Here is a 115,343-nt window from a genome sequence, read left to right as displayed (position 1 = left end):
ATTATTTGACTATAACGCCGTTCTCTATGAGAATGGCGCTTTTTTTATGAAGGGAATGAATTGGATGACTGAGAATGTTATTTTAGATGGTCCTGCAATTGATCGAACACTTAAGCGGATTGCGCATGAAATTGTAGAACGTAATCCTGAAGTGAAGGACATTATTTTAATTGGAATTAAGACACGCGGTATTTATTTAGCGGAGCGTTTGGCAGCTAAAATTAGTCAAATCGATGATAGTCAAGTAACAGTAGAAGAACTTGATATTTCTCTATATCGAGATGATTTAACCTATAAGCATGAGTCCCATAATCCTCAAGTGGTCCCTCCTCAGTTTAGTGAGTCTGTTCGGGATCGGATTGTTATTTTGGTTGATGATGTGCTATATACAGGAAGAACGATAAGAGCGGCTTTAGATGCTGTTCTGTCAACTGATCGTCCAGCCAAAATTCAACTTGCTATTCTGGTGGATCGCGGGCATCGTGAACTACCGATTCGTGCTGATTTTGTGGGCAAAAACATTCCAACAGCCACAGAAGAAAAAATAGCCGTCCGCTTAAAAGAAGCAGACGGAGCAGAAGAAGTTGTGATTGTTAGGGCTTAGAGTTTTGATCTTTGGCTTTTAACAATTGATAGACCATCAAGGCAAGAACTCCCATTAATAGGATTAAGCAGAATAGCCAGATGAGGCAAGCGGTTTTGAGTTGATAATAAATTAAAATGAAACCAAGTAAGGCCAAAAGGCAAAGGGTCATCGCAATAACGACCAAGATTCTGCTTGCTTCGAGAGCTAGAAATTTTTGTAGGGCTTTTCTAAAGCCGATTAAGTAAATGGCAAAAATAAGGAGCATGGAAGGTAGGGCGTAGAATAGAGCTTGAATCATAGGTGGGCACCTCTTTCTGTTAGGGTGAAATTAGTAATATACAAATCTTATAATAAAGAAAAAGGATTGGCAAATGCCAATCCTTTGAAATATATCCAGTGGTGCCGTCTCAATATAGCTAGGTTGAACCCGCTAGCAACAGGTGGGCTCCACATAAATTCTTCCTGGCTTCCACGTGCGATGGCTTGCCATTAGAATTTACTCATAGGATCCCAAAATAGATAATGTTCGGTCAACACACTGAATACTTCTCGAACACCTTAGATATATTTCCTATGGTCTTAGTATAGCATGCCTAAAGTGAATTGCAACTATTTTGTTCGAAAAATTGAAAACATTTACAATTCGATCAGAATAACGTTTAAGTTTTTGGCTTTTTTAGATTCTCATAAAAATTTGCGATAGCTGTTTCATATTTACCAGTAGGATCAGCCTGGAAGTAGTGACGGTCTTTGAGTTTATCGGGTAGGTATTGTTGCTGAACATAATGATAGGGGAAGTTGTGTGGATTTTGGTATCCCACACCTCGGCCTAATTGTTTTGCCCCTGAATAATGGCTATCTTTTAGATGATCGGGAACGGGACCAGTATTTCCAGCTTGAATGTCAGCCATAGCTTGGTTGATTGCACGATATGAGGTATTAGATTTAGGGCTCAAGGCAAGGTCTGTTACCGCAAAGGCTAAAGGGATTTTGGCTTCAGGTAAGCCTAACTTCTCAGCAGCTTCTACAGCAGCGACAGTTCTTTGAGTGGCCTGAGGGTTTCCAAAACCAATATCTTCATAGGCGATCACTAGCAGGCGACGGCAAGCAATGATGAGTTCTCCTGCTTCTAATAGAATGGCTAAGTAATAGAGGGCGGCATCCACATCAGAACCCCGAATGGATTTCTGCAAAGCAGAGATCACATCATAATGGGCATCGCCATCTTTATCATGTGTTAATCGTTTATGTTGCAGACATTCTGCTGCAATGTCAGCTGTAATAACAATTTGTCCTTCTTCGTTTTCTGGTGTAGACAGAACGGCTAATTCGAGTGCATTAAGGGCAGAACGAATATCTCCGTTAGTGACGGTTGAGAAATGGGTGAGAGTGGTGTCATCGATGGCTAGAGAATAGTTTCCTAAGCCTTGTTCTGGATCTTCAATGGCTCTTTGGAGGCCCAATTTAATTTGATCTGGCGTGAGAGGTTTCACTTCAAAGATTTGAGCACGCGAACGAATCGCTGGATTGATCGCAATATAGGGGTTCTCTGTCGTGGCTCCAATCAGGATAATTCTCCCATTCTCTAAGTGAGGGAGTAAATAATCCTGTTTCACTTTATTTAAACGGTGAATTTCATCTAAGAGAAGGATAACGGTTCCTGACATCTTGGCTTCGGCAACGACTACTTCTAAGTCTTTCTTGGCATCGGTCGCGGCATTGAGTTGGCGGAAGGCATATCGGGTAGTTCCTGCGATTGCTGCGGCAATACTTGTTTTGCCTGTGCCGGGAGGTCCATAGAGTATCATGGAAGAGAGTCGTTTAGCTTCAACCATACGGCGTATAATTTTACCGGGTCCCACTAGGTGCTCTTGCCCTAAAACTTGATCAATATGTGTCGGTCTCATTCGGAAAGCTAAGGGTTGCTGCATTTGAAAGCCTCCTTTATTAGTAAATGTATTGTAGCATATTCCCTCCCAGCTTTAAAAAGATGTCCGCTATTTTATTAAATTAAGATAAGTTTGCATACAAAAGTCTATAAATACGTTATAATGCAAGTGAGATTGTAAAGTAAGGAAGTTGGTTTAATGATATACTTAGATTATGCAGCGACAACCCCTGTTGATCCGCGAGTTCAAGCACTTATTAGTCAAAGTTTGACTGAAGATTTTGGAAATCCTTCTGCCACTTATCGAATTGGGAAAACATCTAAACATTTCTTAACAGTGGCTCGACGTGAGTTGAAAGAATGCTTAGGAGTGGGTGAAGAGGCTCAAGTTTATTTTACCTCTGGAGCAACGGAAGCCATTAATTGGGCCTTAATATCACAAGCTAAACGAGCGAAGGAATTAGGTTTAGGGAATCATATTGTGACGACAGCGATTGAACATTCAGCTGTAGATAAAACCTTGGCAAATCTAGAAACAGAAGGATTTGAAGTGACGCGGATTTATCCTGCTGCAGACCATCAATTTCATCTTTCGCAGTTTATCGAAGCAAGTCATGACCAGACTATCGGATGGACGGTGATGGCTGTTAATAATGAGCTAGGATCTCTTTTACCGATCCGAGCTCTCGGTCAATATGCGCAAGAGCGAAATATTTGGTTTCATGTTGACTCCACTCAAGCTGTTGGTTATATGGAAACGGATGCGAGTAGTCTGTGTTGCACTTCGTTTACTGGATCGGGTCATAAATTCTATGCCCCTAAGGGAATTGGTTTCTTAGTCTATCAACCATGGAATCCGGATATGATTTTACACCCCATGCTCCATGGAGGCGGACAGGAACATGCCATGCGTTCTGGAACGGAAAACATACCCTATATACGAGGAATGGTCGAAGCCGTAAAGCTTCTTACCCATGATGCTCATCAATTAGAACAGCATTTTGCTCATTTAACGAATTATTTTTTTGAAGAATTAGACAAAACCGGAATTGACTATCAACGGAATGGGGATATCCAACACCATAATCAGCGGATTCATAATATTTGGTTAAAGGGGTATCTCGCGAGCCAAGTGATTATTCAATTAGATTTAGAAGGTATTTATATTTCAGCCGGATCTGCCTGCTCAGCGGGGAGTGTGAAACCTAGCAAGGTTTTGAAAGCTTATTATCCAGAACAAGCAGACTTATGGGCTGAGAGTCTGAGAATTTCTTTTGGTAAAAATACTCAGACAGAAGAAATTGATCAATTAATAAAGGCATTAACAAAATTGAAGAAGAGGAGTGGATGATACATGGCATTTGCAGATCAGGCAACTTTGAGGGGGTTCAATCGAACGTTTAAGATCCATCCTGAATGTAAACCATATACCTTACGAGATAATGGCTTTCAGGAAACAAGAGGGGGCAACTATCTCTATAAACGAGAATTAGATTCAACACACCGAACAGGATTGGTCTTAAAGGTGACAGTGAATCACAATCTTCAGGGAATCAAAATATCAACTGTAAATAACAATGGTTTACAAGGGGTTAATGTTTTTAACTTAGCAAACAATGAAATGGTAATCGAGAAAATTAACTTTATCTTTGATGGATTTGTTGACCGCCAAGTCTTAGTTGAAGTATAATCAATTATACATTTGAATGATTTTTGAACGAACTTCTCTTAGAGGGCAAGTTCGTTTTTAAATTGAAGGTCTAAAGGAGGGAGAATGAAGATGCAACAAAAAGATAATGCGAATACTAGGGTTGTGATTGGAATGTCTGGTGGAGTAGACTCATCTGTTGCAGCCTTACTCTTAAAAGAACAAGGCTATGATGTGATTGGCTTATTTATGAAGAATTGGGATGACACAGATGAACAAGGGGTTTGTACAGCGACACAAGACTATGAAGATGTTGCCTTAGTGGCTGAGCAAATTGGAATCCCTTATTATTCAGTCAATTTTGAAAAACAATACTGGGACCGTGTATTTGAGTATTTCTTAAAAGAATACCAGAAGGGTAGGACGCCCAATCCCGATGTGATGTGCAATAAAGAAATTAAATTTAAGGCGTTCTTAGACTATGCGATGGATCTGGGAGCAGATTATGTGGCCATGGGGCACTATGCGCAAGTGGAGAAGGATGCGGATGGACAAGTTCATTTACTAAGAGGGGTTGATCAGAATAAGGATCAAACCTATTTCTTAAGTCAATTATCACAAGAACAATTACAAAAAGCCATGTTCCCGCTTGGACATTTTCAGAAAAGCCAAGTACGTGAAATAGCAGAGAAGGCAGGCCTTGCCACTGCTAAGAAAAAAGATTCTACCGGGGTTTGTTTTATTGGGGAGCGAAATTTCAATGAGTTTCTCTCTCATTATCTACCGAACAAACCTGGAAAAATGATGACGCTTGACGGACAAGTCAAGGGGGATCATATGGGATTAATGTACTACACCATTGGTCAACGACATGGTTTAGGCATTGGGGGGAGCAGTGGGAGTGATGGTTCCAATGATCCTTGGTTTGTGATTGGTAAAGATATGACGACTCAAACGCTGTATGTTGGACAAGGTTTTCATCATGAAAATCTATATTCTGACTATTTAGAAGCTTCTGATCTATCTTTTACCGGACCTCTACCCGATCAAAAGGAGTTTACTTGTACAGCCAAATTCCGTTACCGCCAGCAAGATATTCCGGTTAAAGTCTTTCTATCAGAAGATGGCCAGAAGGCGCGGGTAGAATTTGTCGATCCGGCTCGAGCGGTCACACCCGGTCAAGCGGTGGTCTTCTATCAAGGCGATGAATGCTTAGGAGGAGGCCTAATTGATGCTGCCTTTTCAGAGGGGAAACAGCGCCAATATGTCTAATTTAAAAGCACCAGCAGAGAGATCTTTGCTGGTTTTTTTGATTGGTGGGGATGATTCATTTAAACTTCATTCGAGCTTTGCTATAATAAATGATTAGAAAGTGGGTGAGAAGATGGAAGAAGAAATACTGGTTGGGACTGTGGATGCGATTTATTTTGAAAATGATAGTAATTTTTATAAGGTAATGCGCATTCTTGTAGATATGGATCAAACAGATCTGTTGGTAGCAGAAGAAATGGTGGTCACTGGCCAATTTGTATCCATTCATCTTGATACCCCTTATCAGTTCTTTGGTCAAATTACTAGCCATCCGAAGTATGGAGAACAATTTGCGGCAACCCGCTATCAACAATTGATTCCTAGTTCAGAACAAGGGTTAGTTGATTACCTTTCGAGTAAACGATTTAAAGGAATTGGTGATAAAACAGCCACGAAAATTGTCGAGACTTTAGGAGAAAAGGCTGTAGAAATGATTCTGAACGATGCGACAGCCTTAGATAAGGTGCCTGGTCTTTCTAGTAAGAATGCCTTGAATTTGCGCAACACCTTAATGCAGCAACAAGGTACGGAACGAATCTTTATTAAGTTAGGCGAGTGGGGGTTTGGACCTAAGATTTCAGACCGCATTTACAAAACTTATAAATCTCATACTCTGGATAAAATTCAAGAAAATCCTTACCAATTAGTGGATACAATTGAAGGGGTGGGATTCCGTAAGGCAGATCAGTTAGCGGAACAATTGGGAATTAGCCCTGATTCGATACATCGAATTGAATCTGCCCTCGTTATGGCCGTAGCGCAAGCGAGTCTAGATGAAGGGGATACCTATATAGAAATCAAAAGAGCCTTGCTTGCTTGTCGGGAACTTTTAGAAGCAAGTCGTCCTTACTTGATAGAGGACGAACTATTAGAGAAGGCTTTAGATTCAGCTTTGACGCATGAAAAGTTACTAGTGGTGGGAGAAGACTTAGTACTACCGTCTATTTTTTATGCGGAATATGGAACAAGTCAGAAGATTAAGCAATTTATGGATTATGAATTGGTAGAACGTTTCACAGAAGAAGAGATTGATGAGGCTCTTGAGGATGTGATGGCGTTGGTGAAAATTGCCTATGATGCTAATCAGCGTGCGGCGCTTAAATTAGCGATTCAATCGCCTATGTCGATTATTACAGGCGGGCCTGGGACTGGAAAAACAACACTCGTGAAAGGGATTATTTATCTTCATGCTATTCTGCATGGTTATGACTTTGCTGATTTACAACCCGATAATCGAGAGACTCCGATTCGTTTAGCCGCACCTACAGGCCGGGCAGCCAAACGATTGCAGGAATCGGCTCAGTTACCCGCCTCAACGATTCACCGTTTGATTGGCTATACACGTGACTCTGTAGTGAATGAATTCGAACCTCTCATTATTGAAGGTTCACTTTTAATTGTGGATGAAATGTCGATGGTTGACGTCTGGTTGATGAATTGGCTCATGCAAGCTATTCCCTATGAGATGCAGGTGGTGTTTGTAGGAGACAAGGATCAACTGCCTTCCGTTGGACCTGGCAAGGTCTTCAGTGACATGATTTCATCACAACAGATACCCACGGTGTCCTTGCAGAGAATTTATCGCCAAGCGGAGGGATCTTCGATTGTAAAATTGGCCCATCATATTCGTCAAGGGCAGTTGCCAGCAGACTTTTTAGAGAAGCAATCAGATCGATCCTTTATTCCGTGTAATAGCCAACAGATTCCACGAGCGATTTCTCAAATCGTTGCAGCTGCTGTTAAGAAAGGCTTTACGGGTCAGAATATGCAAGTTTTGGCTCCTATGTATAAAGGGCCTGCTGGAATTAATGTGATTAATGAAATCATGCAGGAAATGTTAAATCCTCCGCAACCTAAGCGACGAGAGATTAAACATTTTGACCGTATTTATCGAGTGGGTGATAAAGTTCTTCAGTTAGTCAATAATGCAGAAGAGGGTGTTTATAACGGGGATATTGGAAAGATTATCTCAATCTTTACAGCGAAGGAGACAGAATCGAAATCAGAAGAAGTGGTCGTCGCATTTGATGAGATTGAATTGACCTATAAGAAGAGCGAATTAGATCAGTTAACGCTCGCTTATTGCTGCTCGATCCATAAAGCACAGGGAACTGAATATGATTTAGTGATTTTACCCTTAGTGGATCTTTATTCAAGAATGCTTCGCCGCGATATTCTCTATACTGCCATTACTCGTGCAAGTCAATCGCTTGTGATGTTAGGGAATCCGGATAGTTTTAAAAAAGCTATTTCCCAGAAATTCCAACCACGGAAAACTAACTTAGAAGCCTTTCTACAATTACAATTCGAGAAACAGTCTACTTCTGAGACTGCAGATCAAAAAACGATCGAACAATCTGTAAATGCCAATATAGAAACTTTTCCCGCCCATGAATCTTCGCTTCAATTGAGGTCAGATACTATCTGGCAAATTGATCCGATGATTGGAATGGAAGGATTAAGTCCTTATGATTTTATGCCAAATAAATAAGCAACCTCCTAGATATAAAAAGGATAGTTGCTTATTTGTATTTGGTAGTGAATACAAGATTTAATCTGATTTTCACCATCTATTTGAGTGCGAAGCGGTTGGGTTGTCTTAATTTCGATTTTTTCTCCATCCAAGCGGCTAGTATAAGGGTAGCCAAGATGCTTTTGAGTGACGAGGATTTGCCAGAATAAACTAAGAATTCTCTTAGGCGTTAAATCATGAACAATAATACAACTCAAGAGAGATTCCTTAGTGAGGTCATTCGGGTACAAGCGAATTCCTCCTCCAAAAAAGGGGTGGTTAGTAGTCGTGATGAATCCACATTTATCGAAATGATGCTTTTGTCCATCCACCGTTATTTCAGCTTCGAAATATTTTAAATGTTTAATGCTTAGAAAAAGAGAAACAAGATAAGCTAAAGAGGTTAATTTTAAGCTAGCTAATTTCTCTTTTAATTTCATTTTTTGGACATTGTAAGAAACTTCTGCATCAAAACCATTTCCGATGGAATTAACGAAGGCGCCTTTTTCTTGATGAATGACTTGTTCATAGACACCAATTTTGATTTCGGTCGCTTCATGTTCAAAAAGCATTGACTTTACTATATCTGAAGTCGTCTTTCCTTTCTGGTAAGCTCGATGAAAGTCATTACCTGTCCCAACGCCAAAAAAACTTAGTGGAATTTTTATCCCTAGATTGACCAGTCCTGAAACGACTTCATGCAAGCTGCCATCTCCCCCAATAATGGCTAAACGATGTTTACTTGGATCAAAATATTTTTGAGCCAAATGAGTTGCGAGGGTGGTGGCATGACTTGCATATTGAGTTTCTTGGATTAAGTAAGGGATCCGATATTGATCGAGTTCGTCCCGAACCTCATTTAATATTTTAAGGCCTTTACCTTGGCCCGCTTCATGGTTACAAATGATGTACACTTTTTCGATCAATAAGACCCCTCCTAAATCACATATAAAAATATTATAGCATGGATTGTGGTATACTAGAATAATTAATTAACTTTAATAAATTACATTTTTAATAAACGATTGACCTAATTAGAGTAAATTGCTATATTATTAAGAGTAGAGGACATGTTGACGCAAGCCTAGAGAGATTATGGTTGGTGAAAATAATCAATGCGGAAGACGCTCCCTCATACCTTTCTAATTGAAAAATTAGCGTACTAGCTGGCGTTAACAGCCATAAGAGATATGACAATGAGTCGTTATAAGCAAGGTGGTACCGCGGTAAAGCGCCCTTGAGTATAACGGGTCTATTTTTTTATAAGGAGAATGGATATGCAAGCATTAACTGGTAATGAAATTCGTCAAAAATTTATTGATTTTTGGGCGGAGAAGAATCATGAAATTATTCCATCGGCATCTTTAATCCCCGTCAACGATCCAACGCTTCTCTGGATTAACTCGGGTGTAGCAGCTTTAAAAGCTTATATGGATGGAAGTGAAGTCCCAGAGAATCCAAAGATTGCGAATGCTCAAAAATGTATTCGAACTAATGATATTGAGAATGTGGGGGTGACAGCTCGTCATCATACTTTATTCGAAATGCTTGGGAATTGGTCTATTGGAGATTATTTCAAAGAAGAAGTGATCCCTTGGGCTTGGGAGTTTCTAACTTCTAAGGAATGGTTAGGCTTTGATAAGGAACGTCTCTATGTGACTTATCATCCTGAGGATCTTGAGACAAAGCAAATCTGGATGGAAAAATGTGGTCTCGCTGAGGATCACGTGATTGCGGAAGAAGGAAACTTTTGGGATATTGGGGCAGGACCTTGTGGCCCAGATACGGAAATTTTCTATGATCGTGGGGAAAGTTACCAAAATTTGGATGATTCTGATCCAGAAATGTACCCAGGTGGAGAGAACGAACGTTATCTAGAAATTTGGAATTTAGTTTTCTCTCAATACAACCACATGCCAGATGGGAGCTACCAACCGCTCCCTAACAAAAATGTGGATACTGGGATGGGACTAGAGCGAATGGCATCTGTTATTCAAGACACCCCAACAAATTTTGAAACAGATCTTTTCATGCCAATCATTGAACAAATTGAAACCTTAACTGATAAAAAATATGGCCAAGATCAGAAAATAAATACCTCATTCAAGGTGATTGCTGATCACATTAGAGCGGTGAGCTTTGCTATTTCTGATGGAGCCTTACCTTCTAACGAAGGACGTGGCTATATCCTTCGCCGTTTAATCCGTCGGGCTTTGATGCATGGACGTAAATTGGGAATTCATCGGACCTTTTTATCCGAATTAGTCCCTGTTATTGTTGAGATGATGGGGGAATTTTATCCTGAATTAAAAGAAAATGTTCAATTTGTTCAAGATATTCTACTTAAAGAAGAAGAAAGATTCCATGAAACCATTGAAGGTGGAGAAATGCAATTGAATCAGTTAATGGCAGACTTAAAAGCAGAAGAAAAGTCTGAAATTTCTGGTCATGCTGCCTTTCAATTATATGATACCTTTGGGTTCCCTCTAGAACTCACTCAAGAAATGGCCGAAGAAGAAGGTATGTTGGTGGATGTGGCAGGATTCGAGCAAGCCATGGAAGAACAGAGAGAACGGGCACGATCCGCTCGATCTGATGAAGGGTCAATGTCTGTTCAGTCCGCTACACTCCAATCGATTGACTATCAGTTTGACTTTGTGGGATACGACCAGTTGTCAACCAATGCCACTATTAAGCACATTGTTGTGGAAGATGAACTTACTTCTCAATTGAAGGCCAATTCGGAAGGCTATATATTCTTTAATCGTTCTCCTTTCTATGCAGAGATGGGAGGGCAAGTGGCTGATGAGGGTGGCATTTTTGATGGCGACCAAATGTTGGCTGAAATTCTCGATGTGAAGAAGGGCCCTCATGGTCAATTTATGCATAAGGTTAGAACGTTTGAAATGCCTTTAAATGAAGGACAGTCATATACCTTAACAGTGGATCGAAATTCGCGAATGAAGACGAATCAGAATCATACAGCTACGCATTTATTACACAAGGCTTTAAAAGATGTTTTAGGTGATCATGCTAATCAGGCGGGTTCGTATGTGGGACCTGATCGCTTGCGTTTTGATTTCTCTCATTTTGGTAAGATGGGCCACGAAGAATTGAAGCAAGTCGAAACTTATGTTAATTATATGATTGAGAATACCTTAGATGTTGAGATTCAAGAAATGCCAATTGATCAAGCAAAAGCAATGGGAGCCATGGCCTTGTTTGGTGAGAAATATGGTGATGTGGTTCGAGTTGTAAATATTGGGAATGAATCGATTGAGCTTTGCGGCGGAACCCATGTGACGAATACTAATGAGATCGCCACCTTTAAATTAATTTCTGAAACCGGAATTGGGGCAGGCATTCGTCGGATTGAAGCTCTAACTGGGCAAGCAGCGATTGCAGATTATCAAGAGAATGAAAGCATTCTTCATACCATTCAGCAACAATTAAAAGTGGCACAAAAAGATCAGCTCTTGCATAAGATTGAACAATTACAGGCTGAATTAAAAGAAAGCCACTCAGAAATTGATTCCTTAACTGCAAAAATTATGCAGAATGCTTCAGGTGAGATCTTCGAACAAGTACAAGAAGTGGGAGATTTAACCTATATAGCAGCCTCTGTTGAGAATCAAAATATGGATTCTTTACGATCATTAGGTGATACGTGGCAAGAAAAAGCTGCCTCCAACATTCTGGTTATTGCTACAGGGCAAGAAGATAAGGCAAACTTGTTAGTGTTAGTAGATGATGCAACGGTTGCTAAAGGGATTAAGGCAGGCGATTTAATCAAATCCTTAGCGGCTATGATTGGTGGTGGGGGTGGAGGACGCCCTCAAATGGCTCAAGCAGGAGGTAAGAATCCAGCAGGTATTCCACAAATGCTAGCAGCCGTGGCAGAAGAAATTGAGAAACTTGCATAAAATGAGCATATAGGGTACATTTTATGTTAGAATAATATTAGTTAAACGATCAAAGACATTGGGATCAGTCCTTTGGCTTTGAACAAGAAAGGTTCGGTGGACGCTTATATGCAATCATTAGATGAGACGATACTTTTTAAACTCGATGATCTAAACCAGCATACAGTTCGTGAAACGTTGGAAATGGTTTATCAAGCACTTGAAGAAAAGGGCTACGATCCAGTTAATCAAATCGTAGGTTACTTACTATCAGGAGATCCTGCTTATATTCCACGCCATAATGACGCTCGTAATTTAATTCGACGTCATGAAAGAGATGAAATTGTTGAGAAATTAGTTGAATATTATTTAACTAAGAAGGAGTCATAAGATGTCAATTGGCAAGCGGTCGATGGGGCTTGATGTAGGCTCTAAGACAGTCGGAGTAGCGGTCAGTGATTTAATGGGCTGGACTGCTCAAGGCATTGAAACAATTAAGATTGATGAAGAGAACAAGGACTTTGGTTATGATCGTGTTCAAGAGCTAGTTAAAGAGTACGATGTGGATACCATTGTCATTGGCTTACCTAAGAATATGAATAATTCAATTGGACCTCGAGCAGAAGCTTCCCTGCAATATGGTGAGGCTCTCCGTCCATTTATAGGCGATTGTGAAATTGTCTTTCAAGATGAACGTTTGACTACCTCTCAAGCAGAACGCATGTTAGTGGAGGAAGGAAATGTTTCTCGAAAGAAACGCAAAAAAGTCATCGATAAGCTTGCAGCTGTCATGATCTTACAAAATTATTTAAATATGAAAAAATAGGAGTAATAATATGACAAATCAACAAGATCACCATGAACATACTCATGAAGAAGAATTAAACTATATTACCGTTGTAGACGAAGAGGGAAATGAAGCTTTATATGAAGTTCTTTTCACTTTTGATTCTGAAGACTTTGGTAAGTCTTATGTCTTGATTTACCCAGCTGGAGTAAGCGAAGAAGAAGATGTTGAACTTCAAGCTTTTTCATTTGTTGAGAATGAGGATGGTACATCAGGAGATTTACAACCAATTGAAACAGAAGAAGAATGGGACATGATTGAAGAAGTCCTAAATACTTTTATTGAAGAAGAAGAAGATTAGTCTCCACGAATGGATCTTACTGTAAATCCTACTTAGTTTGGCTAAGTAGGATTTCTTTTGTTTGATTGATTTGTAAACAGCCTAGTATGGTCAAGAAAAGAATATTTTGCTATAATGCTAGCAAAATAGCTTCATTAGGAGGATTTATGAATAGAATAGATTGGGAAAAAATCCGAGAAGAGGCAAAGGAAAAAGAAACCAAACATGTGAAAGAAATTCTTTGGACTCGTCGGGTCATTAAATTATTAATGATATTTTTTATTTTATCAATTTTAATCTTAGCTATTTGGTTCTATCTCAAAATAGATCGAGCAATGAAACCAGTGGATGCAGATAATCAAAATCAAATTGAAGTCACGATTCCGATCGGATCCACGACTGATGATATCGCACAAGTGCTGCAAGAACAGAAATTGATCGATAATGCTAAGTTTTTTAGTCTTTATATGAAATTAAAGGGAGTCGATGATTTCCAGGCTGGTTACTATGACTTATCACCGAGCATGTCGGCAGATGAAATCTTAGTTGCCCTCGAAGCAGGGGGAGAACCAATTCAAGAAGATATTGATACGACCTTAACCATTGTGGAAGGAATGCAATTATCCGAAATAGCTGAGATGGTAGCTGAGAGTACACCGATTGAAGCGGATGAATTTATGGAAAAAGCTGATAACAAGGACTTTATTTCAGAAATGACAGAGAAATTCCCAAGTCTCTTGTCACCTCTAGCTGAGATCGAGGGTCTAAAACATCCACTTGAAGGTTATCTCTATCCAGCAACTTATGATTATATGGCTGGTATGTCAGTTGACGAGCTACTTGAGAAGATGATTGGAAAATCTAATATTGAGTACCAAAAACTCAAAGAAGATCTTAATAATACGGAATTTTCATATCATGAAATCCTGACTCTAGCTTCAATTATTGAACGAGAAGGGGTGACAGATGAAGACCGTTCTATGATTTCTGGTGTCTTCCTCAATCGTATTTATGCAGAAATGCCACTTCAAAGTGACATTACGGTTATCTATGCCTTAGGAGAACACAAGGAATTAGTCACTTATGAAGATACGGAAGTAGATTCACCTTATAATACTTATATGAATACAGGATTACCACCAGGACCGATCAATACACCGAGTATGTCCTCCATTACGGCAGCCATTTATCCAACGTATTCTGAATATTATTACTTTGTAGCAGATATGAATACTGGTGAAGTGTATTACTCGTCTACCATTGAAGAACACGATGCTTTAGTAGAAGAGTATGTTCAGCCATTCTTTGATGAGGCCTCACAAGAAGCAGAAGGAGAGGATGAGCAGCTCAATCAGCCTGCTAATCAGCCAGCTGAATTGCCAGAAGAAGAAGCTGAAGCGGTAGAATAATTGATAATTCATCGAAATAAGCTTGAAAGTTAGCTTAAGATGTGGTATTTTCTTAGGTATAGTTTTATTCAAGTTTTATTGGACTTAAAGTAATCGCCCTTCCAGGGGTGATTGCTTTCTTTTTAGTCTGTCTTAAGAACAAAAAAGGAGTGGAGTGATGGCCGGTAGACCTATTATCATCGGCGTGACGGGAGGATCTGGCTCAGGTAAATCCAGCGTAAGTAAAAGGATTTTATCTGAGTTTACTGAAATGTCAGTGCTAGTTCTAGCCCAAGATAATTATTACAAAGACCAGAGTCATATGCCTTTTGAAGAGCGGTTAAAGACAAATTATGATCATCCCTTTGCATTTGACAATGATCTCTATTATCAACAAATTCAACAGTTTATTAAAGGCGAGACCATTGAAGTTCCAGTATATGACTATACCCAACATAATCGAAGTCGTGAAGTGATAATCGAGCCTTCACGAGATGTGTTGATTTTGGAGGGGATCTTAATTTTTGAAGACAAACAGATTAGAGACCTTTGTGATATCAAGGTGTATGTTGATACGGAAGATGACATCCGTCTTGCTCGAAGGATTCAGCGAGATGTCGTGAAGAGAGGTCGGTCTGTAGAATCGGTTTTGAAGCAATATGTTGAGGTAGTTAAACCGATGCACCATCAATTTACGGAACCAACCAAACGCTATGCTGATATTATCGTCCCTGAAGGGGGACATAATTCAGTAGCGATTGACTTATTAACCACAAAAATTCATACAATATTACATTAATTATATTAAGGAGCATGTTTCATGGTAGAAAAGACTTTTCCAATGACATTAGAAGGTAAAGCGAAATTAGAAGCAGAATTAGAAGATTTAAAAGTAAATAAACGCAAGGAAATTATTGAACGCATTAAAGTAGCACGTTCATTTGGTGATTTATCAGAGAACTCTGAATACGAATCTGCAAAAGATGAACAGGCCTTTGTGGAAGGACGTATTTCAACACTTGAGAATATGATTCGCTTTGCTGAAATTATTGACGATAAAGATTTCGATGAAGATGAAGTGACATTGGGACGCAAGGTAACCTTTAAAGAATTACCTAATGGACCAGAAGAAGCTTATATCATTGTAGGTTCTGCAGAAGCAGACCCAATGGAATTCAAAATTTCAAATGATTCACCAATGGCTCAAGCAATTCTTGGTAAAAAAGTTGGCCAAGAAGCTACGATTGACACACCGGGTGGTTCTTTTGATGTTGAAATTTTAAAAGTAGAAAAAGCATAAAACAAAGATCTCACTAGAAAAAGACTAGGGGGATCTTTTTTAATAAGATTTAATCTTTAAAGTCCTTATAAACTGTGCGATAATAGTAAAAAATGCGCACGGAGGTGGAGTGGTGAAAGAATTTTGGAAGGAACGTATCTTTTACGTTTCAATTCTCTGTGGCTTTCTAATCTTAGTCGAACTCGTAACCGATTGGCGATTTCTGGGCTTATTTGGTGCAGGTTTCTTCCTGATGACAGCCAGTCTCTACGTTAAGAATTGTTGGCTGAATCGCCTGTGTCTTGGTTTTGGCCTCTTATTGGTGTTATTAACGATTATCTTGACCAAATCATTTTGGTTATTAACGCTCACTGTTTTCTTGGCTTTAATTATTTTTCAACGTGAAGATATTCATGAATTAGGTAACTTATCTGAAAGTATTCTCCATCCTTTGAGAGAAGAACCGGGCGAATATCATGGCATTAAATTGATTCAACCGCAGTCTAATCAGCGGACCATTCTAGAACATACCTCATTATTTGATTTGAGAGAGTCGAATCAGACCACATTTGAATGGGATGATATCAACATGGTCTATGTTGGAGGCAATTCCATTATTGATTTAGGGAACACAATTGTTCCAGCTGGACAACATACGGTCATGATTCGCAAATTGTTTGGACGTATTCGGTTGATTATTCCGCGAGATATCGGCCTCTCTTTAAATATTTCCTTAGTGACTGGAAGGGTTCTATTTGAATCCCAGGAATATCAGCTAACCATGGAGAATTTTAAATGGCGAAGTCCTGATTATCCAGATGCTAATCGCAAGCTGAGTTTGGTTGTGTCGAGTGTCATCGGGGATGTCGAGGTGATCATGCTATGAATCTTAAATTATGGTTGCGCCTCTTTATCAATCAGGTTCTAATCTCTTTAGGGATTATTGCCTTATTATTGATTGTTTTTAATACTCAGTTACCACAATTTGATCTTCTATCTCTCTATTACTTAAAGTTCTGGAATGTTCGTCTCTTCATTTGGGTGATTGCTTTAGTTCTCTCAATTTCGGCGATCTATACTTTACATATCTCTTTCTCTTTGAATAATGCTTATGAACTAATTCGGGCTAAGTTGAATTGGTTACTCTTAGGGAAGTACCACCATCCTATTTTTAGGCAGGAAATCGAAAAACGTTCCTGGTATGACAATGATTATATCGTTTCTCATGATATTAACCGTCTAAGAGGAAGGCTCTTAGATCTCACTGAAGATTTGCAAGAATTTACAGCGGCCCCAGTTTTTGTGGGGGAGGAAACGAAGGAAGAGATCATTGAGCTTGAGCGAAGTCGAATTGCTCGAGAATTACATGACTCAGTCAGTCAACAATTGTTTGCGGCGATGATGATGTTGTCGGCAGTGACTGAAAACTTTGAGGAAGGGGAAGACTGCAAGATTGGACCCGCCCTCAAGAAAGTGGAAGACGTGATTGGAAATGCTCAGACTGAAATGCGCGCCTTATTACTTCATCTGCGTCCAGTGGATCTACAAGGTAAATCGCTTAAGCAAGGTGTTCACCAGTTGTTAGTAGAGTTACAAGCGAAGATTCCCTTACAATTAACTTGGGAATTGGACGATCCGAAATTGGAATTTGGAATTGAGGACCATCTTTTTCGAATCATTCAAGAGGCAGTTTCGAATACGATGCGTCATGCCCGAGCTAATAAATTAGATGTTTATTTGCGTGAATCGACAGATTTTATCAATATTCGGATTGTTGATGATGGAATAGGCTTCGAGAGTCATAATACTCAGAAGGTCGGTTCTTATGGGTTGAAGAATATTCAAGAACGAGTGAAAGGAATGGGTGGCGTGGCTTCCTTCATTTCTTCACCTGGCCAAGGAACGGTTGTTGACATTAAAATTCCTTATAAACCGGTCAAAATAGTGGAAAAAGAAAAGGAGAAAATCAATGATTAAGGTGCTTTTGATAGATGATCACGAAATGGTTCGATTAGGAGTTTCTTCCTATTTAGAAATTCAAGAAGATATTCAAGTGGTGGGAGAAGCCAATAATGGCTTGATAGGCTATCACCGTGCATTAGAGTTACGTCCGGATGTTATCCTTATGGATTTAGTTATGGATACTATGGATGGAATCGAAGCAACTCAGAAAATCATGGCCGAATGGCCCGAAGCCAAAATAATCATTGTGACTTCTTTCTTAGATGACGAGAAAGTCTATCCAGCTTTAGAAGCAGGAGCTAAATCTTATATTCTGAAAACTTCCTCAGCCAAAGAAATTGCAGACGCAATTCGATCGACTTATCAGGGCGAATCAGTGATGCAGGAGGAAGTAACCCAGAAAATCATGGATCGTGATCATGAAGAAAGTCAATATCACCTTCATGATGATTTAACGAATCGAGAAAAGGAAGTCCTCCAACTTGTGGCCAAAGGATATTCAAATCAAGCCATTGCGGATGAACTCTTCATCACTCTCAAAACGGTTAAAACACACGTTTCCAACATTCTCTCTAAATTGGAAGTGGATGACCGAACTCAAGCCACGATTTATGCTTTCCAGCATCAACTGGTTGATTAAGCAACTTCCTCGAAAAGTACCGATTATTCGCGTATAATAGGGATATTGTAAGACAAAAGGAGGGAGTAGTTACTTAAGAGTAACTGCGTGCAAATGAAACTAGCAGTTGATCAAGCAGCAGCCAACTGGTTTAAAGAAGAAGTAGGCCTTCGTAAAGGGGCAGGAATTCGCTTCAAAACAAAAATCTATTCATCCAGTCCTCTCAATAAAGGATTTGGTCTCGCCATTGAACCGTCAGAACCAAGCGATCAACCCATAGCTGAATATACAGCGGATAATGGCATTTATTTCTTTATCGAAGAAAATGATCTATGGTTCTTCGATGGTCATGATCTCGAAGTGACGCTCGATGAACAAGGACAAGAACCCTATTATCATTATCTAAAAGATGGGGTAGCGATTAACTAAAAGGAGAATACCGTAATGTCAGCAAGCATGAGCTCTAGTTCATACAAAACTAAAAAGCTAGTCATCCTAAGTATCTTTATGGCCATCATTCTACTTCAGACCTGGGTGCCTTTTCTAGGGTATATTGCAATCCCACCTCTTAGCATTACCATTATTCATGTAACGGTGATTGTAGCAACCCTTTGGCTCGGAACCAAAGAGGGCGTCCTGATTGGGACTTTCTGGGGTATAAATAGTCTGATAAGAGCCTATTTAATGCCTACATCCCCAATGTATATCTATGTCTTTTCATCTCCTCTAGTCTCTGTATTACCTCGGATTCTGATGCCTTTAATTGTGGGCTGGTCGGCTCATGTGAAGTCTAAGCATATGACTGATCGTCTCCGCTATATGATCCATGGTGGATTAGGCTCCGTTCTTAATACAGTTCTAGTTCTAGGGGCGATTGCGGTTTTCAAGCGAGCGGAATACTTACAGATCCAAGGAGCTAGTCTCAGCAACCTCTGGAAAGTGCTGGGGGGCATTATCTTGATTAATGGGGTTCCTGAAATGATCTTCTCAATCATTGTGACACCTATTATCATGATGGCCCTGAGAAGAGCTAATCATCAATAAATAACTTTTAGAAAAGCTAGTGTTCCTTCAAAAGGAGGGCACTAGCTTTTTCTTTAATCATGAATAGGGAAAATTTTCAATATTTCAAACTAAAGTCTGACTGACCTTCTTTGACATAATGGGATCAAGGTGCTATAATACAAACATACCCAATTGGGGGTGTCATGGTTTCGACAGGTACTGTTCGAACCTTGGATGCGTCAGGTAGGTTGCGACTGCCTCAACAACGCTACAGTTAAATATAACTGCAAACAATCAAAACAATTTAGCTTTAGCTGCCTAAAAACAGCTTGCTAAGATCAGCCTAGCATCGCCCATGTGTTAGTTCCTGGTCTCAAATTAAGTGGGATACGCTCAAGCTTTCCGTCTGCAAGCTTGAGAAGAGATGATCAGACTCGCGAACACAAATGCCTGTTAGTCGGCTATGTGAAAGCTAAATTTTAGTAGACTCAACTATTGACGTAGATTCCTTGGTGACGAGGTATCTGGACAGGGGTTCGACTCCCCTCATCTCCATTATAAACCTTGTTATATCAACAAGGTAGTTGAACCTTTTTTAATAGAGTACCTAGCTTGATTTGGTAAGTTGAGTAATATGTTATAATATTGCTTGACAATAAAACTCTATTTTAGGAAGGTTATTTTTTTATCTAAGAAAAAAATGAAAAATTTATAATATTAAGTATGAGGTAAGATATAAGCTATAGCGAAAATAAAAAGCTTATTTTCTAAATTTATTAGAAAGTTGGAGGCAAAATGAATAAAGCAATATTTTGGGATTTATTAGGAACTCTAGGTGGAAATTCAAAGACGTTAATAAAGGATTTTGAATTTTTTGACCATTCTATTGAATCTTTGAAGAAGGCTAGAGAAAATGACTATTTAAATATCTTAGTTACGAATCAAAGTACTATTGGGCATGGAAAAATAGGATTAACTGAGTATGAAAATTATTTGGAGAAAATGAGAAAATTATTACATAATAACGATTGTGACTTTGATGAAGTTTATACTTGTCCTCATAGAAGAATAGATAATTGTGAGTGTAAAAAACCAAAAGTAAAGATGATAACTCAAGCAAAAGATAAATTTAATATTGATTTAGTCAGTTCATTTGTTATAGGAGATACTATAAAGAACGATATGTTATTAGCTAATAATGCTGGAATCAATGGTATTTTGGTATTAACAGGAGAAGGAAACGAAGAACTTTCAAATTTTCATAAAAACATTAATGAACCACATTTTTTTAGAATAGAGAAAGATGCCCTATCTGCAATAGAGTATATTTGTAAAGTTTCTAGAAGTTTATATAAAAATTAGGAGGCGTTAGTGGGAGAAGGTCCATTATATATTTGGAGTAAATGTGTTTGGAATTGATTTGTATTAAAGATGATGGTGAGTTAAATTAATTTCTAATAATGAGACAAAATAAAAGTACTTTTGTTTAATTTATATACTGATATGTCCCCCTTTACTGGATTAGTCCAGTAAAGGGGGATAAATTCTTATTTGGAATTAGGGAGGCTATTTATTTTGAAATGGGTAGAATTTATACCAAGGTTATTCTGGATTAAATAAAAGATAACTATTAAACATTGATATTATTTGTTCATATTTCAGATCATTAAAATCATCAATCTTTGCATGTTTCTTTGCTTGTCGTAGCTGATTTTTTGTAAATAAGTTTCGGTATTCATGATTTACCCATTTAGATACAAAATATTTATACTTCTGCCAATGCTTTTTTTCGATATCAGAAGGATGTCTTTTAAGCTGAATTAAAACACTATTCACTTTTGGTTTGGGATGAAAGTTATTCGCTGAAATATTTAATAATTTTTGAATATCAACTTGTGTTTGTAAAAGTAAACCTAACGTTCTATTGGTATCTTGTAATCGTTTATAAAAACCATATTCAACAACTAAAAACATCTCTGATGCTTGGATCTCAAACACAATTTTTTTAATGATTTTTGTACTAAGACTATAAGGAATGTTACCTACAATTTTATATGTGTCTTTTTTCGGAAAATTGAATAGTAATATATCAGATTTTAGTAGTGTGATTTTACTATTGTTTTGAAATTTCTTGGTCGAATATTCAAATAAACAATTATCTAATTCAATTGAATACACGTGGTGACACTTTTTTGCTATTTTTGATGTTAAATGTCCTTTTCCTGTTCCGAGTTCATATATAGTATCTAAAGAATTTAGATTAATTTGATTAATAATTTGATTAAGCATTTGTTGGTTGGTAAGGAAATTTTGAGAATATTTTATTTTTTTATACATGCAATCACTCCAAAAAGTGACTACATCGATAAATAAATATGTAGCTATATAATTAATCTGTAAACTTATTAAATATCTTTATCAAAATGGACGTCGTTAAAATTCTTTATTTATCTATCTGCGTAATCACTGTTTTATTTTTCTGAAAAACAGTAGATTTTTTATCCACATTACGCATTTGGAACTTCAACATGACAATCCTCCTCTCAGAATTACAAATTTTAAAAATTAATTAACTACGCTGAATAGTGTACTATAAATAATTATTAAAGACCATTCTTCGTTAACATCTTTTCCATGTTGTGATAGCATACCAATTTATATATTAATTTTTGAGAAATTTTTTTAAATATGGGATTTGTAGTTCAATAGTCATTTGATTGAAAGATTTAAATCATTTCTTTTCTAAAAAGTATCATGTGCAAGCTATACAACCTTAAAAATGAGTCCCATCCTTACTAGATTATTAACCTGAACCTCAGTTTGAGGTTGACAGTTGAATGGGTATTCAACTATAATATAGTTGAACAACCGGTCAACTATAAAAGGAGGAGAAGTATACTTATTTGAAACCATTTATGTAATTTTCTGTGAATTAAAATCAAAGATACTGGTTGATCAAGTAGGTAAGAAATGTCTGTTCTTAAAGATGATAATGTACTTAAATTCTTATTCAGACAATTAAATCTAGAAAGGGAGAACCATATGCAAACTCAAAAAAAGATTTTGATAGCGTTTCTACTGAATTTGTTTTTTGCAATTTTCGAATTTATCGGGGGAATTTTAACTGGGAGTGTAGCCATTATTTCCGATGCGGTGCACGATTTAGGCGATGCGATGAGTATTGGCTTATCATATTTTCTTGAAAGAAAGAGTAAGCAGCAGCCAGATGAACACTATACATATGGCTATTCTAGGTATTCGGTGTTAGGTGGCTTAATCACAACCGTCATCTTATTAGCGGGTTCAGTTTTTGTCATATTCAATGCTATTACACGCTTGGTTGATCCGGTAAAAATTGATTATGATGGGATGATGATCTTTGCGGTTATTGGGGTATTCGTGAATTTTACGGCCGCCTATACAACGAGGGGTGGGGATTCCATTAATCAAAAAGCTGTAAACTTGCATATGCTAGAAGACGTCTTAGGTTGGGCAGTAGTACTGGTGGGAGCTATTGTAATGCGAGTGACGAATTGGTATATTCTGGATCCTTTATTATCAATCGCAATCGCAATGTATATCTTTTACAATGCTTTTAAGAACTTGAAGCAAGTATTAGATCTATTTTTAGAAAAAACACCGGCAAATATTGAGATTAACCAACTGATCAAGTGTTTGAAAGCTCTTGAAGGGGTTGTAGATGTCCATCATGTCCACTTATGGAGCTTAGACGGTCAACATCATTATGCCACCATGCATATTGTGACTGAAAATCAAAATCCAGCCATGAAAAAAAGGGTAAAAGAAGAGCTATCAAAATTTGATATTGAGCACGTAACGATCGAATTTGAAAGCTCTCATGAACAGTGTTCTAATGTATCATGTACTGTTACTCATGAACTATCAGGTGGCCACCATCATCATTAGTAAAATTTTTATAAAAAATTTAAATTAAGTGCGGGGAATGTACGGAAAAGAACTTCACGATCGCTTAATATAAAAATGGAGAATGAAAGATGAGAAATCAACTGTTAGGAATCTTAATTTTGATGGTTTTTTATGGCTGTTATTTTGCTAAAATGATTCGTCAAAAGATCAAAGGCATTCAAACGGATCAAATCGGTAAAGGTAAGGAAGGCTATCCTAAAATGATTGAAATAACCATGCGGGTATTTACGGCTTTAGTGGTGATGATCGAATTGGTTAATATTTATTGTGCTTATTCGGCTCTGCCTGGTTGGGCAAGCAATATAGGGGCGATGATGGCGATAGCGGGCGATCTTATTTTTATAGTGTCAGTCGAGCATATGAAAGATAGTTGGCGAGCTGGCGTATCCGAAACGGATAAAACGGAACTCGTGACCGAAGGAATCTATCAATTTAGTCGTAATCCAGCTTTTGTAGGCTTCTATCTCGTTTATATCGGGATTTTGTTGATGTTTTATAGTAGACTATTATTAGTTGTGACATTATTTACTCTATTACTGTTTCATTGTCAAATTATACTAGTAGAAGAACCTTTTCTTATCAAGACGTTTGGCACAGCATACCTCGACTATCAAAAAAAGGTCAATCGGTATATCGGACGAAAAAATAGTCAGAAAGTTAACAACGAAGGGTTGAAACACGATCAAAGAGAATCAAACAGTGAGGTGGAAGATCATGTGTGAAGAATGTTACTCAACAGAAAGCAGAATAACTCCTCTCCTAAAGCCCTGTGATTGTCTGAGAAATCATACACAATATATTTGTGGCACATGCGGAAGATGTATTTGCATCGAAAAAGACTCCCATCGTGGTCTGCAAAGATGGCATTTTCCCTTTAAAACATTAGAAATTGCAAAGCTATATTTGAGGACAGCTGATTTCTCAATGAAAAAATCATGCGGGATTTATGAAATTGAAGACAAGAATGGAAGAATTTTCTACAAAATTTTCCCTGAACCAGAAGATTTAATCCAGTATTTGAATAAAAACAAGACTAAAAAATGTTCGCTTAAGAAGCCACTATTTACCGTTACAAATTATAAAGAGTACCCAAAGACTGAAATAAGAACTTTAACGAAGAGTGAAATGAACCGATATATGAGTGAACGATAAAGCAATGAATTTTTGAAAATGAAGATATAAAAAAATAAGATCTCCCAAAAGTTAAATTGAATGATTTAACTTTTGGGAGATCTTTGAATATCTTAAGAGTGTGATTGCTTTCTTTTATAGAATCCTTAAATTTTGATTCGTTTTTAATGGTTTTTTCGATACTTTCTACAATGTCCCTGTATTTAAAATAATTTTTAGCATAGAAGGCAATACATCCGACAAATAATATCACGGGCAGTAGACGCAAGATCCCAAAAGGTAATTCAAATAAAGCGGCTTTCCAAAACATTAGGCCTTTCATTTCCCAAATTTCTGGGTGAAATAAATAGATTTCCATTTGGTCAATAAATAAGAAATAATACATCACCGTGAATAGTGCCATAGATGCACTGTAATCTTTCATCCTTTTATAAAATTGTCCTTTTGAATAGAGATCAGAATTTAGTTTATTTAAATTGTCATCTTTTTCTTTGAGTTTCTGCCATATATGTATGTTTTGTACACATTTATCACCATCAACTAGCTGCCACCCATACTCATGGAAAATATTTAGATACTCTTCGTAGTCATTGTTACTAAAACAATCTTGGTAATCAACACGTGCAATATATTCTTGATCGGTTGGTTCAAAAACATAGGTTCCGAGTAAGGATTTACTAATAAGTTGGTAGCCTTGTTGCAGGATTGTATTTAACCATTCTTCTTCTTTAAGCGGGTCGAAAAATAATTTACATTTTTTCATAATGAGTCTCCTAATATAAATTGATGATATGCTCTAGACGTTGTTTTTCTATTTCTAATATCTCTTCTCCGAGGGGGGTTATTAGATACACTTTTTTTCTATTTTCCGTACCAACGTGTTCGATTAAGCCATTTTTCGATAGATTTTCGATCGCACCGTATAAGGTTCCTGGCGCTAAAATGACAGTATTATGACTGAGTCTTTGGATTTCTTGCATAACAGCATAGCCATGATTAGCTTTTCTTAAAACTAATAGTATATAGTGCATGGTCTCAGTTAAGGGTAAAAGTTTATGATTCATATCCACCTCCACTTGGTAAGTGAGTCAGTTGCACTGATCAGTCCAACTATTCAGTTCAACTTAATAAAAGTATACAATAAATTATTTTCTTTATCAATTATTATTCGCGATTCATGACAAGAATATTATTGAGACGATATAATCGATAAGGATAAAATAAGATAGCGCTTCTCACTTGATACTTTTGTTTGAGAATTTCCCAAAACAGTTAATCTGATAATTAAATACTAGGGATCGAATGCTAACTCTGGAAAATCAAATATCTGATCAAATCTACTAAGAAATGAAGGAGAATGGCAGAAGACAGACTGACTTTTCTCATCAGAAAAGCCATGGGTAAGCCAAAGCAGAGACCTAAGAGTAAAGTTGAAACTAAAATGTTGAGGGGATTCATCTGAGATAAGTGAAAATGGATAAGTGTATGAGGTAGAATCATAATGAGATAGGTAATGAATGATGCTTTCTTGCTACGAGGGGTGGTTTTTAGGACTTGAATCACCAAGGCATAGGGGATCAAGTGCATGAGAATTTCTTCAGTAATTCCTGGAATAGTAGCGAAACGGGATGCGGCTATTAGGTTATCTAAGGAAAAGAGGAAGTGGGGGGCATTCCCACCTATTAGGCTATGTAAGACAAAGTTGATAAAGGAAGTAATAGAAGCAAGCACCAGTGTAAGAGCAAGACCTTTCAAAGGGTGGTCGGAAATGAGTTGAATCTTTCCCTTATATTGACGATTAGTCGCCATAGCACCCAGGTAAGCAAGGAAGGTGATAAAGGCCACAAAATAATAGAAAGACATTTGAGGGGTAACGGCAAGGGCGGTTAATGAAGAGAAAAGTATGGCTTCAAAGAAGTCATTTCTAATCAATAAATCTTTATTCTTTATCAATAGATAGAGACTCACAATCAGAATGGCAAGATAGATAATTAAGGGAGACCAAGAAGGATTAAGTGATATGGCAAGGAAAGCAATGAATAGGCAAGCAGTAAGAAGCAACCATAATTTTGGGGTTTGAGAGCTGTCAGTGGTTTCCAATGATAAAATCTCCTTTTTTATTTGATTATAGCGCTTTTGATATATAAAACAATTAGACTTAAGTAGTATTTATTTTACCAATATTTATAAAACTTGTTTATAATAATTTTAAAGACACAAAATAACTAGGAGTAACAAATGAATTCAGTTCAAATTATTAAAGAAGTGATTGAATTAATAGAAGAAAATTCTGATGCGAATCTCGAATATTTTATGAAACATTTGCCCATTTCAAAAGTACATTTTCGCCGGGAATTTAAAAAATATACTGGAATCTCCTTTCAGAAATATGTTAATCAACGCAAGCTGGCTAATTCGCTTAGTTTATTGTTAAATACTAGAAAAAGAATCATCGATATCGCAATGGAATCAAATTTTAAATATGAACAATCTTTTATAAGAGCATTTAAAAATGAATTTGGTATTTCTCCTAATCAGTTTCGGAAAAATCCACGATGCTTGCGAATTACTTATAAAAACTTTCATGATCTAAAGTACATTGATCAATCCAGAATTTTGTGCCCAATTATTGAATTTATTCCATCGTTTTCTGTTTTTTATGAAAAAACATTCGAAGAGGTAAATGGGAATGCTACGGAAATTGCTTTTGATTTTGTAAAGAATTATTCATTTTTGATCGATAAACAAATCTCTTATTTTGGAATTACGACGGAAGAAGGATATACTCCCGCTTTTTATGGTTTAAAGAGTACCCCTCATTCATTAACTCAATTTAGATTACCAGCTGGGATCTATCTTAGCTTTTCCTATATAGGAAATCACACCTATCAATTTTTAAATAAAAAAAATAATATTGAGTTCATTAACAAATCTTCTTCATTTCTAAGTACTCTTGAGAAATGTGGTTACCGATTTCCGATGCATTATGAATTAGTTGAAAACAAGAATTGTACGTCTAATCAAACAATTCTAAATTGGAAATGGCCAATAGAGATTTATGATCATTTTGGTTAATTATTTTTTCTTTGATCATTTATGATAGTCTATGAGGTGATTAAATGAAAAAGATCTTTAAAATAATTTTAAAAATGCTTTTATCAATATTATTGATGGTGATGTTAGTTTTGATAGGTTCTTCAATTTATCATCATAAAGAAATCAGACATGATAAAGCGGAATATGCTGAGTTTTTGGAAAAAGACTTTAAAGCAATTGAAAGTAATTTTGGCAAATTTCGATACTTGGATATTGGAGAAGGTGAGGTTACATTAGTTTACCGTGGAGGGTTAACGACGCCTTCTTTTTCTCTTGATTTCTTACCATTAGCAAGAGAATTATCACAAAATTATCGTATTTTGATAATTGAACCGTTAGGCTATAATTTAAGTGATCAGCCTTCAGAAAAAAGAACTTTAGACCAGATAAATCGAGAATTTAATTCTGTTGTGAATTTGTTGGCTCAAAATGAAAAGATTGTGTTAATTAACCACTCAATTTCAGCCTTATATTCTTTAGATTATGTGAAGGAATACCCTGAAAATATTGTGGGAATCATCAATATTGATGGATCACGAGTAAGTATAGCAGACAAAGCACCGGAATCATCCAAACATCTCACTCCAATGTTGATAAATAAAGTAGGGTTTTTACGCTTGATTCTATCGAATCAAAAATTGACAGATTTTTATGGCTTTACGTATATGTTGGAGAGCATGAGTGACAAATATGATGAAGAACTAAAAAAACAAATTATAAATGTTAATAAATGGGCTTATTGGCAACAGTCGATGATCGGTTATCTTGAGGAAGCGAGTGTAAATACTTATCAAGTGAAAGATGAACATTATCCTAATGATATGCCTGTTTTATCTCTTGTTGCTTCAAAAACTTTGAGACAAGATTCTGATTGGATTGAGGGACAAAAGCAAGTATTCTCAAATACAGCTATTCAAGCAGTGAAAGTGGTAGATGGGGAACATTATTTACATCATACTTCAACTGATGAAGTATTAGCTGAAATAAATCGCTTTATGAGGGAGAATAGTCAAAGTTGATAAGTATTTTAAAGACGAGGAGAAAGAGGACCAATATGTATAATTGAAAGCTTATCCAGTTCTGAAGCAAATTTAATTCATACATATATAATCGAGAAATAAGAGATAAAGATGAATCCCTTTTGCATAGATTAATTTCTCTGCAAGGGGATTTTTGTAGTGTATGTTGTGACAGTCCTGTTTGTTTTTTGATATTTTGCATCATATAGAGGATATAAGGATAATGACTTGGATCGATAAGATGATAATGGGTCTGGCATCCATCTCTCGTTTAAGACTGCTTCCATTCTGTCGTAAAGTTTGGCTGAATGGATCAATTGATTATTGATTTAAACGTTAGTTTGACAAGATTTGTATCCCACTTTGATCGGTTAAGTCAATGCAGTTTTGATCATTATCTTTTGTTGCTTTTACTTTGAGCCTTGCATAAAAACCTTCTTACCAATCCAATGAAAGGTGTGATTTTAATTATAGATTTTATTCATAATAGTTACTTGAAATGAGGAGGATATTTTAATAGCCGAACATTTATTAATTAGTCATGATTGAAAGACTGAAATGCTTAGGCTATAGAACAGGTCTACGATAAGATAGAAGATGATGGAAAAGGGGGCGGAATGATGCGTTTTATTTTTGATATTGATGGGACCATTGCTTTTGATGGCTTAACCATTGAAGAATCAATTAAAGATTTGCTTTTAGAGTATGTCAAGTTGGGACATGAGATTGTATTTGCTTCGGCTCGTTCTTATCGAGATTGTCTTAAAATTTTGGGAGATCAGTTGAATAAACATTGTCTTGTAACGTTAAATGGTGGGGCGATCTATCGACAGGGGGAATGCCTCCAATCTTATCCTTTAGATGTTGAAACCTTCCAAAATTTATTGGAAATTTGTCATGACAATGAACTTGCTTATTTTGTGGATGATCCATTAAATTTTTCTACTTATTTATCAAATAAAATTCCTTTTATTCATTCAGTGGATCGTACAACGTCATCTAAAGAAATTAGCATTGAAGAGATGCTTCATCCTGTTAAAATGGTGATCTTTGTTGGGGATGATTCGAATGATGGGCTCGATGCAATCAAGTCATTGCAGCAGATCAGTAAAGTCGATCTTGCCTACCATGAACATGAAGGCTGTTTGTATATTAATCCACTGGGGGTCAATAAGGCGACTTCTTTAAAGGAAGTCTTTGGTGGAGAATATGTGGCCTTTGGAAATGATCAGAATGACATTGCCATGTTTCAATCAGCTAGAAAAGCGATACAAATTGGTAACTTTAAGCCTTTAATGGCTTTTGCTGACCAGATTATTGAACCAGGACCGGGTTTCTCTCAACGATTGAAGCAAGTGTTAGATCAAAGTATTGAAGAATTGATGGAATAAAAGCTGGAAATATGAAGAAGTGATTGAAAAGCTTGACTCTTTTGTGAAGTCTTCTAGAATCGCTTGTAATCGATCGCGCTTCTGAATAAGATAATTCTAGAAGCAAAATAAAACGAGTTGAGAAAGGATGCTATTATGAAGTGGATGTTATTTGATTCCGGTATAAAATATTTAATATCAGGATTAAGTTTATTAATGTTGAGTTCGATTGGGAGCTCCTTAGGAGGGCTTCAGATAGTGGAGGCGACAGATTCGCAAGAAGCAAGCTTTGCAGAATCAAGCCAGGAGTTCGTTCGTGATTCAAAGGTATTTAAGACAGTGGATGAGGCTTTGCAGTATGCACGAGATCATTTTGATTATGAGAAGCACCAACAATTCTATGTTCGTTGGGTGAAAGAGAATGAATATGCGATTGACTGGGAAATGAAGGGCGCCTCTTCAGAGGATGAAACTTCTGATACTTCGCAAGATGCTCCAAGCCATACAGAGTCTGCTTACCAAGTATCTGAGAAAGAGCTAGATAATGCGAGTTTCTATTTAGAAGGAATGAACATTCCGAACCGTATTGATTTTAATTTTAAAGATGGAACGGTGTTGTTGACTCGATATGATGAGGCGGCAGATAAGTATATCAATTTATCGACCTATAAGATGGAAGTAGAAGAGATTCCAACTGAGACGATTAAAGTTAATTTGGAGAATACACGTGAAGTTCAAGTCAATAGTAAAATTAAAATTGGCGACCATTTAGAGGGAGAACTTCAAAATTATGGCAATGTCGAGTACTATGCCTTCTATAATAAGCATGGCGGTATCTCAATTGCAACACCTAACTATGCAGGGAATGTAGAGGATGCTCAATCAGATATCATGCTAGAATACACTGAAAAACAATAGAAACGGATGAAGGGGAAATAAATTTATTTCCTCTTTTTTTAGGACTTTAGTCCATCTTGTGGACTCTATTTAATAGTAGTATACTTGATTAAGTAATATATTACCTACTAAGGAGGCGACATGGCATCATTTGAAAACCTTGAAGAAAGACTAAGAATATTTGCCAATCTTTTTCTCGTGTCAAATAAGTTACAGGTTACAATGGACAAGCGAAAGAGTGATATCACTTCAAAACAATGGTTTGTATTAGCAGCATTGACGTTTATGGATCAAGCACCGACTCTAAAAGAACTTTCTCAAGCGCTCGATTATTCACATCAAAATATTCGCCAATTGGTTAATAAATTAGAAGAGAAAAAGTATGTTCGGATTGAGAAAGATCAGGAAGATCAAAGGGCAATTCGTATTATGTTGACTGAAAAAGTCAAAGCTTGGGAACAGAGTCATCAAGAAGAAAATCAGGAATTTGTTGATGAAATGTTTAAAGGAATTTCGAAAAGTGATTTAAAAATTATCGATCAGACCCTCGAACAACTTAAGCAAAACTTAGGAGATTTGTATGAAACTATTTAAATTGGGGCTATTCAGTTTAGTGCTTGTGGGCTTATTTTTGTTCCTTTATTTTCAAAATATTAAAAGGCAAGTCCAATTGATTAAAATTAGTCCTGTTCAAATTTCTCAGTTAGAAGATGGACAGTACTATGGATCCTATCAAGTGGGCCCAGTTTATGTTGAAAGTCAAACTAGCATCCAAGCGGGTGAAATGACTGCGGTTGAAATCTTCCGACATGATAATGGATTAGGAGACGAAGCTGAAATAATAATTGATCAGATCATCGCAGAACAGAGTCTAGATGTTGATGTGATCAGTGGAGCAACCGCAAGTTCCAAAGCTATATTGAAATCCATTGAATCAGCCATAGAAGGAGCATCATAATGACAAAAATCGTCGTCTATTATTCAAAATATGGTTATACTGAAAAATACGCAAACTGGATTGCTGATACTCTAGCATGTCCTTGTGTCCCTTTAGATCAAGTAAGTCAAATTGATTTTTCAAAGATTAAGACTTTGATTTTGGGATCAAGCCTTTATGCGGGAACAATGAAGGGAAGCAAATTGCTCGATGAACACCTAGATAAAAATTTGATTGCTTTTTCAGTTGGCTTACGTTCTCCATCTGAAGCATATTTTACTGAAATCATTGAGAATAATTTCAGTAAAGAGGTAAGAGATAAAGTTCATTTTTATCAGTTTCAGGGAGGAATGAACTTTAAAGAATTGTCTTTTATCCATCGTTTATTAATGCGGGGGATAAAGAAATTTACGTTTGATAAAGTACCGGTGGCAGAACGGGATGAACAGTTTACTAAAATGCTCGACTGTTATTATGAGTCGTTTGATTTTTCAGATCGTTCTACTATTCAGCCACTGATCGAACAGGTCGATACTTTATAGTATTTGTTATTAAAGAGAGTCTATCTTTTGTTGTCATAAAAAAGATAGACTCTTTTAGTCTGGTTAATTTTTCTGGCATTACGTTATCATTTTGTTTATACTAGAGAATGTTTTGTAATGGAGAAGTATAGGAGGGTTCATTTATGGAAGTCTTTGATTATGAAGATATTCAATTAATTCCGAATAAGTCGATTGTCAATAGTCGTTCGGAGTGTAAGACAGAAGTTAAGTTAGGTCAGCATACTTTTAGGATTCCAGTGGTGCCAGCGAATATGCAAACGGTGATCAATGAAGAATTAGCGATTTGGTTGGCAGAGCATCAGTATTTCTATATTATGCATCGCTTTGATGAAGCGAGTCGATTACCTTTTATTAAGCAAATGAAAGAGCGAGGGTTGATCGCTTCCATTAGTTTAGGTATAAAGGAGAATGAGTATCACTTTGTGGATCAGATGCGTTCAGAAGGAGCCATTCCGGATTATATCACGATTGATGTTGCTCATGGGCATTCTGATAATGTCATCAAGATGATTCGCTATTTGAAATCGCAACTTCCGGAAGTCTTTCTAATTGTGGGGAACGTTGGAACACCAGAGGGCGTTCGAGAATTAGAGAATGCGGGTGCCGATGCTACTAAGGTTGGAATTGGGCCTGGTCGAGTATGTATTACCAAACTAAAAACTGGCTTTGGAACTGGAGGCTGGCAATTATCTGCTATCCGCATGTGCGCAAAAGCCGCAAGGAAACCTATCATTGCAGATGGAGGTATCCGTCACAATGGTGATATTGCGAAATCGATTCGTTTTGGTGCTAGCATGGTGATGATTGGTTCCTTATTAGCAGCTCATGAAGAAAGCCCAGGTGCTTCCAAAGAAATTGATGGAGTAATCTATAAGGAATATTTTGGCTCAGCTTCTGAATATCAAAAAGGTGAGCGCAAAAATATTGAAGGTAAGAAAGAAATGATTCCAGCTCGTGGTAAATTAGCAGATACCTTAATTGAAATGGAGCAAGATTTACAGTCCTCTATTTCTTATGCAGGTGGAAAGGATTTAGCCTCAATCCGTAAAGTGGATTACGTTATTGTCAAAAATAATATCTATAATGGCGATCGTTAGTTAAAAATAAAGCACATCTTGTATGAAAGAGCTTACAATGGTGTGCTTTTGGCGTATAATAAAAGCGAAGACCAAGTATAAAATACGTCAAGAGAGGAAATCATATATGGATAAAATATCATTAGCCAATTTGCCAACCCCCATTCAAAAAATGGATTACTGTAGTCTTTGCTATAATAAAAATATGTATATTAAACGAGATGATCTAACAGGACTTGAACTTTCCGGAAATAAAATTAGGAAGTTGGAATATGTTTTAGCGGATGCCATCCAAAGTCATCATGATACGATTATCACGGTGGGAGCTATTCAGTCCAATCATTGTCGAGCGACAGCGGCAGCTTGTGCTCGTCTAGGTTTGGATTGCCATCTGATATTAACTGAGAAAGAAAGTTATCATCATGAGGGGAATTATATGCTGGATTATTTATTGGGTGCGCATGTTCATTTAATTCCGACTGCAGGGGATCTGTTTCAAGAAATGGAAGCTTTAAAAGCAAAATTACACGATCAGGGAAGATATCCTTACTTGATTCCAGTGGGAGCTTCTAATCCAATCGGATCATTGGGATATCGTGAAGCTTATCAAGAAATTATTCAACAAGAAACAGCGCTCGGAATAACATTTGATACGATTGCTTTAGCAGTAGGATCTGGTGGTACATATGCAGGCTTATGGTATGAGAATAAGCAAGTAGCTGAACCCAAAAATATAGTTGGATTTTCGGTTAGTTCCTCTGCTGAAAAATTTACACAAGCTATCCAAGACATTGTGGTAGGAATGGACTACCAAGGTCAGGACTTTTCATCCATCCAAATTAATGATCATTACATTGGACAGGGCTACTCAATTGCGCAAGAATCTGAGATTGAATTTTATGTGGATATTATGCAGAATGAAGGAATTTTATTAGACCCTTGCTATTCGGGAAAAGCCTTTTATGGACTGGTAAATGAGATTAAGCACGGGCGTTTAGCCGAAGCTGAGAACATTTTATTTATTCATACGGGAGGAGTCTTTGGTTGGACAAAAGAGGATAAGGAATTAGCTAGTAAAATTGCCTATGAAAAAATAAATAATTTCTAACAGCGCTTTAAGCTGTGAACTATTAAAGAATCTAACTTAGTTTAGATTCTTTATTTTTTAATTAATCCAATTAATTCTCCAATAAAAGTTTGACTTTTTAAAATAATTATTATAAATTATGAATGAATTAAAAATAATGTTCATTCATAAAATTAGATTTACTCATTCAAATAAAAAAGGAAAGGAAAAAGTGAATAGTGAATAAGGTTGAAAGGTATTTAAATTTAGTGATTCTCTTTTCTGTTCCTTTTTATTTTTTAAATTTACTTGAGATCGAACCGCTTTTTCTGAATCTTCCCTTAAGCTTCATTGCCATTATTGTCCCTTGTCTATTAGCTGGGTATTTTATCTACCAAGAAGAGGGAATAGTGGGTGTTAAACAATGGTTGAAATCAACTTATCAATTTCCAACTTTTAGATTAATAGTTGTTTCAGTAATCATCATGCCGATCATTTTCAGTTTGGCTTTTATTTTTAAAAATGAATGTTTAGATTTATTTCATAGCGATCGACTAGCAAGGGAAAGTGGTATTATTTTTGTTTTATTTTGGGTAGGAGCAGTTATTGAAGAATTGGGCTGGACGGCCTATGCGACTAAAAAGATTCAAAATGAAGATAATATTTTCTCGACGGGTTTCCTAATCGGTCTTTATTGGGGGCTATGGCATTTATTTCCTTATTTAGCTCAAGAACGAACTCTTGTGGAGAGCCTTATTTTAATTCTAACGACGATCGGCTATCGAATCATTATGGGTTATTTATACTTTGCAAGTAACAAATTAACAATGACAGGAATTATCTTCCATACCATGATTAATTTTGTTCCGGAAGTTTTACCAGGAGGATATGACGCTTTTCATTATAATCATGTGCTTATTTTGGTTTGGCTAGTAGCCTTGTTGATGCATTATAAGCATGGAAAGAAGGAGAAGTTTCTATAATACATAAAATTTTAAAATATATTTATCTTTGTGTCACAATGATAAATTCTTCATGCTATAATCAAAACAAAAAGGGGTTTTTGAATGCGAGTCTTTATCAATAAGAATGATGTTTCAAAAGTTCAAGAAAAATATGGTCAAGAAAATGCTGTTGCTACTTTTACCCAATCCACAACTCCCTCTAATCAAAGACAACTTGCTGAAATGTTTATCATTGTATCAAATCCTCAGACTTTTGAAATTGTTAAGCTTAATCGTAAGCTTGAAGAGATTTCTCATGAATCGATTGCTAAAGACGAGATAGAAAATCTCAAAATTTCAGGCATGATTAACAAAAAAGTTACCTTTACGGTAAAACATCAAGACTATCGATTCTGGTTCAAACCAATTGTTATAGGATCCGGTAAGGAACAAAAAGAAATGATTAAAGAATTTGAAAATTGTTAATTATGATAAGAGCCCGAAGAAAGCTTTAATTCTTCGGTTTTTTTATGGTCGATTGAGCTTTATTTTGTGATCAGGCGATATTCTTGATCTTTCATGAAAAGAAGGTAATAATGAGGATAAGATGAGTGAAAAAGCTTACTATCATGAAATAGGAGTGTGGACGGAATGAAATTCTTTTTAGACACAGCCAATGTGGAAGAAATCAAACGTATTAATGATTTAGGTTTATGTGACGGAGTCACCACTAATCCAAGCTTGATCGCAAAGGAAGGGCGTCCATTTGAAGAAGTCATCAAAGAGATTGCAAGTATTGTGGAAGGCCCCGTTTCAGCCGAAGTAATTGGGCTTGACTATGATCAAATGGTTGAAGAAGCTCGACAAGTGGCTCAATGGGCCGATAATGTCGTTGTAAAAATTCCGATGACGGAGGCTGGACTTAAAGCGGTTAACACGCTCTCTAAAGAAGGGATCAAAACCAATGTCACTCTGATTTTTTCAGTAGCTCAAGGTTTGATGGCTGCTAAGGCGGGAGCGACTTATATCAGTCCTTTCATTGGTCGAATTGATGACATGGGGCAAGATGGAATGCATTTGATTGAAGAGTTGAGAATTGTTTTGGATAATTATGGTTTAGAGTCAGAAATAATTGCAGCGAGTGTTCGCCATATTGGTCATGCTGAAAATTCAGCTATCGCTGGAGCGCATATTGCTACCATTCCAGGTTCTTTATTCCCTAAATTATGGAGTCATCCGCTCACAGATAAGGGAATTGAAGGATTTTTGGCGGATTGGAAGAAGTTTGAAACAAACCCATAAGCAAACGAAGAAAGTCATGTTGATCAACATGACTTTTTAATTTGAGCATAAGCAGAAGTGTTGGGGAGTATTATTTATTTGTATAAATTATCAGGTTAAAATTTTTGTGTTTGAGTATTAAAAGGAATAAAATGATTACAAATACATGAGGAGGAAATTATATGACAATGAAAGCGGCAAGATGGCATGGCGCTAAAGATATAAGAGTGGAAGAAATTGAAATCCCTGAAGTGGGCGAAAAGCAAATCAAGATTGCGATCAAATACACAGGTATTTGTGGATCAGACTTGCATGAATACTTGGCAGGACCTATCTTTATTCCAGCTGAAAAGGAACATCCTTTATCAGGAGTTAAGGCTCCGCTCACTATGGGACATGAATTCTGTGGAGAGGTAGTGGAAGTAGGACAAGCCGTTACAAAAGTTAAAGTGGGAGATCGAGTAGCCATTGAACCGATTATTGCGGAGCATGGCTTAATCGGTGATTATAACCTTGATCCAAATCTGAATTTCGTTGGTTTAGGAGCAGATGGAGGTTTTGCTGAATTCTGTGTTTGTGATGGAGAGCTTGCTCACATTATTCCAGAAGGGCTTAGTTATGAGCAAGCAGCCCTAACAGAACCTTCTGCAGTGGCCTTATATGCTGTTCGTCAATCAGCATTAAAAGCGGGCGATACAGCAGCTGTATTTGGTTGTGGGCCCATCGGATTACTAGTCATTGAAGCCTTAAGAGCAGCTGGTGCTTCAAAAATTTATGCAATTGAGTTATCTCCAGAACGGCAAGCAATTGCCGAAGACTTAGGAGCGATTGTCGTTCGTCCGGAAGAAGGCGAAGAGATGGTTGCTGCGATTCAGAGAATGACCAATGGCGGTGTAGATGTATCATATGAAGTTACCGGAGTGCCGGTTGTTCTGAAGCAGGCTTTGGAATCCGTTCATAAAGCTGGAGAATGTATGGTTGTTTCGATTTGGGAACAAGAAGCTTCAATTCATCCTAATGAACTAGCAATTGGTGAAAAGACAATGAAAGGGATCATTGCCTATCGTCATATTTTCCCAAATGTCTTAGAGTTAATGGAAAAAGGCTATTTCCCAGCTGAAAAATTAGTCACTAAAAAAATTGTGATTGATGATATCGTAGAGCAGGGCTTTGAAGAACTTACCAAAGATAAGTCACAAGTCAAAATTCTTGTCTCGCCTAAATAAATCCAATTAAAGCTATAAAAGAACCAGAAGAGAATCTGGTTCTTTTTGTTTTGATTTGTTAGGGTTTATGATATTTTATTCGCTTGAATGGGTAGCGTGATCATAATAGAAAATTGATCCGTTTCTTCTCTAATTTCAACTTGTCCTTTCATTTTATCAATAGCTGTTTGAATAATCGCTAAACCTAAACCGCTATTATTGTTAGAGTGAGTAGAGTGTTCCTCAGATTGAATGATGATATCATTTGTGACTTTGAGTAGCGCGTAATCTTTAATAATTTGTAGTTCTAACACAATATTATTTCCATGGTGCTTGATAATGTTGTTTAGAATGTTGTCGTGAACGCGAACTAGTAATTGATAATTAGCTAGAATCCAAGCAGGATTTTCTGGGAGTTTCATTTCGAGCTGAATGTTCTGAGAGGTCAACAAATCATAGTAGCTAATGAGTTGTTGTTTGATGAATTCATTCCAATCGATGGGGGTGAGTTCATGACTGACCTCTAAATTGTTTAATTTCATATATAAGAATAAGTCATTAACCATATCGTTGAGATGGGCAAGTCGTTGATGAATAATTTCGAAGTATCGGGCTTGTTTGTCTGCGTCTTGATTCTCCTCCAATAATTGAATGAAACCCGAGAGACTGGTTAAGGGCGTTCGAATATCGTGAGATAAGTTGGTCATCAATTGTTTGGTTAGTTCATTATGTTTAATTAATTGAATTCTGAGTTGACGCTCCTTCTCAATGGTTTGATTAATGGATGTAATTAAATGGTCTAATTCCTGACTATGGATCTCCTGACTGATCATTTGATTGGTATACTCTTTTTTTTGAATTTCTTTCAATTCTTGATCGATATGTTGGACTTGTTTTCGATAGAGAAAGAGATAGATCAGTAGCATCAGAATGATAACGAGTAGGAAGTAAACCATTTAATCAGCTCCTTTGAAATTAATGGTCAAATTTGAAATCGATACGATAGACATACCAACGGTTAAAGAGATAGAGAAGGGTGAAAGCCGTTAGTCCAGTAAGGAGGGCTGGCAGGAACTGACCTTCGAAATCGTACCCCATGACTTGAAGTCGACTAGATAGGAATTGACCGACAATATCAATGTTTAGTAGTTTGCCAATTTGAGTGAGTAATTGAAGATGGACACCCATGGCAAAAAGTGAACTAATAATCATGGTTGTAACTTTGCTTTGAGAGAGCAGGATAGACGTAATATTTAAGAGCATAATCAGGATCGATAATAGAATATTTAAGGCGAGTTGACCTAATATGCCAGTGAATGAGATCGTTGACAAGAACTGTTCGGAAATAATTTCGGATACCAGTCCACCTAAGATTTGAAGGATAAAAAGACAAAGAGTAAGCACACTGGCCACGACAATTTTACTTGTGATCCATTTCCACTTAGCGCCTCCGATGGAGAGAATGTTCTTGAGATAGCCACTTGAGAAATCATTACTCACAAAAAGTCCAAAAAAGATGTAGCAAACAACCGAAGTGAGTGTAAAGGAATTTAGGATAAAGGGATCAAATCTCATCCCTTCTTTTAAAGCTTTTTGTTGCTGATTGTAAGTTTCCTCGTCGACGATTTCAATTTGGAAACCACTCCCTTCATTTTCTGCCGCTTTTTCGTTATTACGGGTTTGGGTTTGGTAGTATTGGTCATAGTCCATATTATATTGATTGTGATCCAGAGTAAGATTTAATCCTAATAAAGCAATAAAGAACAGAACTGATAGCCAAAAACCTTTCATACGAAACATTTTACGAAGATCAAATTTGATAAAATTAAGCATGGTGGACACCTCCAGTTAAATTGAGGAACATATCTTCTAGTGAAAAGCGCTCAAGGTAGAAGAGATCGAAGAGAATACCTGCTTGAATTAAGCCATGACTGATTAATTCAGGCTGATTTAAATGTTCAAAAATGTATAATTCATGAGGTGACACAACTTTAAAAGCTTGAAGTTGAAGTTGCTCCTCTAAATAAGCGACGATCGGATTTAAATCTTGCGCTTTCAAAATGATGCGATCACGGTTTTCACTTTCAAAATCATTCAGACATTCTTCTCTGAGTAATTTTCCTTCATGGATAATCCCTAATTTATTGATGAACTTCGAAAGTTCTCCTAAGATGTGGCTGGAAATGACAATCGTAATTTTTCTCTCTTGGTTTAGTTTTAAGATGGTTTCACGAAACTCTGCAATGCCCTGAGGATCCATTCCATTGGTAGGTTCATCAAGTAAGAGTACATCTGGATTACCAACCAGAGCGATCGCCAGACCTAGGCGTTGTTTCATTCCTAATGAAAAGTTTTTAACTTTTTTCTTTCCTGTGTGTGCTAGATTGACCAGTTCTAATAGAGAGTCAATATAACCGTTGAACTGGTAGCCAACCAGTTGACATTTCAAGGCTAAGTTTTGATAGGCAGTGAGGTCGGGATATAAGCCGGGCGCTTCGATGAGTGTTCCAATTCTAAGGTTTAAATTATCCCTTTTTGAGATTTCCTCACCTAGAACGGATAGTTTTCCTTCAGATGGTATAATTTGGCGATTAATAATTTTCATGAGGGTCGTTTTCCCCGCCCCATTTCTTCCAATTAAGCCATAAATATCTCCTTGAGCCACATTGACTGAGACTTGGTCGAGGGCTTTGACTTTTCCGTACTGCTTAGTTAAGTTAATTGTTTCAATCACATTCTGCATCTTTATCTCCTCCTTTAACTATACTATAGAAGATAGAAGTCAAAAGATCGCTAAGAAAAGTTAAAGAAATGGTAAAGAAGCTTTTAAAAGTTTATAAATGCTTAGGATGTATTCGAAAACCAATTCCCCAAACAGTTTCAATCCACTCTTCTTGACTAATGGCCAGAAGTTTCTTGCGAATATTACCAATGTGGACGTTAATTGTTTTATCTTCTCCTAGATAATCGGTTTCCCATGCGAGTTGGAAGAGTTCTTGCTTGGTAAAGATCTTTTGAGGATGCTTGATTAAGATGCTGAGGATTTTAAATTCTTGCGGTGTCAAATTGATTTCTTCTTGCTTAAAGCAGATACGGTGACTAGCAGGGTGGTATCGTAACTCACCGATGTGATAGCTTTCTTCTTTGACTTCTTTTGATTGAATAGACCGATGTTTAAGGCAGAGTTCCATCCTAGCAAGGAGCTCATCAAGGTTGAAGGGTTTATCGAGATAATCATCTGCTCCCGATCGGAGAAGTTGAATTTTTTCTTCCATTGAATTTTTGGCCGAAAGAATGAGGACAGGCGTTTGTGAATTGAGGGTGTGTTGTAATTCAGTTAGAACTTGACCTCCTGATTTTCCTGGTAGCATTAAGTCCAATAATATCAGATCAAAAGAATGCATATTGGCTAAGAGTAAAGCTTCTGTCCCTGAATAAGCACTCATGGTTGCGTAATGGTTGTTCTGTAAAAAATCAGTTAGCAGTTCTTGAATTTCCATACTATCTTCCACGATCAGGACCATGTTCATGGTTGAGGCTCCTTTCTATCGTCTTCATTAAACTTGATTATAGCATAGTGTTGAAGGTCAGAGCTGATTGATTTGTGTTTCAGATTATTATAATTCGGTCTCCTCACATCAAATACACAGCAAGATCAAAAAAAGCTCAATTTATATTCAAAATATTTGTATAAAATAATGGTATCATTAGACAAAGGAGGATAAAAATTACTGTTGTTTGGAGAGAGGACAGGATTAAATGTTCAATAAGAAAGTGAGGATATTATGAAAAAAATAGGAGCTTTACTCATTGTTGCCATTGTATTTTTTAGCAGTCATTTACCGATTTATGCCCAAGGTGAAGTAGCAGATGCTTGGACAGAACTTAGATCTAAGTCAAATAAGGAATTTCAATCTTTTAAACTCAAAGGTGAAGTGACGATCTCATCTGAATCACAAGGTAGAGAAAGTGAATTAGCTTTTATTGAGAGTGATATGATGGTGAGTGACGATCCACTTGGATTTCAAATTCTTCTTGATATTGTCTCTCCAATGGCTGGAGAACCGATCCAACTACAGATGTATGGAATGGATGGGGTAACTTATTCCTATAATAGTCAGGTAGACAAGTGGAGCCAAGAGGAATGGTCAATGTCGGATAAGGAAATACGGGAGCAAATCAATGAAGTTATTAACCCAGAAGATTCTGATACAGAAATTACTGAAGAACAATCTGCTTTCCAAGACAAATATTATAAATTAGAAGACGATGGAGATCATTATACTTTTACACTCAAAGAAGACATTGATGGTAAAGAATTTTATCAAGATTTCGATAAAGCTTATGATGTAGAGAGTATTTTAGATAAATCTTTTGAACAATCGGAAGATCAATTAGATGATAAGCAAAAAGATGAATATATCGAAAACGCTAAAAAAATATTTAATGAAGAAAGCTTCGCTAAATTTTTTGCTCTTAAACCTAAGTTAGAAGCGTCTTATGACAAAAAGACTGGACAACTAATGAATGTAGAACTAAGCATTGATGCAGATACTGAGTTGTTAAAAGATAGTATGCCTGAGGAACAGGCTCAATTTCTACCAGAGAAGCTTATGATTCAGGCCAGCTTCCAGATGTCAGAATATGGAGAAAACGTTGAAATTTCCGTGCCAAAAGAAGCGCTAGAATCGGTTAATACGGAAGAAGTTATCGAAGATGATGCCAGTAATGAATCTGAAAATTAAGCGATGTTAGAAAACATTCAATTTCATGGTGAAAAAACCTAGAACTTTAATTTTTTTATATTAAGCACATATGGAGCTCACAAAGATTAACTATAATAAAAGTATTAAAACGATTAAGGAGCGATTAATATGAAAAATTTTTTTAAAGTTTTAGGTAAGATCGTCTTAGGAATTCTTGCGGTGATTCTACTCTGGACCATCTTCGTCTATGGAATGCGATATTACAATGACCAAAAATACAAACCTCAAGATTATAATGCTGAAGATTATCCGGCTCCAACTGAATTATCACAATATAATCAAGAAATAGATGGGGTAGAAGTGGAACACATTGAAGGAGAATATCTTAATGGTTTCCATTTAAAACCAGAAAATAAAAAACATAAAGGGGTCGTGATTACTTTCGGTGGTTCAGAAGGAAGTCCTGGTTATTACACAGCAGAACCCTTGGCTAAAGAGGGGTACGAAGTTCTTTCCTTATTTTACTTTGGAATGGATAACCAACAAAAGGAATTAGTAGAAGTGCCTTTAGATTTCTTCGATGAAGTGCTGAATTATATTGATGAGAACGTCTCTGATAATGAAGACATTACCGTTGTAGGGGCTTCTAAAGGTGCTGAGCTATGCTTAAATTTAAGCACTCGTTATCCTGAAATTGATAATGTCGTGCTTTATGCGCCGACAGCCTGGAATTATATGGGCTTATCTTTTAAAGATTATTCCAACGTTAGATCTTCATGGACTTGGCAGGGAGAACCTTTACCCTTTATTAATTCGAATACAGCAGGGGGAATGACAGGGGTGAACTTAATGTTAGATTTCATCTTGAAGCGCCCTGTTCAATATCGTCCAGGCTACGAAACTGCAGCAGAAAAAGCAGATAATAAAGAGGAAGCTCGAATTAAAGTCGAAGAGAGTCAGGCTAATCTACTTATTTTTGCAGGAGCTAAAGATATGATGTGGCAAAGTGAAGTGTCTGCTCAGGCAATTGCAGACAAGCGACCTGATAAAACAGAGGTTCATGTTTTCGATCAGGCAGGACATCTCTTCCTTGGAGATTGGTATCAATATATGGGGGAAATTATCTTGGCGATGGGTGGCGATCCTAAGCATAATGAAGAAGCAGGAATGAAAAGTAATCAGGTTCTTTTTGAAAAATTAGCAGAGTGGCATTCATAAGGTAAAATTGAGCAAACCTACACATTAACTTAAACCATCGACCAGTTTTATCTGGCGATGGTTTTTATTTGATTCTCAAAAAATGAAGTAATCGGATTTACTTGCTACAGAGGTCTATTGTTTCACTATCGAGTAGACCTGCTTTCTCGATTTGTAAGCTGAGGGAGAGAAGTTTCTCTTCTTGGCCTTTACCCACAGCAAATTGCATGCCGATCGGCAGTCCGTTAGATAATTGATTCATGGGTAGGCTGATGGCGGGTTGACCGGTTAAATTCATTAATTGGGTGTAAGGAGTCCAAGCTAGACTTGCTTCAAACATCTCCCAAATGAGTTGAGCTTGTTGGTTAGAAGTGTAGTCTTCTGAATGTGCCAACTTATCTAATAACTCTTCCGCTAAGTTAAATTGCCCATGATGAGGGGCTGGTCCAGCAGTTGTGGGGCTAAGCCAACAGTCATATTGCTGATAAAAGCTTTCCATTTGAAAGGTTAAGTGATCCCAATAGGTTAAAGCCTGTGACATTTGATATCCTTTGATGTTCAGTCCAAATTGATAACTCGCCCAAGACATGGTTTCCATATCTGCATGACTGAGTGGCCGGCCTAAATTTTTCTCGATTTCAACCATCATCGCTGCTGTTTCGACTCCAGCATTAATTAGATAATATGATTCCATCAATTGGCGACCATCAATCGCTGGTTGATCTTCAATTAGCTCATGGCCCAAATCTTTTAACTGATCAACGGTTGCTAACAGTCGTTCTTTGACTTCTGTTGCAATCGGAAAGTTTTGAATGGATTCTATACTATACGCAATTTTAAAAGGTCGAGTGGGAGGAGTTAAATGATTGATGATCGTGGTATTCAAGTGAAAGGGAGCTTCTGGTTGATAACATTGCAGAGTATTATAGAGGATTAGAGTGTCTCGAATCGATTTTGTCAAAGCAAAATCAACTGAAGAACCCTGCCACCCGCGATAATTTTCAGGTCCAACGGGCATTCTTCCTCTGGATGGTTTTAAGCCGATGACTCCCGAGAAACTAGCCGGTATGCGAATAGAGCCACCTCCATCACTTGCGGTGACAATTGGAACAATGCCTGTTTTTAGGGCAGCCGCAGCGCCACCGCTAGAGCCTCCTGGATTGCGATTCAAATCAAGCGGCGAATTGACTCGTCCATGAAGTTGTGAATCAGAAATATTCTTGAAGCCAAATTCGGGTGTATTGGTTCGACCGACGATAATAAAACCGGCCTTGAGGATGGCTTTCGTAAAATTAGAATCTTGCCTCGCAATAACTTCTTTAAATAGCTTGGCGCCTCCGGTTGAGGGAAAACCAGCTTGGTTTTGCCCCAGATCTTTCAATAAAATGGGAACGCCATAGAAGGGAGGAAGAGCAGCTAGTTCAAGGTCTGAGCAATTCTTTATAGCTTGGTCGTATTCTTTAGCCACTTGTTTGGCATAGCTTTCTTGGATCGAAGTGATGGCATTTAGTTTTGGATTGATCTTAGCAATATTAGCTAGAGCTTGATGAACCAGTGCTGAGATCCCTCCGCGATTCTTTCGGATTTCTTCGGCATAGAAACAGGCATCTTCAGTAAATAACATATTGCAACCTCCTGAATGGTGTTGATCTAAAGATAACATAGGAAAGCAGAATTAACCATGCAGGATGTTGGGAAGAGTCCTAAGAATGAAGACTCTTTTATGTCTGTTTTCATGAACATTTTGGCCTCAAAAAAGAAAGAGGATCATGCTATACTGATAGAAACAAATTGCATTTTCATTCATTGCGGAGAAGGAGTCATAGTATGTCTCAGAATATATTGATTGTGGAAGATGATTTAACTTTGTTGAAAGGCTTGGAGATTGCGCTTCATGATGAGGGGCTTTTCTTTCAAACGGCTTCGACTCTTCAAAAGGCTCGAGTCATTCTTAATTATACAGATATTGATTTGCTTATCTTAGATGTAAATTTACCTGATGGTGATGGGTTGAATTTTTTGACAGAAATTCGTCAGACTCATAAGCAAATGGCTATTATCATGTTAACAGCTCGCGATTTGGAAATAGACATTGTGACGGGCTTGGAATTAGGTGCAAATGATTATATCACTAAGCCTTTTAGTTTGGCTGTTTTGAAAGCAAGGGTACATAATCAGCTAAGAACTCAGTTCCAAGCAGAGTCCCACATTTATCAATCAAGAAATTATTATTTTGATTTTGATCAATCGATTTTCCAAGTTTCAAATGAAATGATCTATTTATCAAAAACAGAAGAAAGGCTATTACGTTATCTTGTGGAGCATCGTAATAGCGTCCTGCAGCGAGATCAGTTAATTGATTATTTGTGGTTTGACTCGAACAAGGAATATATTGAGGAAAATTCATTATCAGTCGTTATCAAACGGCTTCGTAACAAGCTAGGAATAGAACATTCAATAAAAACAGTTTATGGAATTGGTTATCAATGGAAGGAGAAGTAATGATTCAATTCATAATTGGCGTTCTCCTCTTTCTTTTGGTCTTATTGTTATTTTTCTATTTTAAAGAGAAACACCGACAAAAATTGTTGTTTATGCATTTAGAAGACCTTCTAAGGCAGGCGAGGGATGGAGACTTTTCAGTGGAAAACTATGATGAGAGTCTATTATCGCGCTTTGAAGCAGATTTTAGTCAATATTTGAACGCAAAAGAAATAGAGGAACAGAAGATTGAAAATGAGCGAGACCAAATTAAAAATCTGATTTCAGATATTTCACACCAGACTAAAACACCGATTGCTAATTTGAGCTTATATAGTGAACTATTGGAAGAAGAGAATTTAACTGACCAAGCGCATGCATACAGCCAGTCTATTCGGCAACAAATAGATAAGTTAAACCATTTAATCCAGATGCTAGTGAAACTTTCAAGATTAGAATCAGGTATGATTCAGTTGAATGTTCAGCCTCATTCGGTCGCCAATTTATTAGATGATTTGGTGAATGATTTTAGTTTACAAGCTCATCATAAAGGGAAAACCATTGTGCAGGATTATACCGAAGATCAAGCTTTATTTGATTATAAATGGACCATGGAAGCAATGGGTAATCTGATTGATAATGCTCTGAAATATTCAACAGGACCCGATATAAGATTGACTTCTGAAAGTTTGGGGATGTTTGTCAGAATACAGGTGATCGATCAAGGACCGGGGATAGCAGAGAATGAAAGAAATTTGATTTTCCAACGTTTCTATCGTTCGAAGATGAGTCAGAATGAAGATGGTTTGGGAATCGGTTTGAATTTATCACGAGAGATCATTCGTTTACAGCACGGAGTGATTAAGGTGGATGAAACCCCAGCTGGGGGAAGTGTCTTTAATATTCTTTTGGTAAAGTCAGAATAATTCTTTCAAAATTGGAAGAATGTTCATCTTGCTTGTAAGAAGTATGAAAGATTAATTTGGCATACTGGAAGAGTAAGATGAATACGACTAAAGGAGAAAGACGAATGTTATTAACAGCAGAAAGCATTATGAAGACTTATCAACAAGGACAGGAAACAATGACGGCTTTAAAAGCCATTGATTTGCAGGTGAGGAGAGGAGAGTTTCTGGCTATTGTTGGAAGTTCGGGTTCAGGGAAGTCGACTTTATTACATATTTTAGGGGGGCTAGATCGACCTAGTTCTGGAAAGGTTTGGATCAATGGTCAAGACATTTTTCAGATGGATGATGATGCGCTAACTATTTTTCGACGTCGAGAGATTGGTTTTGTTTTTCAGGCTTATAATTTAGTGCCAGTCTTATCTGTGTATGAGAATATCGTGTTGCCGATTGAGTTGGATGGTCATCAAGCGGATGAACCTTATATTCATCTGATACTTAATGAATTAAAAATTAACCATTTGGTCGATCGTTTACCTAGTCAATTGTCTGGAGGTCAACAGCAAAGAGTAGCCATTGCGCGAGCACTTGCTACTAAGCCTTCTATCTTACTATGCGATGAACCGACGGGTAACTTGGATACGGCTTCTTCTCAAGATGTTCTTGGTCTTTTGAAAATAACAAGTCAAAAATTTGGTCAAACAATTCTGATGATTACCCATGACAATGAAATTGCCCAGCTATCTGATCGAATGATTCGAATCGAAGATGGTCAAATTCAGCAGGCAGATTAGGTGACCGCGATGAAAATAAATAACCATTCTACCATTTGGAAGTTAAGTTACAAGTCATTAATTCGATCTAAGAAAAGGAATAGAATCGCTATGCTAGCGATGATCTTAACCTGTGTGTTATTTACAACTCTTTTTACCATGGTCATTAACTTAAATTATAATTTACAAGCCCATCAATTTAAATTGGCTGGTGGCAATAGCCACGGTACGTATAAACAGTTGACGCGAGAACAAGTAGAGTCGATCAAAAAACACCCCTCTATCCAATCAGCGGGTGAGAGACTTTATATTGGACGATCTGATAAAGGAGTGTTCTCGAAAGTACCTGCTGAAGTGGCTTATTCATCAGAGGAATCGGCACGTTCAACATTTAGCTTTCCAATACAAGGCCGTCTACCCTTGAATGAAAATGAAGTGGCCTTAGATCGAGAAGTCCTTGAAAATTTAAATGTAGAGGTCAAGATTGGCGAAGAGATTCCATTAACTTTTCAAATGCATGATTTTATGAATCAGCCGATACAAACGATTAAAAAGAATTATAAATTGGTAGGGATTTCTGAATACAATGAATTGGCTTCTGTGCACGCCATACATTTGTCTCAAATAGAAGTTGAACAATTAATAAAAGAAGCAGAGAAGAAAGGGTTTAAAGATTTCTATTATGATTTAAACATTCAATTAAAATCTTCTCGTCACATTGAAGAGACAATGAAACAGATTCTTCATGATTTAGGTTATCAAAGTCAGGATTCAAAATTAAATAATTATCTTAAGATGGGGGTTAATTGGGCCTATACATCCGCTCAGATCGACTCCAAGGATCAATTACCGATTCTATTAATCTTTCTGCTTCTACTGGTAATTGTTCTCTCAACAGGTTATTTATTAATCAGTAATATCTTTCAAATATCCGTTCAAAATGATATTCGTTACTATGGATTATTAAAAACAATAGGTTTGACTAAAAGTCAGTTAAAAAAATTGTTAGTGATTCAAGCTATTTTATTATCTTTCGCCGCTATTCCTTTGGGGATTTTGATCGGATATGGACTGGGGATTGTTTTCTTACCTTATATTATTCGCCAGACGATCATTGAAAATCAGGTGACTCAAGCCGCTTTTTCACCCTGGATCGCGATTGCCGGAACACTTTTTACGATGATGACTGTCTTTTTATCTTGTTTGAAACCTGGCCGTATCGTTGGAAAGGTTTCTGCTATTGAAGCGGTGAGGTATCGGTCGGAAGCGAAAGTAAGAAGAACGATTAAGCAAAGAAAAGCTATCAATCTTGCACAAATGGGATTAGTTAATCTTCGCAGAAACTTATCCAAGTTTATTTTGGTAGTTCTTTCATTGACTTTATCCACGATTCTTTTATCTAGTTTAATGACCTTAACCTTTGGGTTTGACATGGATCGTTATCTAGAAAAACAGTTAAGTGGAGACTTTCTAGTGGCTAAAAATGATTATTTCAAATTAAATCATTTTTCTGATGATTTAAATTTGGAAGATGAATGGCTCAATAAGATACATTCAATGGGAGAAGGAATAATAGGTGGTTCTTCTTATACCTTGCTCCACAATCAAACTATTAAATGGATGGATGCAGAAACCTTAAAACGTCAATTAAGGGATCTTAGTCCAGAAGAGAAAGAAGCATTCCTATTAAATCATTATAAAAAGAATTCTGATTTTGGAGAAGTGGTTCAAATTCAAGGATTTGATCCCTTTTTATTAAATAAATTGGAAGTGATAGAAGGTGATCTTCAACCTCTGATCGATGGGCAGAAGAGGAAGATAGCGCTAGTATTAGAAACTGATGACTTTGGCCAAGTGATAGGGGAGGATTATCTTCCGATAGGCAGTCAAGTTGATCTCTCATATGCTCATCAAGTTTCTGCCATTGATCCTAGCACCCAAAAGGAAGTTAAGACTCAAGAGGGAAAAGGTCAACTAATGGTCAAAGAAGATCAACAAATAAGTTATGAGATTTGTGCACATGTTATCGTACCTTATTCTATTTCGTTGAGATATTCGATTGCTGGAAGTGATGCTTACATTCTTTCAACCGAACGTTTGAAGCAGGATAGTCAGCTTAATTTAACGCGTTTGTTTTATCTATTTGATAGTCATGATACTACTCTTGAAAGTCAAAATGAAGCTGAGCTTGAAAGCTTGACCGCTTCACCTGAATCCCTCCTACACTATCAGAGTAAACAAACGTTGCGCAAAGAATTCAATGCCTTTAGAAAAATGTTTATCTTAATAGGTGGAACACTTTGTTTCTTGATCGCTTTCATCGGAGTGATAAACTATATCAATTCCATGTTGACAAGTTTCATGACGAGAAGGCATGAATTAGCTAGTTTGAGGGCGATTGGCATGACGCGCTATCAAATGCAAAAATTATTGACCTATGAATCTATTTACTATACAGCAACGAGTTTATTATTATCCGTTTTATTTGTGACACTGCTGAATCCTTTATTAGGTCAAGTGTTGGAATCTGTTTTTTGGTTTTATTCCTATCAAAGGAATTTTGGAGCGATTTGGTTAATGGCCCCTTGTTTGATCTTACTCTCGTTCTTACTTCCATCTATAATCTGTCGCATCATTGAAAAGCAGACGATAGTGGAGCAGTTAGCTGAAACTTACTAAGTCAATAGACTGAATGTCCCTTTAGGGGGCATTTTTATTTGTAAAGGAGTTCTTTTCAATATTAAAATGATGCCTTTTATTATTACTTGTTTGTGAAATATGCTAGGCTTAGAGTAGGGGAAAACCCAAATTTGAAAAGTGGAGGCGATCGTCATGAATAGAGTTGTTAAGTGTCTCACTGCCTTGTTGTTGTCCCTGTTCCTGTTAAATGTGAAAATTGCCGCTGCCAATGACGTGATGCAACAATTGTCTGAAGCTGAAAATGGTCAAATAGAGTTTAAGTTCTTGAATGAAACGGAAGAACAAGTGACCTTACCTAATTTGCCGATTAGAGTAAGGTTGGAAAACATAGATACTTCGGAGCCCCAGGTGAGAATGATTTGGAATTTAGAAGATCCTAGTCAAGATGTGACCATTCCCATTGAAATTAAGGAAGTGGAGCCGACGTTGATTCCGACTTTACCGAATGGCGAGGAATATGAATCATCGGTGCAAATATCTTATACGGCTATGCCAGAACTTTATTATAATGGCGTTCTTCATTTGCTGACTTTACCAAGTCAAACGGGGCTCAATCTTCTCTTGCCCAATTTTGCTGGGAATGTTCCCGATGAGCAGAGGGATTATAATTTAATGATGACTGAAGTGGTGAATGATGCTTATGCACCGGATGGAATGAATGATAATGATTATTTACGTTTGGATAATGCTTTTAGAGAATGGGAAGCCGGAATGGGACAGAGTTATACCAACTTTTATCCCAATAGTGCTGAAGGCTTCGACCATGCAGGTCTTAGCTTGGAAGAATTGATGAATCAAATGACTATCCATCAAGAGAAAGTTAATCCAATGGAATCGGAAGAATATACGGTTCATGCCATTTATTCCAATGCAAACGATCCCCAAAAAGAAGAATTAGTGACTTATATTATGGTGGATTATTATGGAAAGCCTCAAGTTTTAGTGAGTCAAAATACTGATCCTTCTCAACCGATTGATTTTCAATTGACGAAGAATGCAGAACTGAGAGATCTCTTTGGGAAGTGGTATTATGGTGATGATCTTGCCCCAGAGACGACTGTCGAAACAAGTGAAGAGGTCGAAACAAGTGAAGAAGGAGGAGAATACACAGGAGTAGCCAATATGCTCCATAACCGTGATATGGCGTTTGATCCTGAAACAGCTGCTAGCTTTATTGAGGCAGTTTGGTTAGCTGATCGTCCTGGACATGAAATTGTGCTAGGAAATAATGAAATACCAGATGAGAATTCAACTAATCAATTAGTATTTGAAGAGAAGGCACCAGGATATTATTATCTCTATGAATCGGCTGGTTCGATTGGCGCAAGTCAGGACTTCTTCCTATACCAAGGACAAATTATAACGATCAGACGGAATAGCATGCCATTTACTTATGAAGTCTATGATGCTTCAACCTATGAACATTTAGGAAGCTATGAAATGACTGCTGAAGAGACGGAACAACTTCAACAAATGGATGGCGCTTCTTAAACAAATTCACCTTTAAATTATCTAACCCCGCTCTATTTAAAAGAAGAGCGGGGTTTAATGATGATTATGTTATTGAAGAAATGTGCTATAATAGCCAAAATAAAAGGCGAAGGTGATGAGATGGAAGAACTAAAATTAGTACCAGTTTCAAAAAATTTCCAAAATGAAATACTCGCTTATCAAGCAGAGTTTATGAAGCAGCGTGAGAAAGCCTATGGGTCTAATTCACTTATGAATTTCGATCAAATCGAAGATTGGTTTCTTTTTGTCGATAAGAATTCGAAGGCTCAGACCTGTCCAGAGGGAAGGGTTCCCTCGGATCAATATATGTGCCTGCGATTAGAAGACCAGACGATTGTGGGGATGATTAATTTACGGCATGAACTGACAAAAGACCTCCTAAAGGTGGGAGGCCATATTGGTTATTCGGTTCGACCAAGTGGGCGCCAAAAAGGCTATGCAAAATGGATGCTGATGAGTGCTTTGGCTAAAATGAAAGAAAAATCAATTAATAAAGTGTTGATCACCTGTGATGTTGATAATGAAGCGAGTAGACGTACGATTCTTGCTTGTGGTGGACAATTAGAAAATCGTGTCTATGATTCTTTAGATCAAGTTGAGGTGGAGCGCTATTGGATTAAGGTATTATGATCGCTTGATTCGGTAGTCTTCAAAATTCGTTTGCCCATTGGCAATTTCTTCTAAAATTTGAATGACTGCTTGCTCATTATTGTCACCAATTTGATAATTGCAAGATGGCAGTAAATCCGGATCCGCATTCGCCATGGCCATTGAGTAGTGAACATTCTCCATCATTGACTGGTCATTTAGACTATCACCAAAAGCCATTGATTCGTCAGCTTTAATCTCATAGTAGTCTTGCAGAATTTTAGCAGCCGTTCCTTTGCCACCTTCTTGGTGGTAGATATCCAACCATTGATCTCCAGCAGAAACACTGGTCAATTGAGTGAATTGTTGGGTCACCTCTTGGGAAATCCGCTTGATTTCTTCAAGGCTTAAGCCATGCGCGAAAATCTCAAGCATAATGATATCTTCATCAGCTGGAATTTGCTTGATTTCTTCAAGAGAAATTGCCTCTGGAAAGTAAAAATCAATCTCATTATTTTCAGGAACAAAATTTAAGATTTTATAATCATGTTGTTCAGTGATCGCAATCATAGAGAAAGGATACTGGTGATCGAGGATATATTGATGAACTTCTTCTAGTAAAGGACGATCAATGCTAAAAACATTAATAATTTGATGGATATTTTTGGTTAAATTGCCATTGGTAACAGCAAGATGCAAACGTTGGTAGCTAGCATGTGAGATTTCGCGTTTGACTAAGGCATCCGTATTACCTGTTGCGATGGTTACAATAACACCTTGATCGGTTAAAGTTTTAACCACTTGGTCAAAACGCTCTTGGTCATAAGTTTTTTGATCGTTAAAAAGCGTTCCATCCATATCAATCATAATTAATTTTATCATCATATACCTCCAATAATCGTATTGCTTATAATATAGCATAAATAGTGGTAGCTATAAATTAAAGCTGTTCTCCAAAAAAGAGAACAGCTTATTTTATGTTATTGATTTTCATATAAAGCTTTTACGATCGTCGCAGTGTAATAGTCGAGTCCCTCCAAGGATAAATGAATGTCATCTTCTCCATAATACTCTGGATGGTCGAGTGAAACACTGTGCCAATCAATTTCGTGGACGTTATCATATAGCTTTGTACACTCTTTAATCACTTCGTTGACTTCTTCTACATGCTCTACAGCAGAGTTCGTATTGACCAAATAGATTTCACGATCGCCTGCCATGTCGATGAGTTCGGTGAGACCTGGTAGGTCGTAGCCGGCATTGGTCCCAAGATTAATGATTAATGTCTCTTCAACTAACTCTTGATCGAGTAAGTCTTGGAATTCGTCATAAGAATCCCACACTTGTAGGCTGGTATAGCCATACGTTGACCCTTCTTGAAAGACCGTTTCAAAGACTGGCCCCGCAAGTTTGGCCAGAGAATCACCAAAGAGGGTAACGGGAAGCTCCACAGCATAAAGCATTTCTTCTTCTGATAAGAGTTCAACAATTTCAGGATCCATCGATTGAATGTATTCTAGTTTGGCCTCCTGATCATCAGATGGTTCTGATAAAGTTTCTCTCACTTTCTCTTCATCGGTCTGATCTTCTTTTTTATCTGCGGCGGCTGCTAATAATTGAAGGCTTATTTTTTGAGTCATCTCTCTTCCTAGATCTGTTTTAAATGTGTCGTCTACTAGAGAACCCGGGGAAGCTAACTGAATAAAATTTGTTTCCATTTCTTGGTCAAAAGCAAGCAATTCACTACGAAGGGCTTTGGCCTTTTGATCATGCGGGTAGTAGAGACTAAAGGGAGAGGGCTGAGTTTGATACATGCCGTATTCCAGTTCAAATAAAGCTAAGGATTTTTGATTATCAGCATAGCAAATTCCATAAATAAAAGTTCCAAGTAAGCCGAAATAGATGATGGATCGAGCTAGAAGTGCTGAGAATCTAGGTTTAGGTTTAAAGTGATTGATCAGATCTTGCCAATCCTGTTTGAAATTAAAGTCTGTACCAAATAAATAAGTCATCCGTTTAGATTCTATGAGATAAGAAAATAAGCTGGCGATCACGACAATAGCTAGAAAAGTGGCCCCTTTAAGTAAGCTTATTTTATCCTGGAAGTTTCTTAAATAGCTGAAACTATAGACAATAATCGGGTAATACCACAAATAAAAGCTATAAGATTTCTGACCTAACCAGGCCAAAAGGGGGTGACCGATTAAGTCCTCTACTAGGTTGAAGCGGTGGTTAGCTCCAATGATAAAAGCACTCGCCAGGACATTATAATAAGGCAACCAGAATTGATAGGTGATGGGTTCTTGATCACTGACATGGAAGATCAAGTAGACCATCATAACAAAAGAGCCTACACTCATCAGGAAGTAGATCCAGGAGGCTACAAAATAGCGATATTGGTTGATGGCTGCTTGGAGACTCGTGTTTAGGTAAGCGACAGCAATTCCGATCGCAAACGATGCAAAGCGGGTTTGGATCCCATAATAGACATTTGACGGATCTTGCCCGGGTTGATAATGCAGGTGGTTTAGATACAAAGTACAAGCAAAAACCAGTAGCCAAAAAATTCCCTTGATCTTATCGGAAGTTATCCAACGATCCCCTATCAGTATCACCGGAATGGCGATGATAAAGGATTGAATATAAATCGCGATATACCACAGATGTGTCATAGGAGAAGCGTTGGCCATATCCGTAAAGTATGAGCGTTCACTTGCCAATTGAAAAAAATTATTTAAAAAAGTTAGACTCGCAAGGATTTCTAACTGTAAAGATTTTAAAGCGATAGGATTAAGGATTAATAGTCCCACCACAATGAAGATTAAAAACCATAAGAGTGGAAACCAAACTCTACTGATCGTCTTATGAACATAGGAAGCCACTTCTTTTAAAGGTTGATTTCTCAGTTTATTGGTCAAGAAATAGCCCGATAAAACTAAAAAAGTATTAACCGTTAGGAAACCTCCTGGAATTACTTCGGGCCATAAGTGATAAAGTATTATTGATAAGATAGCAAATCCTTTAATGCCATCAAAAGCTTTGATTCGTATCATTCGGATCATCCTTTTATTAAGTTAAGAGTATATTATCATACATTTTTGAAAGTTTCAGAGGGAATATCGAATTTTTATCAAAAATTTCACATAAATTTAACGATCTTATAGATGGGGCGCATTTAAATTTGAGATCCACAAATAAAAAACACATGGATAGGTTATAATAAATTAAAATCAGGAAGTAGGTGATATCATGCAGGAGTATAGAATTTTATTCTTGGAAGATGAAGAAATGATTCGAGAAGTTTTAGCGGAATATCTCAAGATTGCTGGCTATCAAGTGACACAAGTGGGAGATGGACAGAAGGCGCTCGAAACTCTGCAGCAAGAAACGTTTGATTTTGCTATTTTAGATATTATGGTTCCGGGAATCACAGGTTTAGAAGTGCTTGAGTATATTTCCATTCATCATCCTGAATTGCCAGTGGTAATGCTCACCGCACTGGGTGATGAACAAACGCAGGTTGAAGCGTTTAATCGCTATGCAGATGATTATATCATTAAACCTGTTTCACCGATTATTTTATTGAAAAGAGTGGAAACCATTTTGAGGCGAGGGCACCATCTTGCAAGCTCACAAGATAGGGGCACTTCTAAGCAGCAAACGGGCCTTCAAATTGATGAATTAGCTTTTCGAGCTCTGTACAACGAACGTGACTTGGAACTGACCTTGTCCGAATTTTTAATTTTGCAAGTATTATTGCAGCATCCTAAGCAAGTATTCTCAAGAAATCAGTTGATAGATCACGTCTTTGGAACAGACTATATCTGTTCAGACCGAGTGATTGATACACATGTTAAAAATTTACGAAAAAAATTGCCGATCAATTGTATTCAAACGGTTATAGGAGTGGGCTATCGCTATGAGGTGGTTAATTGAATCTAAATCGAAAAACTTTTGTTTATAGTTTTGTTCTAACGGTGACACTTGTTTCAGCTATTTTAGCTTATTTAGTTTATTTATTACCTTCTCTCTATTTAGCGAATATGGTGCGTTCGAATACAGAAGCGAGTCAAAATTTTCATGAAGCTTATTTAGACCAGCGAAAGTTTCCTGTGGAAGCGGCACCGAATTTAAATGCTTCTTTGATCTTTACCAGTTCTAAAGATTCTAATGTGGTGGAGGTACTCTCTGCCTACGGAACAGCCAGTATTGAGCTGAAAAATAAAGAAATGCTGGATTTACTGAATTATGTTAAAGATAGTTCCTTTGAAGATCCAAATTTTAAAATTGATCAACGCTTTTCATCAAAAGAATATTGGCAGACGATAAGGGAAACGATTCAAAATGATTTCGATATTAATTTAAAAAGTAGTCAGCATGAATTTGATGAAAGCATGCATGATTCTAAAGTGGTTAAAGGGGATAATTATCATTTATTTATCGCTTCTGTCGAAGATCGAAAGAATGTTTATACTAATTCGTTGGGAGTGAGTCAAGAAGAAGGTGGAATTATTGTGACCTATATTCCTTTTTCTATTTCTAAGATTGATGATATTCAAGAGGTTGTGTTAAGAAGCTTACCGATGATTGTGTTAGGCTTGATTTTATTTACTGCTTTAGCAAGTCTCTATTTTACGCGTATGATTGTCAATCCTATCCAATCAGTTGTTAAACATACCGATAAGTTACGCCATAATCAATTAAAAGAGATGAGTCGCCTTGAATTGCATTCAAATGATGAGATTGAATCTTTAGCTGAAAGTATTGACGATATGTATCTGGAACTGCGCCAAACTTATCATCGTTTGGTAGATAAGCATCAAAAGCAAGAACTTTTCTTAAGAGCTTCCTCTCATCAATTAAAAACACCTGTGGCAGCTAGTTTGTTACTGGTAGAATCAATGATCGATGGGATTGGTAAATTTAAAGATCATGAACAATATTTACCTAAGGTTAAAGAACAGATTCAATCAATTCAACATCTTATTGATGATTTGTTGATAATCAATCGTCCATTGGATGCACAAAAAGAGGATTGGGTTGCAATCGATGAATTAGTAGAACAAGTCCTAGATTCCTATCAATTTCAAAAGGAGAGTAGTGATAAACAAATAGAGAAAGATCTTCTCTCTTTTCAATTAACTACTCAGGGGGACTATCTTTATAAACTCATTGATAATTTGATTGCGAATGCTTTTACGCATAGTCCGGAATGTAGCAAAATTGAGATTCAACTGCGCGAAAATTATTTGAAAATAGTGAATGCAGGACAAATTGACCCTAATTTATTGGAATCAATCTTTGAACCTTTTGTGACGACTCGTAACCATCTGACTTCTGGTGGACTCGGCTTATATATCGCAAATAAATATGCTCAAGCCCTCGATTATCGAATTGAAATTCGAAATATTGAGAACCAAGTTGAAACAACCTTATATTTTGCTTAATCCTCACAGGATCTCCATACAGGATCCACTTCATTTGATTATAGTGAAATTAAGCCAAAGGAGGAGTCGTATGATTACAATTGAACAGTTAAAAGTGAAATATGGGCAGGAGACAGTACTGAGAATTGATGAGCGAATTCAATTTGACGCAGGGCAACGAATTGGTATTATTGGAGGAAATGGTGCCGGAAAGACAACCTTAATTAATGCTATCTTAGGTTTGATTCCCTATGAAGGAAAAATTACACGAGAAGTTTCACCCAGTGAGATGGCGGTTCACCTTCAATTCAATGAGTTTGTGGATACGATGAAATGTAAGTATGTCATGGAAGCCATCCTCAATACTTCAATTAAGCAGAATCCAGAACTACGCGAATTGATTGAATATTTTGATATGGAAGACCAATTGAACAAAAAATATAAGCAGTTATCAGGAGGACAAAAGCAGCGCTTTACTTTGATTATGGTTCTCTTCCAAAAGTCGCCGTTTACCTTTTTTGATGAGGTGACTTCGGGGTTAGATTTCGAAACAAGACAAAGGTTAATCAAAAAAATTCAAAATTGGTATCAAGGTTCTTCTGATAGCTTCTGCATGGTTTCGCATTATTATGAAGAATTAGAGCACCTAGTGGACCAAATCGTATTGTTGGATCAAGGAAATCTGATTGCTTACGGAGATAAGGTTGCACTCTTTCAACAGTATTGTGGTCAGAAAGTGATGCTATTTGATCATAGTACAGAAAATGAGAAGATTGCTAAATCATTCAAGAAGATACTTGCACCAGATCACACGATTGCGATTTCGATTAACTCATTGGATGAAGAGAAATTATTATTGAACCAATTAATGGAGCATAATATTGATTATCGTCGGACTAGTCATGATATTGAATTAATGGTTATAAATGCTAAGGCTTCGTTTTATCGAGGAGGGGGTCAGAAACATGCAAGCTAATTTAATCAAGTATGAGGTCCGAAATATATTTGGAAATTTCTTTATTCCTTTGTTTGGAATTGCAATGCCAATTTTTATGGGAATATTGATCCCTAAAGGAATTGTAGGCCAAGTTCCGGAAGCTTTTCAAGATGAAGTGACTCTCTCGATTGTTTTGGGGATGAGCATTATGATTCCTATGTGTGTGGGACTGATTGGATATGCGGCTTCTTATGCCCAAGAGTTAGAGAAGAAAATTCCGTTACGTTTTAAATTATTTGGCGTTAGCAATCGGAAATTTATTGCAACGAAACTCATTGGACAAATGATTGTAGTGACCATCACTTTAGTCATTTATTTTATAACGATGCATTTTGTTCATGGTATTCGTCCAGCCAATTTAATGGGAACGCTCATTTACTTTTTGTTTATCTATTTCTTTACGATTTGTTTCTTGATGATTTCTCATGCGGTGGCAGATATGATCGGTAAGTTTGGCCCGACATATGCAGTGATTATGATTCTTTACTTCTTCTTACTCTTTATTAGTGGGAATATGGGCTTGCGATATGAAAATTTCCCCAAATTTTTACAGCGGATAGCAGATATGATTCCTTTAACGCATTTTAGTGGAGATTCTGCTAATATCTGGACGAATTCTTTATCAAATTATGGAGAACTGATACAAAGTTCGTTGACTCTGTTTATTATCGCATGTTTACTCCTTTTGTGGTCTACATTTAGAAAGAATAAGACTTATAATTAAATCAAAAAGCAACCGTCTTACCGGTTGCTTTTTGATTATTGTTCATTTCTTATCGAGTAAAATGGCGACCGCAGTCTTGGCATTTCATTTGTCGAGAAACGGTTGTTTTTTTATCAGTGATTGCATATTTCATCAACATGATAATTCCTATTGGTAGTAGAAAAAAAGTTCCGATGACAGGAATGAGGGCACCTGCAAAGATGAAATAGAGGCTGATTGTAAAGAGTGATTTATGAATCCGTTTTGTCTGATTAGAACCACAGTAAGGGCATTTCATAAGAAGTCTCCTTTCTACATGTATTGCTTTGTCTCATCATAATATATCTTTAGACAGGTCACAAAAATAATGCCCAAGATGAGATGGTTTGAAAGTCATTACCGTGCTATACTTTGAAACAACAGAAAAGGGGGAGAACGAATGATTACATTAAATCGAGGAGATAAAATTGCGGTTGTAAGCTTATCGAGTGGAATCCTAGGAGAAGCTTTTTGTCGTCATCAATTAAGCTTAGGTAAAGAACGTTTAGAAGCATATGGTTTTGAAGTGGTATACATGGATCATGCTTTAAAAGGGATGGATTATTTAAGCGCTCACCCAGAGAAGCGAGCTGAAGACCTATTGGAAGCTTTTGCTGATCCGACCATTAAAGGTGTTATCTGTGCAATTGGTGGTGATGATACCTTTAAATTAGCTCCTTATCTTTTAACTGCATCAGCGAAAGAAATAATTTATCAGCAGCCTAAATTTTTTATGGGATATTCAGATACTACTATCAATCATTTGCTTCTCTATAAATTAGGACTGCATTCTTTCTATGGGTTAAGCTATCTAACATGTTTTGCGGATTTGGGGCCTGATATCTTAGCGTATAGTCGACAATCATTTGAGAACATTCTCACGGAAGAACCCTTTGTTTATGAACCTAGTAATCTTTGGTATGAAGAAAGAGAAGACTTTTCTGAACAACAACTTGGCATAGCGAGACTAAGCCATTTAGACACAAAAGGGTATGAGTTACTTCAAGGACAAAGTAAATTTCAAGGTCATTTATTAGGTGGTTGCCTAGAAAGTCTTTACGATCTAATAGTAGGAGAGCGTTATCCAGAAGAAAAGGAGATCAACCAAAGGTACAATCTTTTTCCTGCTAAGGAAAATTGGCAAGGCGCCATTTTATTTCTTGAAACCTCGGAAGAAAGACCTCTACCATCTAAAGTGACAGAAATGTTATCTGTTCTAAATGCTGAAATAGATTTTGAACAATTGAGCGGTATCATTGTAGGTAAGCCACAAAATGAAATTTATTATCAAGAATATAAAACAATTTATCAGAGGATTGTTCCTGAGCACATACCGGTAGTCTATAATATCAACTTTGGCCATGCCTATCCAAAAATGCTCTTACAATATGGCGCTATAGCCCAAGTGAATACGGATCAACAAAGGATTGAAATTGAACGCTTATGATTTAAAGAAAACTCGACTAGAAATAGTCGGTTTTTTTGTGTATCAATAAAATTGGTAAATATTTTACTATTAATAAAATCGATAAGGGTTGATTATTATGAATTTCATTTCTAAATGCTCTCATGTTATTCTTATTTTAAAGTAAGCGTTTACTAAATATGAAATGAGGTTAAACTATGAATGATTTTATTATTTTATCACTAACTCTATTTATCGTAATAACTTGTTCGTATCTTGTTGTGAAAAAATATAATCCATTATTAATTTTTTTTATGGGTGGTATTATAATACATGTAATAATTTATGTCACAACTGGCTTTTCGCCAATGGAAAATGAATCGATGGGAAATATTGTTTTTGATATTTTTGGTATGATAACGAGTGAATTTAAAAATCAACTTGGTGGAGTTGGATCAAATTTGATGATAGTTGCGGGATATGCAACTTTAATGACTAGAATTGGAGCCTCGTCAAAGTTAGCAGAAGCTGCTACAAAGCCTTTGAAAAAAATAGATTCTCCGTATCTAATATTGGCTTTACTATATGTGATAGGAATCATATTGAAAATGATGATAACTTCTCATGCTGGCTTAGGACTATTGTTAATGGCTACCACTTTTCCCATCTTGACTAACTTAGGGATAAGTAAATTAAGTGCAGCTTCTACAATAATTTTATCTGGTTCATTAGATTGGGGACCAAATGATGGTGCTGTAATTTTTGCAGCGGATAATGTTACAGGTATAGAAGTGGGTTCTTATTTTATAAATTATCAAGTAATTCCAGCTGTTTTAAGTATTGTTGCAGTTGCCATTACAGTTTCTGTATATTTTAAATACCTTGATTCAAAAGAAAAAGTTAATGAAAAAATAGGGTCCTCATCAGCTCAAAATGAAACATTTGAACATTTACCCTTTATTTATGCGTTTCTTCCAGCTCTTCCATTAATTTTAGTTATTTTAGTTTCTATGCTTCCGAAGATGTCTTTAGATGTTTTTTCAGCGAATTTAATTGGGATTGTGGTTACTTTAGTTGTACAAACAATTAGATATAAAAAAGATATAGTTGCTTTATTAACAGAGGATTTGAAAGTTGTTTTTAATGCTATGGGAGAATCTTTTGCAAATATAGTAACTCTAATAGTGGCTGCTAGTGTTTTTGCCAAAGGTTTAATTCAATTAGGTGGTTTTAATATTATTGCCAATTATATTTCAAATTTAGGAGGTGCTCAACTTATTATCATTATTTCTTTTTCATTACTTTCTTTTTTAGCTGTCATAATATTAGGCAGTGGAAATGCTGGATGGTTTGCTTTTGGTCCTCTTGTTAATGATATAGCTCCGAAAGTAGGATTAGAAACTTATCAAATTGCTGTGCCTATGCAGCTTGCATCAGGAATGGGAAGAGGCTTATCACCTGTTGCTGCAGCAATGATTAGCGTAGCTGGTTTAGCGGAAATTGAATTAGAAGAGATAGTAAAGAGAAATTTTATTCCAATTATTGTTGGGTTAGTTGTTAATATTATAAGTTCATATATTATATTTGTTTTGTAAAATAAAAAAGGAGAGTTATTATGACAAATAAAATTAATTTTGACGAAGTTAATAATAGAAGAGGGTCTGATTGTAAAAAATTTAATCCTAACCTATATGATGAAACTGTTTTACCAATGTGGATTGCAGATACTGATTTTAAAGTTCCGAAAGAAGTGGCAGAAGTTGCTAATAATAGAAATGCTCATGAGTTATACGGTTATCCATATGAACTCCCAGAATTTAATGAATCCGTTAAAGGATGGATGAAAAGAAGACATGATTGGGAGATTGATAATTCACATGTTGAATTTGCTTTTGGCGTTGTTCCAGCTTGTATTTATCTTATACAAGAATTTACACAACCAGGAGATAATATTGTATTATTAACTCCCTTATATTCTCCATTACGTGAGGCAGTCGTCGATAATGGTAGAATATTATTGAATAGCAGCATGGAATATAAACAAGGAAATTATGAGATAAATTGGGAAGATTTTGAGGCGAAACTTAGCAATAGTAAAACAAGAATGTTAATTTTATGTAATCCACATAATCCAGGAGGGAAAGTTTTTACTAAGGATGAATTATTGAAAATTGGTAAATTATGTTTGGAAAACAACATATTAATTTTCTCAGATGAGATACATGCAGATATTATTTACGAAGATAACAAACATATTCCAATTGCTTCATTATCAAAAGAAATATCCGATATAACTGTTACAAGTTTGAATCCAGGAAAATCATTTAATGTAGCAGGTGTCCGGACTGCTGCAGTCATTATTTCAAATAAAAATATAATGACAAGATACATTCTTTCACGTAAAAGAAATAAGGCAATGGGAAGAACGGTTATGGGACAAAATGTATTTATTGCTTGTTATAAATACGGCGATGAATATATTGATCAAGAGGTTCAATATTTGGAAATGAATATGGAATTTGCTGTTAAATTTATTGAAGAAAATATTCCGGAATTAAAAGCATACAAGCAACAAGCAACCTATTTACTTTGGATAGATTGTAATGGACTCAACCTTTCGCAAGAAGAATTGATGGATTTATTTGAGAAAGAAGGGAAAATAGCTATGAATAGTGGTTTGTCCTTTGGGAAAGAAGGAAATGGTTTTGTCCGGTTGAATTTTGCTGTACCTCGACCAATTTTAGAAGAGGGATGTAATCGTTTATTGAGGGCAGTAGAGTATCATCGATCAAATTCATTGAATAATTAATCTTTATGAATTTAATCCATTTAAATTATTTTAAAGCAGTTTGTGAAAATGATAACAATGTTTCAAAAGCAGCTAAAAAACTATATGTCTCACAATCTACAATTTCAGCGTCATTAAAGAAATTAGAAGACACATTAGGAATTCAATTGTATGAAAGAACTAATAATAATACTTTAGAAATAACAAATGAAGGCAAAGCCATATTTCTAAAAACAATTCAAGTTTTGGAGCAATATGATGAATTACTAAGAACTGTTAGTGATTTGAAGCATGGAGAAAAGCACATTAGATTTGGGTTGCCTCCGATGTTAAGTGCAATGTATCTGCCAATGATGTATGAAATGATTGTTGAAAAAAATTTAGAAATACTATTATCTGTTTCTGAAGAATTGTCCCCTTTGTGTTTAAAAAGTATTAAAAATAAAAATATTGATTTTGCTTTGATTGCAGGTTTAGAAAATGAAAAATTTGGAGTCCCTTTTTTAAAAATATGTGAGACAAGTTTGCAGCTTTGTACTAAGTCATCTGATTTAAATGGTTGTGCGGCTCTTACAATGGAAGAGTTGTCAGATCATCCACTGATTATGCTTAAACAACCATCTTTTATCACTAGTTATTTTAATGATTTATTCGCAGAAAAAAAGTTGAAACCAAATATTGTTTTGGAGACAAACCATCTTACTTCTGCAATATATTTGATTAAAGAAAGGAAATTAAATTCTATTCTTTTCAAAGAAATTATTGAGAAAGAGCCAGAATTATTAGGAATACCTATTCAAGGAATTGAAAAAGTTTCTATCTATTTAGTATGGAATGAGGAATCACTATATTTTGATAAGTTGTTAGATTTCAAAAATAATTTAATTAATTTGTTGTCGAAAGAGTAATAATACAGTTATCTATAACGAGGCTGTGACATAAATCAGCCTAAAAATCGCCCTTAACGTTGTTACAACAGCGTTAAGGGCGATTTTGTGTTATAATGTTATTGGAAAATTAAAAAAACAAAAGGGCGGCAACCCTCTGTTTAAAATAATCCTCGAAAGGACTAACAAAATGTACCCTAACTATAACATAAACCAACTCACATTGGAACTCTCAACTCAATATTCACCTAAAGAAAATCACGTTGTTTGGGTTATTTATGAATTTGTAGAGTCGCTAAATCTTGATCATGTCTATACGTATGGACGCCCCAAAGAATATGATCCTTCTATGTTATTAAAGATATTATTATATGCATACTCACGCGGAATTTTCTCAAGCCGTGCGATCGAACAATTTGCTCAAGAAAATTTACCTGCAAGATGGCTGACTCAAGAAGCTGAACCAAGTTATCGAACCCTTTGTCGATTTCGTGTGTCTCAAGAACTGCGAACAATTCTAACGCAATCATTTGATGATTTTACGCATTTCCTCAAACAAGCAGGCTTTATAGATGATATCATCTTTATTGATGGCACAAAAATACTTGCAGATGCTAACAAATATAGTTTTGTTTGGAAAAAGAATACGATGCGTTATGAAGAATTGAATCGTCAACAGATTGTCACCTTAATCAATGACATCCATGAACACTTTCAACAAGCAGTGATTCCTGAGGATACTGATTTGACTTTGGATGAGTTAGAAGAAGTGCTGATACAGCTAGAAGTTCATCTTGAACAACTTGAAGCAGAGATTGCCCAAGAACCACGAATATCTCCCCATCCTAAGAAAAAATCCCATCGTAAATTAAAACGTTGCTTACGTCAATTGAGACAACGACAATTAAAGAAAAGAACCTGTATCTTACAAAAAGAACGATTTGGTGAGCGGAATTCTTATTCCAAAACGGATACGGATGCGACATTTATGCGGATGAAAGAAGACTCTATGAAAAACGGTCAATTGAAACCAGGATATAACCTTCAAGTTGCGACACGTGAAAAATTTTTCTTAGCTTATCAACTATTTCCCAATCCAACCGATACGCGAACCTTCATCCCTTTTCTACAAACGCATTCTAGCTTAGTCGAACAGACACAAGTCGTCGCAGCCGATGCAGGTTATGGTTCTGAAGCAAATTATCGTTATCTCGAAGATGTCCATCCTCAGTTGACGGCGATTATCCCTTACAACACCTATATCAAAGAACAAAGTAAACGGTGGCAGACAGATGACCAAAAAATAATGAATTGGGCGTATGTGGAATCAGATGACTATTACGTAGATCCTCAAGGTGTCCGCTTTAATTTTCATGCTTATCGAACGCGAACGGATAAATATGGCTTTGAGCGCCAGTTTACAGAATATGTGGCAGAAACAAAAACGATTGACCAAATGAATATTGAAGAAGCATTTACGGCGAAGGGATACAAACGTCGAATACAAGTAAATCCTGAATATGAATATTTTAAAGCAAAACAGCGACAATTGCTTTCAGATGACGTTTATGGTTCGATATATCATCAAAGAAAAATTGATGTCGAACCTGCATTTAGTCATCTGAAAGCCTGTTTGGGCTTCATTCGATTCCATGTACGAGGGATTGATCGTGTTAATAACGAGATTGGATTGGCTTTAATGGCATCCAATCTCAGAAGATGGGTATTCTTATTCACTTCTATAAAGAAAATCCAGAATTATGATTCATTACGAATCATAATTCTGGGTATTTTAGAGACTTATGTCACAGCCTCATATTTTATAAAATAAGGGTATAGAAGTTTGTGAATAAGTCTTGAAATTTGTGCTTTAAGTTTGCTCAAAATATTTTTATTTTTTTCGTAAAGGTGATCAAAACAAGGTTAAAGATTGAAGTTTTTGTGAAAAAAAGCCGTTTCATTTGAAGTGCTTAAAATTTTATATTACGATTAAATTACAAAAATAACTATTATATTTTTGTTTACATTTCAGTTGCTGAGAGTCGAATGCTGGTAACTGTGTTAATGAAAAAAAGAAAATGTTTCTAGTGCTCAACCGAAAGGATGAATAAACATGTTAAAGCAATTTTATAAAGGATTTGCTCCTTGGAAAAAAATGACTCTTATCGCTACTTCTGCCTTCGTTCTTGGAGGATTATCAGTGAATGCTCAGGAAAATCCTGACCAAGGAACAACGGATGAGAATACGGAACAAGAAAATGTTTCTAATGAATTGATTCGAGATGAAAAAACTTTTGAAACAATTGATGAAGCTTTAGAATATGGAAAGGCTAAATTTGATGAAAAAATTCACGTCGATTTCTTCGTAAATTGGGATGAAAATGGCTATTTTGTGATTGATTGGGAAATGAAAGCTGATGATCCTGAGAAGCCAGAAGATCCTGAAAATCCTGAGAACCCAGGAGATCCAGAAAAACCAGAAGACCCTGAAAACCCAGAAGACCCTGAAAACCCAGAAAATCCAGAGCAACCTGAACGTGAGACTTATGTCGTTCAGGCTGGCGACTCCCTATGGGTGATTGCCAACAAATTTGGTGTGAGTGTCAATGACTTGAAAGAATGGAATAACTTAGAATCTAACTTTATCCAAGTGGGTCAAGAATTAGTGATAGAAGCACCAGCGGATCCGGAAGACCCAGATAAGCCGGAGGATCCAGAAGGTCCTGAGAATCCAGAAGATCCAGAGCAACCCGAACGTGAGACTTATGTCGTTCAAGCAGGCGACTCCCTATGGGTGATTGCCAACAAATTTGGTGTGAGTGTCAATGACTTGAAAGAATGGAACAACTTAGAATCTAACTTTATCCAAGTGGGTCAAGAATTAGTGGTAGAAGCACCAGCGGATCCGGAAGAACCAGATAAGCCGGAGGATCCAGAGAAGCCAGAAGATCCAGAAGATCCAGAAGATCCTGAAGATCCTGAAGATCCAGAGCAACCCGAACGTGAGACTTATGTCGTTCAAGCAGGCGACTCTCTATGGGTCATTGCCAACAAGTTTGGTGTGAGTGTCAATGATTTGAAAGAATGGAACAAACTAGAATCTAACTTTATCCAAGTTGGGCAAGAATTAGTGGTAGAAGCACCAGCGGATCCGGAAGAACCAGATAAGCCGGAGGATCCTGAAAACCCAGAAGATCCAGAGCAACCCGAACGTGAGACTTATGTTGTTCAAGCAGGCGACTCCCTATGGGTCATTGCCAACAAGTTTGGTGTCAGCGTTAATGACTTGAAAGAATGGAATAACTTAGAATCTAACTTTATCCAAATTGGTCAAGAATTAATTGTAAGTCAAGTGTAGAACTAGATTGATATCTATTTAAATAAAGAAATAAGAAGCTCTCCTTTAAGTAAATGCTTAGAGGAGAGTTTTTGTGTACCAATAGTTATTAAGTATATAAATATATAAATTAATTGAGATTGGAAAAGAAAGATATCTAATTATATATTTTGAAATCTTCTTTAGAAAATGATTAAAATATTGAGCAAATAAATTAATTTTTATTTAAAAATTTTTAGGATAAAAAGTGACATACAGAATTATTGTTAAAAATTGAGCATTTTTTTAAAATAGATAAGTATGTTTATAAAAAAAAACTATATTAGCTTCCATTGTAGTAAGTATTTAAAATTGCTATCATTCTTTGAGGAGGCTTCAATTGATATGTCAATGAAAGGAATGGTAACGATTTTAAATAAAAATAATGGGTAATGGATTATTAATAATATTTTAAAGAATGCATCAGATGTTTATTTTAATTGGATATTAAATATATTACTATTTATAATCTCTCGAAGAGACATAGATATGATGAATAGTATTCAGACGAATTATGAGTTACTTATTTTATTAATTGTCTGGAAGTTTATATGTATCAACTGTTTATATAATAAGTTAATTTTTAGGAGGTCCATTATGAAAAAAAGGATATCATTTATAATTACATTAATGTTTACTATGTTTTTCTTTTTAGTAATCTGTTGTAACAAGACAATAAATGCATCAGATCAAGAAATAGAGAGCTCAGTAGAAAATACTAATGAAGAAGTAGTTAAGGAAGAAAATAATGAACTGGTTGAAGAACTTCCAGAGCTAAATATTGCGTGGGGAAATGACTTACATACAGTGAATCCACATTTGGTTTTCTTAAAGCCAGAGTTATTTGAAAATAATGATACATTCTTAAGGCCAATTACAGATAGTAGATTAGAGTTGGTTAAAGATGGAGAAGTTATTGCTTTTATAAATTTTATTTTAGGACCAAATGGTTCCGAGAATGTTACGATGATGTCTCAAGGTCATATTGATGCTGCATATTCATCAAGTACAGCTTTTATGACAGGAATTGATCAAGGGTTAGAATGTAGTATTCTGTGTCCAGTACAAAGTGGTGGAGTTGCGGTTGTTGCTGATATTGATGCTGAATATGATTCATTTGAAGAATTGGTAGAGTTTGCTAAAAATTCTGATAAACCAGTATTAGCAGGATATCATTCAGCTGTCAGTGCTCCAAGATTTGTTTTAGAATATGCACTGAGAGACGCTGGATTAAAAGTTTCAGAAGATACTTCTGATTATGAGGCTGATGTATTGATGAGTGATTTAAAAGGACTGAATAACCTTGTTCCATCTTTAAGTTCCAATCAAGTAGAAGTTTGGGCTGGTCCAATACCTAATCCTCAAAATGCCGAGGCTCAAGGTGTAGGAAAGATATTGGCTAAACTTGATGATCTACCTGGAGGCAAATGGGTAGATTTTCCATGTTGTACTTTTAATGTTCGTAATGACATTATTGAAAATTATCCTGAAGTTGTTCAGGCGCTTGTTCAAATTACTACTGATATTCAAACATATGCACAAAATAATAGAGAAGATACTGCTGAATTACTTTCAGATTTTGTTGGTTTAGATGTTGAAATATTAAATAAAAATGATACAACATACTCTACCACTCCTGATGACAACTTTAAGAATGGTATGAAAATTTATTATGACGCAATGTCTGAAATGGGGAAATTTACAAAAGATTTTAAAGATAAAGAATTTGATGAAGTAAAAGATCAAATCTTTGATTATTCATTTGTAGATAAAGTTCAATAATATTACTGTTAGACAAATACAATATTTGATTAAAGGTCGAATATTGTATTTGTCCTATACACTGAACACTTATTTTAGATATTGAGGTGAAAATTTGAACAGCAAAATGAAAAAAATAATACGGCTGATTTCTCCTTCGGTTGTTCTTCTTTTGTTTATCATTTTTTGGGAGGTTGTGGCAAGACAAGTTGGAAATAATGCGGTGCTTCCTAAGGTAACGACTGTCGCTGCACATTTTATAAATTTTAATGAAGAAATAATTGGAATAGGAACATTACCAAAAAATATAATTTATAGTTTGGTAAGAGTTTTTATAGGCTATATTTTGGCAATAATAGTGGGGCTACCTTTGGGAATTTTAATGGGATATTCACAGAGAGTGAATAGAATCTTGAATTTGACTATAAGTGTATTTAGACCTGTTCCTGCAATTGCTTGGAGGCCTTTGGTTTTAGGTTGGTTTGGAACGATGAGTATTGCTACGATTTCAGGTGTTCCTTATGGACCAACATATGCAATTGTAGATAATTTTAAGCTGTCAATGATATTTTTAATATTTTTAGGAGCTTTTTTTCCTATTTGGGGAGCGACTCTATTTGGCGTAAGTAATGTAAGACAAGTATTGATAGAAAGTTCGCAAGTATTAGGAGCATCGAATAAAGATATTTTTAGATATGTTTTATCTCCAGCTGCAGGACCTAATATTGTAAATGGATTAAAAAATGGATTAATTGCAGCATGGTCTTGTCTAGTTGCAGCTGAAATGTTGCCAGGGTCAATGAGTGGATTAGGATATTTGATTTCTCATGCTTATGAATTAACTAGGATGGATATAGTAATAGTTGGTATTATCTGTATTGGTAGTATAGGAGCTTTATTTGATATGATATTTACAAAAATCTCAGATAAATATTTCTCATGGCAAAAGTTAGTGAAGTGATAGTATGGAAAATATAATATTCGATATAAAAAAAGTAAAAAAATTTTTTAATGAGCATAAAGAAAATGAACTAGAAGTTATAAAGGATCTGAGTTTACAAGTTAAAGAAAATGAATTTTTATGTATAGTAGGTCCTTCAGGTTGTGGTAAATCGACACTTCTTAGAATCATGGCTGGACTTGAATCAGCAACTTCTGGAGAGGTTATTTATAGAGGGAAACGTCATACAAAACCAACCGCAGATATTGGAATGGTTTTTCAGAGTTATTCTTTAATGCCTTGGCTGAATGTAGAGGATAATATTGGTTTGGGTCTTAAATTTAAAAATATAAAAGAAAATAAGAAGAGAGCTATTGTGGACGAGTATTTAGAAATAATTGGTTTAGAAAAATTTAGAAAATCTGCACCACATGAATTATCAGGAGGAATGCAGCAACGAGTGGCAATTGCTCGCTCTTTAGCTAATAACCCTGATGTAATTTTAATGGATGAACCTTTTGGAGCATTGGATGCATATACTAGGATTCAATTACAGAAAGAATTATTAAGAATTTGGCAAGGTCATAAAAAGACAATTGTCTTTATAACGCATAGTGTTGATGAGGCTGTTTATTTAGCTGATAGAATAATTTTGCTAAACAAGAATGGTGGAGAAATTGCGGTGAATGTTGATGTGAATATTGAAAGAGTTAGGGATAGAACAAACCCCAAATATGTTGAACTCAATCAAAAGCTTTTAAATGCTCTTGAAGATTTGAATAAACCTAAATAAGCCTTAATAGATATTATGAGTATAAATATGAACAATTATTTAAAGGTAAATATTTCAAAAACTAATTAGGAAAATTTCTTGATAGAATTGATTTAATAGCAGAAAAGTGGAATCTCTATACTTACTCTAAAAAATAAGGTGGCTGGATAAATTAAAATATCCGCGGCCTTATTTTTTGTGGAATAATCATCAGTCTAATATGCAAATAAACAATATTACTCCTATACAAAATTTTTAATTAAAGAGGTCAATAGATAAAAAGAGCAATCATAGAAAAATTAAGGAGATATGCATAAGTTTAGAGAAAGCTATTTAAATTAAGTAAGAACATTTATTAATTATTTAAATATATCATTTAATTGAGAATAAACAATAAAGCTATTCAGATAATCTCAGACTATTCATCTAGATATTGTAAGGGTAATATTTCTAAACAACTATTTATCTAATTTATCAATCCTTGGTATTTTATAGAAAAAATCAGACTTCTCAAAATAAAAGATCAAAAAATGAATTTTATTAGAATAATGCATAATTATATAAAAAAACTCAATCATACCAACTATTGTAGCCAGTATACAAACTTGGTATTCTCCTCTGTGGAGGTGTCGACAATTAGGATAAAGGAAAGTTTAGAAAAAGTAACGCATGACCAAGTCCTTAATAGGGAGGATTTAATTAATTTACTGGAGCTTGAATATCATTCACAAGATGCTCAATTGCTTATAGAAAAAGCACGAGAAATAGCACAAAACAAATGTTTGAATAGGGGGAAAGTTTGGGGAGCAATTGGTTTAGATTATATGACCTGTGCAATGAATTGTAATTATTGTTCCTTGGCTAAGGCTTGGAATAACGATCCAAACGTGGCTGTCCTTTCGGATCAGGAAATATTAAACTTTGTTGATGTATATAACCAAATGGGTATTGATTGGTTATTTATCAGAACATCGGAGTTCTATCAGTTTGATCGTCTAATTGAACAATTAAAAATGATACGAGAAAGACTATCGTCTCGAATTATGCTAGGGGTCAATACTGGCGATGCTAATTCTAGCAAAACTGAACAGCTTAAAGCAGCGGGAGTTGAAATGGTTTATCATGCAATTCGTTTGAGGGAAGGTGTAGACACTAATTTTGCAATTGGGCGTCGACGTCAAACGCAGAAAACAATTAAGACATCTGGCTTATTGCTTTCTCAATACCTTGAGCCTATTGGTCCTGAACATAGTTCAGAGGAAATAGCTGATCGGATGATTGACATTATTGATATGGGAACAGATTTAACTGGAATAATGCCTCGAATTCCAGTAGAAAATACACCTAAATATGAATACGGACAAATTTCTGAAGAAAAATTAGCAATCATAACAGCTGTTTTTAGAATTTATGGACAAGAACAAATCAAAGATTTGATCATTCATCCTGCCAGTGAATTAGCTATGCAAGCTGGCGCAAACTCGCTTGTGGTAGATGTGGGAGCCATTCCTCGTTCAAGAGGAATGGAATACAATGCCTGGAACGGACAAGATGTGAACAAAGCAACATCACTTTTAAAAAAATATCAGTATAAGATTGGAGCATAAAATGAAAATAAGAAATTTAATGTTAGCTATGATTACAACTCTTCTGTTGAATTCGATTCAACCTTTAGTGCATGCAGAAAATTATTCAGTTGGAACTTGGAAAACAGCTCAAACGATTCAACCCTTTAATTATGGTGAGGGTGTTGAAGTGAAGCCTTTTACTAACCCAGGCGATATGAAGACAGCCCTTTTATCAGAAGATTTGGATTTTACAGGAACAACTTGGGTCACCGCTATAATGGCATATGCCAATGGAGAACCGATTAAAGTGGTGGCGAGTATGACCGAAAAATGTTCTGCACTTGTTGTGGGGCAAGAGAGTGGAATTGAGAAAGTTGAGGACTTAAAGGGTAAAACAATTGCCTATGTTCCGGGAACCATGCATCATTTATTATTATTAGAGACACTGGATCGTGCGGGCTTATCTCCAGAGAAGGATGTGAGCTTAGTTAATATTGATTTTTTTGATATGGGACAAGCTCTAGCTTCAGGCTCTATTGATGCTTTCCTAAGTGGGGAACCTTATCCAAGTATGGCTGAAATTGATGGATATGGGAAAGTTTTAGAATACCCATATTATGAAGAAAGTTATGGATTTCTAAATGCGGCAATGATCACAACCGATAAAGAAATAAAAGAAAACCCTGACAAAATTCAAGCATTAGTCAATATGCATGTAGAATCAACAAAAGACTTAATGGAAAATAAAGAGAAGTGGGTTGAGATGGCCGCAGAATTTGGAACGGAAGAGAATTATATTGAGAAATCGACTGAAAATATTGATTTATCGTGGGATATTAGTGAGGAACAAATTTCTCAATTGGAGTACTTGGCTCAAAGAATGCATGAATTAGGTATGATTGAAACAGTTCCAGAGATTTCAGAAATGCTGGATTTAACTTTCTTAGAGAAAGTAAGTTAGAGCTTGTATGAAACCAAAGGATCGCTTTAATTTATCTCATTATCTTTTAGCCCTGGTGTTCTTTTTAATATGGTTAGTTTTCCCGGTCTTATTTGATATACCTGAATATTTAATTCCTAATTTGATGAATGTTTTGCAAACGTTTTTAGATTTTTTATTTGGAGTGGATCAACAGAAGTATTCAGGTGAATTTTGGATTCATGCGGGCTATTCCATTCAAAGGGTTGTAATAGGGTTTATTATAGCCTCTTCATCAGGGGTTATTTTAGGCGTGTTATCAGGATATTTTACCCCTTTTTTTCAGATAGTGGATCCTTTCATCCAAATGCTTCGCTCTATTCCTGGAATTGGTTGGCTTCCTTTGGCCATTGTCTGGTTTGGAGTAGGGACTCAAACGACCTTGTTTTTAATTTCTTTAGTGGCTTTTTTCCCTGTTTATATTAATACGGTTTCGGCCGTTAGATTAGTTCCACAGAATCTAATTAACGTAGGTAAGGTGATGAGAGTATCGAATTGTGAACTGTTATGGACGATCATTCTGCCTTCCGCTTTACCCGGCATTTTTACGGGCATTAGAATTTGTATGGGACTATGCTGGTCATTTTTAGTTTTGGGCGAGATGACAGGTGTCAATTGGGGGTTAGGTGCGATTTTAATGAATGCTAGGATGCTAGGGAGTTTGGATATGGTTGTGATTTGTATGATTTGTATTGCGGTTTTAGGAAAATTATTTGATTTTTTCTTAACGCTAATCTATAAGGCGGTGAGAAAACATGCATACTAGTCACTTATTAGAGATTAAGCAGTTGAGTTTTGGCTATGGATGCCAGTCAACGGATACCTTAACCATTCAAAATTTTTCATTAAATGTCAATAAGGGTGAAATAGTCGGGATTGTAGGTCAAAGTGGTTGTGGTAAGACGACCCTGCTCAATTTAATCGCAGGCCTTATCTTGTCTTCGGAACAGAGTATCCTTATTAATGGACGGCCGCCAAAGGAGAATCATCAAATCGCCTATGTTTTTCAGTCACCTGCTTTATTTGACTGGTTAACAGTGCGTGGGAATATTGAGTATGGTGTTCGGCGAAGAAAGCTTGCTCCTTCTATTATTCGGCAAGAGGCAGATCGTTTATTACATGCAACCAATTTATGGGCTTATGCTGATGCATATCCTCAAGATCTTTCCGGTGGAATGCAACAAAGAGTAGCATTAGCTCGAGCCTTAATTGTAAAACCAGATTTACTCTTAATGGACGAACCTTTCTCAGCCTTAGACTATCAGACACGCTCTGAAATGCAAGAGTTGGTGTTAGAGTTGTGGAAGGACTATCAACCGGCTATTATGATTGTTTCCCATGATATAGATGAAATGATATATCTAGCTGATAAAATTGTAGTACTTCAAAAAACAGCTGACCTAAGTGACAAATGTTTTGAAATTCCTTTCCAGCGGCCAAGAGATTTTGAAGCAATCATGAAATTGCCCCTTTTTAATCAGATTAAGCAAAGGATTCGTCGTTCTATTCTACAATAATTAATGATTAAGGCTATTGATTTACTTGATTTGGCTGGGAAATCATCTTTTATCCACCAAACTAAGCGCTTGTGAGCGCATAAAACCCTCTATTAAATTTTCGCCACTTCTATTAAGAAAGTGGCGTTTGTTATGTATAGTTATGACATCTGTCAATTGTGTGGTTATTTAATGATGTTATGATGGAATTAGAGTATGTGAAGGGGGACTGTTTATGAATTCTGTCTGGTTGATTTTAATGAAAGTTTTTGTAGCAATTTTCGTTATATTGTTGTTTTGTAAAATACGTCCTTGGTGGAAAAAAATGGCTTGCCTATTAGTATCCCTAGCTTTTATTCTACTGGCTGGTTTTCACTATATGTTTCCTGATTATCCATCGATTGAAACGACTGGAAAGCAGAAAGTCATGACTGAAACGGTTTACTTCTCTCATGAAACTGAATTTCCTGATTTAGCAACGGAAGGAAAGAAACGAGAGATACCGGTCAAGGTTTGGTTACCAGAAGGTAAAGACGATGAAAAATTACCACTAATTATTTATTCTCATGGTTCGTTTGGGATACCTGAAGCAAATGAAAGTTTATTTAATGAATTGGCTTCGCATGGTTATGCAGTAATGAGTCTTGCTCATCCTCATCATTCTTTCTCAACGCAATTATCTAATGGAGAATCCGTGACTGTTGATTGGAATTTTCTTCAAGAAGTGATGGCATCACAGGGATCTGAAGATTTACCTAAAGTACTGAATAATTTGAGGAAATGGGTTGCGATCAGAGTAGAAGATTTAAATTTTATAGTAGATTGCTTGCAAGATGAAAGCCAAAATAATGAAATGAGCCAATTTTTCGATCAAGAAGCTATCCTATTAGCGGGCCATTCGTTAGGTGGTTCTGCTGCGCTTCAAGTCGGTCGGGAAAGATCCAAGGATTTTAAAGCAGTGATTTCATTAGAGGCTCCTTTTATCGGAGATATTATGGATGTTGAAGGTGATCATTATACTTTTATAGCGGAGGAGTATCCATTGCCAATCTTACATTTCTATTCAGATGCTATTTGGGATAAAATCGAAGATACTACAACCTATACAGCCAATGCTAACTTGCTTGAAAAGGACTCTAATAAATTTGTGAATGTGTATCTCCCTGGTAGCGGCCATCTTGGTTTAACAGATTTACGTTTATTCTCTCCACTTTTGACCAATTTAATGGATGGAAGATTAAATACTAAACCAACTGAAGATAATTTAAAACGAATTAACGAGGAAACGTTAAGATTTTTAGATCAATTAGCCTTGAATGATTAGGATAAAAGATAAGAGAGCACATTAGTGATTACAAATGAATACTTGAACGAAGTTTTGAAGCTGAAAAGAGCACCCATTAATGAAAAGTATTATTAAATCAATAGCCAAGTATCTTTAAATAGATACTTGGCTATTTAGATAGTTGAAGGATCCATAATAGGCCGATGCTTATCGAAGCAAGAGGTAGTAGATAATGGCTCATCATATCAAATATTTTTTGCAAACTTTGATAAAGTTTATCGAGATATTGATTGAAAAGAACAGATGCTATATACAATAGATAGAGAGGCCAGTTGAAAATGATAATATTATATAGTAAAAGCAGAAGGATAAAAGTGACATTTGAAAGCTCTAGGCTGGTTAAGTAAGCCAAATAGGCAAGATAAGGTGCGGCTGTAGGCAATTCAGCTGCACAAGCAATAATTCCGATCAGAAATAATTTCTTCTTACTTAAGAAACCATTAAATGTATTGTTTTCTTCTGCTAAGATTAATTTATTGGATTTAGACTGGAATAAACGCTGATATAGACGGACTCCACCGTAATAAATAAAACCTATGGCGAGAAGTGCTTGTCCCGCCCACCATAAGTAGGGAAGGTTTGCTTGAAACGTGTTAATCGATTTGGAAAATAATTCAGCAAAACCATAGTAGAACATTAAACCAAATATAAAATTGGTCACTTCAATGCCTGCAATATAGAAGAGAATATGATGTTGGTTGGATGTTTTGGATTGAATAAGTAGTTGTTGAGCAATAGCGACTGGATTCATTCCATCTGTGACGCCTGCAATAATGGTAATCATTAAAAGTTGCATTAACACTTCACCTTTCTACTTAAAAGGATGTTCCTTTGTACGATTTCAAAGTACAAAGAAAACATCCAGCGAATTCTAATAAACAATTATATACTCTAACAAAAATATTTTAGGGGGAAAATGGTGGGTTTTAGGCTTTTAGAGCGCGTAAACTATTGAGAACCGCTAGAATAGTGACACCCACATCTGCAATGATTGCTTCCCACATATTCGATAGTCCGAAAGTAGCGAGGATTAGAAAGAATAATTTAATTCCAAGAGCTAGGTAAATATTTTGTTTAGCAATGTGGAGGGTTTTGCGAGCAATTCGGATGGCATGGGGCAATTTGTTTAAAGAATCATTCATAATCACAATATCGGCTGATTCAATGGCTGCGTCTGAACCTAAAGCTCCCATGGCGATGCCAATATCTGCCCGAGCCAGAACAGGAGCATCATTTATCCCGTCTCCAACGAAAGCGAAGCGTTTATGGGTTCTTTCTCCTTGCTGTAAAATATTTTCAAAGCGATGAACTTTCTCATGTGGAAGCAGTTGACCAATAGCTTGAGAAATATCTAATTGTTGGGCAATGTCGTCTACCCTTTCTTGTCGATCACCCGAGAGGAGGATATGTTCCATGATGCCTAATTTTTTTAATTCTTGAATCGCAAGACCAGTATCGGGCTTTAATTGGTCAGAAATATGGACAGTGGCTAATAAATCGGTTTGATTTGCCAAGTAGACAATCGTAGTCTGCGAGGCTGGGAAAGTGAGGGGGATATTTAATTCCTCAATCAGTTGACGGTTTCCAGCGTAATATTCAATGCCATCCACTTGACCTTTAATTCCTTTACCACTTATTTCTTCTAAATTTGTTAAACGACTAGTACTAGGTTGTTTGCCATATGCATCAACAATTGAGAGTGCAATTGGATGGTTACTGTGCTGCTCTAAATGAGCTAAGATTTCAAGGGCTGTTTCTTCTGTCATATTATATGTATCAATCTTATCGATTGAGAATTTTCCTTGGGTTAAGGTGCCTGTTTTATCGTAAATTATGCTAGAGATTTTGTTTAACTCTTCTAAATAATTTCCACCTTTGACGAGAATCCCTTGACTTGCGGCAGCTCCGATTCCACTATAGAAACTTAAAGGTACCGAAATAACGAGGGCACAGGGGCAAGAAATGACAAGAAATTGCAAAGCCCGGTATAGCCAGTCGCTCCAACTCGCATCTTGAAATAAAAGTGGAGGAAACAGGGCTAAAATTAAGGCCAAAATCACAACAACAGGCGTATAATATTTGGCAAAGCGCGTAATAAACTTTTCAGTGGTAGCTTTTTGGGCAGAAGCACTCTCCACTAGCTCAATAATTTTACTCACTGTCGAATCTTCATATCTTTGTTGAACCTCTATAATGATGGGGCGCGTTAGATTGATGACACCACTATGGATAGGGTCACCCGTTTCGATTGTCACTGGGAGCGATTCTCCGGTCAGAGCAGAACTATCAATCGTCGTGTCTCCTTCAATAACTTTCCCATCTAAAGGTACTTTTTCTCCAGCTTTGACTAAAATGGAGGCACCAATTTTGACATCCTGAGGATCCATTTTGACCCATTCTTGCTCAGACCGAATCCAAGCATGTTCTGGATGAATATCCATTAAATCAGCAATCGATTGACGCGATTGATTAACAGCTTTTTGTTGAAACCACTCACCAATTTGATAGAAGAGCATAACAGCGACGGCTTCCGCATACTCTCCAATGGCAAAGGCTCCAAGTGTGGCGATTGTCATTAAGAAATGTTCGTCAAACCATTGTCCTTCTTTAATTTGCAGGATTGTTTTCCCTAAGATCTCATAAGAGATGATGATATAGATCACCAAATAATATAAGAGAGAAAAACGATTTTCAAAAGTGAATAAGAAACCAAGGATAAATAAGAGTAAACACATGATAATTCTTAAAGAAAGGTGATTCTTTTTTGTTTGAGTAGGCTGAGGATGGTGCTGTTCAAGGTTTTGTACTTGAACGCCATTTTCTATGGAATCGACAATTGCTTGAATTTGATTCGGTTCAATTTCCTTATTTGGACTTTCAAAAGTTAAAAGTGCTTGAGAAAAATTGAGGTGTACATTTTGAACTTCACTGAGTTGACTGACTTTCTGTTCAATCTTTTTCGCACAATTGGCACATCCCAATCCGTTTAATCGATATTTAAATTTCATGGTCAGGGCCTCCTTCTTGGGCATGCTGTAGACTAATTGTAATAATATCTTTGACATGTTGATCAGCGATTGAGTAGAAGACCACGCGTCCTTCCTTGCGTTTTTTAACAAGATTGGCTTGGCGTAAATATTTTAATTGGTGTGAAACAGCTGACTTATTCATTTCTAATAAATAACAGAGATCACAGACGCACAGTTCATGTTGAATGAGGAACCAAAGAATTTTGAAACGCGTTTTATCACTAATGGCTTTATAGATGGCTAGTAATTCATTCATCACCTCAGGCGTTAAGTTATTGGCTTCAGCAATTTGGACCGCTTCGGGATGTATGAGTTCATCTTGGCAAGACAAGGAATCCCCTCCTTATAGTTGAGTGTTTATTCAACTATAACTTTAGCAGAATGAGAGAGACTTGACAACCTAAAAATCCCCCACTTATTGAAGTAGGGGAATGAGTGAAAGCTAGCTAGAATTAAGTAGTAATTACATTTTAAATTGATAAAAAACAATAAACTTAAAATAGGCACATTCATTAAGCATTTTGATTGTCTTATGAAATGAAAGGGTGCATCATCAGGCTCAAGATGATAAAAAACAATTCTCTGTTATAGGAAAAAATTAGCGTCTAGGGGTGGTGCGACGCTTTCTCTCTTCTTCTTCTCGTCCAAAATGGCTGGTAAAAAGACTGAGAATAATTGCCATTAAGATAGCTGTTAGATAGCCTTCAATATGAATTCCATCGATTAAAGAATCTGCTAAAGTAATCATGGCGGCATTAATTAATAAGTTGAAAAGACCTAACGTTAATAAGTTTAAGGCGCAACCAGCAAATCTGAATAAATTACCAATGGTTGCATTAAAAACACCCAGCCAAATCGCAAACCACAAAGCAGACCAAACACTTGTAACGGTTACATTAGGAAGTATATAGCCGAGCACAAATGTTATAGCGGTTGTCACAAATAAATTTATCATAAAATCAGCCTCCTTCGTGTTTATTATAGCATATAAAGTAAGCGTATTCGCTTTTAATCATATGATAACTGTGCGATAATTGATAAATCAAAGACACAGGAGGAAGAAAATGTCATTCTCAAAAATTGAAAATCGTGAATTAACAGATATCCAATCACAAGCCCATCTTTATCGTCATGATGAAACGGGTGCCCAGGTCTTGTTTTTACAAAATGAAGATAAAAATAAGGCTTTTACTATTGGCTTCAAGACGCCACCCTATGATGATAATGGTATTGCTCATATTCTCGAACATTCTGTTCTGAATGGTTCTGAGAAATTCCCCTCAAAAGAACCCTTTGTTGAAATTGTAAAAGGATCGATGAGTACTTTTATTAATGCTATGACTTTCGCGGATAAGACGATTTATCCGGTAGCTTCAACTAATAACCAGGATTTCAAGAATCTTGTAAGTGTCTATTTAGATGCTGTGTTTGAACCTAATTTTCGTCGTAACCCACAAATATTAGCTCAAGAAGGCTGGCACTATCACCTTGAAAATGGGGAGGATGATTTGATCTATAAAGGGGTCGTTTATAACGAAATGAAGGGAGCGACAGCCTCTCCTGAAGATCAAATTTATTTCAATATTACAAAAAATTTATATGCTGATTCTATCTATCAGTATGAATCTGGAGGTCTTCCATCTGCGATTCCAAGTCTTACTCAAGATGCTTTTGTGGATTTCTTCCAACGTTATTACCATCCAAGCAATTCTTTTACCGTTGTGTATGGTGATATAGAAATTGAGAGTATTTTTGAGCAATTAGAGGAGTATTTTGAAGGCAAGGGCGCTTTTGCAGAGACGGTAGAATTATCTTTTGAGAAACAATTGCCAGAAAAACATGACTATGAATGTACATACTCTATTACCGAAGGGGATGATCCAACGGATAAAGATTATCTTGCATTAGCTTGGCACGTCTCAAATGCAGGCGACCTTCTGGATAATAATGGTTTAGAAGTATTAGAAGAGATTTTATTTGGAAATCAACAGTCTCCTCTTAAGAAGGCTCTTTTAGAAGCAGAGATAGGAGGCGATATTAATGGAGGGGTAGATCATCCTGGCTATCCGAACATGTTTGTCATCACAGCTAAATATTCTAGTGCGGATAAGATGAGTCGGTTTAAAGAAGTAGTTCGGGAAACTTTAACACAATTAGTCGAAGAAGGCATTGATCCGGAATTAGTAAAGGCCTCTATTAATAAAATGGCCTTCGAAATGAAAGAAAATGTTATTTCTGAATCAAATCCGCGTGGAGTGATTTACGCGATTTCAGCTTATCGTACTTGGTTATATGATGAAGACCCTTATGCAGCGTTTGAATTCTCTAAATATCTCAATCAATTAGAGTCATTGGCCAAGGATGGGTATTTTGAAAAATTAATACAGGAAAAATTATTAAACAATGAGGATTATGTTGCTCTTACTTTGATCGCTGAACCGGGCAAGAATGATCGATTAGAAGCTGATCTTCATAAGGAGTTACAAGACTTTAAGGCTCGTTTGACTGAGGAGGAAATTGAGCTTTTAGTGAATGATACACAAAGTTTAATCAATCGCCAAGAGTCCCCCGATAAGGCAGAAGATTTAGCCAAAATTCCTTTGCTTCAAAAAGAAGACCTGACGACTGAAGTAGAGCAGTTACCTTTAGAAGTTCAATCACTAGCTCCTGATTGCGGACGATTTTATGTGGCAAATCAGTTTACTTCTGGCATTGATTATGTTGATTTATATTGGAACATTGAAGATTTTACGATGGATCAATATAGTGCTCTATCATTGTTCGGTCATTTATTAGGCAAATTAGCCACTGAACAATATGGGGTCGACCAACTCCAGCGTAAAATTGACCTCTATACAGGTGGGATTAAAGCCGGCATCAAAACTTTTAAAGATAAAAACAATCAGATTAAGCCTTATTTTGTTATTTCAGGTAAAGCGTTAGAAGGTTCACTTGAGGAACTAATAGGACTGATGCATGAAATTATGACGGCTAGTTTATTCAATAATCAAAAAGATATTCTAAGAGTTATACATAAATTAATTTCAAACTTTGAGATGACTGTTGCTTATGGGGCTCATAGCTTGGCAAGTAATCGTGCTTTGAGTCATTGGAAAGCCGAAATGAAGTTGAATGAGATGATCGCAGGGATTGATTTTTTCAATTATTTAAAAGAAGAAAGAAAGAAGATCCAAACGCAAGAAGTTTCTTCTTTATCTGAAACGCTAGAAAGCTTAAAGCAACGCTTGCTTAATCAAAGACGTTTGAATGTTTTCTATACGGGTGATGCTAAGCGGAGTGAACAAATCAAAAAAAATGTGCTTCAATTATTTGAATCTTTACCTCAATCTGTTCTTGGAAGTAAGGCAGAATATCAGGCAGGGCAGCGGCAAAATGAAGCCTTTATGACGGCGCAGGATGTCAATTATGTTGGCTTGGCAAGTGATGCGGAAGATAAATTGGCCTACAATGGTCATTCGATTGTCTTGGCAAATGAAATCCGTTATGGTTACCTCTGGAATGAAGTACGGGTAAAAGGGGGAGCGTATGGGGCCATGTATCGTCATTCTCGGACGGGTCAATTAAGTTTTGCTTCATATCGCGATCCTAATATTGCGAAAACAATCGAAACGTACCAAGCGACACCAGAATTTATTCAGCAATTAGACTTGAGTGAGACAGAGCTTTTAAAAGATATTATAGGAAGTCTGTCCCCCTTAGAACAACCCCGTTCTGCTCGCGATAAGGGAATTACAGCGTTGACCATGCATTTAGTGGGATTAACAAGAGAAGATCTTGTGCGAGATAAAGAAGAAATTATTGCAACCACAGTAAACGATTTGACTTCGTTTGCGCCAGACTTTAGTCAGTTGTTAGAAGAGACGAGTCTAGCGGTGATTGGAAATAAAGCACAAATTGATCGAGAAAAGGATCGGTTTGATGTGATTTACGAATTGTATTAAAGACTATTTTGATGGCAGATAATCTTGAATGAAAGTATAAAAGATCCTTTCATTAGGCTATCAGTAAAATAAAAAACGAAGCGCCAATCACTGGCGCTTCGTTTTTTTAGTGTGAATGTGGAAGGTGTGATTTTCTTTTGGAAGAAGCAATGTTTTTAAGCTAAGTTTTGAGGGTTGCCTTCAAGATAGGCATAGGTATTTTCAAACACAATTTGGGCCCTTTTTTCCATGGCTTGATCCGTTAAATAGCCAATATGAGGAGTTAGAAGGGTGTTTTTCGCTTTTAATAGCGGATAGTCTTCGGGTAGAGGAGGTTCCATATCATAGACATCAATGCCGGCTCCTGCAATTTCTTCTGAATTAAGCGCATCTGCCAGTGCTTGGTTATCGACAATGGGTCCTCGAGCACAGTTGATGAAGAGAGCATCTTCTTTCATCAATTTGAAGCTTTCGGCATTAAACATGCCTTTTGTTTCTTCATTTAATGGGAGATGGAGAGAAAGAATGTCACTCTCTTTTAGCACTTCTTCCAATGACAGAAATGACATCCCGAGTTGGAGCGCTTCGGGTGATTCAGAATGACTATGTCCGATTAACTTTGCTCCGAAAGCATTAAACAAGCGAGCAGTTTCAAGTCCGATTTTTCCAACCCCAACAATCCCAACTGTTTTTCCTTTGATTTCTTGTCCTTGGATCGCTCCTGGGAAGGAGGTTGTTGTTCTAACATCTTGATCCCCTTGCTTAATTTGTCGCATTAAACTAAGAGACAGGCCGATTACTAATTCAGCCACTGCTGTATTGGAATAACCGGCGGCATTTGAAACTGAGATTCCTTTTTCTTTCGCTAGTTCGAGAGGAATGTGGTCTAAACCAGTAAAAGCAACATTGAGATATTGAGTTTGGTCAAGTTTTTCGACTACACTTTCAGGCAGAGGATTATTCGCTAACATAACAATTTCTGCCCCTTGGCACCGGTCTAGAAGTTCATCTGGATCACTTGTTTTTTCTGGATAATAAACAAATTCATGTCCTGCTTTGATTAAGGGCTCTGCTAATTGGTGAATTCGTTCTTCTGGAATTCTTAAATTTTCAATTAAAGCAATTTTCATTTTATAATCAACTCCTCATGTCATTTAGTTTTACCATAGACAAGTTTTTGAGAGAATGCAAATATTAATCTTTTTATTTACAAATATATTATTTACAAATAGATATAAAAAGTGTACATTGTAAATAGATAAAATTTTAGGAGAAAGGAGTCGGTCAATATGATCAAGTTATTATTATTATCTAACTCAATCAATATGAAACGAACTCCTTCTATACACAGTGCGATTTTAAGCTAGGACAGGACTATGTCTCTAATCTTAATTTTTTAATGCGCTTATATAAGGGAGACCTTATGTAAGCGCATTTTTGTGTGCACTTTTATAGAAGGTAATAAAAGAAAAGAGAGGATATTATGTTAAAAGCATTTGCGCAGTTTATAGCAAAACATAAACTTGCCTATTTTATAGGTGGCTTGTTAGCCATTCTATCAGGTTTGCTCGGGATCGTTCCTAACTATATGATTCAATTATTTGTGGATACGATCGTTAACCAGCAACTGACTGTTCAATTATTAGGGAAATTATTATTATTATTTATACTGACCGCCCTTTTTATTTATATAGTAGATGTAATGTGGCTAATTATCCTTTTTGGAAAATCTGCCTTGTTTACGAAAGAAATTCGCCAAACACTTTTTAGAAGGCTGACTTATTTAAAAATGCCTTTTTATGAGAAGTATCGTTCTGGGGATTTAATTACGCGAATGACTTCAGATGTAGATGCTCTGGGCGATACTTTGGCATATGGTTTCTTGATTTTAGTATCAGATGGAACCTGGATGGTTAGTGTTTTAACCGTGATGTTCATTATGATCTCATGGAAATTGACACTCATTAGTATTGTGCCATTATTGATTTTTGGTGTGTTGGTCTATTTTCTTGGAATGGAAGTCGATCGTCGTTATGAGAAAAGCCGAGATGCAGTAGCACAGCTATCGAATGAAGTCTTGGAGGTAGTGGAAGGTGTGCGAGTGATGAGAGCTTATGGCAAGAAAGAACTAGAACAAGTTCACTTTCAAAAACGGACGAGAGAAGTCATGGAAAAGTTTAATCGCATGACCCACTTAAATGGCTTATGGGGTCCTCTCGCTAATGTTTTTACTGGATTATCGACTGCCCTTGGTTTAGGGCTAGGAGCCTATTATGTTGATAAAGGGCAAATTTCAATTGGTCAATTAATTTCTTTTCAAATTTATTTAGGAATGTTAAACGGTGCAATCTGGGGAATGGCTGATTTAGTAGCGATCTATCAGCAAGGAAAAGTTTCCTATCGTAAAATTGCCGAACTTCGAGATGCAGATGATCAGGTTGAAGAATCAGGTTCTCTCATGATTCGAAATATTGAAGAAATTGAATTTAATAATTATGAATTTTCTTATCCAGCCGCTACTTGTCCTGTTGTTAAGGGCTTAACTTTCAAGTTGAAAGCAGGTCAAACGTTAGGAATAGTAGGTAAAACGGGGGCAGGTAAGTCTACTTTGATTCGGCAGTTGCTGAGGCAATATCCCGTAAAAGATCCGAATTCGATTAAGATTAATGGCATCCCAATTACGGAGTATGATCGGAAATCATTAGCTCGTTTAATTGGCTATGTACCCCAAGACCATGTGTTATTCTCACGCAGTGTAAGGGATAATATTTTATTTGGTAAAGAAGAGGCTCTTGAGGAAGATCTAGCACAAGCCATTGAAACGGCAGACTTTAACAAAGATATTGACCGTATGGCCAAAGGACTCGAAACCTTAATTGGAGAGAAGGGTGTTGCTATCTCTGGGGGGCAAAAGCAAAGAGTCTCGATGGCTAGAGCCTTAATTAGAGAACCAGAACTTTTAATTTTAGATGATTCCTTATCGGCAGTTGATGCAAAAACAGAAAGAGCCATTATAAAGAATATTCAAAGTGCTCGCACAGGTAAAACGAATATTATTATTACTCACCGCTTATCTGCGATTGCGCATGCAGATCAAGTGTTAGTGTTAGATAAAGGACAAATCATTGAAAGAGGGACACCTCAGGAACTTCTGAAGACTCAAGGATGGTACTACGAACAATATATCAGCCAACAGATAGAGGAGGGGGTATAATGAAGACTTTTAAGCGTCTTTTGTCGTATTTAAAATTTGCTAAAGGAAGATTTTTATTAGGAGTTCTATCGTTAGTGTTGTCTGCTTCATTATCGGTATTTGCTCCGATTGTTGGGAAACAATTAATTGATTATGTTGCGAACCAAGTAGCTCATGAACAATGGGTGGATCAACAGAAATTAATCTATTTCTTTGTTCTGTATATTGTGATTATTTTGCTGAGTGCTATTTTTTCTTATGTGGCTTATATTATCATGTCAACTGTCGCCAATGATTTAAGCAAAATGATTAGAGATCAGGCTCATGAACATATGCAAGTTTTACCTGTTTCATATTTTGATGATAAACCAGCAGGTAAAATCTCAGCACGAATTGTTAATGATACGGAAGTATTAAGACAATCTTTTTATCAAAATTTTTGCAACCAGATGCTGATTAATTTAATGATAGTTATCGGAATCTATATTGCTTTGATTGCCGTCAATTATAAAATTGGTCTTACTTTCTTACTGCTTATTCCGATATTTGTGGTTTGGCAATTGGTTTATATGCGCAGGATCACACCGGTGAATACGCGTTGGCGAGAAACTGTATCAGAATTAAATAGTCAGATAGCGGAAGCAATTCAAGGCGTTACGATTGTTCAAGCATTTGGTAGAGAAGAAATGTTGGATAAAGAATTCGAAATGACCAATGAAGAATGGTATCAAACACGTCGTCAAGCGCAAAGATTAGATGCAGGATTAACTTGGTCTTTATCTGAGTTTTTGAAAAATCTCGGTATTTTACTAGTCCTTGCGTATTTAGGAAGTCAGTATACTGGAGGGGTGCTCGGAATATCGGTCGGGACGTTGTATGTTCTGATTAATTACATCTCACGTTTATTTGATCCTATTACTCAAATTGTACGGTTAATGACAATGCTTCAACAATCTTTAGTGGCAGGTAGTCGAGTGTTTGAATTAATTGATTTTCCAGCTGAGGAGGATGTCGAGGCAGAAATGCGAATGACCCAAGGAGCAGTTGAATTTAAGGATGTTTCTTTTGCTTATCAGGGAGATCAAAAGGTACTACAAAACATTAATTTAAAAGTAGAACCTGGTCAAACCATTGGCTTAGTGGGGCATACGGGTTCAGGTAAGTCTTCGATTATTAATTTACTCTTTCGTTTTTATGATCCTCAAGAGGGGCAAATTGTGATTGATGGTCAGAATATTCAAGAATATTCAAGGGAAAGTGTTCGGGCGGACATGGGAATTGTACTTCAAGAACCCTATCTTTTTTCTGGAACGATTGCATCTAATATTAGTATGAATGATCCATCCATTACAGAAGAACAAATCAAGAAAGCCATTAAACTAGTGGGGGCTGATCCTCTAATAGATAAATTAGCGAAGGGAATTCATGAAGTAGTGGTGGAAAAGGGACAATCACTTTCTTCTGGAGAAAGGCAGCTAGTTTCTTTTGCTAGAACTTTAGCCGCTGATCCTAAAATCTTGATTTTAGATGAAGCGACCTCTCATATTGATACTGAAACAGAAGCGATCATTCAGAGAGCCATGCAAGTTTTGCAGGAAGGCCGAACAACATTTATGATTGCGCACCGACTATCCACTATTCAACATGCAGATTGTATAATCCTTTTGGAAAAGGGACGAATTGTTGAGCAGGGAAGTCACGAGGAATTAATGGCACTGGATGGACAATACGCTGAAATGTATCAGCTACAAGCAACAGTCTCATAATCCTTATCTAACTCATGATCAAAGAGTTCTTTTCAAATGATGAAGCGCCCCTTAAATCTGGATATGGATTTAAGGGGCGCTTCGTGAAAGAACTCTTTTATAAAGGTTAGTCCTCAATAAAATGATCGACTTTATTAATGGCATTCAAACGAAATTGTCCTTGACGATATTCAACGATCGAGAGAGAACAGTTGAGTAAAGGTTCGCCTTCTTCATAGTCCGCCACTAGCCCATGAATTAGATTTCGAATCGTCCAGCCGTGTGATACAATAAGAATTTTTTGATCAGTACCTGCATGCTTGTTGAGTAAGATTAGCAAACCAGTTTCAATCCGATTCCAAAAGTCAACATAGTTTTCTGCATGATGATAAGGATCAAGATGTTTAATGATTTTTAAAAGGGTAGGCATCTCAACTTCTGCTTGACTAGTATATCCGCTCGCTAATAAGTGAGATTCTACCTTGTCAAAAAGTTCTGAAGAAGGAAGGCCTTCAAAAGAACCGAAACTGACTTCTCTTAATTCTGGCATGGCCTTGATCTTACCTTCATAGGAATGCTTGGTTTGACTTAGAACGTGGTGAAGGGTTTCTTGTGTTCTTTGTAAATCGCTGGTATAGATAGCATCGAAATGGATATCCGCAATCCCACGGCCACTTGCTTTTGCTTGCTCAATTCCTTTAGGTGTTAAGGGAGAATTGGACCAACCTTGCACTCGACCATAATGGTTAAAAAAAGTTTCTCCATGTCGCATTAAATAGAATGTAACGCCTTTCGTCATATCGCACCTCCGTTATTAATATTTAATTATACTATTAATAGAGTACGGTGTCTAAGGGAGGATCGGGTAAAAGGTTTATTGATAGAGATTCTTTTATTAATTTTCTTTATTTTCGATTCTTATAAAGCCATTTTCAAGGAGGGTTTTTTCAAGTGTATGGGCTTTGTCATCACTTAAGGTCAGGATCGGAAGTGATTGAATCATTCCCTGTAGACTTACTTTTCCTTTAAAAGTAAAGAGTAGGCTTTGGTTACTAAATTCTATTTGAAACTTATCTTGCTTGGGAATGAGTCTTTTGATTTTATTCTCAAATGTTTTTTTCTCTTTTAAGAATCCTTTTTTATCGCTCAAAGAAATTGAATCATTTAAAACATATTCTACTTTGAGATTTTCGACTGTATCTTCTTGAGAAATATCATAGCTCACATAAACTTTATGATCATTTGTTTTTTTCAAGAGTGAAACCTCTGGTGAACTTGTGAAGGCAAATAGAAATAATACTAATAAAGATAAAAATATTGTTCTTTTCATAAATATCTCCTTTCCTTTGTATATTTAATTATAATGATAGTGATCGTTTCCCTCAAGAAGAAATAATTATTTCAATTTACCTAGATTAAACTTTGTCTCCTACATATCTGTTGAGCAGAATTTTGCTGATGAATTATAAAATTGGCCTTATGTTTTTAGAAGATCATTATGTTATACTCTGAGGTAATAAATATGAAACTTTTTTATTGATGAATCAAAAATTTTAATGCTTATAGACTCTATTAATATGCTTGGCATGAAAGTAGGGATATGGTAACCTATAGAAGTTATTAAGAGAGAGGAGAAAATTGATGGAAACGAGTTACTCGGAAAGCCAACCTAAAAGACTTTCTCGCTTGATCAAAACCTTTCAATTGAATTCTAAGCAATTACAATTTGGCTCTTATGCTGCTGAGTTATCTTTTTATATTATTTGGGCTGTGGTTCCTATTTTGCTTGCCTTTGCGAATGTCGCCGCAATTTTGCCTATTAATCAAGAAGAAATTGTGGGAGTTTTGGGCATGGCTTTTCCAGATGAGGTTGGAAAAGTTTTGATTCCCATTATTACCAGTTATTTAGAGAATACCTCGGCAGGTGCCTTGTCTTTGGGGTTATTAATTTCTTTGTGGCCGGCTTCTAATGTCTTTAATACAGTCCAAAGAGTTCTGAATACTATCTATAAAGCCAAACCTCGCTCAAATATTATGCTTCAAAGGTTATTTGGGTATATTTTTACTCTCATGATCGCAATTGTAGCGGGTGCTTTATCCATTATTATTATTTTTGGTGAGCATGTTTTAGAATTTATTGAGGAATGGTGGCATCTTGAGTTATCTTTAATTTTAGGTTTCTTGCAACAAAGTTGGATTATTGCTGTATTAGGCTTATTCATCTTGTTAGTCTTGATGTATGCTTTTATGCCAAATGTAAAATGGCCAATTAAATATGCTATTCCTGGGGCTGTTTTTGCGATGTTAGGTTTTGCATTAATTTCTCAATTATTTAGCTTATACCTTTCTCTCACCAGTAGCCAAGTGAATAGTAACTCTGCCATTGGAGTATTAATCGTGGTCCTAATTTGGCTCTATTTCAATTGTATGGTCATTGCCATTGGTGGATATGTCAATGTCTTCTATCATGATTATAAAACAAAGACCTATGCAGAACTTTTAGATATTTCACTTGAATTTAAAACTTGGCAAAAACAATCTGAACATTTTATGCCAAGTCTTGTGACCGAGCAACATTTAAAAGGGCGAATTTATAAAGAAAGAGCCAGGAAATTAAAGGGGGAAGATCAAGTCCATGAGTGTGAATAAGCGACTTGCTAATTATTCCGATAATCGGATTGATTATGGAATTATTTTAACGGTATTAATTTTATGTTTACTTGGAATTGTCATTGTCTATGCAACTACAGCGGGCATTCAGAATCAGGGGATGATGCCAACTTTACAACAAGCCCTGTGGTATGCAGTAGGGGCTTTAGTCGTTATTATTGTGATGCAATTTGATAGTGAGCAATACTGGAAACTATCGATGATTCTCTATGGCGTTGGTTTATTGCTACTCTTTCTCGTCTTACTTTTTCACGATAGGGAGACGGCTGCTTTAACGGGGGCTAAATCATGGTTTTCTATTGGGCCTTTATCTTTTCAGCCATCAGAATTAATGAAACCAGCATTAATTATTTTCTTATCAAGGATTATTACCACTCATAATAATCAGACGACTAATCGTAACTTAAAAACCGATGTAGTCTTGATTGGGAAAGTTTTAGCTGCTGCAATGCCAGTTTTTATTTTAGTTCAATTACAGAATGACTTAGGGACTAACTTGGTTATGTTATCGATCGTAGCAGGGGTAATTCTTTTATCAGGTGTTTCTTGGAAAATCTTACTTCCTGCCTTCCTATTTGCCGTAATCTTTGGAGGCGGCTTGATTGTCTTGGCGGCCTATTTCCCAGATATTCTATTAAAAATTGGTTTTAAACCTTACCAATTAAGCCGGGTCACAACTTGGCTCAATCCATTTGAAGATACGAGTGGAGATGGATACCAATTAGTCCAGTCAATTTTAGCAATTGGATCCGGTCAATTAACAGGTAAAGGATTTGGTGTAACGGAAGTTCCTGTTCCGGTTCGGGAGTCTGACTTTATCTTTACCACGATTGGCGAAAATTTTGGCTTTGTAGGAGCTTCATTTATTCTGGTAGTGTATTTTATTTTAATTTATCAGATGGTTCAGACATGCTTTGAAACGCAAAATGAGTATTATACTTATATTGCGGCAGGAGTTATTTCCATGATCTTATTCCACGTACTGGAAAACGTAGGGATGACGATTGGACTATTACCTATTACAGGGGTTCCATTGCCATTTATCTCACAAGGTGGTTCCGCCATTATCTCCAACATGATAGGTGTGGGCTTAATCCTTTCAATGCGGTATCATCACCGATCCTACATGTTTTCTAATGAAGATTCTTTTAGCTTTCAATAAAATAAACCTGTTCCCTCTAAAGGGAGCAGGTTTATTTTTTATTAATGGAAATTTTTTATGAAGATCTTTTACGGGTAATGATTTTATTTTTGTTGTCAAAAAAAGCAGAAATAATTTTGGGCCTCCATTTTTCTCTTCCCAATTAACTTAATGGTAAATGGATAGTTATTTCATTACAAAAAGCAATTGATCATTTGATTTTTAATATGATAGAATAGAAGAGACACAGATAGAAAACGCTTTCTAAAAATGGTGTTTATACAGTATGTTAAATTATACGTGGTGAATGAAATGAAGTGGTAAGAGGTCAGAATAATTATTGAACAATCGAGATTTTCCTATATAAACAGCCAATAAATTCACAAATTATTCTCTACTGTGATCTTTAAATAATTGTTTGTAATGAGATGGAGTTGCTTATGAAAATATTAAAATATATTAAAACCAATGTGCTCATTTATTTCTTAATAGGGATGTTTTTAAATAGTGGCTTGTCTCTTATTAAACCTCTCTTACTAGAGCGTTTGTTAGTCATTCAAGAAGATCAGTTGACTTTAGACATGGTTCTGTCCTTTATATTATATGGTTTTTGTTTGCATTTGATTTTCTATAGCACGATGCTGCTTGCCAATTTTGTGAGTAATAATTTACAACGTCATTTGCAATTACGATTGAAAAATCAACTATTCAGAAAATTGTTTTTAGAAGATGCTTTTATTGATGATGAGAAGGTTTCGATTGTCACTCAAGAAATGGAGTTATTGTACGATCAATTCTTTCTTCCTTTAGATCTGATTATTGGAAAAAGTTTTATCCTTTTCACGACGATTGTTTTTATTCTGTGGCAAAACCTTTGGCTAGGACTGTTTTTTGTCGCTTTTTCTCTGTTACGGCCCTTGCCACAATGGTTGATGAATAGTCGTTTGAATAATAGCGGAGCTGCTTTTTCAAAAAATCAAAAGAATTTCCATCTATCTGTGGGTGATTTTTTTAGAGGGGCAGATACTTTTTATTTCTATGGTGTAGCTAGAGAAAAAATGTCCATGCTTGAGAAATACAATGAGGACTATGAAAATGCGCGTTGGAGAAATGAATGGACCAACAATATTGTTTTTTTCTTTAATGGTCCGATCGAATTTTTTAGTCAGGTGTTGCCGTTAGCGCTAGGTTTGGTGATGCAAGAACGAGGGGCTGAATTAACAACAGCTGGCTTGATTGCCATGTACATTGCCACTATGAATATAAATGGACCACTCCAATCTATTATGTATAGTGTTTCTGATATTCAACGTTCAGGTGTGGTAAGAGAAAGAATCTTTTCGATATTGGAAGACTCTAGTGTAGAATATTCTTACCATACAGTTGATAACGTTTCGGAATTAGTCTTGGAAAATGTATCAAAAAATATTGGAGAACGAATCCTTTTTCAAAATTTATCACTAAATTTGTCTCAGCCAAGTAAAGTTTTAATAAAAGGAGCTAGTGGTACTGGGAAATCTACTCTCTTACGAATCATTGCCGGAAAAATACGTCCTGATACGGGACGTCTCTACGTGCGCACTAGCAAAGGAGAAGAGTTCTCCCAATTTCAAGGAAATATCGCCTATATTTCACAGCATCCATTCTTCACTCATGGCACGATTCGAGATAATTTAACTTTTGGGCAAGAGTTTTCAGATAAGCAATTGTTATACTATTTGGATCAAGTTGGCTTGACTGGTGAAATTCCTTCTATCTTGGACTATCACCTGATAAATAACGGTGAAAATATTTCAGGAGGGCAGCGACTCCGATTAGAACTGGTACGTTGTTTGCTTCGAGAGAAGGACATTGTACTGGCAGATGAAATAACGGCTGCTTTAGATAGGGAAAATGCAAAACGTGTTCGTCAATTACTTTCCAGTCTTCCTATTATTCTAGTGGAAGTGGCTCATCATATCGATTCAGAAATGCACTATGACCAAATGATCAATTTGAAAGATTACAGGTAGGTTTTTAAAATCTATTTTTCTTAATAAATCAGTAAATTTTATGGTAAGAACACTATTAAATAAAATTTATAAAACTTAAAAGCGGCTTTTTTTGCTGTTAGCAAAAGTTTTTGAATTTCATTTAATAATATATAAAAATTTTATCATGACGAAAAATAAATAGAAATAAAATCAATAGGGGAAGGTGGATAGATGGTAGATTAAATGGAAGTAGTTATTAGGAGGTTTTACATTAATGGCTGCTGATAATAAAGGGAACCCTTTTAACCATTTCTGGTTTTTGGGGTTCCTTTCTTCTGAGGGTGATCTTTTATTGGTTCGCTTCACGTGCTTTTAAAGATCGGTTGATGAAGTTTTTGAAGATAGATCGACTTGCTTGATTAATATCATACGTTAGTTCAGGATGCCATTGTACGGCTATAATATTCTGGCTGCCATCCTCTGATTCGACCGCTTCAATTAAACGGTCTGGTGACCAGGCAGAGGCTTTTAAACCTTTTCCGAGCTCTTTAATCGCTTGATGGTGAATAGTATTGACATAGTCGCCCGTTTTCATGAGCTGGCCAAGCGAGGAATCAGGATCAACAGAAACAGAATGGGTGACAAAATGAACCTCGGCTTTTTGTACATGTTGGACCGTTACATTAGGGGCGAGACTAAGGTCTTGATACAGACTTCCTCCTAGTACGATATTGATGATTTGCATCCCTCGACAAATACCTAGGATGGGTTTTTGACTGTTAAGAAATTGTTCGACTAACTCAATTTCATGCTCATCCCGATTGGGAGAGATGGAGCCTAACCGAAGATCAGGTTCTTCATTATAGAAGATAGGGCTAACATCTTGACCGCCCGTTAGAACAAGCCCATCTACGATTTCTAAGTATTCTGAAAGGTTTTCGTCTCGAATTAATGGTATAATAATGGGGATTCCTCCAGCAGCCTTGATAGCTTTGACGAAATCATGAGGAATATAAGATACAGTAAAAGGTGCATAGCGGTCATCATTTTGGATATCAGTTAAGTTACCAGTTATCCCGATAATAGGGCGCACGGAATCAGTCCTTTCTTTGTTTAACATGGTGATTATTATTATACAGAAGATTCTTTTAGATTGTAAGTTCCCTACCTTGAATCGTCAAAAGTGGGTAGCTAATATGCTTGTAAAGAAAGAAGTGGTAAGTTGGAATTTCAAAAAGCAATTCAAGCGGTTCATCGAGGAGAGTTATTTCCCGTGTATATCTTGCAAGGAAGTGAAACTTTTCTTATCAATGAATTTCGTCAGAGTCTAGCGAGTGCTGTTGAAAAAGCAGCAGGAGAATTAGATTTAACCACGATTGATGTGGAAGAATCAGGTTGGGATCCAGTGCTAGATGAGGCGGAAATGTATTCTTTTTTTGTTGATCAACGATTGATTATTGCTGATCACATTGATTTTATTTGTAGTCAACCGAGTCAAAAATTAACAGACTCTCAACAGACAAGGTTACTTGAATATCTGGATAATCCTAATCCTGCTAGTCATTTATTGTTGGTAATCCCACATGATCAGATTGATAAACGGCGAAAATTAACAAAAGCTTTGATTCAAAAAGGACAATTTGTCGATACAACCCCTCTTGGAGAGAAAGAAGTTTATCAATATATTCAATCTTATATCCAGGGCGAAGAGCTTAAGATTAGTAGAGAGGCAGTTCAAGAGCTACTGATTCGAACCGGTTATCAACTCAGTCAGACAATTGCTGAAATTCAGAAACTCAAACAATTTGCAGTAGATGGAAATTCGATTACAATTGAAGTAGTTCGAACTTTAGTGACTCGGAGTTTAGAATCGGATGTCTTCGAATTAACGAATGCTGTTTTGGCTAAGGATGCGAGTCGTGCGATTCAAATTTATCGTGACTTGATTCTGATGAAACATGAACCCATTCAATTGCATGCGTTAATTGTTTCTCAATTTCGATTGTTTATTCAAGTTAAATTAATGCAAAGACAAGGATTGATGCAAGGAGATATTGCTCAGGTATTATCGGTTCATCCATACCGAGTCAAGCTGGCAATGCAAGCGAGCCGGAGTATGGATTTGCAGGAATTAGCGATTCTATACGATTCTCTAATTGAAGCGGATTTTCGAATGAAGATAGGGATCGGACAGAAGGAAACGTATTTTTATTTAATTTTGACTAAGATTCTTCAATTATAAAAAAATTAATAAAAGAGGTGCACGATGTCAGAAATTAAAATTGGAGTAATGGGAGATCCCCAGCTACTCAATGAAGTAGTCCATGATGTTAATTCGCAAGATGACATGGAATTAGTAGCAGTTTTCTCTCAGGAAGAAGCGGAAACAACTGTGGGTTATACTCAACCTGTTAAGAAGGAAAGACTGGAGAAGATTTCAGAGTACAGTGATCAGATTGATGTTCTCATTATTTGTTCAGGAGCGACAACAGATACCTATAAGCAAACGCTAGAATACAGTCAATACTTTAATGTTGTAGAATCTTATTTACCTATGATCAAGCTACCTATTCATTTAGAAAGAGTGGATCGGGTGGCACGTGAACACGATAAACTTGCGATTTTAGCATTAGATTGGGCTCCTGGTTTCTTTAGCTTAAATCGTCTTTTAGCTGAAGCGGTACTTCCTCAAGGTGAAACCTACCAATTTACAGGGAGAAGTGTTAGTCAAGGACATTCAGAAACCTTACGTCGAGTTAAAGGAGTCGCTGATGCAGTTCAATATACTTTACCAGCTGAAGAAGCTTTAGAAAGTGTGCGTAAGGGAGAAGCTCCTGAAATATCGATTGGTCAACAACAATCGCGTGAAGCTTTTGTCGTCCTTGAAGAAGGGGCTGATCCAGAGCAAGTTAGAGCAGCCATCCAGCAGTTACCAGATTATTTCTCATCCAATGCAACTGAAGTGCATTTTATTAGTCAAGAAGAAATGGCCCAAGAGCATCAGGGGAATTCTCAGGCGGGTACATTGATTCGGACAGGAAAATATGAAAAGGGCAAAGGTCATTTACTGGAATTTCAATTAAATTTAGAAGCGAAACCGATTTTTACGGCTTCGGTTTTGGTGGCTTATGCCCGTGCAGCTTATCGATTATCTGTTAAAGGGGAGAAAGGTGCTAGGACTATTTTAGATATCCCAGTATCTGAGATCGCACCTTATGATCGTGAGTGGTTAATTGAAAATTTCTTATAAATTAAAATTCGCCTTCAATTTATGAGGGCGTTTTTTATCAAAAAAAAGAAGCCCCTCTAGGAACTTCTGGCTGTTTATTATTTAGCTGATGCTACTAATTTAGCTAAACGTGATTTGTCACGAGAAGCCTTATTGTGATGAATTAAACCTTTACTTGCAGCTGAGTCAATTGCTTTAACCGCTTCTTGGTATAATGCTTGTGCATCGCCTTCTCCTGTTTCAACTGCTTGGCGAACTTTCTTGATTGAAGTACGTAAAGCAGTTACTTGAGTACGTTTACGGCTTGTGATTTTTTCTGTTTGACGAGCGCGTTTCATTGCTGATGTTGTATTGGCCATCGATGGTCACCCCTTTTCAAATAAGAATAGCTAAGCTCGGAAACTTAGTCAACATGAAACATTATACATAAGTCCAATCAATCTTGCAATAAAAAGTTTTTGCTTCCATCGATGGTAACACACAAAAGTTGACTATCCTAAAATCTTCTATTAAATTAAGGAAGTCGATAAATAAAGGAGGATCCCTGTTTGAAAAATAATAAATTTAAAGTTGTGGCCCCTTATGAACCTGCAGGCGATCAACCCCAAGCTATTCAACAATTAGTGGAGGGGATTCAGCAAGGTGAAGATGAACAAGTTTTGCTTGGAGCAACTGGAACGGGGAAAACTTATACAGTGGCGAAGGTGATTGAATCTGTCAATAAACCGACCCTAGTTCTAGCTCATAATAAGACCTTAGCAGGACAATTATATTCTGAATTGTTAGAATTTTTCCCTAATAATGCAGTAGAATACTTTGTTTCCTATTATGATTATTATCAACCGGAGGCTTATGTTCCAGCAAGTGATACCTATATTGAGAAAGAGTCGAGTGTTAATGATGAGATTGATAAGCTCCGCCATTCTGCCTCATCCGCTTTATTAGAGCGGAATGATGTGATCGTGGTCGCTTCAGTTTCATGCATTTATGGATTGGTAGATCCAGAAATGTACCGTGAACATGTTCTTTCTTTGCGTCAAGGGCAGGAAATTTCTCGTGATGAAGTGGTTACTCGTTTGGTCGATATGCAATTTGTTCGCAATGATATTGATTTCCAACGAGGAACTTTTAGGGTTAGAGGAGATGTGCTGGAAATTTTTCTAGCTTCTCGTGATAAGGAAGTTATCCGTGTAGAATTTTTTGGTGATGAAATTGATCGGATACGTGAAGTAGACGTTTTAACAGGAGAAATTAAAAACGATGTGGATCATTTTCCAATTTATCCTGCGACTCACTTTGTGGCCAATCAAGATCAGGTGTTGCGAGCGGTTGAATCAATACGGATTGAACTTGAAGAACGGTTAGAAGAACTTAGGGCACAAAACAAACTCCTCGAAGCCCAGCGCTTAGAACAGCGTACTAACTATGATATTGAAATGCTTCTGGAAATGGGCTATTGTTCAGGGATTGAGAATTACTCGCGTCACATGGATGGAAGGGCGCCAGGAGAAGCTCCCTATACCTTACTTGATTTCTTTCCCGAAGATTATCTCATTGTAGCGGACGAATCGCATATTACCATGCCCCAAATTCGAGGAATGTACAATGGAGACCGAGCTCGTAAAGAACAATTAGTAGAGTATGGTTTTAGACTTCCTTCAGCGGTTGATAACCGGCCCCTAAGATTAGAAGAATTTGAACAACATGTTAATCAAATTATTTATATATCTGCAACTCCCGGTCCTTATGAAATGGAGAGAGTGGGAGGAAAAGTGGCGGAACAAATTATTCGTCCAACAGGCTTACTTGATCCAAAGATAGAAGTTCGTCCTATCCAAGGTCAAATTGATGATTTAGTCTCTGAAATCAATAAAAGAGTGGAACGCAATGAAAGAGTCTTTATTACCACTTTAACTAAAAAAATGTCGGAAGACTTAACGGATTACTTAAAAGAGCTAGATATTAAAGTGAAGTATCTTCATTCTGATATCGTGACTTTAGAAAGAACAGAAATTATTCGTGATTTACGTTTAGGTATTTTTGATGTATTAGTAGGGATCAACCTTTTACGAGAAGGCTTAGATGTGCCTGAGGTTTCTTTAGTGGCTATTCTAGATGCGGATAAAGAAGGATTCCTAAGGTCAGAAAGATCGTTGGTGCAAACGATTGGACGAGCTGCTCGTAATGAGAACGGTTATGTCATTATGTATGCTGATCAAATTACAGGTTCGATGGATCGAGCCATTAAGGAGACCGAGCGGCGGCGTCAGATTCAGATGGCCTATAACAAAGAACATGGTATTACACCTAAAACAATCAAAAAAGAGGTTCGTGATCTCATACGGATTACTCATGATGTTCAAACCGAAGAAGAGGAGGAGAACATTCTTCTTCAATTTAAAAAGCTTTCTCGCCTTCAAAGAGAAGAAGAGCTTGAACGTTTGTCATTGCAAATGAAATCCTATGCTAAAGAAATGAACTTTGAGGCTGCAGCTCAAACGCGAGATATTATTATGGAATTAAAAGCCCACTTTGGGATGAAATAATAAGAAACTTAAAATAGATGATTAAAGCCATTGTATTCTTTTGAGTAATCGCATACAATGGAACGGTATCAATAAAACAGAGTAGATATTTTACGTCAAGTGCTTCTAGATGGGATGTAGCTAGGAGACGAAGTGGGGATACAACCATGCGTTAGAATATCGCCTCCGCTGTTTATTTGCGGCGGCACTCTATTTTTAGAGTGCTCTTTTTACATACAAATAGAGTGATCATCCCGATGGAGGATAAAATGTTAACAGTGATAGAAAAAAATCAGGCGCATTTTAATTTCAATGGTCAAACCATTCAACACGGCGATCCCACCATCATTTGTGGAATCGTAAATGTGACCCCAGATTCTTTCTCAGATGGTGGGATGTGGTTTGAAACCCAAAAAGCAATAGATCGAGCAAAAGAGCTTATTAATCAGGGATGTCGAATGATTGACGTTGGAGGTGAATCTACTCGACCTGGTTCGACCTACGTTGATATTGAAGAAGAGATTAAGCGGGTTGTTCCTGTCATTCGAGCGATAAAAAAAGAAACCGATGCAATTGTTTCAGTTGATACATGGAAATCTGAAGTCGCTAAGGCTGCGATTGATGCAGGAGCAGATATTGTCAATGATATTACCGGGTTGTTGGGAGATCCACGTATGGCTTCAGTAATAGCACCAAGTCAAGCAGGAGCAGTGGTGATGATTAATCCTGTTATTGTTCGACCTAATCATCCTTCTGCTAAGGTGTTTCCTCAATTTGGTGCTGAGGGAGTTTTTACCCAGAATGAATTAGAACGATTTGCTGAAATGGATGAAATTGAACTTATGGAAGCTTATTTTAAAAAGTCCTTTGAATATGCAGAAGCGGCAGGACTATCTCGGGATCGTCTTATTTTAGATCCTGGTATAGGCTTTGGTTTAACCAAGAAAGAAAACTTTAACTTAGTTAAGCATGCTCAATTAATTCATCAATGGGGATATACGTGTTTTCTAGGAGTTTCAAGAAAAAGATTTATCCAAAATACCTTAGCAGATGCCGGATATAATATAGATACTAAGACTGAGGAAGGCTTTTCATTGCGAGATGAGGCTTCAGCTGCTCTAACAGCAGTTGCTTCTTTTATGGGAGTTGAAGTGGTAAGAGTACATGTTGGAACAGAACATCACATCGCCAGTCTCATTGGTAATAATATTCGTATGGCAGAAACACTTGAAGATATTAATTATGGCGCTTATAAGGCTAAGTAGGTGGAAAAATGTTTAAAATAAAATTAAATAATATGCTCTTTCATTCTTATATCGGTGTGTTTCCAGAAGAAAAAAAATTAGGCCAAAATATTGCCATTGATTTAACGGTTAAGATTAAATCGTCTGTGACGAGAGATGACATCGATGAAACGGTTTCTTATGCTGTTTTCTATGATAAGATCGCTGAGTATATTAAAGAAAGTCGGGCTGATTTAATTGAAACAATGGCCTTCGAAATCATCGATCTTATTAAGCAGGCAAGTCCTGATAAAATAGAAAGTGTTAAAGTTAATTTGCGTAAATTGCAAGTCCCTATTGATGGGATTCTTGATTCAGCAGAAGTGGAGATGGAGGCATAAAGGTGGAACATTCGGTCTATTTGAGTCTTGGTTCCAATCTAGGGGATCGCTTTGAGAACCTAAGTCAGGGACAGCAACGCCTAGCAGCTCATCCTCAAATTGTAGTACAAAAAGTTTCGGCGTATTATCAAACCTCACCAGTGGGTGGAGTCGTTCAAGATGATTTTATTAATCAAGCTATGCTAATTCAGACGTCACTTTCAGGTGAGGAACTTTTGGATTATATTCATGAAATTGAAGCGGAACTTTTGAGAAAACGCGTGATTATTTGGGGGCCACGCACCTTAGATATCGATATTTTATTTTACGATGAACTGGAGAGCGATCATCCCGATCTTACCTTACCACATCCAGAAGTTTTTAATCGCTTATTTGTTTTAATCCCTTTACAAGAAATAATGGAAAAAGATTTTATCCATACTGAAGCTATTACAGAAGCCATTGCAAAGTTAGAAGCAACAACTGATCAAAGAATAGAAAGAGTAGATAAGAATGACAGAATTAAACCTTAATCGAATTGAAGAATTAGTCCGTGAAATTTTAATTGAAATAGGAGAAGATCCTGACCGTGAAGGCCTAGTTGAAACACCGAAACGTGTCGCGAAAGCTTTAAAAGAAATGACCGCTTCGACCTGTAAGACTGAATTTACAGAAGGAAAAATGTTTCCCACAGAAACCAGCCAAGCTAGTCAAATGGTCTCTGTAAATAATATCCCATTTTATTCAATGTGTGAGCACCATATGTTACCTTTCTTTGGAACGGTCAATGTTGGTTACCTGCCTCAAGAAGGAAAAATCATTGGTCTATCAAAAATCCCACGTTTAGTGGACTATGTTTCTAAAAAATTAAATGTGCAGGAAAATATTACACGCAATGTCGCAGATATCTTGATGGAGATTACGAACGCAAGAGGGGTAGCGGTTGTGGTGGATGCCCGTCATATGTGTGTTGAAATGCGTGGTGTCGCGAAAACTAATTCTGTCACAAGAACAACTTATTTTTTAGGTGCTTTTAACGATGATGTCCAATTGAGAAATGAATTCTTACAATCTTTACCGAAGGTGATTCATTAATGGCATCTGATTTATCGGCAAACGTTCCGAATATTTTATATGGTGAGGGAGACCGAATCACCTTACTGAAGCGTCTTTTAAAAGAATTGGGTCAACCTGATCAAGCTTTTAAAATTATTCACATTGCAGGTACAAATGGTAAAGGCTCTACTTCAACCATGATCTCGGCCTTGTTAAAATTACATTATGATAGAATTGGTCTCTTCACTAGCCCGCATTTATATACTGAAAGAGAATCGATTGTGGTAAATCATGAAATGATAGCAAGCACAACTTTCTATAGCTGTCTGGAACAAGTTTATCAGGCAGCCTTAACGATGGGCCTTCAACCTGAAGAAGATTTGTCACAATTTGAAACAACATTTCTAGTGGCCATGGTCTACTTTGCTAATCGTGTCTGTGATTATGTTGTGATAGAATGCGGTCTAGGGGGAGCATTAGATGCTACGAATGCGATTGGTGATTCGGAATATGCCATTGTGACCAAGATAGGGTTAGATCACCTCAATCTGTTGGGAGATAATTTAGAAGCAATCGCTCATACAAAAGCAGGAATTATTCGTCCCCAGCGAACGGTTGTATTAGCTCCTTTTCAAAGAGAGGGAGTCGAAACCATTATTAGGAACAAAACAGAATCACAAGCAAGCACCTTTATTCGAGTTGAAGAAGATTTTATCATGAAAGATGAGTCCGGAACTTATTATATTAATGATCCAGCTTATAAAGATTTTTCGATTCAACTCGGCTTAAAGGGAACGTACCAACAAGAAAATTTAGCAACTGTAATGGCATGGTACCTTACTTGGTTAAAACAAAATAATAGGACTTTTCAGATAACAAATATCAATAAAGCTTTGGAAAACCTTAGTTTACCAGGCCGATTTGAGTGGATTCAAAATGATCCTGCTATTATTCTTGATGCAGCCCACAATGTGGATGCGATCGAAGAATTTATTACAAGTTTAAAAGAGGAGTTTGGCCAGCAAAAAGTGACCCTTATCTGTGGCTTCTTAAAAGATAAAGATGTTCCGAGAATTGTAGAAAGACTTGTGACTCTCAATGCCGATTTTATATTAACGCAAGTAGATCATCCCGATCGTTATATGCCGATTGAGCAACTTCAAGCTTTATTTGAAGCTTATGCTGTTCCATTTCAAACTCATGTTGAACCTCGTGAGGCTTTAGAACAAAGTCTTAAAGACCAGCAGACCCCATTGCTTATTGTCGGTTCTTTCTATTTAATTAAAGTTGTAAGGAGTGACTTGCTTGGTAAAGCTTAAGGAGCTTTTGTTAGAATCAATTGATCAGATACAGAGGCAAAACTATCCATGGATGGATCACAAAATTTTAGAGACAAGTTTAAGTAAAGTGGAGAAGCTATCAGAGAGTGAACTTACAGATCGGACCAGTCCTTTTCACCTGTCTGCTTCTGCTTTTGTCTTGAAAGGGGATCGTGCTTTTTTTATCCAGCATCCCTATTTAAACAGATTGTTATTACCTGCTGGTCATGTTGAAGCAGGGGAGTTTCCTGTTGAAACGGCCAAGCGAGAATTCTATGAAGAGACAGGCTTCTCTATTGCGTCTGGAACCCAAGAAAGACTCATTGACCTTCGTCTTTTTGACATTCCTGCGAATCCTATCAAGGGGGAAGGCAGTCATCTTCATCTTGACTTGCGCTATTACTTTAGTTGTCTAGAAAAGAAGCAATCGCCAGCGGAACTCAAGTGGTACTTATTGGAGAAAGAACAAGCGCCAGAAGAATTTCAGGTTTATTACGCTTTAAATAATGAATAATTTAATCTTGCTTTAGAAGAACGATTGCAGTATAATAATTTGGTAATCTTTCAGTTGACGTCTTTGACTGATTGGGATTATATGACCCTTGCTCAGATTGACGAATCACCAACGTTATTCTTAGCCAGTGGCCGAATTAAAAATGAAAGAGGTGGAAAACATGGCAATTTCACAAGAACGTAAAAATGAAATCATTAAAGAGTTTGCTCAACACGAAGGCGATACAGGTTCTGTTGAAGTACAGGTAGCAGTTTTAACTGAAGATATTAACTCTTTAAATGAGCATATTAAAACGCATAAAAAAGACTTTCATTCATACCGTGGATTGATGAAAAAGATTGGTCACCGTCGTAATTTGTTAGCGTATTTGCGTAATAAAGACGTGACGCGTTATCGTAACTTGATCCAACGTTTGGGATTACGTCGTTAATAATCATTGAGGAAAGGATAGCTTTTAGCTATCCTTTTTGTTATATTACTAATAGCCTTGTTTGGAGTCGTACTACTATACAAACATGAGTTGCTCGCGCTTGTGAGCAATTGATTTTTGTTTAGTGGTACTCCAGACGGAAATTAAATAAAGGAGTCTACAGAATGACAAATAAACAAGTCTTTGAAACAAGTTGGGGAGGACGTCCCTTGATCGTTGAGATTGGGCAATTAGCTAAACAGGCTAATGGTTCAGTTCTTGTTCGGTATGGAGATACAGTCGTCTTGACAGCAGCTGTTGCATCAAAAAATGCATCTGGGATGGATTTTTTCCCTTTGACGGTTCACTATATTGAGAAAATGTATGCCGTTGGAAAAGTACCAGGTGGATTTATTAAAAGAGAAGGTCGTCCATCTGAAAACGCAACGCTTACTGCACGTTTAATTGACCGTCCGATTCGACCAATGTTCCCTGATGGCGTTCGAAATGAAATTCAAATAACTAATACTGTGTTATCGGTTGAGCAAGATTGTTCCCCCGAAATGGCTGCGATGTTTGGCTCTTCATTAGCAATTGCTATCTCCGACATTCCTTTTGATGGACCGATTGCTGGGGTAGATGTGGGACGAATTAACGGCGAATTATTGATTAATCCTACTCCTTCTCAAAAAGAAGAGTCTGACATTGATTTAACCGTTGCCGGGACTGCTCATGCGATCAATATGGTGGAGTCATCAGCAAAAGAAGTTGATGAAGCAGCAATGTTAGAAGCCTTACTATTTGGTCACCAAGCGATTAAAGAATTAGTGGCTTTTCAGAATGAAATTGTGGCTGCAGTTGGTAAAGATAAATTTGAATTTGAATTAGTCTCTATTGATGAAAATATCCAGCAGCAAGTTCAAGCTTTATATAAAGAACGTATGGTACAAGCGATTCAAACGCCAGAAAAGAAAGCTCGTGAAGAAGCGGTAAATGCTTTGATGGAAGAGGCAGTTGTCTTCTTTACTGAGAAAATGTTGGATGATCCGGATCACGAGGATAAAGTAAAAGATGTTCATAAAGCTCTTCATGAATTAGAAAAGGATGAAGTGCGACGTCTCATTACACATGAACGTATTCGACCAGATGGTCGTCAAATTGATGAGATTCGCTCATTAGAATCAGTTGCCGGACTACTCCCTCGAACACATGGTTCTGGTCTCTTTACACGGGGGCAGACACAAGCGCTATCAATTGCGACATTAGCTCCTTTGAGCGAACATCAAATTATTGATGGACTTGGGACTGAAGAAGATAAGCGTTTTATTCATCACTATAATTTTCCTAATTTTTCAGTTGGAGAAACAGGAAGAGTTGGAAGTCCTGGACGCCGAGAAATTGGGCACGGAGCATTAGGTGAACGAGCGCTAGCTCAAGTGATTCCGTCTGAAGAAGAATTCCCATATATGATTCGATTGGTTGCTGAAGTGTTAGAATCGAATGGTTCATCCTCACAAGCTTCTATTTGTGCTGGAACCTTAGCTTTAATGGATGCAGGTGTCCCTATTAAGGCTCCCGTTGCAGGTATTGCGATGGGCTTAGTGATGGATGGAGAAAATTACACCGTTCTAACGGATATTCAAGGTTTGGAAGACCATCTTGGAGATATGGACTTTAAAGTAGCAGGAACTGAAAAAGGAATAACCGCTCTACAAATGGATATCAAAATTCAAGGAATCACTGAAGCGATTCTTCAAGAGGCCTTAGAACAAGCTCAAAAAGCTCGTTTAGAAATTCTGAATAATATCACTTCAGAATTACCTGAACCACGAAAAGAGCTAAGTCCATTTGCACCTAAGATTGATATGATTCAAATTGATCCAGAGAAAATTAAAGTGGTGATTGGTAAAGGCGGCGAAACGATTAACTCAATTATTGAGGAAACAGGGGTTAAAATTGACATTACGCAAGATGGAAATGTAAGTATTGCATCTGCTGATCAAGCAATGATTGATCGAGCAAAAGCAATTGTAGAATCCCTAGTGGCTGAAGTAGAATCTGGCCAAACATATGAAGGAACAATTATTCGAATTGAAAGCTATGGGGCTTTTGTGGAAGTGTTACCAGGCAAGAGTGGTTTATTACATATTTCTCAAATTGATCATCGTCGCATTGAAAAAGTGGATGATGTCTTTGATCTAGGGGATAAGGTAACCGTTAAAGTAACAGGAATTGATGAGCGAGGACGAATTGACTTATCACGCAAAGTCTTGATGCAAAAACCAGAATAATTCAAAAGCCTATTGCAGATTCAGTCTGTGATAGGCTTTTTTCTATAAAGTTACAAATTTTCATTCGGGTAAGAGTGTGTTATAATTTAAAAAGGTGTGCCGTCTAATGGTGGCAAACAAGTCTGCTTAGCAGATTCAGTTATAAATATATTGAAGAGGTGTTACATGAGTAATATTAACATTATTCCACTTGGCGGCGTTCGCGAAGAAGGAAAAAATATGTACATTGTGGAGATCAATCAAGCCATCTTTGTCTTGGATTGTGGCTTATTATTTCCTGAGGATGATTTATTAGGAATTGATATGGTGATTCCTGATTTTACATACTTAGAAGAAAATGCGGACAGAGTAGTAGGAATTTTTCTTTCCCATGGACATGCAGATGCGGTGGGGGCCTTGCCTTATTTATTGAATAAAATTAATGCTCCCGTCTTTGGAACGCATTTAACGATTGAGTTGGCCAGTATCTCAGCCAGAAAACAAGGACTAGAAGATCGAATTGAAAATTTCTTTGAAATTGACTCTGAAACTGAGATTGAGTTTGATGAGGTTACTGTTTCTTTCTTTAGAACAACTCATACCATTCCTGATTCAGTAGGGATCGTTCTGGAAACTTCAGAGGGCTCAATTGTTTATACGGGCGATTTCCGTTTCGATCCAAGCGCTTCTAAATTTTACCAAACAGATTTTGGTCGTTTAACGGACATTGGGGAAGGAAATGTGATTGCTCTACTAAGTGATTCTGCTGCAGCAGAGTCTCCAGTTGAAAATGTGAGTGATCTAATGATTTCTGAAGAAATTACTGAAGTTTTTCGAAATGCTAAGGGTCGTGTAATCGTTGGTACTATAGGATCAAATATAGCTCGTATTCAGCAGGTGCTAGAAGCTGCTTATCAATCTAAGCGAACGATTTTTATTCCGAGTGATGAGTTATATGAGATTGTGGATGTCGCGATTCAATTAGATAAAATAAATATTCCAAGTCGTGATGTAATTGGTTCTTTCAAAAAAGTGGACAGTTTTAAAGATAACCAAGTCGTTATTCTGGCGACAGGAGATGTTGGAGAACCTATTAAAACCATTCAAGCTATGGCTCAAGGAAACCATCCCTCTGTTCGAATTAAGGAACATGATACGGTTTATATTGCCACGACACCTTCTGTCTCAATGGAGACGAGTGTGGCAAGGACTAAAGATATGATTTATAAAGCTGGGGCAAGTGTCTTAAGTGTGACAGATCACCATAAAACTTCTGGTCATGCCACGCCTAATGATTTGAAGTTAATGTTAAACTTTATCAAACCGCAATATCTGATTCCTATTAACGGAGAGTACCGCATGCTAAAGGCTCATGCTGATCTTGCTACTCAAGTTGGAATGAAGCCAGACCAGGTTGTTATTCTGTCCTTAGGGGATGTATTAGAGTATAAAAATGGAAAAATGGCACTGAGCGGTCAAGTAGATGCTGGTGATGTGTTAGTAGATGGAATTGGTGTAGGAGATATTGGAAATGTGGTGCTTCGTGATCGGAGAGTCTTAAGTGAAGATGGAATTTTTGTTGTAGTGGCAACCATCTCTAGAAGATTGAAGAAGATTTTGGTAGGACCACAGATTACTTCAAGAGGATTTGTATTTATGAAAACTTCCACGGATCTTATTGAAGCTTGTTCTGATATAACCTTGGATGTTTTAGATGAGCATCTTGCTTCGGATGATTTTGACTGGGGTGAATTAAAAGGCGATTTAAGAGAGAAAATTGGCAAGTTCCTATTTAAGGAAACCAAAAGACGGCCTGTTGTTTTACCGATCATCATGGAGGCTTCGAACTATCAGGCGAAGAAAGACTAGAGGTGAAATATGAATAAACGTTTATGGCGCTTAATGTTGGACTTGGCTTTGGCGTTGATATTATGCTTTGGAGGACATTTGCTGACGAATTACGCGATCAATTCGATGGGCGGTATCATCCCACATATTGGGCTGGTAGCCTTAGTATGGTTTGCTTTAAGATACGGATGGGCCTCTGGTGTGCTTGCCGGAGCCTTAGCGGGTATTATAATAGGGGTCTTCGATTATGGGATACGTGATTGGTGGGACGTGGTCTTATTATCAATCATACCTCATTTATCTGTGGGCCTTGCAGGACTATTTGCTAAATATACCCAAAAGACTCTAAACAATCATCGTTATTCCTCCACCTATCTAAATATTGTCACAGCCAGTTTAATGACGAGTCTATCGTTTTATCTTTTAAGATACCTTGCTATTCCATTGGCTCTTGGAAATAAGAGTGAGCTTCCAGTAAATGAATTGAATTTTTGGTTGTCATGGATAACTACCAGTGCGCTCTGCGCCGTCTTGCTTATCATTGCAGGTCGGATGAATCATGCTTTCCTTATTCCGAAAAGAACACGATTTTTATCACGTAAAGAAACTTCATCTTTATTAAATGATTAGTAAAATCCCCCCCTAACTTATTTTCAAGTTAGGGGGGATTAACCCTCAATTTGGGGATCAGATCTTGAGGGACAGATGTCTCGCATAGTTATGCAATCAAATTATGCGTGATGGCAGTCACATTAATAATTTGATTAAGCTCTAAATAGAAAGCAGATTCAGCAGATCGAACTTTGATAAAAGAATCAGCTTGAATAGGTGAATCAATGATAACTTCTATTTGAGCCATCTGCAAACAGTTTTGCTGATCATAATATTCAAATAAAATATTAACAGGTAATTGGGAGAGATAGTGGCTATCTAGAATAATTTCAAGTTCTTTTTGTGAAGACATGGGAATATCTTCTTGAACGAGTGGAGCCGGTTGGATAAAAGGGCTAAACAAGTCATTTGCTACATTCTGTAGCCATTGATTAGAGAAAGGATTCTTAATAGGTAATTCCACTGGTAAACATCTCCTTAGTTAATATCACTTACGAACATCTGTTTGTAAATACAGTATACGAACAAATTTTCGTTTTGTCAACACAAAAGCGAACGAATTTTCGTTTTTTTGGTATGTTTTTTTATTTTTTATCATCTTTCAGAATTTAGCTAAATATGATAAGATAACAGATATAATTAGATGGAGGTAAGGCATGTCCACTCAAAGAGGTTTGTTAATTATTTTATCCGGACCATCAGGTGTTGGAAAAGGTACTGTAAGAGAAGCTGTATTTGACAATGAAAATTGCAATTATATTTATTCGGTATCTGCAACTACTCGTTCCAGCCGACCTGGTGAAGTAAATGGGGAAGATTATTTCTTTATAAGTAGGGAAGAATTTGAAAATTTAATTGAAAAGGATGCCTTATTAGAGTATGCAGAATATGTGGGGAATTATTACGGAACTCCACTAGCATATATTGAAGAGAATTTACAGGCTGGTCGTGATGTCTTTCTAGAAATAGAGGTTCAAGGTGCTAGAAAAGTTCGTGAAAGGATGCCGGAAGGCATCTTCATATTTCTTGCTCCACCTAGTTTTAAAGAATTGGAAACGCGACTTACAGATCGTGGCACAGATAGCCAAGCTGTGATCATGGAAAGAATGGAAAGAGCGCGTGAAGAGATTGAAATGATGAAGGATTACGATTATGTAGTGGTAAATGATTATGTTCCTAACGCTGTTAGCAAAATTAATGCTATAATAGAGTGTGAACATTTAAAAGTTGAGCGAATTGTGGATCGGATTCAACAAGATATTCAAGATTATTTCGTAGAAGGAGCTGAATCACGATGATGTTATACCCGTCTATTGACGATTTATTGGAGAAAGAATCATCAAAATATTCATTAATTATTCTTGCAAGTAAACGTGCAAAAGAAATGCATGAATATAAAATTATGCAATTGGAAGATTATGAAGCTGTTAAGCCTGTAGGTAAAGCGCTTGAAGAAGTTGTTTCAGGGGTTCTATCTATCAAAGACTAATTGCAAAACTTAGCACTACTATGAGTCATTGGATTAATGAATGATGTCATAGTAGTTTTTTAGTTTGGAGGTTTAAATGGTAATAGAAGTAATAGTTGATATTCCAAGTGCTCAGGTTAATCGAACGTTTGATTATGGAGTTGCTGAGGAAGATCAAGCAATCATTCAACTTGGAATGCGCGTTCAAGTACCTTTTGGCAATCGAACATTGCTTGCTTTTGTCGTGAAAATTAAAGAGAAAAGTGATTATTCGGGAAAATTGAAAGAAATTACAGGTCTTTTGGATTATCAATCCTATCTAAGTGCTGAATTGGTAGAACTTTCTGAATATTTAGCGAATTATTTGCATGCTTTTCGAATTACAGTTCTTCAAGCGATGTTACCGAGTATGTTGAAAGTGAAATATGACTCGGTCGTTATTGTTTTAGATGCGGTAAAATTAGCGGCAGAATTAAATGTTGATCCTGAAAAGGTGACAAGTGATGAACTTGAACGAAATTGGTTAGAAAATCAAATCAGCCGGAATAAAATCCAACGTTTGATTAAAGAGCAATTGATTGAAATTGAGTATCGAATTTATGATCAAACAACGGTTAGAAAAGTTAAATATGTTTCTCCGTCTTATTCCGCTGAAGAACTTCAACGCATTTTGATCGAACTAGACAAAAGGAGTCATAAACAAGCTCAATTATTAACTTATCTCATCGAACAGCCTTTAGATCATGCCATCGAACTGAAAACTTTAGCAGAGCTATCGAATGTGAGTGTCGCCACTATAAAAAATGCTATCAAAAAAGGTTGGATGACACTTGAGGAAAAAGAAGAGTACCGCAAACCTTATCAAGTGAGTCACTTTGCTCAGACTGAAGCCCAAAAGTTACTCCCTATGCAAGAAGAAGCATTCAAAGAAGTTCTATTGGCTATTCAACATGAGAAGTCCCAGACCTTTCTATTGGAAGGTGTAACAGGATCTGGAAAAACCGAAGTTTACTTACAATTAATGGAAGAAACCTTAAAGAAAGGCCAAACTTCTATTTTACTGGTGCCAGAGATTTCCCTTACACCCCAGATGGTTCAACGGGTTATTGGTCGCTTTGGTCAAAGAGTGGCGGTTCTGCATTCAGGTCTAAGTATTAGCGAGAAGTATGATGAATGGAGAAGGATTATTAGAGGAGAAGCTCCCATTGTGGTGGGGGCAAGATCCTCAATCTTTGCACCGCTGAAAAATTTAGGTTTAATTATTATCGATGAAGAGCATGAAACGAGCTATAAACAAGCTGACAATCCACGCTATCATGCGCGAGATGTAGCTGTTTGGCGATCAGAACACCATTCATGTCCCTTAGTTCTGGGATCAGCGACCCCCTCACTAGAATCGAGAGCAAGAGCAGAAGTCGGTCATTACCAATTACTTAGCATGCCCGAAAGAATAAACCAACGTCCCTTACCTCCTGTGGAAATAGTAGACATGACTCAGACGGTTGTTTACCAACAACATTTAGAATTTTCTCCTTTGTTAGAAACGAAAATAAGAGAAAAAATAGCCAAGAAGGAGCAAGTCGTTCTTCTACTTAATCGCAGAGGGTATGCCTCCTATTTATTATGTCGTTCGTGCGGATATGTGCTTCAATGTCCACGTTGTGATATTTCGTTGACCTATCATAAGTTTGATCATCAAATGAAATGCCACTATTGTGATTATCAATGTACGGTTCCTCTCCATTGTCCTCAATGCGATAGTCAACATATGAGAAGTCAAGGCTTGGGAACACAAAAGGTTGCAGAAACAATTGAAGAGCTTTTTCCAGGAACACCCGTGATTCGAATGGACAATGATACTACCAAACGTAAAGGCTCCCATGCCAAATTACTCAAAGCATTTTCCGAACAAGAAGGAGCCATTCTACTAGGAACGCAAATGATTGCTAAAGGGCTTGATTACGAGAAAGTTACATTGGTGGGTGTGATTAATGCAGACACAGGTCTGAATATTCCTGACTTTAGAGCGGCTGAGCGATCTTTTCAACTACTCACTCAAGTGGCGGGGCGAACAGGGCGTGGTAAATATTCCGGTGAGGTGATTATTCAAACCTATAATCCCGATCATTACGTTATGAAGTTAGTGCAGCAACATGATTATGAGCAATTTTTTTATTATGAAATGAAACGTCGTCATATGGGCCAATATCCACCTTATTATTTTACAACTCTTATTCGTGCCAGTTCAAAAAATCGAAGTAAGGCTCAAGCAGCAATTTATCAAATCAAACAAAAACTGTTCCAAACGAGTCAGATTTCTGAGGAAGAAGTACTTATCTTGGGACCATCTGTTGCTGGAATTGAAAGGATTAATGATTATTATCAATTCCAATTAATGCTAAAATATAAAAACCGACAAGTTATTCAAAGCGATTTAAATCAAATCTTACAAGAGGCTCAAGAAACTTTAAAAGAGGGAATCTTTATTCAAATTGATCATGAGCCACAATATTTTATTTAGGAAGTGAAAATATGAAAAAGATTATCTTTATGGGGACACCTAAATTTGCTGCCACGATCTTAGAGGGTCTGATCAAGATTGTGGATTATGACATAGTGGCTGTGGTGACACAACCGGACCGTCCAGTTGGCAGGAAACGTCTCTTAACACCACCTCCTGTTAAAGAAATGGCATTAGAACATAACTTGCTTGTCCTCCAGCCTGAGCAATTGAAAGAGTCAAATGAACTGGATGAGCTGATGAAGATTGAAGCAGATATCATTGTGACAGCTGCTTATGGACAAAAGATTCCCATTGAATTATTGAATCGACCTGAGTATGGGGCAGTGAATGTTCATGCTTCGCTTTTGCCGAAATATCGTGGGGGAGCCCCCATTCATTATGCTATCTGGCAAGGGCAAGAAGAGACCGGAGTGACCATTATGCAAATGTCAGAAGAAATGGATGCAGGAGCGATTTATAAGCAAGCCCCATTACCGATTAATGATCAAGATGATGTAGGGATTCTCTTTGGAAAACTCGCAATTATGGGACGGGAACTTTTATTAGATACTTTACCTAGAATTTTTGATCATCAGCTTCAGGCTTATGATCAACCATTAGACCAAGTGACGTATGCACCAACGATAAAAAAAGAGGAAGAAGAACTAAATTGGCAAGAAACTGCTTATGAAATAGATCGACATATTCGAGCATTTAGACCATTTCCAACTACTTATACCCTTTATGAAGGGCAAAGAGTCAAGATTTGGCAAGCCTATCCCCTTCAAAGAATAGGTGAGTTAAGCTTATTGGCTGATCAAAAACCTGGCACGATTATCGGATCGGATGAGGAATCTTTCTATGTCCAATGTGGGCAAGGGACTGTTCTTAAAGTGACAGAGTATCAAGCCAGTGGTAAAAAGAGAATGCCGGTTAAAAACTTTATGAAGGGAAGCCCGATTGAACAAATGTTAGGGAATACTTTTCATTTAAAAGGAAATGATTATGAAAATAAAAAATAAAAGTAAACGATTATTAAAAAATAATCTGCGCTGGGATATGCTGATCCTTTTAGATCAGATTGATCATCATGGCGAGTACTCTAATCATGTGATTGATCAATTTATGGTTGAAAGCCCAAAAAGTTTACAAGATCGAAATTTGATTGTAAAAGTAGTCTATGGTTCTGTG

The 115,343-nt window shown here is 36.7% G+C and carries 110 protein-coding genes, 2 other RNA genes and 1 riboswitch (2 of these 113 only partly in view); of the genes, 85 read left to right on the top strand and 27 right to left on the bottom strand.

Features of this window, described 5'->3' with window-relative positions; genetic code table 11:
- Both HZY91_RS01835 and pyrR read left to right on the top strand, forming a co-directional pair.
- Position 1 carries a 1-nt sliver of an acetate kinase gene (locus tag HZY91_RS01835; protein WP_197114115.1) on the top strand. Its footprint begins 1,205 nt before the window's first position, so only 1 of the gene's 1,206 nt is visible here; its start codon lies off the left edge, out of view; the stop codon is cut by the window's left edge — 1 of its three bases falls inside, at position 1.
- A 63-nt stretch (positions 2 to 64) separates the two neighbouring features.
- Positions 65 to 604, top strand: a complete 540-nt coding sequence (gene pyrR / locus HZY91_RS01830; RefSeq protein WP_328751658.1) for a bifunctional pyr operon transcriptional regulator/uracil phosphoribosyltransferase PyrR — start codon at positions 65 to 67, stop codon at positions 602 to 604.
- Here pyrR and HZY91_RS01825 read toward each other — a convergent pair.
- The 3 genes from HZY91_RS01825 to HZY91_RS01815 form a co-directional block, all read right to left on the bottom strand.
- On the bottom strand, positions 594 to 884 hold the full coding sequence (locus tag HZY91_RS01825) for a hypothetical protein (RefSeq protein ID WP_197114113.1): 291 nt from the start codon (positions 882 to 884) through the stop codon (positions 594 to 596). The two genes, pyrR and HZY91_RS01825, sit on opposite strands and share 11 nt — an antisense overlap.
- Before the next feature lie 88 nt (positions 885 to 972).
- Positions 973 to 1,154: non-coding RNA, 6S RNA (gene ssrS, locus HZY91_RS01820), on the bottom strand.
- 91 nt (positions 1,155 to 1,245) lie between these two features.
- Positions 1,246 to 2,517 carry a replication-associated recombination protein A gene (locus tag HZY91_RS01815; protein ID WP_197114111.1) on the bottom strand — a complete coding sequence of 424 codons (1,272 nt, stop codon included), beginning with the start codon at positions 2,515 to 2,517 and terminating at the stop codon, positions 1,246 to 1,248.
- Positions 2,518 to 2,673: 156 nt separating this feature from the next.
- Between HZY91_RS01815 and HZY91_RS01810 the strand changes: the two genes are divergently transcribed.
- The 4 genes from HZY91_RS01810 (at position 2,674) to recD2 (ending at position 7,924) form a co-directional block, all read left to right on the top strand.
- Positions 2,674 to 3,825: a cysteine desulfurase family protein gene (locus HZY91_RS01810; RefSeq protein ID WP_197114109.1), complete on the top strand. Its 1,152-nt coding sequence runs from the start codon at positions 2,674 to 2,676 to the stop codon at positions 3,823 to 3,825.
- A 3-nt stretch (positions 3,826 to 3,828) separates the two neighbouring features.
- Entirely contained in the window at positions 3,829 to 4,164 is a 336-nt protein-coding gene (locus HZY91_RS01805; protein ID WP_197114107.1) for a cysteine desulfurase, read from the top strand.
- Between the two features lie 84 nt (positions 4,165 to 4,248).
- Entirely contained in the window at positions 4,249 to 5,394 is a 1,146-nt protein-coding gene (gene mnmA / locus HZY91_RS01800) for a tRNA 2-thiouridine(34) synthase MnmA (RefSeq protein WP_438940299.1), read from the top strand.
- Positions 5,395 to 5,506: 112 nt separating this feature from the next.
- Positions 5,507 to 7,924, top strand: coding sequence for an SF1B family DNA helicase RecD2 (gene recD2, locus HZY91_RS01795; RefSeq protein WP_197114105.1), 2,418 nt, complete (start codon positions 5,507 to 5,509; stop codon positions 7,922 to 7,924).
- 8 nt (positions 7,925 to 7,932) lie between these two features.
- Here the strand turns inward: recD2 and HZY91_RS01790 are convergent, their stop codons facing one another.
- Positions 7,933 to 8,871 (bottom strand): diacylglycerol/lipid kinase family protein, encoded by a 939-nt coding sequence (locus HZY91_RS01790; protein ID WP_197114103.1) that lies wholly within the window; start codon positions 8,869 to 8,871, stop codon positions 7,933 to 7,935.
- 351 nt (positions 8,872 to 9,222) lie between these two features.
- Here HZY91_RS01790 and alaS point away from each other — a divergent pair, with 351 nt between their 5' ends.
- From alaS to HZY91_RS01720, 14 genes are all read left to right on the top strand, one after another.
- Positions 9,223 to 11,868, top strand: a complete 2,646-nt coding sequence (gene alaS, locus HZY91_RS01785) for an alanine--tRNA ligase (RefSeq protein ID WP_197114101.1) — start codon at positions 9,223 to 9,225, stop codon at positions 11,866 to 11,868.
- Between the two features lie 108 nt (positions 11,869 to 11,976).
- Positions 11,977 to 12,237, top strand: coding sequence for an IreB family regulatory phosphoprotein (locus tag HZY91_RS01780; protein WP_197114098.1), 261 nt, complete (start codon positions 11,977 to 11,979; stop codon positions 12,235 to 12,237).
- Between the two features lies 1 nt (position 12,238).
- Positions 12,239 to 12,673, top strand: coding sequence for a Holliday junction resolvase RuvX (gene ruvX / locus HZY91_RS01775; protein WP_235991434.1), 435 nt, complete (start codon positions 12,239 to 12,241; stop codon positions 12,671 to 12,673).
- A gap of 10 nt (positions 12,674 to 12,683) precedes the next feature.
- Entirely contained in the window at positions 12,684 to 12,995 is a 312-nt protein-coding gene (locus HZY91_RS01770; protein ID WP_197114096.1) for a DUF1292 domain-containing protein, read from the top strand.
- A gap of 146 nt (positions 12,996 to 13,141) precedes the next feature.
- The gene (mltG, locus tag HZY91_RS01765) at positions 13,142 to 14,383 is read left to right on the top strand and encodes an endolytic transglycosylase MltG (RefSeq protein WP_197114094.1); all 1,242 of its coding nucleotides are present in this window, start codon (positions 13,142 to 13,144) and stop codon (positions 14,381 to 14,383) included.
- 154 nt (positions 14,384 to 14,537) lie between these two features.
- Complete coding sequence (udk, locus tag HZY91_RS01760) at positions 14,538 to 15,161, top strand: uridine kinase (RefSeq protein ID WP_197114091.1); 624 nt, start codon at positions 14,538 to 14,540, stop codon at positions 15,159 to 15,161.
- 21 nt (positions 15,162 to 15,182) lie between these two features.
- Positions 15,183 to 15,662: a transcription elongation factor GreA gene (gene greA, locus HZY91_RS01755; RefSeq protein ID WP_197114090.1), complete on the top strand. Its 480-nt coding sequence runs from the start codon at positions 15,183 to 15,185 to the stop codon at positions 15,660 to 15,662.
- A gap of 112 nt (positions 15,663 to 15,774) precedes the next feature.
- A complete protein-coding gene (liaF, locus tag HZY91_RS11065; protein ID WP_197114089.1) occupies positions 15,775 to 16,527 on the top strand; it encodes a cell wall-active antibiotics response protein LiaF in 753 nt (250 codons plus the stop codon).
- Positions 16,524 to 17,618 (top strand): sensor histidine kinase, encoded by a 1,095-nt coding sequence (locus HZY91_RS01745; RefSeq protein ID WP_197114088.1) that lies wholly within the window; start codon positions 16,524 to 16,526, stop codon positions 17,616 to 17,618. Before liaF ends, HZY91_RS01745 begins: the two co-directional genes overlap by 4 nt.
- A complete protein-coding gene (locus HZY91_RS01740) occupies positions 17,611 to 18,243 on the top strand; it encodes a response regulator transcription factor (protein ID WP_197114087.1) in 633 nt (210 codons plus the stop codon). The genes HZY91_RS01745 and HZY91_RS01740 overlap by 8 nt, the downstream gene beginning before the upstream one ends.
- A 93-nt stretch (positions 18,244 to 18,336) precedes the next feature.
- Positions 18,337 to 18,651, top strand: a complete 315-nt coding sequence (locus HZY91_RS01735; protein ID WP_197114559.1) for a HesB/YadR/YfhF family protein — start codon at positions 18,337 to 18,339, stop codon at positions 18,649 to 18,651.
- A 15-nt stretch (positions 18,652 to 18,666) separates the two neighbouring features.
- The gene (locus HZY91_RS01730) at positions 18,667 to 19,266 is read left to right on the top strand and encodes an ECF transporter S component (protein WP_197114086.1); all 600 of its coding nucleotides are present in this window, start codon (positions 18,667 to 18,669) and stop codon (positions 19,264 to 19,266) included.
- 155 nt (positions 19,267 to 19,421) lie between these two features.
- Positions 19,422 to 19,785, top strand: a transfer-messenger RNA (tmRNA) gene (gene ssrA, locus HZY91_RS01725).
- A 237-nt stretch (positions 19,786 to 20,022) separates the two neighbouring features.
- Positions 20,023 to 20,589 (top strand): D-glycero-alpha-D-manno-heptose-1,7-bisphosphate 7-phosphatase, encoded by a 567-nt coding sequence (locus HZY91_RS01720; RefSeq protein ID WP_197114085.1) that lies wholly within the window; start codon positions 20,023 to 20,025, stop codon positions 20,587 to 20,589.
- Positions 20,590 to 20,829: 240 nt separating this feature from the next.
- On the opposite strand, the gene erm is transcribed toward HZY91_RS01720, so the two are convergent.
- Positions 20,830 to 21,564 carry a 23S ribosomal RNA methyltransferase Erm gene (gene erm, locus HZY91_RS01715; RefSeq protein ID WP_197114084.1) on the bottom strand — a complete coding sequence of 245 codons (735 nt, stop codon included), beginning with the start codon at positions 21,562 to 21,564 and terminating at the stop codon, positions 20,830 to 20,832.
- Between the two features lie 106 nt (positions 21,565 to 21,670).
- Positions 21,671 to 21,757, bottom strand: a complete 87-nt coding sequence (locus tag HZY91_RS11180) for a 23S rRNA methyltransferase attenuation leader peptide (protein WP_369122501.1) — start codon at positions 21,755 to 21,757, stop codon at positions 21,671 to 21,673.
- 512 nt (positions 21,758 to 22,269) lie between these two features.
- On the opposite strand from HZY91_RS11180, the gene HZY91_RS01710 reads away from it, so the two are divergent.
- Together HZY91_RS01710 and HZY91_RS01705 are read left to right on the top strand one after the other, a co-directional pair.
- Positions 22,270 to 23,154, top strand: coding sequence for a cation diffusion facilitator family transporter (locus HZY91_RS01710; protein ID WP_197114082.1), 885 nt, complete (start codon positions 22,270 to 22,272; stop codon positions 23,152 to 23,154).
- 89 nt (positions 23,155 to 23,243) lie between these two features.
- Positions 23,244 to 23,897: a methyltransferase family protein gene (locus tag HZY91_RS01705; protein WP_197114081.1), complete on the top strand. Its 654-nt coding sequence runs from the start codon at positions 23,244 to 23,246 to the stop codon at positions 23,895 to 23,897.
- A gap of 347 nt (positions 23,898 to 24,244) precedes the next feature.
- Here the strand turns inward: HZY91_RS01705 and HZY91_RS01700 are convergent, their stop codons facing one another.
- From HZY91_RS01700 to HZY91_RS01690, 3 genes are all read right to left on the bottom strand, one after another.
- Complete coding sequence (locus HZY91_RS01700; protein WP_197114080.1) at positions 24,245 to 25,069, bottom strand: DUF2812 domain-containing protein; 825 nt, start codon at positions 25,067 to 25,069, stop codon at positions 24,245 to 24,247.
- Between the two features lie 10 nt (positions 25,070 to 25,079).
- A complete protein-coding gene (locus HZY91_RS01695) occupies positions 25,080 to 25,370 on the bottom strand; it encodes a PadR family transcriptional regulator (RefSeq protein ID WP_197114079.1) in 291 nt (96 codons plus the stop codon).
- A gap of 241 nt (positions 25,371 to 25,611) precedes the next feature.
- Positions 25,612 to 26,406: a hypothetical protein gene (locus HZY91_RS01690; protein WP_197114078.1), complete on the bottom strand. Its 795-nt coding sequence runs from the start codon at positions 26,404 to 26,406 to the stop codon at positions 25,612 to 25,614.
- Positions 26,407 to 26,544: 138 nt separating this feature from the next.
- Here HZY91_RS01690 and HZY91_RS01685 point away from each other — a divergent pair, with 138 nt between their 5' ends.
- The 13 genes from HZY91_RS01685 to HZY91_RS01625 all read left to right on the top strand — a co-directional run bounded on the left by HZY91_RS01685 (position 26,545) and on the right by HZY91_RS01625 (position 37,781).
- Positions 26,545 to 27,381 (top strand): helix-turn-helix domain-containing protein, encoded by an 837-nt coding sequence (locus HZY91_RS01685; protein WP_197114077.1) that lies wholly within the window; start codon positions 26,545 to 26,547, stop codon positions 27,379 to 27,381.
- A 44-nt stretch (positions 27,382 to 27,425) separates the two neighbouring features.
- Positions 27,426 to 28,421 carry an alpha/beta fold hydrolase gene (locus HZY91_RS01680; protein WP_197114076.1) on the top strand — a complete coding sequence of 332 codons (996 nt, stop codon included), beginning with the start codon at positions 27,426 to 27,428 and terminating at the stop codon, positions 28,419 to 28,421.
- 617 nt (positions 28,422 to 29,038) lie between these two features.
- On the top strand, positions 29,039 to 29,812 hold the full coding sequence (locus HZY91_RS01675; protein WP_197114075.1) for an HAD-IIB family hydrolase: 774 nt from the start codon (positions 29,039 to 29,041) through the stop codon (positions 29,810 to 29,812).
- 135 nt (positions 29,813 to 29,947) lie between these two features.
- The gene (locus HZY91_RS01670; RefSeq protein WP_197114074.1) at positions 29,948 to 30,709 is read left to right on the top strand and encodes a hypothetical protein; all 762 of its coding nucleotides are present in this window, start codon (positions 29,948 to 29,950) and stop codon (positions 30,707 to 30,709) included.
- 120 nt (positions 30,710 to 30,829) lie between these two features.
- On the top strand, positions 30,830 to 31,282 hold the full coding sequence (locus tag HZY91_RS01665) for a MarR family winged helix-turn-helix transcriptional regulator (RefSeq protein ID WP_197114072.1): 453 nt from the start codon (positions 30,830 to 30,832) through the stop codon (positions 31,280 to 31,282).
- On the top strand, positions 31,269 to 31,646 hold the full coding sequence (locus HZY91_RS01660) for an FMN-binding protein (RefSeq protein ID WP_197114070.1): 378 nt from the start codon (positions 31,269 to 31,271) through the stop codon (positions 31,644 to 31,646). The genes HZY91_RS01665 and HZY91_RS01660 overlap by 14 nt, the downstream gene beginning before the upstream one ends.
- Entirely contained in the window at positions 31,646 to 32,167 is a 522-nt protein-coding gene (locus HZY91_RS01655; protein WP_197114068.1) for a flavodoxin domain-containing protein, read from the top strand. The genes HZY91_RS01660 and HZY91_RS01655 overlap by 1 nt, the downstream gene beginning before the upstream one ends.
- Before the next feature lie 143 nt (positions 32,168 to 32,310).
- Positions 32,311 to 33,285 carry a GMP reductase gene (locus tag HZY91_RS01650; RefSeq protein ID WP_197114066.1) on the top strand — a complete coding sequence of 325 codons (975 nt, stop codon included), beginning with the start codon at positions 32,311 to 32,313 and terminating at the stop codon, positions 33,283 to 33,285.
- 106 nt (positions 33,286 to 33,391) lie between these two features.
- Positions 33,392 to 34,372: a D-cysteine desulfhydrase family protein gene (locus HZY91_RS01645; protein WP_197114064.1), complete on the top strand. Its 981-nt coding sequence runs from the start codon at positions 33,392 to 33,394 to the stop codon at positions 34,370 to 34,372.
- 197 nt (positions 34,373 to 34,569) lie between these two features.
- Positions 34,570 to 35,313 (top strand): CPBP family intramembrane glutamic endopeptidase, encoded by a 744-nt coding sequence (locus tag HZY91_RS01640; protein WP_197114062.1) that lies wholly within the window; start codon positions 34,570 to 34,572, stop codon positions 35,311 to 35,313.
- 84 nt (positions 35,314 to 35,397) lie between these two features.
- On the top strand, positions 35,398 to 35,760 hold the full coding sequence (locus tag HZY91_RS01635; protein WP_197114060.1) for a hypothetical protein: 363 nt from the start codon (positions 35,398 to 35,400) through the stop codon (positions 35,758 to 35,760).
- Between the two features lie 165 nt (positions 35,761 to 35,925).
- The gene (gene fsa / locus HZY91_RS01630) at positions 35,926 to 36,576 is read left to right on the top strand and encodes a fructose-6-phosphate aldolase (protein ID WP_197114058.1); all 651 of its coding nucleotides are present in this window, start codon (positions 35,926 to 35,928) and stop codon (positions 36,574 to 36,576) included.
- 167 nt (positions 36,577 to 36,743) lie between these two features.
- Positions 36,744 to 37,781 carry a 2,3-butanediol dehydrogenase gene (locus tag HZY91_RS01625; RefSeq protein WP_197114558.1) on the top strand — a complete coding sequence of 346 codons (1,038 nt, stop codon included), beginning with the start codon at positions 36,744 to 36,746 and terminating at the stop codon, positions 37,779 to 37,781.
- Positions 37,782 to 37,846: 65 nt separating this feature from the next.
- Here the strand turns inward: HZY91_RS01625 and HZY91_RS01620 are convergent, their stop codons facing one another.
- The 4 genes from HZY91_RS01620 to HZY91_RS01605 all read right to left on the bottom strand — a co-directional run bounded on the left by HZY91_RS01620 (position 37,847) and on the right by HZY91_RS01605 (position 41,290).
- The gene (locus tag HZY91_RS01620; protein ID WP_197114056.1) at positions 37,847 to 38,716 is read right to left on the bottom strand and encodes a sensor histidine kinase; all 870 of its coding nucleotides are present in this window, start codon (positions 38,714 to 38,716) and stop codon (positions 37,847 to 37,849) included.
- A gap of 19 nt (positions 38,717 to 38,735) precedes the next feature.
- On the bottom strand, positions 38,736 to 39,593 hold the full coding sequence (locus HZY91_RS01615) for a hypothetical protein (RefSeq protein ID WP_197114054.1): 858 nt from the start codon (positions 39,591 to 39,593) through the stop codon (positions 38,736 to 38,738).
- Positions 39,586 to 40,503 (bottom strand): ATP-binding cassette domain-containing protein, encoded by a 918-nt coding sequence (locus tag HZY91_RS01610; RefSeq protein WP_197114052.1) that lies wholly within the window; start codon positions 40,501 to 40,503, stop codon positions 39,586 to 39,588. Before HZY91_RS01610 ends, HZY91_RS01615 begins: the two co-directional genes overlap by 8 nt.
- Positions 40,504 to 40,594: 91 nt before the next feature.
- On the bottom strand, positions 40,595 to 41,290 hold the full coding sequence (locus HZY91_RS01605) for a response regulator transcription factor (protein ID WP_197114051.1): 696 nt from the start codon (positions 41,288 to 41,290) through the stop codon (positions 40,595 to 40,597).
- Between the two features lie 255 nt (positions 41,291 to 41,545).
- Between HZY91_RS01605 and HZY91_RS01600 the strand changes: the two genes are divergently transcribed.
- Together HZY91_RS01600 and HZY91_RS01595 are read left to right on the top strand one after the other, a co-directional pair.
- Positions 41,546 to 42,505 (top strand): hypothetical protein, encoded by a 960-nt coding sequence (locus tag HZY91_RS01600; RefSeq protein WP_197114050.1) that lies wholly within the window; start codon positions 41,546 to 41,548, stop codon positions 42,503 to 42,505.
- Between the two features lie 129 nt (positions 42,506 to 42,634).
- Positions 42,635 to 43,684 (top strand): alpha/beta fold hydrolase, encoded by a 1,050-nt coding sequence (locus HZY91_RS01595; protein ID WP_197114049.1) that lies wholly within the window; start codon positions 42,635 to 42,637, stop codon positions 43,682 to 43,684.
- A 97-nt stretch (positions 43,685 to 43,781) separates the two neighbouring features.
- On the opposite strand, the gene HZY91_RS01590 is transcribed toward HZY91_RS01595, so the two are convergent.
- The gene (locus tag HZY91_RS01590; RefSeq protein WP_197114048.1) at positions 43,782 to 45,287 is read right to left on the bottom strand and encodes an amidase; all 1,506 of its coding nucleotides are present in this window, start codon (positions 45,285 to 45,287) and stop codon (positions 43,782 to 43,784) included.
- A 203-nt stretch (positions 45,288 to 45,490) separates the two neighbouring features.
- On the opposite strand from HZY91_RS01590, the gene HZY91_RS01585 reads away from it, so the two are divergent.
- The 6 genes from HZY91_RS01585 to HZY91_RS01560 all read left to right on the top strand — a co-directional run bounded on the left by HZY91_RS01585 (position 45,491) and on the right by HZY91_RS01560 (position 52,664).
- Entirely contained in the window at positions 45,491 to 46,165 is a 675-nt protein-coding gene (locus HZY91_RS01585; RefSeq protein ID WP_197114047.1) for a response regulator transcription factor, read from the top strand.
- The gene (locus HZY91_RS01580; protein ID WP_197114046.1) at positions 46,165 to 47,070 is read left to right on the top strand and encodes a sensor histidine kinase; all 906 of its coding nucleotides are present in this window, start codon (positions 46,165 to 46,167) and stop codon (positions 47,068 to 47,070) included. The genes HZY91_RS01585 and HZY91_RS01580 overlap by 1 nt, the downstream gene beginning before the upstream one ends.
- Before the next feature lie 77 nt (positions 47,071 to 47,147).
- A complete protein-coding gene (locus tag HZY91_RS01575) occupies positions 47,148 to 47,843 on the top strand; it encodes an ABC transporter ATP-binding protein (protein WP_438940334.1) in 696 nt (231 codons plus the stop codon).
- Positions 47,844 to 47,852: 9 nt separating this feature from the next.
- The gene (locus tag HZY91_RS01570) at positions 47,853 to 50,501 is read left to right on the top strand and encodes an ABC transporter permease (RefSeq protein WP_197114045.1); all 2,649 of its coding nucleotides are present in this window, start codon (positions 47,853 to 47,855) and stop codon (positions 50,499 to 50,501) included.
- 153 nt (positions 50,502 to 50,654) lie between these two features.
- Positions 50,655 to 52,013, top strand: coding sequence for a DUF4767 domain-containing protein (locus HZY91_RS01565; protein ID WP_197114043.1), 1,359 nt, complete (start codon positions 50,655 to 50,657; stop codon positions 52,011 to 52,013).
- A 57-nt stretch (positions 52,014 to 52,070) separates the two neighbouring features.
- Positions 52,071 to 52,664, top strand: a complete 594-nt coding sequence (locus HZY91_RS01560; protein ID WP_197114041.1) for a GNAT family N-acetyltransferase — start codon at positions 52,071 to 52,073, stop codon at positions 52,662 to 52,664.
- Here the strand turns inward: HZY91_RS01560 and HZY91_RS01555 are convergent.
- Positions 52,659 to 53,504 carry an HAD family hydrolase gene (locus HZY91_RS01555; protein WP_197114039.1) on the bottom strand — a complete coding sequence of 282 codons (846 nt, stop codon included), beginning with the start codon at positions 53,502 to 53,504 and terminating at the stop codon, positions 52,659 to 52,661. The two genes, HZY91_RS01560 and HZY91_RS01555, sit on opposite strands and share 6 nt — an antisense overlap.
- A gap of 98 nt (positions 53,505 to 53,602) precedes the next feature.
- Entirely contained in the window at positions 53,603 to 55,675 is a 2,073-nt protein-coding gene (locus HZY91_RS01550) for an acyltransferase family protein (protein WP_197114037.1), read from the bottom strand.
- A 196-nt stretch (positions 55,676 to 55,871) separates the two neighbouring features.
- Between HZY91_RS01550 and HZY91_RS01545 the strand changes: the two genes are divergently transcribed.
- The 4 genes from HZY91_RS01545 (at position 55,872) to HZY91_RS01530 (ending at position 59,769) form a co-directional block, all read left to right on the top strand.
- The gene (locus HZY91_RS01545) at positions 55,872 to 56,558 is read left to right on the top strand and encodes a response regulator transcription factor (protein WP_197114035.1); all 687 of its coding nucleotides are present in this window, start codon (positions 55,872 to 55,874) and stop codon (positions 56,556 to 56,558) included.
- On the top strand, positions 56,555 to 58,069 hold the full coding sequence (locus HZY91_RS01540; protein WP_197114033.1) for a HAMP domain-containing sensor histidine kinase: 1,515 nt from the start codon (positions 56,555 to 56,557) through the stop codon (positions 58,067 to 58,069). The genes HZY91_RS01545 and HZY91_RS01540 overlap by 4 nt, the downstream gene beginning before the upstream one ends.
- Positions 58,070 to 58,139: 70 nt before the next feature.
- Positions 58,140 to 59,024, top strand: coding sequence for an ATP-binding cassette domain-containing protein (locus HZY91_RS01535; RefSeq protein ID WP_197114031.1), 885 nt, complete (start codon positions 58,140 to 58,142; stop codon positions 59,022 to 59,024).
- Positions 59,014 to 59,769 carry an ABC transporter permease gene (locus HZY91_RS01530; RefSeq protein ID WP_197114029.1) on the top strand — a complete coding sequence of 252 codons (756 nt, stop codon included), beginning with the start codon at positions 59,014 to 59,016 and terminating at the stop codon, positions 59,767 to 59,769. The genes HZY91_RS01535 and HZY91_RS01530 overlap by 11 nt, the downstream gene beginning before the upstream one ends.
- Positions 59,770 to 59,818: 49 nt before the next feature.
- Here the strand turns inward: HZY91_RS01530 and HZY91_RS01525 are convergent, their stop codons facing one another.
- The gene (locus HZY91_RS01525; RefSeq protein ID WP_197114027.1) at positions 59,819 to 60,046 is read right to left on the bottom strand and encodes a hypothetical protein; all 228 of its coding nucleotides are present in this window, start codon (positions 60,044 to 60,046) and stop codon (positions 59,819 to 59,821) included.
- A gap of 141 nt (positions 60,047 to 60,187) precedes the next feature.
- Here HZY91_RS01525 and HZY91_RS01520 point away from each other — a divergent pair, with 141 nt between their 5' ends.
- The 14 genes from HZY91_RS01520 (at position 60,188) to HZY91_RS01455 (ending at position 77,083) form a co-directional block, all read left to right on the top strand.
- Complete coding sequence (locus HZY91_RS01520; protein WP_197114025.1) at positions 60,188 to 61,234, top strand: S66 family peptidase; 1,047 nt, start codon at positions 60,188 to 60,190, stop codon at positions 61,232 to 61,234.
- 176 nt (positions 61,235 to 61,410) lie between these two features.
- Positions 61,411 to 62,787: a C4-dicarboxylate transporter DcuC gene (gene dcuC, locus HZY91_RS01515; protein WP_197114023.1), complete on the top strand. Its 1,377-nt coding sequence runs from the start codon at positions 61,411 to 61,413 to the stop codon at positions 62,785 to 62,787.
- A gap of 20 nt (positions 62,788 to 62,807) precedes the next feature.
- Positions 62,808 to 64,001: a MalY/PatB family protein gene (locus HZY91_RS01510; protein WP_197114021.1), complete on the top strand. Its 1,194-nt coding sequence runs from the start codon at positions 62,808 to 62,810 to the stop codon at positions 63,999 to 64,001.
- A 5-nt stretch (positions 64,002 to 64,006) separates the two neighbouring features.
- The gene (locus HZY91_RS01505) at positions 64,007 to 64,888 is read left to right on the top strand and encodes a LysR family transcriptional regulator (protein WP_197114019.1); all 882 of its coding nucleotides are present in this window, start codon (positions 64,007 to 64,009) and stop codon (positions 64,886 to 64,888) included.
- 169 nt (positions 64,889 to 65,057) lie between these two features.
- Entirely contained in the window at positions 65,058 to 66,698 is a 1,641-nt protein-coding gene (locus tag HZY91_RS01500; protein WP_197114017.1) for an IS1182 family transposase, read from the top strand.
- Positions 66,699 to 66,980: 282 nt separating this feature from the next.
- Positions 66,981 to 68,225: a LysM peptidoglycan-binding domain-containing protein gene (locus HZY91_RS01495; RefSeq protein ID WP_197114015.1), complete on the top strand. Its 1,245-nt coding sequence runs from the start codon at positions 66,981 to 66,983 to the stop codon at positions 68,223 to 68,225.
- A gap of 615 nt (positions 68,226 to 68,840) precedes the next feature.
- Positions 68,841 to 70,025, top strand: a complete 1,185-nt coding sequence (locus HZY91_RS01490) for an ABC transporter substrate-binding protein (RefSeq protein WP_197114013.1) — start codon at positions 68,841 to 68,843, stop codon at positions 70,023 to 70,025.
- A 94-nt stretch (positions 70,026 to 70,119) separates the two neighbouring features.
- Positions 70,120 to 70,965: an ABC transporter permease gene (locus HZY91_RS01485; RefSeq protein ID WP_218958236.1), complete on the top strand. Its 846-nt coding sequence runs from the start codon at positions 70,120 to 70,122 to the stop codon at positions 70,963 to 70,965.
- Between the two features lie 4 nt (positions 70,966 to 70,969).
- Complete coding sequence (locus HZY91_RS01480) at positions 70,970 to 71,737, top strand: ABC transporter ATP-binding protein (RefSeq protein WP_197114010.1); 768 nt, start codon at positions 70,970 to 70,972, stop codon at positions 71,735 to 71,737.
- 509 nt (positions 71,738 to 72,246) lie between these two features.
- Positions 72,247 to 73,323 carry a biotin synthase BioB gene (locus tag HZY91_RS01475; protein WP_197114008.1) on the top strand — a complete coding sequence of 359 codons (1,077 nt, stop codon included), beginning with the start codon at positions 72,247 to 72,249 and terminating at the stop codon, positions 73,321 to 73,323.
- A 1-nt stretch (position 73,324) separates the two neighbouring features.
- A complete protein-coding gene (locus HZY91_RS01470; RefSeq protein ID WP_197114006.1) occupies positions 73,325 to 74,245 on the top strand; it encodes an ABC transporter substrate-binding protein in 921 nt (306 codons plus the stop codon).
- Between the two features lie 7 nt (positions 74,246 to 74,252).
- Positions 74,253 to 75,029: an ABC transporter permease gene (locus HZY91_RS01465; protein WP_197114004.1), complete on the top strand. Its 777-nt coding sequence runs from the start codon at positions 74,253 to 74,255 to the stop codon at positions 75,027 to 75,029.
- Positions 75,019 to 75,780, top strand: coding sequence for an ABC transporter ATP-binding protein (locus HZY91_RS01460; RefSeq protein WP_197114002.1), 762 nt, complete (start codon positions 75,019 to 75,021; stop codon positions 75,778 to 75,780). The genes HZY91_RS01465 and HZY91_RS01460 overlap by 11 nt, the downstream gene beginning before the upstream one ends.
- 214 nt (positions 75,781 to 75,994) lie before the next feature.
- Positions 75,995 to 77,083 carry an alpha/beta hydrolase family protein gene (locus HZY91_RS01455; protein ID WP_197114001.1) on the top strand — a complete coding sequence of 363 codons (1,089 nt, stop codon included), beginning with the start codon at positions 75,995 to 75,997 and terminating at the stop codon, positions 77,081 to 77,083.
- Between the two features lie 130 nt (positions 77,084 to 77,213).
- On the opposite strand, the gene HZY91_RS01450 is transcribed toward HZY91_RS01455, so the two are convergent.
- The 4 genes from HZY91_RS01450 to HZY91_RS01435 form a co-directional block, all read right to left on the bottom strand.
- On the bottom strand, positions 77,214 to 77,900 hold the full coding sequence (locus HZY91_RS01450) for a GAP family protein (RefSeq protein WP_197114000.1): 687 nt from the start codon (positions 77,898 to 77,900) through the stop codon (positions 77,214 to 77,216).
- A 130-nt stretch (positions 77,901 to 78,030) separates the two neighbouring features.
- Positions 78,031 to 80,112 carry a heavy metal translocating P-type ATPase gene (locus tag HZY91_RS01445; protein ID WP_197113999.1) on the bottom strand — a complete coding sequence of 694 codons (2,082 nt, stop codon included), beginning with the start codon at positions 80,110 to 80,112 and terminating at the stop codon, positions 78,031 to 78,033.
- Positions 80,102 to 80,464, bottom strand: a complete 363-nt coding sequence (locus tag HZY91_RS01440) for an ArsR/SmtB family transcription factor (RefSeq protein ID WP_328751443.1) — start codon at positions 80,462 to 80,464, stop codon at positions 80,102 to 80,104. Before HZY91_RS01440 ends, HZY91_RS01445 begins: the two co-directional genes overlap by 11 nt.
- Positions 80,465 to 80,731: 267 nt before the next feature.
- Positions 80,732 to 81,088 (bottom strand): phage holin family protein, encoded by a 357-nt coding sequence (locus tag HZY91_RS01435; RefSeq protein WP_197113998.1) that lies wholly within the window; start codon positions 81,086 to 81,088, stop codon positions 80,732 to 80,734.
- A gap of 109 nt (positions 81,089 to 81,197) precedes the next feature.
- On the opposite strand from HZY91_RS01435, the gene HZY91_RS01430 reads away from it, so the two are divergent.
- Complete coding sequence (locus HZY91_RS01430) at positions 81,198 to 84,095, top strand: insulinase family protein (protein ID WP_197113997.1); 2,898 nt, start codon at positions 81,198 to 81,200, stop codon at positions 84,093 to 84,095.
- Positions 84,096 to 84,250: 155 nt separating this feature from the next.
- Here the strand turns inward: HZY91_RS01430 and HZY91_RS01425 are convergent, their stop codons facing one another.
- Positions 84,251 to 85,204: a 2-hydroxyacid dehydrogenase gene (locus HZY91_RS01425; RefSeq protein WP_197113996.1), complete on the bottom strand. Its 954-nt coding sequence runs from the start codon at positions 85,202 to 85,204 to the stop codon at positions 84,251 to 84,253.
- 353 nt (positions 85,205 to 85,557) lie between these two features.
- Here HZY91_RS01425 and HZY91_RS01420 point away from each other — a divergent pair, with 353 nt between their 5' ends.
- Both HZY91_RS01420 and HZY91_RS01415 read left to right on the top strand, forming a co-directional pair.
- A complete protein-coding gene (locus tag HZY91_RS01420) occupies positions 85,558 to 87,288 on the top strand; it encodes an ABC transporter ATP-binding protein (RefSeq protein ID WP_197113995.1) in 1,731 nt (576 codons plus the stop codon).
- Positions 87,288 to 89,033, top strand: coding sequence for an ABC transporter ATP-binding protein (locus HZY91_RS01415; protein ID WP_218957719.1), 1,746 nt, complete (start codon positions 87,288 to 87,290; stop codon positions 89,031 to 89,033). The genes HZY91_RS01420 and HZY91_RS01415 overlap by 1 nt, the downstream gene beginning before the upstream one ends.
- A 106-nt stretch (positions 89,034 to 89,139) precedes the next feature.
- On the opposite strand, the gene HZY91_RS01410 is transcribed toward HZY91_RS01415, so the two are convergent.
- Both HZY91_RS01410 and HZY91_RS01405 read right to left on the bottom strand, forming a co-directional pair.
- Positions 89,140 to 89,811, bottom strand: coding sequence for a histidine phosphatase family protein (locus HZY91_RS01410; protein ID WP_197113994.1), 672 nt, complete (start codon positions 89,809 to 89,811; stop codon positions 89,140 to 89,142).
- A gap of 96 nt (positions 89,812 to 89,907) precedes the next feature.
- Positions 89,908 to 90,342 (bottom strand): hypothetical protein, encoded by a 435-nt coding sequence (locus HZY91_RS01405; RefSeq protein ID WP_197113992.1) that lies wholly within the window; start codon positions 90,340 to 90,342, stop codon positions 89,908 to 89,910.
- Positions 90,343 to 90,653: 311 nt separating this feature from the next.
- Between HZY91_RS01405 and HZY91_RS01400 the strand changes: the two genes are divergently transcribed.
- The 3 genes from HZY91_RS01400 to HZY91_RS01390 all read left to right on the top strand — a co-directional run bounded on the left by HZY91_RS01400 (position 90,654) and on the right by HZY91_RS01390 (position 94,835).
- A complete protein-coding gene (locus HZY91_RS01400; RefSeq protein WP_197113990.1) occupies positions 90,654 to 91,661 on the top strand; it encodes a YihY/virulence factor BrkB family protein in 1,008 nt (335 codons plus the stop codon).
- Positions 91,648 to 92,844 carry an FtsW/RodA/SpoVE family cell cycle protein gene (locus HZY91_RS01395; RefSeq protein ID WP_197113988.1) on the top strand — a complete coding sequence of 399 codons (1,197 nt, stop codon included), beginning with the start codon at positions 91,648 to 91,650 and terminating at the stop codon, positions 92,842 to 92,844. The genes HZY91_RS01400 and HZY91_RS01395 overlap by 14 nt, the downstream gene beginning before the upstream one ends.
- A gap of 419 nt (positions 92,845 to 93,263) precedes the next feature.
- Positions 93,264 to 94,835: an ATP-binding cassette domain-containing protein gene (locus HZY91_RS01390; RefSeq protein WP_197113986.1), complete on the top strand. Its 1,572-nt coding sequence runs from the start codon at positions 93,264 to 93,266 to the stop codon at positions 94,833 to 94,835.
- Between the two features lie 310 nt (positions 94,836 to 95,145).
- On the opposite strand, the gene HZY91_RS01385 is transcribed toward HZY91_RS01390, so the two are convergent.
- Complete coding sequence (locus tag HZY91_RS01385) at positions 95,146 to 95,889, bottom strand: gamma-glutamyl-gamma-aminobutyrate hydrolase family protein (protein WP_197113983.1); 744 nt, start codon at positions 95,887 to 95,889, stop codon at positions 95,146 to 95,148.
- A gap of 129 nt (positions 95,890 to 96,018) precedes the next feature.
- On the opposite strand from HZY91_RS01385, the gene holA reads away from it, so the two are divergent.
- On the top strand, positions 96,019 to 97,038 hold the full coding sequence (gene holA / locus HZY91_RS01380; RefSeq protein ID WP_197113981.1) for a DNA polymerase III subunit delta: 1,020 nt from the start codon (positions 96,019 to 96,021) through the stop codon (positions 97,036 to 97,038).
- A gap of 24 nt (positions 97,039 to 97,062) precedes the next feature.
- Complete coding sequence (locus tag HZY91_RS01375) at positions 97,063 to 98,046, top strand: diaminopimelate dehydrogenase (RefSeq protein WP_197113979.1); 984 nt, start codon at positions 97,063 to 97,065, stop codon at positions 98,044 to 98,046.
- 77 nt (positions 98,047 to 98,123) lie between these two features.
- On the opposite strand, the gene rpsT is transcribed toward HZY91_RS01375, so the two are convergent.
- Complete coding sequence (rpsT, locus tag HZY91_RS01370) at positions 98,124 to 98,384, bottom strand: 30S ribosomal protein S20 (protein WP_197113977.1); 261 nt, start codon at positions 98,382 to 98,384, stop codon at positions 98,124 to 98,126.
- Between the two features lie 189 nt (positions 98,385 to 98,573).
- On the opposite strand from rpsT, the gene uvrB reads away from it, so the two are divergent.
- From uvrB to HZY91_RS01315, 11 genes are all read left to right on the top strand, one after another.
- Positions 98,574 to 100,571, top strand: coding sequence for an excinuclease ABC subunit UvrB (gene uvrB, locus HZY91_RS01365; RefSeq protein ID WP_197113975.1), 1,998 nt, complete (start codon positions 98,574 to 98,576; stop codon positions 100,569 to 100,571).
- A gap of 75 nt (positions 100,572 to 100,646) precedes the next feature.
- A riboswitch (THF riboswitch) is annotated at positions 100,647 to 100,744 on the top strand.
- A 75-nt stretch (positions 100,745 to 100,819) separates the two neighbouring features.
- Positions 100,820 to 101,815, top strand: coding sequence for a dihydropteroate synthase (gene folP, locus HZY91_RS01360; protein WP_197113973.1), 996 nt, complete (start codon positions 100,820 to 100,822; stop codon positions 101,813 to 101,815).
- An 8-nt stretch (positions 101,816 to 101,823) separates the two neighbouring features.
- Positions 101,824 to 102,174, top strand: a complete 351-nt coding sequence (folB, locus tag HZY91_RS01355) for a dihydroneopterin aldolase (RefSeq protein ID WP_197113971.1) — start codon at positions 101,824 to 101,826, stop codon at positions 102,172 to 102,174.
- Positions 102,175 to 102,176: 2 nt separating this feature from the next.
- Positions 102,177 to 102,686, top strand: a complete 510-nt coding sequence (gene folK / locus HZY91_RS01350; protein ID WP_197113963.1) for a 2-amino-4-hydroxy-6-hydroxymethyldihydropteridine diphosphokinase — start codon at positions 102,177 to 102,179, stop codon at positions 102,684 to 102,686.
- Complete coding sequence (folE, locus tag HZY91_RS01345) at positions 102,667 to 103,248, top strand: GTP cyclohydrolase I FolE (protein ID WP_197113961.1); 582 nt, start codon at positions 102,667 to 102,669, stop codon at positions 103,246 to 103,248. Before folK ends, folE begins: the two co-directional genes overlap by 20 nt.
- Complete coding sequence (locus HZY91_RS01340) at positions 103,248 to 104,528, top strand: bifunctional folylpolyglutamate synthase/dihydrofolate synthase (protein WP_197113959.1); 1,281 nt, start codon at positions 103,248 to 103,250, stop codon at positions 104,526 to 104,528. The genes folE and HZY91_RS01340 overlap by 1 nt, the downstream gene beginning before the upstream one ends.
- Entirely contained in the window at positions 104,515 to 105,042 is a 528-nt protein-coding gene (locus tag HZY91_RS01335; protein ID WP_235991436.1) for an NUDIX hydrolase, read from the top strand. The genes HZY91_RS01340 and HZY91_RS01335 overlap by 14 nt, the downstream gene beginning before the upstream one ends.
- A gap of 160 nt (positions 105,043 to 105,202) precedes the next feature.
- The gene (rpsO, locus tag HZY91_RS01330) at positions 105,203 to 105,472 is read left to right on the top strand and encodes a 30S ribosomal protein S15 (RefSeq protein ID WP_197113957.1); all 270 of its coding nucleotides are present in this window, start codon (positions 105,203 to 105,205) and stop codon (positions 105,470 to 105,472) included.
- 164 nt (positions 105,473 to 105,636) lie between these two features.
- Positions 105,637 to 107,742 (top strand): polyribonucleotide nucleotidyltransferase, encoded by a 2,106-nt coding sequence (gene pnp / locus HZY91_RS01325; protein WP_197113948.1) that lies wholly within the window; start codon positions 105,637 to 105,639, stop codon positions 107,740 to 107,742.
- A 165-nt stretch (positions 107,743 to 107,907) separates the two neighbouring features.
- Entirely contained in the window at positions 107,908 to 109,590 is a 1,683-nt protein-coding gene (locus HZY91_RS01320) for a ribonuclease J (protein ID WP_197113946.1), read from the top strand.
- 9 nt (positions 109,591 to 109,599) lie between these two features.
- Complete coding sequence (locus tag HZY91_RS01315; protein ID WP_197113944.1) at positions 109,600 to 110,199, top strand: energy-coupled thiamine transporter ThiT; 600 nt, start codon at positions 109,600 to 109,602, stop codon at positions 110,197 to 110,199.
- A gap of 88 nt (positions 110,200 to 110,287) precedes the next feature.
- Here the strand turns inward: HZY91_RS01315 and HZY91_RS01310 are convergent, their stop codons facing one another.
- On the bottom strand, positions 110,288 to 110,644 hold the full coding sequence (locus HZY91_RS01310; protein WP_197113942.1) for a hypothetical protein: 357 nt from the start codon (positions 110,642 to 110,644) through the stop codon (positions 110,288 to 110,290).
- Positions 110,645 to 110,837: 193 nt separating this feature from the next.
- On the opposite strand from HZY91_RS01310, the gene gmk reads away from it, so the two are divergent.
- From gmk to rsmB, 5 genes are all read left to right on the top strand, one after another.
- A complete protein-coding gene (gene gmk / locus HZY91_RS01305; RefSeq protein WP_197113940.1) occupies positions 110,838 to 111,479 on the top strand; it encodes a guanylate kinase in 642 nt (213 codons plus the stop codon).
- Positions 111,476 to 111,670, top strand: a complete 195-nt coding sequence (gene rpoZ / locus HZY91_RS01300; RefSeq protein WP_328751420.1) for a DNA-directed RNA polymerase subunit omega — start codon at positions 111,476 to 111,478, stop codon at positions 111,668 to 111,670. Before gmk ends, rpoZ begins: the two co-directional genes overlap by 4 nt.
- A 76-nt stretch (positions 111,671 to 111,746) precedes the next feature.
- The gene (gene priA / locus HZY91_RS01295) at positions 111,747 to 114,170 is read left to right on the top strand and encodes a primosomal protein N' (RefSeq protein ID WP_197113937.1); all 2,424 of its coding nucleotides are present in this window, start codon (positions 111,747 to 111,749) and stop codon (positions 114,168 to 114,170) included.
- An 11-nt stretch (positions 114,171 to 114,181) separates the two neighbouring features.
- Positions 114,182 to 115,174 carry a methionyl-tRNA formyltransferase gene (gene fmt, locus HZY91_RS01290; protein WP_197113935.1) on the top strand — a complete coding sequence of 331 codons (993 nt, stop codon included), beginning with the start codon at positions 114,182 to 114,184 and terminating at the stop codon, positions 115,172 to 115,174.
- Positions 115,158 to 115,343, top strand: the 5' portion of a protein-coding gene (rsmB, locus tag HZY91_RS01285) for a 16S rRNA (cytosine(967)-C(5))-methyltransferase RsmB (RefSeq protein ID WP_197113933.1). The gene runs 1,176 nt beyond the window's last position; only the first 186 of its 1,362 coding nucleotides appear in the window; the start codon lies at positions 115,158 to 115,160; its stop codon lies off the right edge, out of view. The genes fmt and rsmB overlap by 17 nt, the downstream gene beginning before the upstream one ends.

Origin of the sequence: Facklamia lactis (assembly GCF_015863205.1) — a bacterium.
Taxonomy (GTDB): domain Bacteria; phylum Bacillota; class Bacilli; order Lactobacillales; family Aerococcaceae; genus Facklamia; species Facklamia lactis.
This window is presented reverse-complemented; position numbering and strand designations above follow the sequence as displayed.

What these genes read in the sequence shown, in the direction of transcription:
- HZY91_RS01430 (WP_197113997.1), top strand. Translation starts at nt 81,198, where the DNA reads ATGTCATTCTCAAAAATTGAAAATCGTGAATTAACAGATATCCAATCA.
- HZY91_RS01685 (WP_197114077.1), top strand. Translation starts at nt 26,545, where the DNA reads ATGAATTCAGTTCAAATTATTAAAGAAGTGATTGAATTAATAGAAGAA.
- HZY91_RS01705 (WP_197114081.1), top strand. Translation starts at nt 23,244, where the DNA reads ATGAGAAATCAACTGTTAGGAATCTTAATTTTGATGGTTTTTTATGGC.
- priA (WP_197113937.1), top strand. Translation starts at nt 111,747, where the DNA reads ATGGTAATAGAAGTAATAGTTGATATTCCAAGTGCTCAGGTTAATCGA.
- HZY91_RS01545 (WP_197114035.1), top strand. Translation starts at nt 55,872, where the DNA reads ATGCAGGAGTATAGAATTTTATTCTTGGAAGATGAAGAAATGATTCGA.
- HZY91_RS01600 (WP_197114050.1), top strand. Translation starts at nt 41,546, where the DNA reads ATGAAAAAAATAGGAGCTTTACTCATTGTTGCCATTGTATTTTTTAGC.
- rpsT (WP_197113977.1), bottom strand. Translation starts at nt 98,384, where the DNA reads ATGGCCAATACAACATCAGCAATGAAACGCGCTCGTCAAACAGAAAAA.
- HZY91_RS01825 (WP_197114113.1), bottom strand. Translation starts at nt 884, where the DNA reads ATGATTCAAGCTCTATTCTACGCCCTACCTTCCATGCTCCTTATTTTT.
- HZY91_RS01530 (WP_197114029.1), top strand. Translation starts at nt 59,014, where the DNA reads ATGCAAGCTAATTTAATCAAGTATGAGGTCCGAAATATATTTGGAAAT.
- HZY91_RS01475 (WP_197114008.1), top strand. Translation starts at nt 72,247, where the DNA reads ATGAATTTTATTAGAATAATGCATAATTATATAAAAAAACTCAATCAT.
- HZY91_RS01570 (WP_197114045.1), top strand. Translation starts at nt 47,853, where the DNA reads ATGAAAATAAATAACCATTCTACCATTTGGAAGTTAAGTTACAAGTCA.
- HZY91_RS01315 (WP_197113944.1), top strand. Translation starts at nt 109,600, where the DNA reads ATGAATAAACGTTTATGGCGCTTAATGTTGGACTTGGCTTTGGCGTTG.
- HZY91_RS01805 (WP_197114107.1), top strand. Translation starts at nt 3,829, where the DNA reads ATGGCATTTGCAGATCAGGCAACTTTGAGGGGGTTCAATCGAACGTTT.
- HZY91_RS01480 (WP_197114010.1), top strand. Translation starts at nt 70,970, where the DNA reads ATGGAAAATATAATATTCGATATAAAAAAAGTAAAAAAATTTTTTAAT.
- HZY91_RS01495 (WP_197114015.1), top strand. Translation starts at nt 66,981, where the DNA reads ATGTTAAAGCAATTTTATAAAGGATTTGCTCCTTGGAAAAAAATGACT.
- HZY91_RS01680 (WP_197114076.1), top strand. Translation starts at nt 27,426, where the DNA reads ATGAAAAAGATCTTTAAAATAATTTTAAAAATGCTTTTATCAATATTA.
- HZY91_RS01670 (WP_197114074.1), top strand. Translation starts at nt 29,948, where the DNA reads ATGAAGTGGATGTTATTTGATTCCGGTATAAAATATTTAATATCAGGA.
- HZY91_RS01560 (WP_197114041.1), top strand. Translation starts at nt 52,071, where the DNA reads ATGATGATTATGTTATTGAAGAAATGTGCTATAATAGCCAAAATAAAA.
- pyrR (WP_328751658.1), top strand. Translation starts at nt 65, where the DNA reads ATGACTGAGAATGTTATTTTAGATGGTCCTGCAATTGATCGAACACTT.
- HZY91_RS01375 (WP_197113979.1), top strand. Translation starts at nt 97,063, where the DNA reads ATGTCAGAAATTAAAATTGGAGTAATGGGAGATCCCCAGCTACTCAAT.
- HZY91_RS01415 (WP_218957719.1), top strand. Translation starts at nt 87,288, where the DNA reads ATGAAGACTTTTAAGCGTCTTTTGTCGTATTTAAAATTTGCTAAAGGA.
- HZY91_RS01435 (WP_197113998.1), bottom strand. Translation starts at nt 81,088, where the DNA reads ATGATAAATTTATTTGTGACAACCGCTATAACATTTGTGCTCGGCTAT.
- mnmA (WP_438940299.1), top strand. Translation starts at nt 4,249, where the DNA reads ATGAAGATGCAACAAAAAGATAATGCGAATACTAGGGTTGTGATTGGA.
- HZY91_RS01780 (WP_197114098.1), top strand. Translation starts at nt 11,977, where the DNA reads ATGCAATCATTAGATGAGACGATACTTTTTAAACTCGATGATCTAAAC.
- HZY91_RS01590 (WP_197114048.1), bottom strand. Translation starts at nt 45,287, where the DNA reads ATGTTATTTACTGAAGATGCCTGTTTCTATGCCGAAGAAATCCGAAAG.
- HZY91_RS01645 (WP_197114064.1), top strand. Translation starts at nt 33,392, where the DNA reads ATGGATAAAATATCATTAGCCAATTTGCCAACCCCCATTCAAAAAATG.
- HZY91_RS01450 (WP_197114000.1), bottom strand. Translation starts at nt 77,900, where the DNA reads ATGCAACTTTTAATGATTACCATTATTGCAGGCGTCACAGATGGAATG.
- HZY91_RS01395 (WP_197113988.1), top strand. Translation starts at nt 91,648, where the DNA reads ATGAGTGTGAATAAGCGACTTGCTAATTATTCCGATAATCGGATTGAT.
- gmk (WP_197113940.1), top strand. Translation starts at nt 110,838, where the DNA reads ATGTCCACTCAAAGAGGTTTGTTAATTATTTTATCCGGACCATCAGGT.
- HZY91_RS01595 (WP_197114049.1), top strand. Translation starts at nt 42,635, where the DNA reads ATGAAAAATTTTTTTAAAGTTTTAGGTAAGATCGTCTTAGGAATTCTT.
- fsa (WP_197114058.1), top strand. Translation starts at nt 35,926, where the DNA reads ATGAAATTCTTTTTAGACACAGCCAATGTGGAAGAAATCAAACGTATT.
- HZY91_RS01815 (WP_197114111.1), bottom strand. Translation starts at nt 2,517, where the DNA reads ATGCAGCAACCCTTAGCTTTCCGAATGAGACCGACACATATTGATCAA.
- HZY91_RS01610 (WP_197114052.1), bottom strand. Translation starts at nt 40,503, where the DNA reads ATGCAGAATGTGATTGAAACAATTAACTTAACTAAGCAGTACGGAAAA.
- greA (WP_197114090.1), top strand. Translation starts at nt 15,183, where the DNA reads ATGGTAGAAAAGACTTTTCCAATGACATTAGAAGGTAAAGCGAAATTA.
- HZY91_RS01650 (WP_197114066.1), top strand. Translation starts at nt 32,311, where the DNA reads ATGGAAGTCTTTGATTATGAAGATATTCAATTAATTCCGAATAAGTCG.
- HZY91_RS01695 (WP_197114079.1), bottom strand. Translation starts at nt 25,370, where the DNA reads ATGAATCATAAACTTTTACCCTTAACTGAGACCATGCACTATATACTA.
- HZY91_RS01420 (WP_197113995.1), top strand. Translation starts at nt 85,558, where the DNA reads ATGTTAAAAGCATTTGCGCAGTTTATAGCAAAACATAAACTTGCCTAT.
- rpoZ (WP_328751420.1), top strand. Translation starts at nt 111,476, where the DNA reads ATGATGTTATACCCGTCTATTGACGATTTATTGGAGAAAGAATCATCA.
- HZY91_RS01660 (WP_197114070.1), top strand. Translation starts at nt 31,269, where the DNA reads ATGAAACTATTTAAATTGGGGCTATTCAGTTTAGTGCTTGTGGGCTTA.
- HZY91_RS01770 (WP_197114096.1), top strand. Translation starts at nt 12,684, where the DNA reads ATGACAAATCAACAAGATCACCATGAACATACTCATGAAGAAGAATTA.
- erm (WP_197114084.1), bottom strand. Translation starts at nt 21,564, where the DNA reads ATGTATAAAAAAATAAAATATTCTCAAAATTTCCTTACCAACCAACAA.
- HZY91_RS01580 (WP_197114046.1), top strand. Translation starts at nt 46,165, where the DNA reads ATGATTCAATTCATAATTGGCGTTCTCCTCTTTCTTTTGGTCTTATTG.
- folP (WP_197113973.1), top strand. Translation starts at nt 100,820, where the DNA reads ATGTTAACAGTGATAGAAAAAAATCAGGCGCATTTTAATTTCAATGGT.
- pnp (WP_197113948.1), top strand. Translation starts at nt 105,637, where the DNA reads ATGACAAATAAACAAGTCTTTGAAACAAGTTGGGGAGGACGTCCCTTG.
- HZY91_RS01740 (WP_197114087.1), top strand. Translation starts at nt 17,611, where the DNA reads ATGATTAAGGTGCTTTTGATAGATGATCACGAAATGGTTCGATTAGGA.
- HZY91_RS01675 (WP_197114075.1), top strand. Translation starts at nt 29,039, where the DNA reads ATGATGCGTTTTATTTTTGATATTGATGGGACCATTGCTTTTGATGGC.
- HZY91_RS01520 (WP_197114025.1), top strand. Translation starts at nt 60,188, where the DNA reads ATGATTACATTAAATCGAGGAGATAAAATTGCGGTTGTAAGCTTATCG.
- HZY91_RS01700 (WP_197114080.1), bottom strand. Translation starts at nt 25,069, where the DNA reads ATGAAAAAATGTAAATTATTTTTCGACCCGCTTAAAGAAGAAGAATGG.
- HZY91_RS01465 (WP_197114004.1), top strand. Translation starts at nt 74,253, where the DNA reads ATGAAACCAAAGGATCGCTTTAATTTATCTCATTATCTTTTAGCCCTG.
- HZY91_RS01635 (WP_197114060.1), top strand. Translation starts at nt 35,398, where the DNA reads ATGCGAGTCTTTATCAATAAGAATGATGTTTCAAAAGTTCAAGAAAAA.
- HZY91_RS11180 (WP_369122501.1), bottom strand. Translation starts at nt 21,757, where the DNA reads ATGTTGAAGTTCCAAATGCGTAATGTGGATAAAAAATCTACTGTTTTT.
- HZY91_RS01585 (WP_197114047.1), top strand. Translation starts at nt 45,491, where the DNA reads ATGTCTCAGAATATATTGATTGTGGAAGATGATTTAACTTTGTTGAAA.
- alaS (WP_197114101.1), top strand. Translation starts at nt 9,223, where the DNA reads ATGCAAGCATTAACTGGTAATGAAATTCGTCAAAAATTTATTGATTTT.
- HZY91_RS01565 (WP_197114043.1), top strand. Translation starts at nt 50,655, where the DNA reads ATGAATAGAGTTGTTAAGTGTCTCACTGCCTTGTTGTTGTCCCTGTTC.
- HZY91_RS01470 (WP_197114006.1), top strand. Translation starts at nt 73,325, where the DNA reads ATGAAAATAAGAAATTTAATGTTAGCTATGATTACAACTCTTCTGTTG.
- dcuC (WP_197114023.1), top strand. Translation starts at nt 61,411, where the DNA reads ATGAATGATTTTATTATTTTATCACTAACTCTATTTATCGTAATAACT.
- HZY91_RS01550 (WP_197114037.1), bottom strand. Translation starts at nt 55,675, where the DNA reads ATGATACGAATCAAAGCTTTTGATGGCATTAAAGGATTTGCTATCTTA.
- HZY91_RS01510 (WP_197114021.1), top strand. Translation starts at nt 62,808, where the DNA reads ATGACAAATAAAATTAATTTTGACGAAGTTAATAATAGAAGAGGGTCT.
- HZY91_RS01505 (WP_197114019.1), top strand. Translation starts at nt 64,007, where the DNA reads ATGAATTTAATCCATTTAAATTATTTTAAAGCAGTTTGTGAAAATGAT.
- HZY91_RS01665 (WP_197114072.1), top strand. Translation starts at nt 30,830, where the DNA reads ATGGCATCATTTGAAAACCTTGAAGAAAGACTAAGAATATTTGCCAAT.
- mltG (WP_197114094.1), top strand. Translation starts at nt 13,142, where the DNA reads ATGAATAGAATAGATTGGGAAAAAATCCGAGAAGAGGCAAAGGAAAAA.
- HZY91_RS01735 (WP_197114559.1), top strand. Translation starts at nt 18,337, where the DNA reads ATGAAACTAGCAGTTGATCAAGCAGCAGCCAACTGGTTTAAAGAAGAA.
- HZY91_RS01720 (WP_197114085.1), top strand. Translation starts at nt 20,023, where the DNA reads ATGAATAAAGCAATATTTTGGGATTTATTAGGAACTCTAGGTGGAAAT.
- HZY91_RS01730 (WP_197114086.1), top strand. Translation starts at nt 18,667, where the DNA reads ATGTCAGCAAGCATGAGCTCTAGTTCATACAAAACTAAAAAGCTAGTC.
- HZY91_RS01710 (WP_197114082.1), top strand. Translation starts at nt 22,270, where the DNA reads ATGCAAACTCAAAAAAAGATTTTGATAGCGTTTCTACTGAATTTGTTT.
- HZY91_RS01455 (WP_197114001.1), top strand. Translation starts at nt 75,995, where the DNA reads ATGAATTCTGTCTGGTTGATTTTAATGAAAGTTTTTGTAGCAATTTTC.
- HZY91_RS01445 (WP_197113999.1), bottom strand. Translation starts at nt 80,112, where the DNA reads ATGAAATTTAAATATCGATTAAACGGATTGGGATGTGCCAATTGTGCG.
- folE (WP_197113961.1), top strand. Translation starts at nt 102,667, where the DNA reads ATGACAGAATTAAACCTTAATCGAATTGAAGAATTAGTCCGTGAAATT.
- fmt (WP_197113935.1), top strand. Translation starts at nt 114,182, where the DNA reads ATGAAAAAGATTATCTTTATGGGGACACCTAAATTTGCTGCCACGATC.
- HZY91_RS01810 (WP_197114109.1), top strand. Translation starts at nt 2,674, where the DNA reads ATGATATACTTAGATTATGCAGCGACAACCCCTGTTGATCCGCGAGTT.
- HZY91_RS01615 (WP_197114054.1), bottom strand. Translation starts at nt 39,593, where the DNA reads ATGCTTAATTTTATCAAATTTGATCTTCGTAAAATGTTTCGTATGAAA.
- HZY91_RS01535 (WP_197114031.1), top strand. Translation starts at nt 58,140, where the DNA reads ATGATTACAATTGAACAGTTAAAAGTGAAATATGGGCAGGAGACAGTA.
- HZY91_RS01320 (WP_197113946.1), top strand. Translation starts at nt 107,908, where the DNA reads ATGAGTAATATTAACATTATTCCACTTGGCGGCGTTCGCGAAGAAGGA.
- HZY91_RS01555 (WP_197114039.1), bottom strand. Translation starts at nt 53,504, where the DNA reads ATGATAAAATTAATTATGATTGATATGGATGGAACGCTTTTTAACGAT.
- HZY91_RS01655 (WP_197114068.1), top strand. Translation starts at nt 31,646, where the DNA reads ATGACAAAAATCGTCGTCTATTATTCAAAATATGGTTATACTGAAAAA.
- rpsO (WP_197113957.1), top strand. Translation starts at nt 105,203, where the DNA reads ATGGCAATTTCACAAGAACGTAAAAATGAAATCATTAAAGAGTTTGCT.
- HZY91_RS01390 (WP_197113986.1), top strand. Translation starts at nt 93,264, where the DNA reads ATGAAAATATTAAAATATATTAAAACCAATGTGCTCATTTATTTCTTA.
- HZY91_RS01745 (WP_197114088.1), top strand. Translation starts at nt 16,524, where the DNA reads ATGAATCTTAAATTATGGTTGCGCCTCTTTATCAATCAGGTTCTAATC.
- HZY91_RS01340 (WP_197113959.1), top strand. Translation starts at nt 103,248, where the DNA reads ATGGCATCTGATTTATCGGCAAACGTTCCGAATATTTTATATGGTGAG.
- ruvX (WP_235991434.1), top strand. Translation starts at nt 12,239, where the DNA reads ATGTCAATTGGCAAGCGGTCGATGGGGCTTGATGTAGGCTCTAAGACA.
- HZY91_RS01575 (WP_438940334.1), top strand. Translation starts at nt 47,148, where the DNA reads ATGAATACGACTAAAGGAGAAAGACGAATGTTATTAACAGCAGAAAGC.
- HZY91_RS01490 (WP_197114013.1), top strand. Translation starts at nt 68,841, where the DNA reads ATGAAAAAAAGGATATCATTTATAATTACATTAATGTTTACTATGTTT.
- HZY91_RS01405 (WP_197113992.1), bottom strand. Translation starts at nt 90,342, where the DNA reads ATGAAAAGAACAATATTTTTATCTTTATTAGTATTATTTCTATTTGCC.
- HZY91_RS01410 (WP_197113994.1), bottom strand. Translation starts at nt 89,811, where the DNA reads ATGACGAAAGGCGTTACATTCTATTTAATGCGACATGGAGAAACTTTT.
- HZY91_RS01460 (WP_197114002.1), top strand. Translation starts at nt 75,019, where the DNA reads ATGCATACTAGTCACTTATTAGAGATTAAGCAGTTGAGTTTTGGCTAT.
- HZY91_RS01500 (WP_197114017.1), top strand. Translation starts at nt 65,058, where the DNA reads ATGTACCCTAACTATAACATAAACCAACTCACATTGGAACTCTCAACT.
- HZY91_RS01525 (WP_197114027.1), bottom strand. Translation starts at nt 60,046, where the DNA reads ATGAAATGCCCTTACTGTGGTTCTAATCAGACAAAACGGATTCATAAA.
- HZY91_RS01605 (WP_197114051.1), bottom strand. Translation starts at nt 41,290, where the DNA reads ATGAACATGGTCCTGATCGTGGAAGATAGTATGGAAATTCAAGAACTG.
- HZY91_RS01620 (WP_197114056.1), bottom strand. Translation starts at nt 38,716, where the DNA reads ATGGTTTACTTCCTACTCGTTATCATTCTGATGCTACTGATCTATCTC.
- folB (WP_197113971.1), top strand. Translation starts at nt 101,824, where the DNA reads ATGTTTAAAATAAAATTAAATAATATGCTCTTTCATTCTTATATCGGT.
- HZY91_RS01425 (WP_197113996.1), bottom strand. Translation starts at nt 85,204, where the DNA reads ATGAAAATTGCTTTAATTGAAAATTTAAGAATTCCAGAAGAACGAATT.
- recD2 (WP_197114105.1), top strand. Translation starts at nt 5,507, where the DNA reads ATGGAAGAAGAAATACTGGTTGGGACTGTGGATGCGATTTATTTTGAA.
- HZY91_RS01625 (WP_197114558.1), top strand. Translation starts at nt 36,744, where the DNA reads ATGAAAGCGGCAAGATGGCATGGCGCTAAAGATATAAGAGTGGAAGAA.
- HZY91_RS01400 (WP_197113990.1), top strand. Translation starts at nt 90,654, where the DNA reads ATGGAAACGAGTTACTCGGAAAGCCAACCTAAAAGACTTTCTCGCTTG.